Annotated in this window: 112 protein-coding genes, 1 tRNA gene, 1 pseudogene and 1 other annotated feature (2 of these 115 cut by a window edge); of the genes and pseudogenes, 85 read left to right on the plus strand and 29 right to left on the minus strand. The window is 61.9% G+C overall.

Annotated elements, in window-relative coordinates:
* The 14 genes from ACZ5RT_RS04555 to ACZ5RT_RS04620 all read left to right on the plus strand — a co-directional run.
* On the plus strand, positions 1-416 hold the 3' portion of the coding sequence (locus ACZ5RT_RS04555; RefSeq protein WP_464453656.1) for a porin. It extends 619 nt beyond the left edge of the window; only the last 416 of its 1035 coding nucleotides appear in the window; the start codon falls outside the window, past its left edge; the stop codon is at positions 414-416.
* A 226-nt stretch (positions 417-642) separates the two neighbouring features.
* Positions 643-1290 carry a DUF3047 domain-containing protein gene (locus ACZ5RT_RS04560; RefSeq protein ID WP_464453657.1) on the plus strand — a complete coding sequence of 216 codons (648 nt, stop codon included), beginning with the start codon at positions 643-645 and terminating at the stop codon, positions 1288-1290.
* Positions 1291-1431: 141 nt separating this feature from the next.
* Positions 1432-3042: an ABC transporter substrate-binding protein gene (locus ACZ5RT_RS04565; RefSeq protein WP_464453658.1), complete on the plus strand. Its 1611-nt coding sequence runs from the start codon at positions 1432-1434 to the stop codon at positions 3040-3042.
* Positions 3042-4022 (plus strand): ABC transporter permease, encoded by a 981-nt coding sequence (locus ACZ5RT_RS04570; protein WP_108428389.1) that lies wholly within the window; start codon positions 3042-3044, stop codon positions 4020-4022. Before ACZ5RT_RS04565 ends, ACZ5RT_RS04570 begins: the two co-directional genes overlap by 1 nt.
* A gap of 2 nt (positions 4023-4024) precedes the next feature.
* A complete protein-coding gene (locus ACZ5RT_RS04575; protein WP_422172009.1) occupies positions 4025-5272 on the plus strand; it encodes a M20 aminoacylase family protein in 1248 nt (415 codons plus the stop codon).
* A gap of 31 nt (positions 5273-5303) precedes the next feature.
* Positions 5304-6887: an ABC transporter substrate-binding protein gene (locus ACZ5RT_RS04580; RefSeq protein ID WP_464453659.1), complete on the plus strand. Its 1584-nt coding sequence runs from the start codon at positions 5304-5306 to the stop codon at positions 6885-6887.
* A 3-nt stretch (positions 6888-6890) separates the two neighbouring features.
* On the plus strand, positions 6891-7799 hold the full coding sequence (locus ACZ5RT_RS04585; RefSeq protein ID WP_464453660.1) for an ABC transporter permease: 909 nt from the start codon (positions 6891-6893) through the stop codon (positions 7797-7799).
* On the plus strand, positions 7796-8764 hold the full coding sequence (locus ACZ5RT_RS04590; protein WP_108428385.1) for an ABC transporter ATP-binding protein: 969 nt from the start codon (positions 7796-7798) through the stop codon (positions 8762-8764). Before ACZ5RT_RS04585 ends, ACZ5RT_RS04590 begins: the two co-directional genes overlap by 4 nt.
* On the plus strand, positions 8761-9750 hold the full coding sequence (locus ACZ5RT_RS04595; RefSeq protein WP_416560259.1) for an ABC transporter ATP-binding protein: 990 nt from the start codon (positions 8761-8763) through the stop codon (positions 9748-9750). The genes ACZ5RT_RS04590 and ACZ5RT_RS04595 overlap by 4 nt, the downstream gene beginning before the upstream one ends.
* A gap of 72 nt (positions 9751-9822) precedes the next feature.
* Positions 9823-10866 (plus strand): nucleotidyltransferase domain-containing protein, encoded by a 1044-nt coding sequence (locus tag ACZ5RT_RS04600; RefSeq protein WP_291926478.1) that lies wholly within the window; start codon positions 9823-9825, stop codon positions 10864-10866.
* Positions 10867-10910: 44 nt separating this feature from the next.
* A complete protein-coding gene (locus ACZ5RT_RS04605; RefSeq protein ID WP_464453661.1) occupies positions 10911-11246 on the plus strand; it encodes a helix-turn-helix transcriptional regulator in 336 nt (111 codons plus the stop codon).
* Positions 11243-11542, plus strand: coding sequence for a HipA N-terminal domain-containing protein (locus tag ACZ5RT_RS04610; protein WP_464453662.1), 300 nt, complete (start codon positions 11243-11245; stop codon positions 11540-11542). The genes ACZ5RT_RS04605 and ACZ5RT_RS04610 overlap by 4 nt, the downstream gene beginning before the upstream one ends.
* 30 nt (positions 11543-11572) lie before the next feature.
* Positions 11573-12810 (plus strand): IS3 family transposase gene (locus tag ACZ5RT_RS04615; RefSeq protein ID WP_464453663.1). Its coding sequence is split into 2 segments (ribosomal slippage): positions 11573-11864 and positions 11864-12810, totalling 1239 coding nucleotides; the frame shifts between segments, so codons are not numbered across the junction.
* Positions 11854-11970 (plus strand) — a sequence feature (AL1L pseudoknot). It overlaps the preceding gene by 117 nt.
* Before the next feature lie 144 nt (positions 12811-12954).
* Complete coding sequence (locus ACZ5RT_RS04620) at positions 12955-13476, plus strand: hypothetical protein (protein WP_464453664.1); 522 nt, start codon at positions 12955-12957, stop codon at positions 13474-13476.
* Positions 13477-13713: 237 nt separating this feature from the next.
* On the opposite strand, the gene ACZ5RT_RS04625 is transcribed toward ACZ5RT_RS04620, so the two are convergent.
* Genes ACZ5RT_RS04625 through ACZ5RT_RS04635 form a run of 3 tightly spaced genes read right to left on the minus strand, consistent with a single transcriptional unit; the run spans position 13714 to position 16652 of the window.
* On the minus strand, positions 13714-15204 hold the full coding sequence (locus tag ACZ5RT_RS04625) for a tripartite tricarboxylate transporter permease (RefSeq protein WP_464453665.1): 1491 nt from the start codon (positions 15202-15204) through the stop codon (positions 13714-13716).
* A gap of 12 nt (positions 15205-15216) precedes the next feature.
* The gene (locus ACZ5RT_RS04630) at positions 15217-15681 is read right to left on the minus strand and encodes a tripartite tricarboxylate transporter TctB family protein (protein ID WP_291926464.1); all 465 of its coding nucleotides are present in this window, start codon (positions 15679-15681) and stop codon (positions 15217-15219) included.
* On the minus strand, positions 15678-16652 hold the full coding sequence (locus ACZ5RT_RS04635; protein ID WP_291926461.1) for a Bug family tripartite tricarboxylate transporter substrate binding protein: 975 nt from the start codon (positions 16650-16652) through the stop codon (positions 15678-15680). Before ACZ5RT_RS04635 ends, ACZ5RT_RS04630 begins: the two co-directional genes overlap by 4 nt.
* Positions 16653-16789: 137 nt before the next feature.
* Between ACZ5RT_RS04635 and ACZ5RT_RS04640 the strand changes: the two genes are divergently transcribed.
* Both ACZ5RT_RS04640 and ACZ5RT_RS04645 read left to right on the plus strand, forming a co-directional pair.
* Complete coding sequence (locus ACZ5RT_RS04640) at positions 16790-17497, plus strand: response regulator transcription factor (protein ID WP_464453666.1); 708 nt, start codon at positions 16790-16792, stop codon at positions 17495-17497.
* Entirely contained in the window at positions 17494-18909 is a 1416-nt protein-coding gene (locus tag ACZ5RT_RS04645) for a sensor histidine kinase (protein WP_464453667.1), read from the plus strand. Before ACZ5RT_RS04640 ends, ACZ5RT_RS04645 begins: the two co-directional genes overlap by 4 nt.
* A 544-nt stretch (positions 18910-19453) precedes the next feature.
* Here the strand turns inward: ACZ5RT_RS04645 and ACZ5RT_RS04650 are convergent.
* Positions 19454-20299, minus strand: a complete 846-nt coding sequence (locus ACZ5RT_RS04650) for a MurR/RpiR family transcriptional regulator (RefSeq protein WP_416560269.1) — start codon at positions 20297-20299, stop codon at positions 19454-19456.
* 163 nt (positions 20300-20462) lie between these two features.
* Complete coding sequence (gene zwf, locus ACZ5RT_RS04655) at positions 20463-21926, minus strand: glucose-6-phosphate dehydrogenase (protein WP_464453668.1); 1464 nt, start codon at positions 21924-21926, stop codon at positions 20463-20465.
* 84 nt (positions 21927-22010) lie between these two features.
* On the opposite strand from zwf, the gene tal reads away from it, so the two are divergent.
* The 8 genes from tal (at position 22011) to ACZ5RT_RS04695 (ending at position 29915) form a co-directional block, all read left to right on the plus strand.
* Complete coding sequence (gene tal, locus ACZ5RT_RS04660) at positions 22011-22958, plus strand: transaldolase (RefSeq protein WP_291927775.1); 948 nt, start codon at positions 22011-22013, stop codon at positions 22956-22958.
* A 209-nt stretch (positions 22959-23167) separates the two neighbouring features.
* On the plus strand, positions 23168-24706 hold the full coding sequence (gene pgi / locus ACZ5RT_RS04665; RefSeq protein ID WP_464454191.1) for a glucose-6-phosphate isomerase: 1539 nt from the start codon (positions 23168-23170) through the stop codon (positions 24704-24706).
* A 215-nt stretch (positions 24707-24921) separates the two neighbouring features.
* On the plus strand, positions 24922-25251 hold the full coding sequence (locus ACZ5RT_RS04670) for a J domain-containing protein (RefSeq protein ID WP_291940634.1): 330 nt from the start codon (positions 24922-24924) through the stop codon (positions 25249-25251).
* Positions 25252-25487: 236 nt separating this feature from the next.
* Positions 25488-25736 carry a hypothetical protein gene (locus tag ACZ5RT_RS04675; RefSeq protein WP_464453669.1) on the plus strand — a complete coding sequence of 83 codons (249 nt, stop codon included), beginning with the start codon at positions 25488-25490 and terminating at the stop codon, positions 25734-25736.
* Positions 25737-25810: 74 nt separating this feature from the next.
* Positions 25811-27175 (plus strand): TolC family protein, encoded by a 1365-nt coding sequence (locus tag ACZ5RT_RS04680; protein WP_464453670.1) that lies wholly within the window; start codon positions 25811-25813, stop codon positions 27173-27175.
* Between the two features lie 2 nt (positions 27176-27177).
* Positions 27178-28602: a multicopper oxidase family protein gene (locus tag ACZ5RT_RS04685; RefSeq protein ID WP_464453671.1), complete on the plus strand. Its 1425-nt coding sequence runs from the start codon at positions 27178-27180 to the stop codon at positions 28600-28602.
* Positions 28603-28647: 45 nt separating this feature from the next.
* Positions 28648-29157, plus strand: a complete 510-nt coding sequence (locus ACZ5RT_RS04690; protein WP_464453672.1) for a cupredoxin domain-containing protein — start codon at positions 28648-28650, stop codon at positions 29155-29157.
* An 11-nt stretch (positions 29158-29168) separates the two neighbouring features.
* Positions 29169-29915, plus strand: a complete 747-nt coding sequence (locus tag ACZ5RT_RS04695) for a DUF411 domain-containing protein (protein ID WP_464453673.1) — start codon at positions 29169-29171, stop codon at positions 29913-29915.
* Positions 29916-30070: 155 nt separating this feature from the next.
* Here ACZ5RT_RS04695 and groL read toward each other — a convergent pair whose 3' ends face one another.
* From groL to ACZ5RT_RS04710, 3 genes are all read right to left on the minus strand, one after another.
* Complete coding sequence (groL, locus tag ACZ5RT_RS04700) at positions 30071-31720, minus strand: chaperonin GroEL (protein WP_464453674.1); 1650 nt, start codon at positions 31718-31720, stop codon at positions 30071-30073.
* A 43-nt stretch (positions 31721-31763) separates the two neighbouring features.
* Positions 31764-32051, minus strand: a complete 288-nt coding sequence (groES, locus tag ACZ5RT_RS04705; RefSeq protein WP_108428578.1) for a co-chaperone GroES — start codon at positions 32049-32051, stop codon at positions 31764-31766.
* A 150-nt stretch (positions 32052-32201) separates the two neighbouring features.
* Positions 32202-32786 carry a helix-turn-helix domain-containing protein gene (locus ACZ5RT_RS04710; RefSeq protein WP_464453675.1) on the minus strand — a complete coding sequence of 195 codons (585 nt, stop codon included), beginning with the start codon at positions 32784-32786 and terminating at the stop codon, positions 32202-32204.
* A 225-nt stretch (positions 32787-33011) separates the two neighbouring features.
* Here ACZ5RT_RS04710 and ACZ5RT_RS04715 point away from each other — a divergent pair, with 225 nt between their 5' ends.
* Together ACZ5RT_RS04715 and ACZ5RT_RS04720 are read left to right on the plus strand one after the other, a co-directional pair.
* Complete coding sequence (locus ACZ5RT_RS04715) at positions 33012-33839, plus strand: lysophospholipid acyltransferase family protein (protein WP_108428579.1); 828 nt, start codon at positions 33012-33014, stop codon at positions 33837-33839.
* Positions 33808-34722: a lysophospholipid acyltransferase family protein gene (locus ACZ5RT_RS04720; RefSeq protein WP_464453676.1), complete on the plus strand. Its 915-nt coding sequence runs from the start codon at positions 33808-33810 to the stop codon at positions 34720-34722. The genes ACZ5RT_RS04715 and ACZ5RT_RS04720 overlap by 32 nt, the downstream gene beginning before the upstream one ends.
* On the opposite strand, the gene ACZ5RT_RS04725 is transcribed toward ACZ5RT_RS04720, so the two are convergent.
* Together ACZ5RT_RS04725 and yihA are read right to left on the minus strand one after the other, a co-directional pair.
* On the minus strand, positions 34716-35681 hold the full coding sequence (locus ACZ5RT_RS04725; RefSeq protein WP_464453677.1) for an alpha/beta fold hydrolase: 966 nt from the start codon (positions 35679-35681) through the stop codon (positions 34716-34718). The genes ACZ5RT_RS04720 and ACZ5RT_RS04725 overlap by 7 nt on opposite strands.
* Positions 35682-35731: 50 nt before the next feature.
* A complete protein-coding gene (gene yihA, locus ACZ5RT_RS04730; RefSeq protein WP_108428582.1) occupies positions 35732-36481 on the minus strand; it encodes a ribosome biogenesis GTP-binding protein YihA/YsxC in 750 nt (249 codons plus the stop codon).
* An 87-nt stretch (positions 36482-36568) separates the two neighbouring features.
* Here yihA and ACZ5RT_RS04735 point away from each other — a divergent pair, with 87 nt between their 5' ends.
* The 3 genes from ACZ5RT_RS04735 (at position 36569) to ccsB (ending at position 40822) form a co-directional block, all read left to right on the plus strand.
* Entirely contained in the window at positions 36569-37201 is a 633-nt protein-coding gene (locus ACZ5RT_RS04735) for a c-type cytochrome (protein ID WP_108428583.1), read from the plus strand.
* A gap of 187 nt (positions 37202-37388) precedes the next feature.
* Complete coding sequence (locus ACZ5RT_RS04740; RefSeq protein WP_464453678.1) at positions 37389-39515, plus strand: cytochrome c biogenesis protein ResB; 2127 nt, start codon at positions 37389-37391, stop codon at positions 39513-39515.
* Positions 39512-40822: a c-type cytochrome biogenesis protein CcsB gene (gene ccsB, locus ACZ5RT_RS04745; RefSeq protein WP_291927431.1), complete on the plus strand. Its 1311-nt coding sequence runs from the start codon at positions 39512-39514 to the stop codon at positions 40820-40822. The genes ACZ5RT_RS04740 and ccsB overlap by 4 nt, the downstream gene beginning before the upstream one ends.
* Positions 40823-40848: 26 nt before the next feature.
* Here the strand turns inward: ccsB and ACZ5RT_RS04750 are convergent, their stop codons facing one another.
* Both ACZ5RT_RS04750 and ACZ5RT_RS04755 read right to left on the minus strand, forming a co-directional pair.
* Positions 40849-41229 (minus strand): response regulator transcription factor, encoded by a 381-nt coding sequence (locus ACZ5RT_RS04750; RefSeq protein ID WP_291927434.1) that lies wholly within the window; start codon positions 41227-41229, stop codon positions 40849-40851.
* A gap of 98 nt (positions 41230-41327) precedes the next feature.
* Entirely contained in the window at positions 41328-42818 is a 1491-nt protein-coding gene (locus ACZ5RT_RS04755; RefSeq protein ID WP_464453679.1) for a sensor histidine kinase, read from the minus strand.
* 91 nt (positions 42819-42909) lie between these two features.
* Here ACZ5RT_RS04755 and msrP point away from each other — a divergent pair, with 91 nt between their 5' ends.
* Together msrP and ACZ5RT_RS04765 are read left to right on the plus strand one after the other, a co-directional pair.
* Positions 42910-43905 carry a protein-methionine-sulfoxide reductase catalytic subunit MsrP gene (gene msrP / locus ACZ5RT_RS04760; RefSeq protein WP_291927439.1) on the plus strand — a complete coding sequence of 332 codons (996 nt, stop codon included), beginning with the start codon at positions 42910-42912 and terminating at the stop codon, positions 43903-43905.
* Positions 43906-43933: 28 nt separating this feature from the next.
* A complete protein-coding gene (locus tag ACZ5RT_RS04765) occupies positions 43934-44533 on the plus strand; it encodes a protein-methionine-sulfoxide reductase heme-binding subunit MsrQ (protein WP_422169196.1) in 600 nt (199 codons plus the stop codon).
* Between the two features lie 47 nt (positions 44534-44580).
* Here the strand turns inward: ACZ5RT_RS04765 and lysA are convergent, their stop codons facing one another.
* Positions 44581-45867: a diaminopimelate decarboxylase gene (gene lysA, locus ACZ5RT_RS04770; protein ID WP_464453680.1), complete on the minus strand. Its 1287-nt coding sequence runs from the start codon at positions 45865-45867 to the stop codon at positions 44581-44583.
* Complete coding sequence (gene lptM, locus ACZ5RT_RS04775) at positions 45864-46109, minus strand: LPS translocon maturation chaperone LptM (protein WP_464453681.1); 246 nt, start codon at positions 46107-46109, stop codon at positions 45864-45866. The genes lysA and lptM overlap by 4 nt, the downstream gene beginning before the upstream one ends.
* Before the next feature lie 12 nt (positions 46110-46121).
* Here lptM and cyaY point away from each other — a divergent pair, with 12 nt between their 5' ends.
* Positions 46122-46451, plus strand: a complete 330-nt coding sequence (gene cyaY / locus ACZ5RT_RS04780; RefSeq protein WP_291925879.1) for an iron donor protein CyaY — start codon at positions 46122-46124, stop codon at positions 46449-46451.
* A gap of 68 nt (positions 46452-46519) precedes the next feature.
* Here cyaY and ACZ5RT_RS04785 read toward each other — a convergent pair whose 3' ends face one another.
* The gene (locus ACZ5RT_RS04785) at positions 46520-48952 is read right to left on the minus strand and encodes a penicillin-binding protein 1A (protein ID WP_464453682.1); all 2433 of its coding nucleotides are present in this window, start codon (positions 48950-48952) and stop codon (positions 46520-46522) included.
* A 142-nt stretch (positions 48953-49094) separates the two neighbouring features.
* On the opposite strand from ACZ5RT_RS04785, the gene ACZ5RT_RS04790 reads away from it, so the two are divergent.
* The 10 genes from ACZ5RT_RS04790 to ACZ5RT_RS04835 all read left to right on the plus strand — a co-directional run bounded on the left by ACZ5RT_RS04790 (position 49095) and on the right by ACZ5RT_RS04835 (position 58783).
* The gene (locus ACZ5RT_RS04790) at positions 49095-49862 is read left to right on the plus strand and encodes a hypothetical protein (protein WP_464453683.1); all 768 of its coding nucleotides are present in this window, start codon (positions 49095-49097) and stop codon (positions 49860-49862) included.
* Positions 49862-50443: a hypothetical protein gene (locus ACZ5RT_RS04795; protein ID WP_464453684.1), complete on the plus strand. Its 582-nt coding sequence runs from the start codon at positions 49862-49864 to the stop codon at positions 50441-50443. Before ACZ5RT_RS04790 ends, ACZ5RT_RS04795 begins: the two co-directional genes overlap by 1 nt.
* Entirely contained in the window at positions 50440-51540 is a 1101-nt protein-coding gene (locus ACZ5RT_RS04800; protein ID WP_464453685.1) for a hypothetical protein, read from the plus strand. Before ACZ5RT_RS04795 ends, ACZ5RT_RS04800 begins: the two co-directional genes overlap by 4 nt.
* 77 nt (positions 51541-51617) lie before the next feature.
* Positions 51618-52967, plus strand: a complete 1350-nt coding sequence (locus ACZ5RT_RS04805) for a type IV pilus secretin PilQ (protein WP_464453686.1) — start codon at positions 51618-51620, stop codon at positions 52965-52967.
* 131 nt (positions 52968-53098) lie between these two features.
* Positions 53099-53656, plus strand: coding sequence for a shikimate kinase (locus tag ACZ5RT_RS04810; protein WP_464453687.1), 558 nt, complete (start codon positions 53099-53101; stop codon positions 53654-53656).
* 40 nt (positions 53657-53696) lie between these two features.
* On the plus strand, positions 53697-54809 hold the full coding sequence (aroB, locus tag ACZ5RT_RS04815; RefSeq protein WP_464453688.1) for a 3-dehydroquinate synthase: 1113 nt from the start codon (positions 53697-53699) through the stop codon (positions 54807-54809).
* A 3-nt stretch (positions 54810-54812) separates the two neighbouring features.
* Positions 54813-55994 carry a deoxyguanosinetriphosphate triphosphohydrolase gene (locus ACZ5RT_RS04820; protein ID WP_422169188.1) on the plus strand — a complete coding sequence of 394 codons (1182 nt, stop codon included), beginning with the start codon at positions 54813-54815 and terminating at the stop codon, positions 55992-55994.
* 66 nt (positions 55995-56060) lie between these two features.
* Positions 56061-57263: an MFS transporter gene (locus ACZ5RT_RS04825; protein ID WP_464453689.1), complete on the plus strand. Its 1203-nt coding sequence runs from the start codon at positions 56061-56063 to the stop codon at positions 57261-57263.
* Complete coding sequence (locus ACZ5RT_RS04830; RefSeq protein WP_464453690.1) at positions 57260-57811, plus strand: DUF1415 domain-containing protein; 552 nt, start codon at positions 57260-57262, stop codon at positions 57809-57811. The genes ACZ5RT_RS04825 and ACZ5RT_RS04830 overlap by 4 nt, the downstream gene beginning before the upstream one ends.
* An 81-nt stretch (positions 57812-57892) precedes the next feature.
* Positions 57893-58783 carry a class I SAM-dependent methyltransferase gene (locus tag ACZ5RT_RS04835; protein WP_464453691.1) on the plus strand — a complete coding sequence of 297 codons (891 nt, stop codon included), beginning with the start codon at positions 57893-57895 and terminating at the stop codon, positions 58781-58783.
* Between the two features lie 27 nt (positions 58784-58810).
* On the opposite strand, the gene ACZ5RT_RS04840 is transcribed toward ACZ5RT_RS04835, so the two are convergent.
* The 3 genes from ACZ5RT_RS04840 to ACZ5RT_RS04850 are packed head-to-tail and all read right to left on the minus strand — an operon-like array spanning position 58811 to position 61471.
* The gene (locus ACZ5RT_RS04840) at positions 58811-59785 is read right to left on the minus strand and encodes a Bug family tripartite tricarboxylate transporter substrate binding protein (RefSeq protein WP_464453692.1); all 975 of its coding nucleotides are present in this window, start codon (positions 59783-59785) and stop codon (positions 58811-58813) included.
* A 23-nt stretch (positions 59786-59808) separates the two neighbouring features.
* Entirely contained in the window at positions 59809-60111 is a 303-nt protein-coding gene (locus tag ACZ5RT_RS04845) for an AtuA-related protein (RefSeq protein ID WP_464453693.1), read from the minus strand.
* 1 nt (position 60112) lies between these two features.
* The gene (locus ACZ5RT_RS04850; RefSeq protein ID WP_464453694.1) at positions 60113-61471 is read right to left on the minus strand and encodes an acyclic terpene utilization AtuA family protein; all 1359 of its coding nucleotides are present in this window, start codon (positions 61469-61471) and stop codon (positions 60113-60115) included.
* 105 nt (positions 61472-61576) lie between these two features.
* Between ACZ5RT_RS04850 and ACZ5RT_RS04855 the strand changes: the two genes are divergently transcribed.
* The 29 genes from ACZ5RT_RS04855 to tatC all read left to right on the plus strand — a co-directional run bounded on the left by ACZ5RT_RS04855 (position 61577) and on the right by tatC (position 86306).
* Positions 61577-62272, plus strand: a complete 696-nt coding sequence (locus ACZ5RT_RS04855) for a transposase (RefSeq protein ID WP_464453695.1) — start codon at positions 61577-61579, stop codon at positions 62270-62272.
* Positions 62273-62404: 132 nt separating this feature from the next.
* The gene (locus tag ACZ5RT_RS04860; RefSeq protein WP_464453696.1) at positions 62405-67102 is read left to right on the plus strand and encodes a glutamate synthase-related protein; all 4698 of its coding nucleotides are present in this window, start codon (positions 62405-62407) and stop codon (positions 67100-67102) included.
* 29 nt (positions 67103-67131) lie between these two features.
* A complete protein-coding gene (locus tag ACZ5RT_RS04865) occupies positions 67132-68613 on the plus strand; it encodes a glutamate synthase subunit beta (RefSeq protein ID WP_464453697.1) in 1482 nt (493 codons plus the stop codon).
* 105 nt (positions 68614-68718) lie between these two features.
* On the plus strand, positions 68719-69537 hold the full coding sequence (locus ACZ5RT_RS04870) for an ABC transporter ATP-binding protein (protein ID WP_291927223.1): 819 nt from the start codon (positions 68719-68721) through the stop codon (positions 69535-69537).
* Positions 69534-70316, plus strand: a complete 783-nt coding sequence (mlaE, locus tag ACZ5RT_RS04875; RefSeq protein ID WP_464453698.1) for a lipid asymmetry maintenance ABC transporter permease subunit MlaE — start codon at positions 69534-69536, stop codon at positions 70314-70316. Before ACZ5RT_RS04870 ends, mlaE begins: the two co-directional genes overlap by 4 nt.
* A gap of 10 nt (positions 70317-70326) precedes the next feature.
* Positions 70327-70806, plus strand: a complete 480-nt coding sequence (gene mlaD / locus ACZ5RT_RS04880; RefSeq protein WP_108428610.1) for an outer membrane lipid asymmetry maintenance protein MlaD — start codon at positions 70327-70329, stop codon at positions 70804-70806.
* The gene (locus ACZ5RT_RS04885) at positions 70803-71534 is read left to right on the plus strand and encodes an MlaA family lipoprotein (RefSeq protein ID WP_422172094.1); all 732 of its coding nucleotides are present in this window, start codon (positions 70803-70805) and stop codon (positions 71532-71534) included. The genes mlaD and ACZ5RT_RS04885 overlap by 4 nt, the downstream gene beginning before the upstream one ends.
* A gap of 78 nt (positions 71535-71612) precedes the next feature.
* Positions 71613-72266: an MlaC/ttg2D family ABC transporter substrate-binding protein gene (locus ACZ5RT_RS04890; protein ID WP_464453699.1), complete on the plus strand. Its 654-nt coding sequence runs from the start codon at positions 71613-71615 to the stop codon at positions 72264-72266.
* A 14-nt stretch (positions 72267-72280) separates the two neighbouring features.
* Positions 72281-72565: an STAS domain-containing protein gene (locus ACZ5RT_RS04895; protein WP_464453700.1), complete on the plus strand. Its 285-nt coding sequence runs from the start codon at positions 72281-72283 to the stop codon at positions 72563-72565.
* A gap of 83 nt (positions 72566-72648) precedes the next feature.
* Positions 72649-73584: an ABC transporter ATP-binding protein gene (locus ACZ5RT_RS04900; RefSeq protein WP_464453701.1), complete on the plus strand. Its 936-nt coding sequence runs from the start codon at positions 72649-72651 to the stop codon at positions 73582-73584.
* Positions 73581-74336 (plus strand): ABC transporter permease, encoded by a 756-nt coding sequence (locus tag ACZ5RT_RS04905; protein ID WP_291927238.1) that lies wholly within the window; start codon positions 73581-73583, stop codon positions 74334-74336. The genes ACZ5RT_RS04900 and ACZ5RT_RS04905 overlap by 4 nt, the downstream gene beginning before the upstream one ends.
* 6 nt (positions 74337-74342) lie before the next feature.
* Entirely contained in the window at positions 74343-74585 is a 243-nt protein-coding gene (locus ACZ5RT_RS04910; protein WP_291927240.1) for a BolA family protein, read from the plus strand.
* 38 nt (positions 74586-74623) lie between these two features.
* Entirely contained in the window at positions 74624-75889 is a 1266-nt protein-coding gene (gene murA, locus ACZ5RT_RS04915) for a UDP-N-acetylglucosamine 1-carboxyvinyltransferase (RefSeq protein WP_464453702.1), read from the plus strand.
* The gene (gene hisG / locus ACZ5RT_RS04920) at positions 75886-76527 is read left to right on the plus strand and encodes an ATP phosphoribosyltransferase (protein ID WP_291927245.1); all 642 of its coding nucleotides are present in this window, start codon (positions 75886-75888) and stop codon (positions 76525-76527) included. Before murA ends, hisG begins: the two co-directional genes overlap by 4 nt.
* Before the next feature lie 2 nt (positions 76528-76529).
* Positions 76530-77873 carry a histidinol dehydrogenase gene (gene hisD / locus ACZ5RT_RS04925; protein WP_464453703.1) on the plus strand — a complete coding sequence of 448 codons (1344 nt, stop codon included), beginning with the start codon at positions 76530-76532 and terminating at the stop codon, positions 77871-77873.
* Positions 77870-78955 carry a histidinol-phosphate transaminase gene (gene hisC / locus ACZ5RT_RS04930; RefSeq protein WP_464453704.1) on the plus strand — a complete coding sequence of 362 codons (1086 nt, stop codon included), beginning with the start codon at positions 77870-77872 and terminating at the stop codon, positions 78953-78955. The genes hisD and hisC overlap by 4 nt, the downstream gene beginning before the upstream one ends.
* A complete protein-coding gene (gene hisB / locus ACZ5RT_RS04935; protein WP_291927252.1) occupies positions 78952-79542 on the plus strand; it encodes an imidazoleglycerol-phosphate dehydratase HisB in 591 nt (196 codons plus the stop codon). Before hisC ends, hisB begins: the two co-directional genes overlap by 4 nt.
* Before the next feature lie 2 nt (positions 79543-79544).
* Positions 79545-80201 (plus strand): imidazole glycerol phosphate synthase subunit HisH, encoded by a 657-nt coding sequence (hisH, locus tag ACZ5RT_RS04940; RefSeq protein WP_464453705.1) that lies wholly within the window; start codon positions 79545-79547, stop codon positions 80199-80201.
* Positions 80202-80251: 50 nt separating this feature from the next.
* On the plus strand, positions 80252-80992 hold the full coding sequence (gene hisA, locus ACZ5RT_RS04945; protein ID WP_108332550.1) for a 1-(5-phosphoribosyl)-5-[(5-phosphoribosylamino)methylideneamino]imidazole-4-carboxamide isomerase: 741 nt from the start codon (positions 80252-80254) through the stop codon (positions 80990-80992).
* A gap of 2 nt (positions 80993-80994) precedes the next feature.
* On the plus strand, positions 80995-81843 hold the full coding sequence (locus tag ACZ5RT_RS04950; RefSeq protein ID WP_464453706.1) for a D-hexose-6-phosphate mutarotase: 849 nt from the start codon (positions 80995-80997) through the stop codon (positions 81841-81843).
* 67 nt (positions 81844-81910) lie between these two features.
* Complete coding sequence (gene hisF / locus ACZ5RT_RS04955) at positions 81911-82711, plus strand: imidazole glycerol phosphate synthase subunit HisF (RefSeq protein ID WP_291927261.1); 801 nt, start codon at positions 81911-81913, stop codon at positions 82709-82711.
* A gap of 2 nt (positions 82712-82713) precedes the next feature.
* Entirely contained in the window at positions 82714-83103 is a 390-nt protein-coding gene (gene hisI / locus ACZ5RT_RS04960) for a phosphoribosyl-AMP cyclohydrolase (RefSeq protein WP_464453707.1), read from the plus strand.
* A 13-nt stretch (positions 83104-83116) separates the two neighbouring features.
* Positions 83117-83485 (plus strand): phosphoribosyl-ATP diphosphatase, encoded by a 369-nt coding sequence (locus ACZ5RT_RS04965; protein ID WP_416560324.1) that lies wholly within the window; start codon positions 83117-83119, stop codon positions 83483-83485.
* Between the two features lie 3 nt (positions 83486-83488).
* The gene (locus tag ACZ5RT_RS04970; RefSeq protein ID WP_464453708.1) at positions 83489-83851 is read left to right on the plus strand and encodes a DUF4870 family protein; all 363 of its coding nucleotides are present in this window, start codon (positions 83489-83491) and stop codon (positions 83849-83851) included.
* 28 nt (positions 83852-83879) lie between these two features.
* The gene (locus tag ACZ5RT_RS04975) at positions 83880-84236 is read left to right on the plus strand and encodes a histidine triad nucleotide-binding protein (RefSeq protein WP_464454192.1); all 357 of its coding nucleotides are present in this window, start codon (positions 83880-83882) and stop codon (positions 84234-84236) included.
* A 20-nt stretch (positions 84237-84256) separates the two neighbouring features.
* Entirely contained in the window at positions 84257-84676 is a 420-nt protein-coding gene (locus ACZ5RT_RS04980) for a hypothetical protein (protein ID WP_464453709.1), read from the plus strand.
* Positions 84677-84741: 65 nt separating this feature from the next.
* Complete coding sequence (gene tatA / locus ACZ5RT_RS04985; RefSeq protein WP_464453710.1) at positions 84742-84981, plus strand: Sec-independent protein translocase subunit TatA; 240 nt, start codon at positions 84742-84744, stop codon at positions 84979-84981.
* Positions 84982-85007: 26 nt separating this feature from the next.
* A complete protein-coding gene (gene tatB, locus ACZ5RT_RS04990; RefSeq protein ID WP_291927271.1) occupies positions 85008-85475 on the plus strand; it encodes a Sec-independent protein translocase protein TatB in 468 nt (155 codons plus the stop codon).
* 42 nt (positions 85476-85517) lie between these two features.
* A complete protein-coding gene (gene tatC / locus ACZ5RT_RS04995; protein ID WP_291927273.1) occupies positions 85518-86306 on the plus strand; it encodes a twin-arginine translocase subunit TatC in 789 nt (262 codons plus the stop codon).
* Positions 86307-86388: 82 nt separating this feature from the next.
* Here the strand turns inward: tatC and ACZ5RT_RS05000 are convergent, their stop codons facing one another.
* Entirely contained in the window at positions 86389-87543 is a 1155-nt protein-coding gene (locus tag ACZ5RT_RS05000) for a S1C family serine protease (protein ID WP_422172117.1), read from the minus strand.
* An 82-nt stretch (positions 87544-87625) separates the two neighbouring features.
* On the opposite strand from ACZ5RT_RS05000, the gene ACZ5RT_RS05005 reads away from it, so the two are divergent.
* The gene (locus ACZ5RT_RS05005; protein WP_464453711.1) at positions 87626-88378 is read left to right on the plus strand and encodes a Nif3-like dinuclear metal center hexameric protein; all 753 of its coding nucleotides are present in this window, start codon (positions 87626-87628) and stop codon (positions 88376-88378) included.
* A 10-nt stretch (positions 88379-88388) separates the two neighbouring features.
* Complete coding sequence (pdxA, locus tag ACZ5RT_RS05010; protein WP_422172121.1) at positions 88389-89465, plus strand: 4-hydroxythreonine-4-phosphate dehydrogenase PdxA; 1077 nt, start codon at positions 88389-88391, stop codon at positions 89463-89465.
* 12 nt (positions 89466-89477) lie between these two features.
* Here pdxA and mscL read toward each other — a convergent pair whose 3' ends face one another.
* Positions 89478-89909: a large conductance mechanosensitive channel protein MscL gene (gene mscL, locus ACZ5RT_RS05015; RefSeq protein ID WP_464453712.1), complete on the minus strand. Its 432-nt coding sequence runs from the start codon at positions 89907-89909 to the stop codon at positions 89478-89480.
* A gap of 140 nt (positions 89910-90049) precedes the next feature.
* Between mscL and petA the strand changes: the two genes are divergently transcribed.
* The 6 genes from petA to ACZ5RT_RS05045 all read left to right on the plus strand — a co-directional run bounded on the left by petA (position 90050) and on the right by ACZ5RT_RS05045 (position 94150).
* Positions 90050-90646: a ubiquinol-cytochrome c reductase iron-sulfur subunit gene (petA, locus tag ACZ5RT_RS05020; protein WP_108427525.1), complete on the plus strand. Its 597-nt coding sequence runs from the start codon at positions 90050-90052 to the stop codon at positions 90644-90646.
* 11 nt (positions 90647-90657) lie between these two features.
* On the plus strand, positions 90658-92067 hold the full coding sequence (locus ACZ5RT_RS05025; RefSeq protein ID WP_464453713.1) for a cytochrome b: 1410 nt from the start codon (positions 90658-90660) through the stop codon (positions 92065-92067).
* A gap of 20 nt (positions 92068-92087) precedes the next feature.
* On the plus strand, positions 92088-92852 hold the full coding sequence (locus ACZ5RT_RS05030; protein ID WP_422172124.1) for a cytochrome c1: 765 nt from the start codon (positions 92088-92090) through the stop codon (positions 92850-92852).
* Positions 92853-92943: 91 nt separating this feature from the next.
* Positions 92944-93555 (plus strand): glutathione S-transferase N-terminal domain-containing protein, encoded by a 612-nt coding sequence (locus ACZ5RT_RS05035; RefSeq protein WP_108427527.1) that lies wholly within the window; start codon positions 92944-92946, stop codon positions 93553-93555.
* Positions 93556-93572: 17 nt separating this feature from the next.
* A complete protein-coding gene (locus tag ACZ5RT_RS05040; RefSeq protein WP_464453714.1) occupies positions 93573-94016 on the plus strand; it encodes a ClpXP protease specificity-enhancing factor in 444 nt (147 codons plus the stop codon).
* 58 nt (positions 94017-94074) lie between these two features.
* Positions 94075-94150 (plus strand) — tRNA-Thr (locus ACZ5RT_RS05045).
* Between the two features lie 76 nt (positions 94151-94226).
* On the opposite strand, the gene ACZ5RT_RS05050 is transcribed toward ACZ5RT_RS05045, so the two are convergent.
* Positions 94227-94535, minus strand: coding sequence for a DciA family protein (locus tag ACZ5RT_RS05050; protein WP_291927297.1), 309 nt, complete (start codon positions 94533-94535; stop codon positions 94227-94229).
* Between the two features lie 225 nt (positions 94536-94760).
* Between ACZ5RT_RS05050 and secA the strand changes: the two genes are divergently transcribed.
* From secA to ACZ5RT_RS05070, 4 genes are all read left to right on the plus strand, one after another.
* Positions 94761-97508, plus strand: a complete 2748-nt coding sequence (gene secA, locus ACZ5RT_RS05055; protein ID WP_464453715.1) for a preprotein translocase subunit SecA — start codon at positions 94761-94763, stop codon at positions 97506-97508.
* Between the two features lie 82 nt (positions 97509-97590).
* Positions 97591-98820 (plus strand): bifunctional glutamate N-acetyltransferase/amino-acid acetyltransferase ArgJ, encoded by a 1230-nt coding sequence (argJ, locus tag ACZ5RT_RS05060; RefSeq protein WP_464453716.1) that lies wholly within the window; start codon positions 97591-97593, stop codon positions 98818-98820.
* Positions 98817-99707 (plus strand): ATP-binding protein, encoded by an 891-nt coding sequence (locus ACZ5RT_RS05065; protein WP_464453717.1) that lies wholly within the window; start codon positions 98817-98819, stop codon positions 99705-99707. The genes argJ and ACZ5RT_RS05065 overlap by 4 nt, the downstream gene beginning before the upstream one ends.
* Positions 99704-100186: an NUDIX domain-containing protein gene (locus ACZ5RT_RS05070; RefSeq protein ID WP_464453718.1), complete on the plus strand. Its 483-nt coding sequence runs from the start codon at positions 99704-99706 to the stop codon at positions 100184-100186. Before ACZ5RT_RS05065 ends, ACZ5RT_RS05070 begins: the two co-directional genes overlap by 4 nt.
* A 22-nt stretch (positions 100187-100208) precedes the next feature.
* On the opposite strand, the gene ACZ5RT_RS05075 is transcribed toward ACZ5RT_RS05070, so the two are convergent.
* From ACZ5RT_RS05075 to ACZ5RT_RS05105, 7 genes and pseudogenes are all read right to left on the minus strand, one after another.
* Positions 100209-100424 (minus strand): DNA gyrase inhibitor YacG, encoded by a 216-nt coding sequence (locus ACZ5RT_RS05075; RefSeq protein ID WP_100119295.1) that lies wholly within the window; start codon positions 100422-100424, stop codon positions 100209-100211.
* Positions 100421-101176, minus strand: coding sequence for a cell division protein ZapD (gene zapD, locus ACZ5RT_RS05080; protein ID WP_464453719.1), 756 nt, complete (start codon positions 101174-101176; stop codon positions 100421-100423). Before zapD ends, ACZ5RT_RS05075 begins: the two co-directional genes overlap by 4 nt.
* Positions 101177-101198: 22 nt before the next feature.
* Positions 101199-101816, minus strand: coding sequence for a dephospho-CoA kinase (coaE, locus tag ACZ5RT_RS05085; RefSeq protein ID WP_464453720.1), 618 nt, complete (start codon positions 101814-101816; stop codon positions 101199-101201).
* Positions 101813-102661, minus strand: a complete 849-nt coding sequence (locus tag ACZ5RT_RS05090) for a prepilin peptidase (protein ID WP_464453721.1) — start codon at positions 102659-102661, stop codon at positions 101813-101815. The genes coaE and ACZ5RT_RS05090 overlap by 4 nt, the downstream gene beginning before the upstream one ends.
* A 1-nt stretch (position 102662) precedes the next feature.
* The gene (locus tag ACZ5RT_RS05095; protein WP_464453722.1) at positions 102663-103859 is read right to left on the minus strand and encodes a type II secretion system F family protein; all 1197 of its coding nucleotides are present in this window, start codon (positions 103857-103859) and stop codon (positions 102663-102665) included.
* Positions 103856-105034 (minus strand): annotated as a pseudogene (locus ACZ5RT_RS05100) (GspE/PulE family protein); the annotation flags it as partial. The gene ACZ5RT_RS05095 and the pseudogene ACZ5RT_RS05100, both read right to left, overlap by 4 nt.
* 160 nt (positions 105035-105194) lie before the next feature.
* Entirely contained in the window at positions 105195-106355 is a 1161-nt protein-coding gene (locus ACZ5RT_RS05105; protein ID WP_464453723.1) for an ABC transporter ATP-binding protein, read from the minus strand.
* Between the two features lie 47 nt (positions 106356-106402).
* Here ACZ5RT_RS05105 and ACZ5RT_RS05110 point away from each other — a divergent pair, with 47 nt between their 5' ends.
* Positions 106403-108037, plus strand: coding sequence for an ABC transporter permease (locus ACZ5RT_RS05110; protein ID WP_464453724.1), 1635 nt, complete (start codon positions 106403-106405; stop codon positions 108035-108037).
* 37 nt (positions 108038-108074) lie between these two features.
* On the opposite strand, the gene ACZ5RT_RS05115 is transcribed toward ACZ5RT_RS05110, so the two are convergent.
* A complete protein-coding gene (locus ACZ5RT_RS05115; protein ID WP_464453725.1) occupies positions 108075-109010 on the minus strand; it encodes an ion transporter in 936 nt (311 codons plus the stop codon).
* A 122-nt stretch (positions 109011-109132) separates the two neighbouring features.
* On the opposite strand from ACZ5RT_RS05115, the gene ACZ5RT_RS05120 reads away from it, so the two are divergent.
* Positions 109133-110016, plus strand: the 5' portion of a protein-coding gene (locus ACZ5RT_RS05120; protein ID WP_464453726.1) for an MBL fold metallo-hydrolase. Its footprint extends 1 nt past the window's final position; only the first 884 of its 885 coding nucleotides appear in the window; it begins with the start codon at positions 109133-109135; its stop codon straddles the right edge of the window (only 2 of its three bases are visible, at positions 110015-110016).

The raw sequence follows: 110016 nt of genomic DNA on the forward strand, positions 1-110016 counted from the left end.
ATGGTCTGCGTGCCACTTACGCTAACGGTCCTGTCAGCCTTGCTTTGGCCACTGCCAAGTACGATACAGCTTTGAACACCAAACACGATGGCACCAACTTCGGCGCTTCTTACGACTTGGGCGTTGCCAAGATCATGGCTGTTTACTCGCAAGACCAAGACTCCGCAAGCGGCGTTGACGCTGACAAAGTCAAAGGTACTTTGATTGGCTTGACTGCTCCTCTGGGTGCTGGTGTTGCCAAGGCTGCATGGTCCAACTCCAAGCAAGGCGCTACAGTTGACACTGACAAATTTGCTGTTGGCTATGTTTACAACTTGAGCAAGCGTACAAGCATTTACACAACATTTGCTAACACCAAGCCAAAAACTGGCGACAAGACTACAGGTTTCGACCTGGGTCTGTCCCACTCCTTCTAATTCCCCGCTGGCGAAAGCCAGTTAAGAGTTAAAAGACTAAAAACCCACCGTGTCAGCACGGTGGGTTTTTTTATACCCTTGCCGTAAGATGCACAGCCATGTTGGGTAATCCACCAAAATGAACATGAACCATCTGCGCATTCGGATTCGACAGGCTTGTTTACTGGCTTTGGCCTTCGGGCTGAGTGCTTGTGCTTCGTTTCAAGAGGCTCGGCCAAAGACTGCCGTGTTGACCAAGCCTGGCGGCGGATTGCATTTCAGCCCACAAGACAAAGCGCAGTGGGAGCCGGTAGCGTTGCCCGGAAAATTACGCACTGCATTCAAAATGACCAGACGCGATCAGCGGGGGGCTGTGCAGGCGGATGCCGAGGCTTCTGCCAGCATGCTGCGCCAGCGGCTGAACGTGCCTGCAAACCAATTGGGACGTCTGCAATTTGCGTGGCAAATCGACAACTTGATGGCAGAAGCCGATATGGGCGAGCGTGACAGCGAGGACGCGCCTGTGCGCCTGATCCTGGCGTTCGAGGGAGACCGCAGCCGTTTTTCAGCCAAAAATGCCATGCTCAGCGATTTGACCGAGGCGCTCACGGGCGAGCCTTTGCCATATGCCACCTTGATGTATGTGTGGTGCAACCGCCGCCCAATCGACTCGGTCATCGTCAACCCGCGCACCGACCGTGTGCGCAAGTTGGTCGTGGAGACTGGACCTGCCCACATCCGGCAGTGGCGGCAGTATGAGCGCGATGTGCGTGCCGACTTTGAAAGGGCATTTGGCGAAGCGCCCGGCGCCTTGGTGGGCATGGCCATCATGACCGACTCGGACAACACCCGTGGCCATGTCCGGGCCTGGTACGGCGACATTCGGCTGGACTGAAGTCGTCTGCTTGAGGAACCTAGGCGTGCACCAGTCCTGTGCGCGACAGGCTATTTGGGGGAATTCCCTCTCCCTGACTCGGGCCTGAATGTTGCATAGTATGCAGTTCTGTACATCGCAATCCATGAACGAGGTGATTTGATGAAAAACGTTGCAAATTTGTCTGTCCGCACAACCACGCTGGTGTTGTCTTTGGGGTTGGCGGGCCTCATGGGCGCTGCCACTGCCGTGCAGGCCAAGCCCTTCAAATGGTCCAGCGCCAGCGATATCCCCACGCTCGACATCCATTCACAAAACAACGCCCTCGGCAATGGCGTGCATGCCGCCATTTTTGACTCGCTGGTCTACTACAACAGTAAAACCTTCAAAATCGAACCCAAGCTGGCCACCTCGTGGAAAGAGATGTCGGCCACGCAGTACCGCTTCAACTTGCGCAAAGGCGTCAAGTTCAGCGATGGCAGCGCACTGACCGCTGACGATGTGGTCTTTTCTCTGGACCGTGCCCGTGCCAAGACCTCCAACTTCAACGTCTACACCCAAGGTTTCAGCCGCATCGTCAAGGTTGACGCCAACACCGTGGACATCATTTTGAGCGGCCCCAACCCGGTGTTGTTGAACCAGCTGACCGAGCTGCGCATCATGAGCAAGGCCTGGGCCGAGAAGAACAAGTCGGTGGAGCCCAAAGACGCCAAAACCAAGGACGAAAACTTTGCCCACCGCAATGCCATGGGCAGCGGCGCCTACATGGTCAAAGAGTGGCAGCCCGACCAAAAGCTGGTGCTGGTGAAAAACCCCAACTGGTGGGGTTGGTCTGAGGTGCCCACCAATGTGACCGAAATCGTCTACACCCCCATCAAGAACGAAGCCACGCGCGCGGCCGCCTTGTTGTCGGGCGAGATCGATTTCGTGCTGGACCCCAGCCCCCAAGACCTGGGCCGCATGCGCAACAACGCCAACCTGAAGGTGGTGGATGGCATTGAAAACCGCACCATTTTCCTGGGGATGGACCAGCACCGCGATGAGCTGCCCGGCTCCAGCGTGAAGGGCAAGAATCCGCTCAAGGATGTGAAAGTGCGCAAGGCGCTGTACCAGGCCATTGACATCGACACCATCCACCGCGTGACCATGCGTGGCCTGTCGCAAAACACGGGCGCACTGGTGGCCCCGCAAGTCAATGGCTGGACCAAAGCTGTCGACACCCGTTTCCCTTATTCGCAAGATGCCTCCAAGAAGCTGCTGGCCGAGGCCGGTTATCCCAACGGCTTTGAGGTGGACTTTGCCTGCCCCAACAACCGCTACATCAACGACGAAGAAATCTGCCAGGCCATCACGGCCATGTGGGCCAAAGTGGGTGTGAAGGCCAAGCTGCGCACCATGCCTTTGGTGACGTATTTCCCCATGATCCAGCGCTACGAAGCCAGCATTTACATGCTGGGCTGGGGCGTGCCGACGTTTGATGCGCTGTACAGCCTGCAATCGCTCACCCGCAGCGTGGGCACAGGGGGTGACGGCAATTACAACGTGGGCCGTTACAGCAACCCGCGCATGGACTACATCGTGGACCGCGTGAAGACCGAGACCGACTTGCCCGTGCGCAACCGCCTGCTGACCGAAGGTTTGCAGTTGTCCAACGACACGGTGTCGCACATCCCGCTGCACAACCAGGTCATCCCTTGGGCCATGAAGAAAAATGTGGAAGTGGTGCACCGCCCTGACAACCGCCTCGACTGGTCGCTGATCAAGGTCAACTGATGCTCGCTTTTATCCTGCAGCGGCTGATCCAGGCCGTGGTCGTCATGGTCACGGTCGCTTTCATCGCGTTTTTGTTGTTCCAGTATGTGGGCGATCCGGTGGTGTTCTTGTTGGGGCAAGACGCCACCAAAGAGCAAATCGACATGTTGCGTGCCGATCTGGGTCTGGACCAGCCGTTTTTCGTGCAGTTCTGGCACTTTTTGTCCAACGCGGTGCAAGGCGAGTTTGGCCTGAGCCTGCGTCAGGGGGCCAAGGTCTCGCGCCTGATCGCCGAGCGCCTGCCCGCCACCCTGGAGCTGGCTTTGGTGGCCGCCACCTTGGCGCTGGTCATTGGCATCCCCATGGGGGTGTACGCCGCTCTGCGTCGGGGTACCTGGGCCAGCCAGCTCATCATGACCATCTCGTTGCTGGGTGTCTCGCTGCCCACCTTCCTGATCGGCATTTTGTTGATCCTGGTGTTCGCCGTGATGCTGGGCTGGTTCCCGAGCTTTGGCCGGGGCGAGGTGGTGCAAATGGGCTGGTGGACGAGTGGTTTGATGACGGCCAAGGGCTGGCACCACATCACGCTGCCCGCCGTCACATTGGCCATTTTCCAGCTCACGTTGATCATGCGTCTGGTGCGGGCCGAGATGCTGGAGGTGCTGCGCACCGACTACATCAAGTTCGCGCGTGCACGCGGCTTGTCCAACCGCGCCATCCACTTTGGCCATGCGCTCAAGAACACGCTGGTGCCCGTGCTCACCATCACTGGGCTGCAGTTGGGCGGTTTGATCGCGTTTGCCATCATCACCGAGACGGTGTTCCAGTGGCCGGGTATGGGCTTGCTGTTCATTCAGGCGGTCACGTTTGCCGACATCCCGGTCATGGCGGCTTATTTGTGTCTGATCGCTTTGATCTTTGTGGTCATCAACCTGATCGTGGACTTGCTGTACTTTGTGGTCGATCCGCGCCTGCGCGTGGGCAAGCCCGGGGGGCACTGAGCATGGGCGCTTCTTTGCAGTCAGTCTTGGGGCGGGGCGCGGCGTTTGCACGCATCGCCCAGTTCCACCCGGAGTTGACGGCTTTCAGGCGCGACCTGCACGCCAACCCCGAGCTGGGCTTTGAAGAGGTCTACACCTCAGCCCGCGTGGCCGAGATGCTCAAGGTTTGCGGTGTGGACAGCATCCACACGGGCATCGGCAAAACCGGCGTGGTGGCCTTGGTGCACGGCCAAGGTCGCTCGGCCAGCAACCCCGGCCGCATGATTGGCCTGCGGGCTGACATGGATGCGCTGCCCCTGACCGAGTTCAACGAATGCACCTGGAAATCGTCCAAGCCCGGTCTCATGCATGGCTGCGGCCACGACGGCCACACCGCCATGCTGATGGGCGCTGCGCGCTATTTGGCCGAAACCCGGCGCTTTGACGGCACGGCCGTGCTGATTTTTCAGCCCGGCGAAGAAGGCTATGCGGGTGCCCGCGCCATGATGGAAGACGGCTTGTTCGAGCGCTTTCCGTGTGAGCAGGTCTACGCCCAGCACAACTCCCCCGAAACGCCTTTGGGCGTGATCGGCATCACCCCTGGCCCCATGCAGGCGGCGGTGGACCGGATCGAGATCCACATCCGCGGCAAAGGCGGCCACGGTGCGCGCCCACACCAGGCGGTTGACCCCGTTCTGGTGGCAGGCCACATCATCACCGCCGCGCAAAGCGTGGTGGCCCGTAACCTGTCGGCCTTTGACCAGGCGGTGGTCAGCATCTGCTCGATGCAGGGCGGCCATCCCGGTGCGATGAGCGTGATCCCGGGCGAGGTGACTTTGGTGGGCACGGTGCGCACTTACAGCGAGGGCGTGCAAGACCAGATCGAAGACCGTCTGCGCTCTTTGTGCACCGGCATCGCCCAGGGCTTTGGTGCATCGGCCGAATTGACCTATGAGCGCGTCTACCCCGCCACGGTGAACACCGTGCCCGAAGCGCAGTTTGCCTGCGATGTGGCGGCCAGCTTGGTAGGCGAAGACAAGGTCTGGCGCAACATGCTGCCCAGCATGGGCGGCGAAGATTTTTCCTTCATGCTGCAGGCCAAACCCGGGGCCTACATCCGCATCGGCCAAGGCCTGCCCCATGGCCCCGGCCCGCACCCGCTGCACAACAGCCGTTACGATTTCAACGACGAGATCCTGCCTTTGGGCGCGGCCTTGCACGCCAGTTTGGTGGAGCAGGCCTTGCCCATGGGCACCACGGTCAAACCTTGACCGTTTCATTTTCAACCTCAGGAGTTTTCTCATGCGCACTTCCAAACTCTCCCACTCGCTGGTGGCTGCGGCCATCGTCTCGACCTTGTCCTTGGGCGCTGCACACGCGGCCACGGTGCGCATCGCCAACCAGGGCGACGCCTTGTCGATGGACCCGCATTCGCTCAACGAGTCGCTGCAACTGAGCGTGACCAACAACGTCTACGAATCGCTGGTGGCCGTGAGCAAGGACCTGAAGTTTGAACCCGGCCTGGCCTCTTCATGGAAGCAGACATCGCCCACCGTGTGGCGTTTCGAGCTGCGCAAGAACGTGCGTTTCCATGACGACACGCCGTTCACCGCCGACGACGTGGTGTTCTCGATCAACCGTGCTGCAGGCGAAGGCTCGGACATGCGCAGCAACACCAACGACATCAAGGAAGTGCGCAAGATCAACAGCCACACCATCGAGATCGAAACCAAGTCCCCTTTCCCCATCTTGCCCAACGTCTTGTCGACCGTGTACATCATGAGCAAGAAGTGGTGTGAGGACAACCAGGCCACGCGCCCAGTGGACCGCCGCAAAGGCATTGAAAACGCGGCCTCTTTCCGCGCCAACGGCACAGGCCCCTACCGCCTGCGCGAGCGTCAGCCCAATGTGCGCACCACCTTTGTGCGCAACGGCAGCTACTGGGGCAAGATCGAGGGCAACGTGGACGAGGTGATCTTCTCCGTCATCGCCAACGACCCCACCCGCGTGGCGGCATTGTTGTCGGGCGAGATCGACATCATGGAACCTGTGCCCGTGCAGGACGTGCCGCGCATCAATGCGGGTGCCAACACCCGCGCCTTGGTGGCCCCCGAGTTGCGCACCATCTTTTTGGGCATGGACCAAAAGCGTGACGAGCTGCTGTACTCCAGCGTGAAGGGCAAGAACCCCTTCAAGGACAAGCGCGTGCGCCAGGCCTTCTACCAGGCCATCGACATCGAAGGCATCAAGCGCACCGTAATGCGTGGCGCCTCCAACCCCAGCGCCCTGATGGTGGGCCCCGGCATCAACGGCTACAGCGCCGACCTGAACAAGCGCCTGCCTTTTGACCCTGAGGCCTCCAAGAAGTTGCTGGCCGAAGCGGGTTACCCCACAGGCTTCTCGGTGGACATGAACTGCCCCAACGACCGTTATGTGAACGACGGCCAGATTTGCGAAGCCGTGGCCGCCAACCTGGCACGCGTGAACATCAAGGTCAACCTCAAGGCTGAGACCAAGGGCACCTATTTCCCCAAAATTCTGCGCCGCGACACCAGCTTCTATTTGCTCGGCTGGACCCCCAGCACCTACGACGCCCACAACGCCTTGAACGCGCTGATGCGCTGCCCCGACGACAAGGGTGCAGGTCAGTTCAACCTGGGTTCCTACTGCAACCCCAAAGTCGACGAGTTGATGATCAAGGTGCAAAGCGAGACCGACCAGGCCAAGCGCAACGCCATGATCCGCGAGTCCTTTGAGCTGCACAGCGCCGACATTGGCCACTTGCCGCTGCACCAGCAGGCTCTGGCCTGGGGCACCAGCAAGAAGGTCACCCTGGTGCAGCGCGGCGACAACTACATGCCGTTCAAGTCCATCACCATCAAGTAATCCATGAACGCATTGAAACGCTGGCTGAACAGCGATGTCGGTTACAGCTTCCGCCAATCGCCCACGGCGATGTTGGCGGCTGGCATCGCCTTCGTTTGTCTTTTTTGTTCGATTTTTGCCGGCTGGGTCTCACCGACCAACCCGTTTGATCTGGCCACGCTGGAGCTGAGCGACGCCCGCTTGCCTCCGGCCTGGATGGAGGGCGGCAGCACCAAGTTTTTGCTGGGCACTGACGATCAAGGGCGTGACATTTTGTCGGCCCTGATCTACGGCTCACGCATCTCTTTGGTGGTGGGCTTGGCCTCGGTGGTGTTGTCGGTGGTCGTGGGCGTGGGCCTGGGTTTGCTGGCGGGTTTCAAAGGCGGCTGGATTGATGCCTTGCTCATGCGCTTGTGCGATGTGATGCTGTCTTTCCCCGCCATTTTGGTGGCGCTGTTGATCGCGGGCGTGGGGCGTGCTCTGTTCCCCAATGCGCACGAGTCCTTGGCTTTTGGTGTGTTGATTTTGTCGATCTCGCTCACCGGGTGGGTTCAATACGCCCGCACGGTGCGTGGCACCACGCTGGTGGAGCGCAACAAGGAATATGTGCAGGCCGCCCGCGTGACGGGCGTGGCACCTTTGCGCATCATGGCCAAGCATGTGCTGCCCAATGTCATGGGCCCGGTCATGGTGCTGGCCACCATCCAGGTGGCCACGGCCATCATCACCGAAGCCACGCTGTCATTTTTGGGTGTGGGAGCACCGCCCACTTCGCCCTCACTGGGCACGCTCATTCGTGTGGGCAACGACTATTTGTTCTCGGGCGAGTGGTGGATCACGATTTTCCCGGGCCTGATGCTGGTGCTGATCGCCTTGTCCGTCAACTTGTTGGGTGACTGGTTGCGCGACGCGCTGAATCCGAGATTGCGATGAGTCTTTTACAAGTCAAAAACCTGGTGGTGGAATTCCCCAGCCGCCACGGCACGCTGCGTGCGCTGGACGATATTTCTTTCGACATCGCCCCTGGTGAAATTCTGGGCGTGGTGGGCGAGTCGGGCGCAGGCAAGTCGCTCACGGGCGCGGCCATCATTGGCCTGCTGGAGCCGCCAGGCCGCGTGGCCGGGGGGCAAATATTGCTGGAAGGACAGCGCATCGACCACTTGAATGCCGATCAAATGCGCCACATTCGGGGCCGCAAGATTGGTGCGATTTTTCAGGACCCGCTGACCTCGCTCAACCCGCTGTATTCCATCGGCAGGCAGCTGACCGAGACCATTCTGGCCCACCTGCCCGTGACGCCCCAGGAGGCGCGGCAACGTGCGATCCAGTTGCTCAAGGACACCGGCATTTCGGCCGCCGAAGAGCGCATCGACCATTATCCGCACCAGTTTTCGGGTGGCATGCGCCAGCGCGTGGTGATCGCTTTGGCCTTGGCTGCCGAACCGCAACTGATTGTGGCCGACGAGCCGACCACCGCGCTCGATGTGTCCATTCAGGCGCAGATCATCAGCCTGCTCAAAAAGGTCTGCAAAGACCGGGGTGCTGCCGTGATGCTGATCACCCACGACATGGGCGTGATCGCCGAGACCTGTGACCGCGTGGCCGTGTTGTACGCCGGGCGCGTGGCCGAAATCGGCCCGGTGCACCAGGTCATCAACCACCCGGCCCACCCTTACACCGCAGGCCTGATGGCCTCGATCCCCGACATGGACAGTGACCGCGAACGTTTGAACCAGATCGACGGCGCCATGCCGCGCCTGAACGCCATCCCGCAAGGCTGCGCCTTCAACCCGCGCTGCCCCAAAGCCTTTGACCGCTGCCGCCAAGACCGACCCGAATTGGTCCAGGCGGGTGCCAACCAGGCCGCTTGCTGGCTGCACGATGGGAGCGCGGCATGAGCGATAAAAAGCCCTTGGTCGTCGCGCACGACCTGGCCAAAACCTTTGATGTGTCGGCCCCCTGGCTCAACCGTGTGATCGAGCGCAAACCGCGCCAGATGCTCAACGCCGTCGATGGCGTGAGCTTCGAGATCGAGCGCGGCAAGACCCTGGCCCTGGTGGGCGAGTCCGGTTGCGGCAAAAGCACCGTGGCCCGCCTGCTGGTGGGTTTGTATGAGCCCACACGCGGCGGCCTGACTTTCGACGGCCAAGACGCGCACGCCGCGTTCAAATCATCCGATGCACGGCAAATGCGTCAGCGCATTCAGATGATTTTCCAGGACCCCTATGCCAGCCTGAACCCACGCTGGACGGTGGACAACATCATCGGCGAGCCACTCAAGGAGCATGGCTTGATCAGCGACGCCGAAGAGCTCAAAGCCCGCGTGGCCGAATTGCTCAAATCGGTCGGTTTGTCACCGCTCGACATGGTCAAGTACCCACACCAGTTTTCGGGCGGCCAGCGACAACGCATCTCGATTGCCCGTGCTCTGGCCACCGCGCCGGAGTTTCTGGTGTGCGACGAGCCGACCTCGGCGCTTGACGTGAGCGTGCAGGCGCAGGTGCTCAACATCATGAAAGACCTGCAGCGTGAGCGGGGCCTGACCTACCTGTTCATCAGCCACAACCTCGCCGTGGTGCGCCATGTGAGCGACCAGGTGGGCGTGATGTATCTGGGGCGTCTGGTGGAGCTGGCCGACAAACAGACCTTGTTCTCAAACCCGCAGCACCCCTATACCAAGATGCTGCTGGACGCGATCCCCAAGATGCACGACACGGGCCGCGCCCGCACCCCCGTGCAAGGTGAAGTGCCCAATCCGCTCAACCCACCGAGCGGCTGCACCTTCCACCCCCGCTGCCCGCAGGCCACCGACATCTGCCGCGCCGAGCGCCCGCCGCTGCGCGACTTCAAAGGCATCAAGATCGCTTGTCACGCGGTGGTGTGATGCGGACTTGAACGCCATTGCTTTGCAGTGTGCGCATGCTTATACTACCCAATTTATATTTGGGAGTATAAGATGCAGCGCTGGTACGAACAGTTGCCGGCCTCGGCACAGGCAGCCTTTGCCAACCTGGTGCCTGCGGCTCAGACCCTCAGTCTGAACCGCACGGTGGCAGATTTGCCTGGTGGATTTACCCACAAAAAACTGGGAAAAATGACTTATTGGTACTACCAGTTCAAGTCTTTAGATGGAAAAACCAGACAAATTTACCTGGGCAATGACTCGGAAAGCTTGAGGGGATTGATTACAGCCTTCAAGGCGCAGCCTTCGCACACCGAGGCATTGGCACACCTGGGCCGTTTATGCCGCTCCGCCATTGAACTGGGGGCAAACGCCATAGGCCGCACCCATTACCGGATACTGCAGAGATTGGCTGACCATGGTTTTTTCCATGCCGGTGGCATCCTCATTGGAACGCATGCTTTTTTAGCCTATCAAAATCACTTTGGCATCCGTTGGACGGAAGGCAATCAAACGCTGGACATCGACTTTGCCCATCCTGGTAACAACCTCTCCATTGCGCTGCCCGACGGGCTCGAAATGGATGCACGCAGTGCGATCGAGTCTTTGGAAATGGGTTTCATCCCCAACGTATCGCAAACGACATTCACCAAGCAAGATGAGCCTGATCTGCAGCTGGATTTTGTGACGCCCAAGGTCAACACCACCGATGCCCCTGTCCGCGTCCATGCTCTGAACCTGAGCATGCAGCCCCTTCAATTCATGAATTTTTCAATGGACGCAACCATGCAGGCCGTCCTGATTTCACGCAATGGTCCGGTTGTCGTCAATGTGCCCAAAGCAGAGCGGTACGCCCTGCACAAATTGATCGTTTTTGGAGAACGCCCACCCGAGTTACAAGTCAAAGCCCAGAAAGACATCGCACAGGCAGCGAGCCTGATTGCTTATCTCCAGGACAACGAACCAGATGCCTTGGATGAGGCATGGGAAATGATTCAAAGCAGTGGCAAAGGTTGGGTAAGCCGGTGTGCGCGCGGCGCAGCGTACCTGCAATCAAGGTACCCGGACATCAAGTTGGATTTCATCAAGGCACTTTAATTAATGTATAAAATAATCAACATTGTTGATTATTATTTTATTCAATGACCGAATTTTTAGACTTTAACTTCTCTTCGGCCGAGGAAATATCTCTGGCCTTGGCGCAGCGATTAAAACGCCTGCGGATTCAAAAAGAGATTGCCCAAGCCGAGATGGCCGAGCGCATGGGCGTGTCTCGCAGCACACTCAACACCCTCGAAAACACGGGCAAAGCTTCGATGATCGTCTGGATCAAACTGGTCCAGTGTCTCGGTCAAGAGGGGCAATTACAGCCCTTGTTCAAACCCGCTGTCGCGTCCATTGCGGACATGGCGCAGCAACAAAAACCGGCTCGTCAACGTGTCTCTCGCACGCGCCGCATCCCGAAGGCAGCGCCGTGAAAAAAGTGCAAGTCCGTTATGAAGGCTGGGGCGAAAACTGGCTTTTGGGCACATTGGCCGACGATGGGCAGCATCTGCTTTTTGAGTATTCGGCTCAAGCCTTGAATGAAGGCCTGGACTTGTCACCGAGGCATTTGCCCTTGCAAAAACAGGCCCTTGGAAATTTTCCAAGGCACCTTGAACGCTTGCCGGGATTGTTTGCCGACTCTTTGCCCGATGGCTGGGGCATGCTGCTCATGGACAAGCTGTTCAGAAAGCAAGGCCTTCAGCCAGAACTGAATCGCCCCGGATTTTGAGGAGGCTCCACACTTTGAGAAGATGGAGCCATGAGCAAGAAATCAAACCGTTTTTCACCCGAAGTGCGCGAACGCGCTGTCCGCATGGTGCTCGAACACCGCGGCGAGTACCCATCTCTTTGGGCCACCATTGAATCAATTGCCCCCAAGATCGGGTGTGTGCCGCAAACCCTCAACGACTGGGTTCGCCAGCACGAAGTTGATGCAGGCATGCGCGATGGCCTCAGCTCTGACGAGCGAGCCCGCATCAAAGACCTTGAGCGTGAAGTCAAAGAACTGCGCAAAGCCAACGAGATCCTCAAGCTGGCGAGCGCTTTTTTTGCCCAGGCGGAGCTCGACCGCCGACTCAAGTCCTGAGAGCCTTTGTAGATAAACATCGTGCCACCTACGGGGTCGAGCCGATTTGCAAAGTGCTGCAAATTGCCCCCTCTGGTTACAGATGCCATGCTGCCCGTAAACGCAAGCCCGAACTGCGCTGTGCCCGGGCCAAACGCGATGAAGCCCTGATGCCAAAGATCCAAGCCGTCTGGCAGGCCAATATGCAGGTCTATGGGGCCGACAAGGTCTGGCACCAGATGAATCGTGAAGGAACTGAGGTGGCGCGTTGTACGGTCGAGCGGCTCATGAAACGCATGGGATTGCAGGGTGTGCGCAGGGGCAAGGTCGTGCGCACGACAGTCCCGGACAAAGCAGCTCCCTGCCCGTTGGAGCGGGTCAACCGTCAATTCAAGGCCGATCGGCCCAACCAGCTGTGGGTGTCGGACTTCACCTACGTCAGCACCTGGCAGGGCTGGCAATACGTGGCCTTTGTGATCGATGTGTTTGCCCGGCGCATCGTGGGCTGGCGGGTGAGCAGCTCCATGCGCACGGACTTTGTGCTCGATGCGCTGGAGCAAGCGCTGTTTGACAGGCAACCCGAGCGCTCGGATGCCTTGATACATCACTCGGACAGGGGGTCACAATATGTTTCCATTCTCTACACCGAACGCCTGGCCCAAGCTGGGATAGAGCCCTCGGTGGGCAGCCGTGGCGACAGCTACGACAACGCCTTGGCCGAGACGATCAATGGGCTGTACAAGGCCGAATTGATCCACCGCCGTGCACCCTGGAAAACCAAGGAGGCACTGGAACTGGCGACCCTGGAATGGGTGGCTTGGTTCAACCACCACCGACTGCTCAGCTCGATTGGGTATATTCCACCGGCTGAAGCTGAGGAGAACTACTACCGGCAGCTAGCCGGCAAGAACGAGACCGAGGTCTCAACTTAAACCAACTGGCCTCCACGAAACCCGGGGCGATTCAATGGTGTGATAGCACCGCCCCTGAAGTCAACGGACGGCCATCGTGATCGGTTTTGGGTATCGCCTAAAAACATGTTGTTGGCACCGGACATGTTTTGGGTAATTCGGTTCATGGTCAACAGTTTTGTTCGACCAGGAGACTTGAGGCAGCTCAAGCACAAGCATGTGACGGTGGTTCGGGGTGAATCGGTGTATTTGCGCTTGAATCTGCCGGAGACCAAAAAGCATGACAAACCCATGGTCACGTTACAACCGGCTGTTCATGTGTACGAATCACTGCTCAGGCACACCACAGCTCAGGGCTATGGTGGGCCAGATGACTATGTATTTTTGCCTGCCGAGAAGGACAGGAATTATGCGTTGGCTGTTTTGGGCTTTTGGTTCAAGTGGGTCATTCGAGAAGCTGGGTTGCCACTCACCGACAACATGAACAGACCGCGAACCTTGTATTGCCTGCGGCATACATCGATCATGTTCAGGCTGTTGTATGGGCAAGGCATCGACATGTTGACCTTGGCACGAAATGCCCGAACTTCGGTTCAGATGGTTGAGCGCTTTTATGCTTCTTCGCTCGATGGTGAAATGAATGTGGCGATGCTGCAAAGTCGACGGACGTCTAAGAAGAAGGGTTGATTGCGCAGGTTGTGCCTTCGTTGGGGATGGATACCCGCATGCGCGGGTATGACAATTTGGAATCTTCACCCCCGACTTGATCGGGGGTCCATGTCTTCGATGGCGGTGGATACCCGCGTGCGCGGGTATGACAAGCTGAAATCGTCACCCCCGACTTGATCGGGGGTTCATGCCTTCGGCTGGGATGGATACCCGCATCCGCGGGCATGACAAGTGAAGTGGCTATGACGAGTGAAGTCAACGCCCAGCGCGGTAGCGCTTCCACAGCGGTGGCACGATCAGCAGCAGCGCGGCGACGGCCATCAAGCCGCCGGACAAGGGCCGTGTGAAGAAGGTGGACCACTCGCCTTGGCTGATGGTGAGCGCTTGGCGCATGGATTGTTCGCCCAGTGGCGCCAAAATCAAACCCACGATCAAAGGGGCCGCAGGAAAGTCAAAGCGGCGCATGATGTAGCCCAGCAGGCCAAAGACGAACAGCAAGCCGACGTTGAATACCGAGTTGCCTGCGCCGTACACGCCTGCCGTCGAGATGACGATGATGCCCGCGTACAACCAGGGCGGCGGGATCTTGAGCAGCTTGACCCACAGGCTGACCAGCGGCAGGTTGAGCACCAACAAAATCACGTTGCCGATGTAAAGGCTGGCGATCAGCGTCCACACCAGGCTGCCTTGTTGGCTGAAGAGTTGTGGGCCGGTCTGGATGCCGTAGCCTTCAAAGGCCGACAGCATGATGGCCGCCGTGGCCGAGGTGGGGATGCCCAGGGTCAGCAAGGGCATGAGCACACCCGCCGCAGCGGCGTTGTTGGCGGCTTCGGGACCTGCCACACCTTCGATGGCGCCGTGGCCAAATTCTTCGGGGTGTTTGGAAAGTTTTTTCTCGGTGTAATACGACAGCAGCGTGGGCAATTCGGCTCCGCCTGCAGGCATGGCCCCAATAGGGAAACCAAAGAATGCGCCACGGAACCAGGCTTTCCACGAGCGTGCCCAGTCGCTCTTGCTCATCCACAGACTGCCGGAGAGCTTCATGACTTCGCCGCCTTTGGACTCACGCCCTTGCCACGCCAGGTACAGCGCTTCGCCCACGGCAAACAGACCCACAGCGGCCACGGTCACCTCGATGCCATCGAGCAATTCAGGGCGGCCAAAGGTGAAGCGGGGCTGACCGGTTTGCAGGTCCACACCCACCATGCCCAGCAGCAGGCCCAGGCCCAACGCGACCAGGCCGCGCAGCATGGAGTTGCCCAGCACGGCCGAGACCGCGACCACCGACAACACCATCAGGCTGAAGTATTCGGCAGGGCCAAAAGCCAGCGCCGCTTCGACCACCCAAGGGGCGACGAAGGTCAGGGCCAGCGTGCCGATGGTGCCGGCCACAAAGCTGCCGATGGCCGCCGTGGCCAAGGCTTGTCCTGCGCGGCCTCGGCGGGCCATTTTGTTGCCTTCGAGCGCGGTGACCACCGCCGCAGACTCGCCCGGGGTGTTGAGCAAAATCGAGGTGGTGGAGCCGCCATAGGCCGCGCCGTAGTAAATGCCCGCGAACATGACGAACATGCTGGTGGCGGGCACGTGGTAAGTGAGGGGCAACAGCAAGGCGATGGTCAGCGCCGGGCCAATGCCGGGCAACACGCCGACCAGCGTGCCAACAAAGCAGCCCACAAAGCCCCACATCAAGGTGGTGGGTTGCAAGGCAACGGCAAAGCCACCCATCAGGGCGTCAAAAGCTTCCATGGGGAATCCGATTCAAATCAACCAGGGCAGTGCAGGGCCCAAACCCACGCCCAGCAATTGGGCAAACACAAACCAGAACGTGCTGGCAATCGCCGCGCAGATGAGCGCAGACTTCAGGCCCAGCGGCGCGTCAAACGCGCGCGCCACCCCCATGCCGCACAAGGTGCCGGGGATGACAAAGCCCAAAGGAATGACCAAGGCGATGAAGGCCAGGCCGCCGCCCAGCAAGCTGAGCACCCGGGCGTTGGCGCCGGGCAAAGGCGACTGGTCTGGCGCTTCACTTTCGTCGGTCTGGCGACCGCGCCAGGCGCTGATGCCGTAGAGCACGGCAAACAGGCTGAGCGCGGCCACGATCACGCCGGGGGCCAATGTCGGGCCCACGGTCATCTGCATGAGCGATTCGGGGATGACCGTGACCTGCCAGGCGGCCACCCCGCACAGGGCGACCAGCAAGAGGGCGACGCGAAGCGGCGTCATGCCAGGCCCAGTTCTTTCATCAGAACTTCCTTCTCGGCAATGTCCTTGGCCAGGTCGCGCTCAAAGGGGCGCTCGGTCATGAAGGCGTCGGTCCACTTGCGTGTTTCCAACTCTTGCTTCCACGGTGCCGATGCGTTGAGCTTGGTCACAAAGTCGATCATGGCTTCGCGCTGGGCGGCCGAGATGCCGGGGGGCGCGAACACGCCGCGCCAGTTGGACTCGGTCACGTTCACACCCAGCTCGGTCAGGGTGGGCACGCTCACGCCAGGAATGCGGCGCTTGCCGGACACGGCCAGCGGGATCATGCGGCCAGCCTTGATTTGTTCTTCGAATTCGGAATAGCCCGAGATACCCGCCGACACCTGGCCACCCAAAATGGCGGCGTTGGCAGGGCCACCGCCCGCAAAGGCCACATAAGCGGCTTCGCGGGGGTTCTTGCCCAAGGCTTTGATCAACATGCCCAAAATCAGGTGGTCGGTGCCGCCTGCGCTGCCACCCGCGACCGACACGGCCTTGGGGTTGGCCTTGATGGCCGCTTCCAGTTCTTTCCAGGTCTTGATCTTGCCGTTGGCGGGCACCACGATCACGCCAGCTTCTTCGGTCAGGCGGGCAATCGGGGTCACGTCCTTGATGGTCACAGGGCTCTTGTTGGCAATGCCCGCGCCGATCATGACCGAGCCGCCCACCATGAGCGTGTTGCCCTGGCCTTTGCGTTGGTTCACAAAGCGGGGCAGACCCACCATGCCGCCTGCGCCGCCAACGTTTTCAAACTGCATGGTGCCCACCAGGCCTGCGGCCTTGGCGGCGCGCTCCATGGCACGGGCAGTGCCGTCCCAGCCGCCACCGGGGGCTGCGGGCACAAACATGTTGATGCTGGCGACCAAGGGCTTGGCCTGGGCCCAGGCGGGCAGGGTGAACGAAGCACCAGCGGCAGCGCCGAGGGCCAGGAAGTCGCGTTTGGAAATGGACATGCAGGTCTCCTGTGTGAAAATAAAAAACACCACTGCCGGGCACGCACCATGGGCAGATGGCACGATTTTGGTGCCGCGCCGGGCGTCAAGCTGTCAATCACCTGTCAAATCCATTCAGTAATTACCCTCAACCGCCCATGACGCCCCGAATCCTGCTGGTGGAGGACACCCCCGACATCGCCCTGTGGCTGGGCACCGCATTGCGCCAAGGGGGCATGCAGGTCGAATTTGCCACCGACGGCCATGCGGCCGACCTTTGTCTGCAGCCGGGGCACGGCTTTGACGCGGTGCTGCTCGATTTGCAGTTGCCGGGGCAAGATGGCTTGAGCGTGTTGCAGGCTTTGCGGGGGCGGGGTGATGCGGTGCCGGTGCTGGTCTTGACGGCGCGGGCCAGCGTGCCCGACCGGGTGCTGGGCCTGAACATGGGCGCTGACGATTACTTGCCCAAACCTTTTGATCTGAGCGAACTTGAAGCCCGTTTGCAGGTGTTGCTGCGCCGCCATGGCCGCGCCAAAACCACCGCGCTGCGGTGGGGGCCGCTGGAGATGCAGCCGGAAAACGGCACCGCACAACTGCACGGCCAGGTGTTGGCGCTGACCCAGCGCGAAGCCGCTGCGCTTCGGGTGTTGCTGTCGTCCCCGCAACGCACGGTGAGCAAAGAGCAGCTGCACACCGAAGTGTTTGTGGGTGACGACACCGGACTGGATGCGGTGGAGGTGCTGATTTACCGCCTGCGCAAAAAGCTCGAATCGTCTGCGGCATCGCAAGGGCGTGTGCCCGAGGTGGTGATCACCACCTTCCGCGGCATGGGCTACATGGTGACTTCTCCGGTCGGCACCGCATGACGCCGACACCTGCGCCATCGAATCGTGCCGTGGCATCGCTGCGCAGGCGATTGCTCAGCTGGATCTTGCTGCCTTTGGCGGCGCTGATTGGTGTGAACGCCTGGGTGGGCTATGGCAACGCGGTACAGGCGGCCAACGAGGCCTACGACCGGTCCTTGTACCTGGCGGCCCGCACCTTGGCAGAAGAGCTGGCCTGGCGCGATGGCCGCGTTCAGCTGGACGTGATGAAGGCCGCGGGCTACCTGTTCGAGAACCACACCGGATCGCGTTTGTTCTACAAAGTCACCACCCCCGGCGGTCAGTGGCTGGCGGGGGTGGCGGCCTTGCCCGATGTCCCCGTGCGTGCGCAGTCGGCCGTGAAGTACTTTGCCTTGGTGCAGTTTGACGATGGGGTGTATCTGAACCAGCCCGTGCGCCTGGCGCAGCTCACACATGTCATGGAAGACGCGGGCCTGGCCGATCCGCTGATCAAGATCACCGTGGCCGAAACCATGGAGGCGCGACAGCAACTGATCCAGCACATTTTGTGGGACACCTTGGGCAGCCAGGGCTTGTTGCTGCTGGCCGCTGCGGGCCTGGTGATCTGGGGCGTGCAGCGCGGCATCCGGCCGCTGGAGGCGTTTCGTCAGCAACTGGCGAGCAAGGCCGACGATGATTTTTCGCCCATCCAGCCGCCGGACTTGCCGCGCGAGTTGCGGCCCCTGATCGAGACCCTCAACAGCTACCTGGATCGGCTGGGGCGCTTGATCGACATCCGCAAACGCTTTCTGGACAACGCCGCGCACCAGCTGCGCACGCCGCTCACGGCCCTCAAGACGCAGCTGGCGCTGGCCCAGCGCAACACCGAGCCAGAGCAGGCGCAGACCTTGTTGACCGCTGCGCGCCAAACCACCGAGGATGCCGTGCGCCTGACCGAGCAGCTGCTGGCCATGACCCGTGTGGAGCACGCCCGGGAAATGCACAGCCCGCAAACCGTGGACCTGGTGGCGTTGGCACGGCGCGTGACGCAAGAACATCTGGTTCGGGCCCACCAACTGGGCGACGACCTGGGGCTGGAGGCACAGGTGGTGCAATGTGAAGTGCAAGGTGTGGACTTGCTGCTGCACGAAGCCTTGAGCAACCTGATCGACAACGCGATTCATCACGGCCCCGTGGGCACGCACATCACGGTGCGCGTGGGCCATGGGTGGTTCGAGGTGGAAGACGATGGCCCGGGCATCGCGCCCGAGCACCAGGCGCATGTGTTCGAGCGCTTTTACCGCGCGGCCCCTTCAGGGGTGACGGGCAGCGGTTTGGGTTTGGCCATCGTGAAAGAGATTGCGAGCCAGCACGGTGCGCAAGTGCGTGTGCGCAGTCCTTTGCGCGATGGTCAGGGCACGGTCATCCGTATGGCTTGGGTGAGTCACGGGTGATCTTCTTGACCGGACGCCACTGCGCCTTTGTTTGTCACGCCCGATTGGATCGGACGTCCATGCCTTCGCCAGCCATGGATACCCGCATGCGCGGGTATGACAGACCAGCGGGCTAGGTTGACAACTCACTTTTGTCACCCCCGACTCGATCGGGGGTCCATGCCTTCGCCAGCCATGGATACCCGCGTGCGCGGGTATGACAAATTCTCGTCACGCCTGACCCAAAGCCTCGTCACGCCTGACCCAAAGCCTCGTCACCCCCGACTTGATCGGGGGTCCATGCCTTCGTCAGCCATGGATACCCGCGTGCGCGGGTATGACAAATTCTCGTCACGCCTGACCCAAAGCCTCGTCACCCCCGACTCGATCGGGGGTCCATGCCTTCGTCAGCCATGGATACCCGCGTGCGCGGGTATGACAAATTCTCGTCACGCCTGACCCAAAGCCTCGTCACCCCCGACTTGATCGGGGGTCCATGCCTTCGTCAGCCATGGATGCCCGCGTGCGCGGGTATGACAGGTTGATCTGTGTGACGGGTGCTAGCTCAGGTGTAGCGCTTACTCCGCAGGTTGTTTTTCATGTCGCGCAGCACGGGTTGCAGTTCTTCGCCAATGCGCAGCGCCACCGTGGTCGCCAGGATATCGATGATGAGCAGGTGGAGCAATCGCGAGACCATGGGGCTGTATTTGTCGTAGCCCTCGGGGTGATCGGCCGTCAGGTGGATGTGCCCGGCGCTGGCCAGAGGCGAGCCGCTGGCGGTGATGACGATGGTGGTGGCGCCTTGCTTTTTGGCGATGTCGCAGGCGTCCATCAGGTCACGCGTGCGGCCGGAGTTGGAGATGATGACGGCGCAGTCGCCGGGGCGCAGCATGGAGGCGCTCATGACCTGCATGTGGCCGTCGCTGTAGGCGATGGCGTTCACGCCGAGGCGGAAGAATTTGTGCTGCGCGTCTTGCGCCACGATGCCGGAGTTGCCCACGCCGTAAAACTCGATGCGGCGGTTGGTTTTTTGCGTGGCCGCCAAGGCTTGTGCCGCATGCTCCAGTGCGAACGAGCTGGCGTCGTTGCGGTACTTCAAAAATGCGGCCACGGTGTTGTCGATCACCTTGACCGCGATGTCGCTGGTTTTGTCGTCTACATCCACGCTGCGGTGGATGAAGGGCACACCTTCGCTGACGCTGCCCGCCAGTTTGAGCTTGAAATCGGACAGGCCGTCATAACCCATGCTGCGGCAAAAACGCACCACAGTGGGTTTGCTCACATGGGCGCGGTCGGCCAACTCGGTCACGGGCAGGTTGGCAAAAGCCCGGGGGTCGGCCAGCACGAGTTTGCCCACACGTTGCTCGGCCGGGGCTAGGGAAGGCAGGGAGGCTTTGATTCGGTCAAGCATGGGCTGTCTCCAGTTGCGTTCAAATGTTTGGATGGGATGAATGGACCTTGTGGGAGCGAGCCCCTGCTCGCGAATGTGAGCTTTGAGCTACTTCATGCATTCGGTCGCAGGGGCAGCCTCCCACAAATTCAAAGTCAGACACAAGAGTCGATTCCTTCAGAGGTCAGACCTCTTCGCTCCAGCAAAAACCGTCGCGCGCGATCATGGCGCTCGATGCGCTGGGGCCCCAGGACCCGGCGGCGTAGGGCCGTGGCCCGATGGTGTCGCCGACCCAGTGTTGCAAGATGGGCTCCACCCAGCGCCAGGCTTCTTCCTGTTCGTCGCTGCGCACGAACAGGTTCAGGCGGCCATCGAGCACATCGAGCAGCAGGCGCTCGTAAGCCCCCACGCGCTCGCTGCCAAAGCGTTTGTCAAAGTCCAGGTCCAGGTGCACCGGGCTCAAGGTCTGTCCGCCTGCACTCTGACCGCGTTTGCTCTGGCCTTGGGCAAACAGGTGCAGCTCCAGCCCGTCCTTGGGCTGCAAGTGGATGACGAGTTTGTTCACCTGGCCCACGGGGGTTCTGAAAATATCGTGGGGTGTGGGGCGGAAGTTGATCTCGATGTGCGCCTCACGCGACGCCATGCGTTTGCCCGTGCGGATGTAAAACGGCACGCCCGCCCAGCGCCAATTGGCGATTTCGGTGCGCAGGGCCACGAAAGTTTCGGTGTTGCTGTCGGGGCTCACGCCCGGCTCGTCGCGGTAGCCGGGCACCGCTTTGCCTTCCACATTGCCGGCGCTGTACTGGCCACGGATCACATGCTGGCTCAGGGTTTCGGGGGTCCAGCGTTTCAGGGCGCGCAGCACCTTGAGCTTTTCGTCGCGTATGGCGTCGGCGTGCGCGTTGATGGGGGGCTCCATCGCAATGGCGCACAGCAGTTGCAGCGCATGGTTTTGCACCATGTCGCGCAGGGCGCCTGTGGTTTCGTAAAAGCCGCCGCGTTTTTCAACACCCAGCTCTTCGGCCATGGTGATCTGGATGTTGGCGATGTGCTCGCGCCGCCACAGGGGCTCGAACAGCGCGTTGCCAAAGCGCATGGCAAACAGGTTTTGTACGGCAGGCTTGCCCAGGTAGTGGTCGATGCGAAAGATCTGCTGCTCTTTGAAGGCCAGACCCACCGCATGGTTGATGGCGCGGTTGGAGGCCAGGTCGTGGCCCAGTGGTTTTTCGAGCACGATGCGCGTTTTGGGCGTGTTCAGACCGCTGGCGGCGAGTTGTTCGCACACGGTGGTGAACAGGCTGGGGGCGGTGGACAAATACATCACCACATGGTCGGTTTCGCGCTCGGCCAGGCGGCTGGCCAGCGCCGCATAGGCTTCGGGTCGGGACAGGTCCATGCGCACGTAGCACAGCAGGGCGGCGAAACGGGCGAACTCTTCAGGGTTGGGGCGCTTGTCGCCCTCGACCTGCTCAAAGCGCGACTGGATTTGCTGGCGGTATTGCTCGTCACTCAAATTGTCACGACCCACACCGATGATGCGGCCCCCTTCGGGCAAACTGCCGTGGCGGTAGGCCTGAAACAGGGCGGGCATGAGTTTGCGCCAGACCAGATCGCCTGTGCCGCCGAAGAAAACCAGATCAAAAGCCATGATGTTATGAAATTACATGAAAAATTGGTTTGTAATGTAACTTTGTTTCATCGATAATTCAAGCCACACCTCCTGAAAACCGCCATGAACCAACTCGACGCCCTCAAACAATTCACCACCGTGGTGGCCGATACCGGTGATTTCAAGCAGCTCAGCGCTTTCCAGCCGCAGGACGCGACGACCAACCCGTCACTGATCCTCAAAGCGGTGCAAAAACCCGACTACGCGCCCCTGCTGGCCGAAACCGTGGCCGCCCACAAGGGCCAACCGCTGGATGTGGTGATGGACCATTTGTTGGTGCGTTTCGGTTGCGAAATTTTGAAAACCATTCCTGGCCGTGTCTCGACCGAAGTTGACGCTCGCCTGAGTTTTGACACCGCCGCCACGGTGGCGCGTGCGCGCCGCCTCATGGCGCTGTACGAGGCGCAGGGCATCGGCCGCGAGCGCGTGCTGATCAAGATCGCCTCGACCTGGGAAGGCATTCAGGCCGCAGCCGAACTCCAGCGCGAAGGCATCCGCTGCAACCTGACGCTGTTGTTCGCTTTTTGCCAGGCGGTGGCGTGTGGCCAGGCGCGTGTGCAGCTGATTTCGCCTTTTGTGGGCCGCATCTACGACTGGTACAAAAAAGCCGCAGGCCCCAACTGGGTGGAAGCCGACAACGCGGGCGCGAACGACCCTGGCGTGAAATCTGTGCGGGCCATCTTCAACCACTACAAAAAGCACGGCATCGCCACCGAGGTGATGGGCGCGTCATTCCGCAACATCGGCCAGATCACCGCGTTGGCCGGATGTGACTTGCTGACCATCAGCCCTGAGTTGCTGGCGCAGCTGGCCGCGACCGAGGCACCTTTGGGCCGCGCACTCGATGCCGATGCGGCGCGCGCCATGGACCTGCCGGCCATCTCTTATGACGAAGCTTCTTTCCGCCTCGCCTTGAACGAAGACGCCATGGCCACCGAGAAGCTGGCCGAGGGCATTCGCGCTTTCTGTGCCGATGCGGTCAAACTTGAAGTGCTGATGCAGCAAGCCTGATTCGGGCCAAGTTTGGCTTGGCCCATCTTGTTTTTGTGGGAGGCCGCCCCTGCGGCCGAATGCACGTTGGGGTCATACAGGTATTCGCGAGCAGGGGCTCGCTCCCACAAAGTCAATCGCCTTGATGAAGCATTTATGTAGGAGCGAGCCCCCGCTCGCGAATCGCTGAATCTACCGCTATTTTTGAAACCGCTCGATTGAAAGCCCTTATGCGTTGTGACCAGACCCTCGCCTGGAAAAATCTACAAGCCCATGCCCAAGGCTTCGCGGGCTTTGATTTGCGCACCGCTTTTGCGGCCGATGCACAGCGTGCGCAGACCCTGAGCCAGTCGGCACCGCATGTGTTTGCTGACCTGTCGAAAAACCACACCGACAGCGCCACCGAAGCATTGTTGATGGCGTTGGCGCAGCAGACAGGCCTGGCCGCGCACCGCGACGCCATGTTCCGTGGTGAGCACATCAACGCGACCGAAGACCGCGCCGTCATGCACTGGCTGCTGCGCCAACCGGCGGGCAGTCTGCAGGGGGCGCTGGCAGCACCGCTGGCACAGGTGCATGAAACCCTCGATGCCATGTTGCGCTTCGCCGAGCAAGTGCGCGCCGATGCGCAGATCACCGACGTGGTGAACATCGGCATTGGCGGCTCGGACCTGGGTCCGCAGATGGCGGTGCTGGCGCTGCAGGACTTCGTGATCCCGGGCAAGCGCTTTCATTTTGTGTCGAATGTGGATGGCCATGAACTGGCCGCGGTGCTCCAAGGCCTGAAGGCCGAGAACACCTTGTTCCTCATCGCTTCCAAAACCTTCACCACCATCGAGACCATGACCAACGCCCGCTCGGCGCTGGCCTGGTTCCAGGTGCAGGGCGGTACCGACGTGTCGCGCCATTTTGCGGCGCTGACCACCAACGTGGCCGCTGCAGCCGAGATGGGCATCACCACCACCTTCGGTTTTTGGGACTGGGTGGGCGGGCGTTATTCGGTTTGGTCGGCCATTGGCCTGCCGGTGGCGATCGCCATCGGGGCGCAGGGTTTCAAAGACCTGCTGGCGGGCGCGCATGCCATGGACCAGCACTTTCAGACCGCGCCGCTGGAGGCCAACTTGCCGGTACGCCTGGGCTTGCTTGATGTCTGGTACCGCAATTTTCTCGGCTACACCAGCCGAAGCATTGCGCCCTACCACAGCGCCTTGCGACGGGTGCCTGCGTATTTGCAGCAGTTGGAGATGGAGAGCAACGGCAAGCGTGTAGACCGCAACGGGCAGGCGCTGCCTTACGGCACCTCGCCTGTGCTCTGGGGCGAACCCGGCACCAACGGGCAGCACGCTTATTTCCAGATGTTGCACCAGGGCACCGATGTGGTGCCGCTGGAGTTCATCGCCGTGAAAAAGCCCACGCACAGCCTGAAAGACCACCACGAACTGCTGTTGGCCAACGCGATTGCACAGGCGCAGGCGCTGATGCTGGGCCAGGCCGACGCAGGTGGGCACAAAAACTTCACGGGCAACCGGCCCAGCACCTTTTTGCTGCTGGAAGAACTCACCCCTGCCAGTCTGGGGGCGCTGATCGCCTTGCAGGAACACCGCGTGTTCACGAGCGGCTCGGTCTGGGGCATCAACAGTTTTGACCAGTGGGGCGTCGAGCTGGGCAAGGTGCTGGCCAAAGACATCCATGCGCGCCTACTGTCGGGGGATGCCAAGGGTCTGGATGCTTCAAGCGCCGCTTTGCTGCAGCGCGTGCGCTTGGGCTGATGCCAGCTGCGCCTTGTCCCCCCGGACGGATCCGGGGTCCATGCCCAGCCGCCATGGATGCCCGCATGCGCGGGCATGACAGGGATCGCTCACCTCGGGCAGCTGTTTCCCTGATCGGAAAAGCAAAGTCTTTTTTAACAATTTGATACGTTTAAATTACATTTTTATTTAGTTTAAATGTATTCATATTTTATGATTTGGCCATGGACAACGCCATGGACCTCTACGCTGAACTCGGTGTCACACCGCAAGCCGAACCCGAAGTGATTCGGGCGGCCTTCCGCGCATTGGCCCAGCGTTACCATCCTGACCGCCAAGGGGGCGCATCCGCGTTGTGGGCGGCCAAGATGGCCCGCATCAATCAGGCTTACAGTGTTTTGAGCCAGCCTGAGCGTCGTCGTGCTTATGACGCCAGTCGCTGCGCACCGCGCCCTCGGTTTGTGGCACCCCAGATCCACATCACCACGACCCGTGCAACGGTGCGCAACGCACAACCGTTTTTGACCACCTACGATGCGCGTGGTCGACTGCACGCTTTTGTCTGAACCCTGTCACACAACGGGCATTCGGCGCTGAAGCCCTGGCGTCGTGGTGCTTGGCTTATCATTTGCAGATGCGCCGACTTTTCCTTTGCTTTCTGCTGTGCCTGATGCCCCTGCGGCTGTGGGCGGGCGCATGGATGCCTGTGGCGGAAAGTGGTGCGCACCATCCCTCTGCGGTGACGGTGCTCAACTTGGCGCAACACGCGCCGGCGGAAGCTGTGCATGACTGCCATGACGCCATGGCAGCCTGGGTGCCCGATGCGCACGCGAGCCATGTGCAGCCTGCCGCGCAGCCCGATTCAGGCGTTCAAACTGCCGATTGCCACGATGGCACTTGCCAACTCTGCGGCGTTTGCCACCAGAGCGCGAGCCTCACGGCATGGCCTTTGGTGCTGCCTGTTTTTCAGGCCCACCCGCTGCCTGTCGGTGCTTCTGTGGCGCATCTGGCCCTGACAGCGCCGCCGCTCACCAAGCCCCCCATTTCCTGAACCTCACGCCACAGGTGCGTCTGCTTGCCGTCAAGGCGGGCGGGTGCCGTGTTCGTCTGTTTCAGGAAATTGACATGAATCCCCTTTTGAAACGCGCCTTGGGTCCTTGGGCCTTGGGTGTCGCGCTGGTGGCAGGCCTGGGGCCTGCTGCCTGGGCGCAAGCCCCAAGTGCCGCAGCACCCGCTGCTGCGCATGTGCATGGTGCTCCATCCCCTGCCGGGCCGAGTCCTGTGCCATCGGCCACGGCAGGCCAGCCCGCCCTCAGCTGGCAGGACGCCAACCGGGCTGTGGCGCAGTTCCCCCGTGGCTATGCGGATGTGCTGCGCTGGGAGCAAAAGAACCTGCCGCCCTTGCAGGAGGCACCTGCGCACCCCGATGCGGGGGCATTGACGCTGGCTGTGGCTCAGCGCCTGGCCCTGCAGGACGAAGCCCAGTGGCTCAAACCCGGCATGAGCGCCGTGGAGGAGGCCGAAGTGCGCCAGCAGATGGCGGCTGTGCGCCGTGATGTGCAAAAGCTTTGGGTCGATGCGGTGGCCAGCCGCCAGTCGGTGGCGCACAGCCGAGACATTCTGGCCGTGGCGCAAGCCGGGGCCGAACTGGGCCAGCGCATGGCGCAGGTCGGCAACTGGAGCCGTGCCCGGCAAATCCAGGAAGAGCTGTCGCTGTGGGACGCGCGCGCGCGGCTGGACAAGGCGCAGCTCCAAGCTGACCGTGCTCTGCAGGCCTTGTGGCAGCGCATCGGTGCCGGCATGACGCCTCAGACCCTGGCGCAGCAGTTGCCTTTGCATTTGCCCTTGGGCGCACCCACAGAGGGTGCGGTTGAGGCCTTGAGCAGCACGCCGGCACAAGGCGGTGTTCCTGCGGATGCTCTGGCGGCCCTGCAGGCGCGGGCGCTGCAAGCCCATTTGCGCTGGCCTCTGGAGGACCTGCTGGCGCGGCGTTTGATGGCCGGGCTGGGCTTGAGTGCGCAAGATATGCAAGCCGCGCAAAAAGCCATGCAAGAGCTGGCCGGGCAGGAACGGCCGATGTGGGACCCGCGCAACATGCGCTGGGGCCATGCGTTTGAAAAGGCGTGGCAAGCCCGCCTGCAAGCCGATCGGCTGGCGCGGCAGGTGCGTGCCGATGTGCAGCTGGCGGTGAACGCTTACCAGCTGGCACGCCAGACGGCGCAGCACACGCAGGCGCAGGTGCTGCGCTTGCACACCGAGCTCTCGCAGGAGACCCTGCTGCGCTACAACGGCATGCTCAAAAGCACCTGGGACCTGCTGGCCAGCGCCCGCACGCGCATCGACAGCGTGGACGCGGCCCTGCAGGCACAGCGCCAACTCTGGCTGGCCCATGCCGATCTGATGGCCGTGCTGGCGGGCTTGCCTTACCCGGCCGTGGCCAGCGATGCGTCTGGCGCAACCGGCCCTTCCACCAACCCAGCAGGACACTGACCATGCAACGCCGAGATTTTTTCCAGAAAGCCATGGCCGCTGCAGGCTCTATCGCCGGTGCAGCGGTGGCCACCACCGCCGTCAGCCGCAGCGCGCTGGCTGGTCTGCCCGAACCCGTGATCCAGACCCGCCCCGACACCGCCCCGCCCTGGACCCCGCCAGGGGTGACCGGTGCCGGACGCCCTTACAACCCGGTGGTCACCCTGAACGGCTGGACCTTGCCCTTTCGCATGAAAGACGGCGTCAAGGAGTTCCACCTGGTGGCCGAGCCGGTGGTGCGCGAGATGGCACCGGGCTTTGTCGTCAACATGTGGGGCTACAACGGCCAAAGCCCCGGCCCGACCATCGAAGTGGTCGAAGGCGACAAGGTGCGGGTTTTTGTCACCAACCAACTGCCTGAGCACACCACCATCCACTGGCACGGCCAGCGACTGCCCAACGGCATGGACGGCGTGGGCGGCTTGAACCAAAAGCAGATTCCCGTGGGCAAGACCTATGTGTACGAGTTTGTGGCGCGCAGGCCGGGCACCTTCATGTACCACCCGCATGCCGACGAGATGACGCAAATGGCCATGGGCATGATGGGCCTGTGGATCACCCACCCCAAGGGCCAACACCCGCTGATCGCCGAGGTGGACCGCGACTACGCCTTCCTGTTGAGTGCCTACGACGTCAGCCCGGGTGCCAAAACCCCCAATGTGAACACCATGCTGGACCAGAACATCTGGAGCTGGAACAGCCGGGTGTTCCCGGGCATCAGCCCGCTGGTGGCTCGCCTGAACGACCGGGTGCGGGTGCGGGTGGGCAACCTGACCATGACCAACCACCCGATCCACATCCACGGCATCGAGTTCGAGGTGACCGGCACCGACGGCGGCCCGGTGCCCAAAACCGCACGCTGGCCCGAGGTGACGACCGACGTGGCCGTGGGCCAGATGCGGCAGTTGGAGTTCATCGCCGACGAGCCCGGTGACTGGGCCATGCACTGCCACAAGAGCCATCACACCATGGGTGCCATGGGCCACGACGTGCCCACCATGATCGGTGTCGACCACCGGGGTTTGGTGCAAAAGATCCAGAAGCTCATCCCGGACTACATGGTCATGGGCGAGCGTGGCATGGCCGACATGGGCGAGATGGAAATGGAGCTGCCCGAGAACACCTTCCCGATGATGACCGGCACCGGCCCTTATGGCCCCATCGAGATGGGCGGCATGTTCACCACGCTCAAGGTACGGGCCGAGCAAAAACCGGGCGACTACAGCGACCCGGGCGATTACAAACAAGCACCCGGCACACAGGCCTATGAATACACCGGACCGGTGGCGGCGACTCCTCATGCCACGCGTGCACCCGAGGCGAGCGCCCATCCTGCGGCGGCACCCGCAGGCCAGGTGCGCAAACCGCGGGGCCATGCACACCACTGAGTGCAGCTTGTATTCACCTTCAATATGGACAAACCAGGACTTTTCATGAACAAACCACTGAGTACCACGCTACTTGTCGCTGGCCTGCTGGCGCTGCCGCTGGCGCTGCCGCTGGCGCAGGCCCATTCGCCTTCGGCCCATGCCAGCCACTCGAACCACCACACCCGGGCAGCTGCCGAGCAAAAAGACTGGGGCATCGCGGGCGATCCGAAGAAAGCCCAGCGCACCATCGAGATCCGCATGACCGACGACATGCGCTTTGCCCCCAAAGAGATTCAGGTCAAGCTGGGCGAGACCGTGCGCCTGGTGGCGGTGAACGCGGGCAAGGTCTTGCACGAGATCGTGATCGGCACGCCACAAGAGCTCAAGGCGCATGCCGAGATGATGAAAAAGCACCCCGGCATGGAACACGACGAGCCCTACATGGCGCATGTCGATCCCGGCAAAAAGGGCGACATCGTCTGGACCTTCAACCGCGCAGGCACGTTTGAATTTGCCTGCCTGATCCCCGGGCACTTTGAAGCGGGCATGATCGGCCGCATCACCGTCAAGTGAGGGCGCACACCATGCAAAGACGTCAATGGCTTCATGCCGCAGCCCTGGTGGGGCTGTCGGCCGCCGGCTTTCAGCGCAGCGCGCTGGCGCAGGCCACCACCGTGCAGGTCTGGAAAGACCCCAATTGCGGCTGCTGTCACTTGTGGGTGGAGCACCTGCAGGCCAGTGGCTTCAAGGTCGAGGTGCGCGATGTGGGCAACACCGCTGCGCGCAAGCGCCTGGGCATGCCCGAGCAACTCGGCTCCTGCCACACCGCGACGGTGGGCGGCTACGTCATCGAGGGCCATGTGCCCGCTGCCGACATCCACCGCCTGCTCAAGGAGCGGCCCATGGCTTTGGGCCTGTCGGTGCCGGGCATGCCCATTGGCAGCCCGGGCATGGATGGCCCTGAATACAAAGGCCGCAAAGACGCTTACGACGTGTTGCTGGTGCAAAAAGACGGCAGCAGCAAAAGCTTTAAGCGCTACCCGGGCCAGGCCCGCATGGCGCAGCGCGGCGGTATGCAACGGGTCAGCGACACGGCGGCGGCCCTGCCTTGGGCCACGGCCGAGGTGCGGCGCATCGACAAGGCTGCGGGCAAGGTGTCGCTCAAGCACGGCGACATCAAAAACCTCGACATGCCGCCCATGAGCATGGTGTTCCAGGTCAAAGACCCGAGCCAACTCGATGCTTTGCAAGTCGGCCAACAAGTGCGTTTTCAGGCGGTGCAGGAAAAAGGTGCTTACTGGGTGGTGAGGATCGAAGCTGCGGCGATGTGAAGGACCATGGGGTCAATCAAAGACTTTTCGCCCAAGAAAAAGCCCTGCAAGATGTGAACCTTGCAGGGCTTTTTGAAGTCATGGACCCCGGGTCAAGCCCGGGGTGACAGACTTGGCCGGGGTTACCTGCCAAGTCCTTGTGACCGGTTGGGCATTTACATGCCCATGCCGCCCATACCACCCATGCCGCCCATGTCAGGCATGCCGCCGCCAGCTGGGGCGTCGTCTTTCGGGGCTTCCGAAACCATGCACTCTGTTGTGAGCATCAAAGAGGCCACGGACGCTGCGTTTTGCAGGGCAGTGCGGGTCACTTTGGTGGGGTCCAGGATACCCATTTCGATCATGTCGCCATAGGTGTCGTTGGCGGCGTTGAAGCCGTAGTTGCCTTTGCCAGCCAACACTGCGTTCACCACCACCGAGGGCTCGCCGCCGGCGTTGTACACGATCTCGCGCAGAGGCGCTTCGATGGCCTTGAGCACCAGCTTGATGCCGGCGTCTTGGTCAGCGTTGTCGCCTTTGATGGTGCCAGCAGCCTGGCGTGCACGGAGCAGAGCCACGCCGCCACCAGCCACGATGCCTTCTTCCACGGCAGCGCGGGTGGCGTGCAGGGCGTCTTCCACGCGGGCTTTCTTTTCCTTCATCTCGACTTCGGTGGCAGCGCCAACCTTGATCACGGCCACACCGCCAGCCAACTTGGCCACGCGCTCTTGCAGCTTCTCGCGGTCGTAGTCGGACGTGGCTTCTTCGATTTGCACGCGCACTTGCTTGACACGGGCTTCGATGTCAGCAGCAGCACCTGCGCCGTCGATGATGATGGTGTTTTCCTTGCCCACTTCGATGCGCTTGGCTTGGCCGAGGTCTGCCAAAGTCACTTTTTCGAGGGTCAGGCCCACTTCTTCAGCGATCACTTTGCCGCCGGTCAGGATGGCGATGTCTTCCAGCATGGCCTTGCGACGGTCACCGAAGCCAGGAGCCTTGACAGCCACCACCTTCAAGATGCCACGGATGGTGTTGACCACCAAAGTCGCCAAGGCTTCGCCTTCGACTTCTTCGGCAATGATCAACAGAGGACGGCCGGCTTTGGCCACGGCTTCCAGTGTGGGCAGCAGATCGCGGATGTTGCTGATCTTCTTGTCAAACAACAACACGAAGGGGTTGTCCAGCAAGGCGGCTTGCTTTTCGGGGTTGTTGATGAAGTAGGGCGACAGGTAGCCGCGGTCGAATTGCATGCCTTCCACAACGTCGAGTTCGTTGTTCAAGGACTTGCCGTCTTCCACGGTGATCACGCCTTCTTTGCCCACTTTGTCCATGGCGTTGGCGATGATTTCGCCGATGCTGGTGTCGCTGTTGGCAGAGATCGAGCCGACCTGAGCAATTTCCTTGCTGGTGGTGGTGGGCTTGGAGGCCTTCTTCAGCTCTTCGATCAGGGCGGTGACCGCCTTGTCGATGCCGCGCTTCAGGTCCATGGGGTTCATGCCTGCGGCCACGTACTTCATGCCTTCGCGCACGATGGATTGGGCCAGCACGGTCGCGGTCGTTGTGCCGTCACCCGCGTTGTCAGAAGTCTTGGAAGCGACTTCCTTGACCATCTGGGCGCCCATGTTTTGCAGCTTGTCCTTGAGTTCGATTTCCTTGGCCACGGACACACCGTCCTTGGTCACGGTGGGGGCGCCGAACGAGCGCTCCAGAACCACGTTGCGGCCTTTAGGGCCCAGGGTGACTTTGACCGCGTTGGCCAGAATGTTCACGCCTTCAACCATGCGTGCGCGGGCTTCGCCGCCGAAAATGACGTCTTTTGCTGCCATGTGAGTAGCTCCTGAATGTATTTAAAAAATGGAAAAGTGAGACTTATTCGACAACGGCGAACAGGTCTTCTTCTTTCATGACCAACAGCTCGTCGCCGCCGACCTTGACGGTCTGGCCGCTGTACTTGCCGAACAAGACGCGGTCGCCGACTTTCACGGTCAGGGCTTTGGTTTCGCCTTTGTCGTTGGTTTTGCCAGGGCCGACGGCCAGGACTTCACCTTGATCGGGCTTTTCAGCGGCGGAGTCGGGGATCACGATGCCCGAGGCTGTTTTGGTTTCGCTTTCGACACGCTTGACGATCACGCGATCGCCCAAAGGACGCAGTTTCATGGAATCTCCTGGATTTGAAACAAGGGTTGAAAAACAAAAGCACCAGAAAACGGGTGCAGCTGAAATCTGAGGAGGGGTGCTGTTAGCACTCAACTCCATCGAGTGCTAATGATAAGGGCTTTTGGGCACATTTCAAGCCCGGGGTGTTTTTTACTGGTGGACGGGGCGGGGCGCGTCGGTGCCGCTGGCCTGCGAACTGCCGAGCATGTAGCCATAGACCAGGTCGGTGCTGATGTCGCCTTCGAACAGGTTGATCTTTCGAGCCAGGTGCAAAGGGCTGTTGGCTGGCAGGTGAGCGCTGTTGTAGACCACGATGTGGGCGTTTTGCATCAAGTTGTCTTGCAGGTGCAGCGGGGTCGTGTGCAGCCATGGAATGCGCGCATCGATGAAAAACACCCCTACCGCCTGGTGAATGCCCATCAAGTCCAGCGGGTGGGTGATGACCTTGACGTGCTCCCAGTGGTTCATCTTCTCGAGTGCGGGCGGCAGATGTTGGCTGTCGTGCAACACACAGACCCAAGGGGCGTCGGACGAGCTCTGCAGGCCCGGAAACCCCTTTTGCTTGCAGTATTGGTTCAGGGACGAGGACAGGATGCGTCGGTGTCCGCCTTGGGTGACAAAAGCCTTGAAAACGCCGTTTTCCACCATGCGCTGGATGGTGCCGACCGACAGGCCCAACATTTTGGCGGCTTGGCTGGTGCTGAAGTAGTTGGGGTGAATTGGGTGATTTTTCATGGTGAAGGCCTTGTGTGCGCTGAAAAGAATGAAATGGGTGTTTTCAGGCTCTGTAGCCATGGTAGGGCCCGCCGGGCGAGCTGGGCTTGGCATGAACCGGTAGCGGACCAGACTGAAAACAGGTAGCGCACGGGCCGGGTCCGCGCTTGTGCAGGGCCGCGGTGTGACACGCCCAGAAGCAGGGCTCGCCAGACCGCTGGCGGTTCAGGGCAAAATCACCCCCCTATGTTGCGCTGGTTCCGTTTTTTTTCCCGTTGGCCTTTGTGGGCCTTGCACCTGCTGGGCAGCGCGGGGGGATGGCTGGCCTGGTGCTTTTCAGGGCGTTACAGAAGCCGTTTTTTGCACAACGCACGCCAAGCCGGACTGGGTTGGGGTGGGGTGTGGCGGGCCGTAGGACAGGCCGGGCGCATGTCGGCCGAGTTGCCTCGCTTGTGGCTGGGCCGCACGCCACCTGTGGTGTGGGCCGACGACCGCGCTGCGGTAGAGGCCTATGCCAGCGGCCAGGGGGTGTTGTTTTTGACCCCGCACATGGGTTGCTTTGAAATCACGGCCCAAGCGCTGGCCTTGCGTTTTTCGGCCGAACACGGCCCCCTCACGGTGCTTTACCGCCCCGCCCGCCATGCCGGGCTGGGCGAAGTCATGACGCTGGCGCGCCAGCGGCCAGGCCTGGAGGCCGTGCCCACCACGCTGGCGGGTGTGCGGCAAATGATCAAGGCCCTGCGTTCGGGGCGTGCCGTGGGTTTGTTGCCCGACCAGGTGCCCCCCGAGGGCATGGGTCAATGGGCGCCGTTTTTTGGCCAATCCGCCTACACCATGACCTTGGCGGCGCGTTTGGCCTTGCAAACCAGCGCCCGGGTGGTGCTGATTTGGGGGGAGCGCTTGTCCTGGGGCCGTGGCTACCGTCTGCACACACAGGCACTGGGGCACGCCTTGTCCCAAGACCTGGACACCGCGGTGGTGCAGATCAACCAGGCCATGGAGTCGCTGATCCTCCAGTGCCCGTCGCAATACATCTGGGGCTATGCCCGCTACAAAAACCCCAGACAGGCCTGAGCGGACCCGAATAACCATGGTGAATGTGCTGATCGCTGTTTTGCGCTTGTTTGCGCGCTTGCCTTTGTCCTGGGTCCGGGTTGCGGGCCACGGCTTGGGCTGGTTGCTGTGGCATCTGGCACGCAAGCGCCGCCGCATTGTCCTGGTCAACCTGAAGCAGTGCCTGCCCGAGTTGTCTGCGCCTGAGCGTGAGGCCCTGGCCTACCGCCACTTTGTGGCCTTCGGTCAGTCGGTCATGGACCGGTCCTGGCTTTGGCATGCGCCCGAGGCACTGGTGCGGCAGCGCCTGCACTGGGTGGGGGATGTGCAGGCTTTGCAGCAGCCAGGCCCCTTGGTGATGTTTGCGCCGCATTTTGTCGGGCTGGATGCGGGCGGCATGGCGGTGTCTTTCGATGTGCCTGGGCCGGTGGCTTTTATTTTTGTGGGGCAGTCGCGCCCGGCGGTCGAGGCTTGGGTGCGCCAGGGGCGCGAGCGTTCGGGCAATGTGCGGCCGTATTTCCGGCACCAGGGCATGCGCCAGATTTTGGCGGGCATCAAAAAAGGCGAGCCCTTGCACCTGTCGCCCGACATGGATTTCGGGCGCGAAGAGTCGATCTTTGTGCCCTTCATGGGGGTCGAAAAAGCAGCCACGGTGCCATCGCTGTCGCGCTTGTCACGCGTGGTCGGGGCGCGGGTCGTGCCTGTGGTGACCCGCATGACGCCTGCGGGTTACGACATCGAGGTGCATGCCGCGCTGCAAGACTTTCCCACCGCCGACCTGGCTGAAGACACCACCCGCATGAACCGCCTGCTGGCCGAGTGGGTGCGCACCATGCCCGAGCAGTATTACTGGGTGCACAAGCGTTTCAAGACCCGGCCCGAGGGCGAGCCAGCTTTTTACTGAGGCGGCCGGGCAGCCTGCGGCTGCAAAAAGTCAGCGATTTCGGTGATGACGCGTTCGGCTTGCTCGTGCACCACCCAGTGCGTGGCCTGTTCAATGGGCACCAGCTTCATCGTGGGGACGTGCGTGTCCAGACCTTCGGTCAGGCAAGGCAGCAGGGCCACGTCGTCCTGGGCCCAGAGCACCAGCGTGGGCACCTCGATGCGCAACGCCTCGGGCGGGATCTGCACGGCACTGGCGCCCGGGTCGGTGGCGGTGGCCGGTCGCAGGGGCGATGCGCGGTAGTAGTTGAGCCCGCCTTGCAGGCCGTGTTGCCAGACCTCGCGGTATTGCGCCTTCACGGCGGGTGTGAGCCAGTGCGCCGGGGCTTTGGCGGTTTGCGCGGTGAGCGATTGCAGCGAGCGGTCCTGGCCCGTCAAAAACCCGAACAGGCGCTCAAAATCGTTGGCCGCCAATTGCGCGGCCGCATCGGGCTGCACCAGAAAATTCATGTAGGCACTGGCCGCTTGCTGCGCCGGGTCGTGTTGCAAGGCCCGCAGGAAGGGGCCGGGGTGGGGCGAGTTGACGATGACCAGCTGGCGCAGCCGCTCCGGGTGCTGGTTGGCCAGGCTCCAGGCCACGGCACCGCCCCAGTCGTGGGCGATCAGGGCGGCCAGCGGGGCTGGACCTGATTCGAGTGCGATCAGGGCCACGATGTCCTGCACCAGGTGTTTGGCACGGTAGGCCTTCACGTCTTGCGGGGCGCTGGAGCGCTCGTAGCCGCGCAGGTTGGGGGCCACACAGCGGTAGCCGCCGTTTTCGGGTTTCGAAAAGTGCAGCAAAAGAGGGTCCCAAACCCAGGCCCCTTCGGGGAAGCCGTGCAAAAACAGCAGCACCGGGCGTCCGGGCTCGCCGCAGGCGCGGCAGCTCAAGGTGATGCCGTGGGGCAGGGCTTGCTGCCAGGTCTGGATGTCGGGATGCACGGCGGATCACTCCATGAGGGACGGTGAGCCGTGGCGGTTTCAGCGCGGGCTCACTCGTCCAGGGCTTCAGGTTCTTCTTCGGGTGGCTCGGCAGCAGGGGCTGCAGACGCTGCAGCGCCCGCAGGGTGTGTCCAGTCCCACAGCAATTGGGCCACTTCGTCCACCCCTTGCTTTTTCAGGGCCGAAAAGAGTTTGACCTCGCCGCCCCCAGCTTGCAGTCGCGCAATCGACAAGGCCTTGGCCTGTTCCGATCGGGTGAGCTTGTCGGCCTTGGTCAGGATGATCAAAAACTTCAGGCCCTGCTCCACCCGGGGGCGGATCACTTCCAGCAGGATGTCGTCCAGCTCGGTCAGGCCGTGGCGCGGGTCGCACATCATGACGATGCCGGTCAGGTTCTCGCGGCTGACCAAATAGTTGGCCATGACCTGCTGCCAGCGCAGTTTGTCCATCTTGGCCACAGCGGCGTAGCCATAACCTGGCAGGTCGGCCAGCACCGCGTCGGTGACGCCCTGCTTGCCCAGGGCAAACAAATTGATGTGCTGGGTACGGCCGGGTTTTTTGGAGGCAAAGGCCAGTTGTTTCTTCTGCGTCAGGGTGTTGATGCAGGTGGACTTGCCCGCATTGGAGCGGCCCACAAAAGCGATTTCGGGGGTGTCCATCGCGGGCAGGTGGTGCAGCTGCGCGGCGGTGGTCAAAAAGCGGGCCGTGTGCATCCAGCCCATGGGGGTCACGGCGGGGGCAGCCTGAGCGGGTGCTGAAGGCTTGGGGGCCGAAGAGGGTGCGGGCGAATGGGCGGTCATAAATCGGGGTGGCCTTTGGGCGTCAGGAAACTGGCGCAGGACGCATTGTAGAATCCTTGGGTTTTGCGCCAACTCCTGGATCACGCCATGAAGTCGATTAATTCTTTTCTGATCACCGCCCTGTCGGCCGCGTTTGTGGCCGGTTCTGCCTTGGCTGCCGGCCCTGCGCCCCAAGCTGCCAAACCCGACCTGGCCAAAGGCGAGGCCATTTACAGCGCAGCCTGTGTGGCTTGCCACGCCGCTGATGGCAATTCCGGCACCCCCGTCAACCCCAAATTGGCGCAGCAGCACCCCGAGTACCTGCTCAAGCAATTGCAGGAATTCAAGTCCGGCAAGCGTGCCAACGCCGTGATGAGCGGCATGGTGGCTGGTTTGAGCAACGACGACATGCGCAACATCGCTTACTGGCTCGCCTCCAAGCCTGCCAAACCCGGCTTTGCCAAAGAGAAAGACACCGTGGCCCTGGGTGAGCGCATCTACCGCGGCGGCATTCCGGATCGCCAGATCGCGGCTTGCGCCAGCTGCCACTCGCCCAATGGCGCAGGCATGCCTGCCCAGTACCCCCGCATGTCGGGTCAGCACGCCGACTACACCGCTGCCCAGTTGATCGCCTTCCGTGAAGGCGTTCGCAAGAACAGCGTTCAGATGACCCAGGTCGCCTCCAAAATGAACGACCGCGAAATCAAGGCTGTGTCCGACTACATCGCAGGTCTGCGCTGAAGCGCTCAGCACGTCTGTGACCTCGGGCAATCCCTTGGGTCAAGGGGGGTCTTCAGTCTGTCTTCAGCAGACTGCGCCACAATCGGGCTCCCGACTGCGACACCACCACCAAGGCCGGATTTCCGGCCTTTTTTTCGGGTAACGGGCCAGCGGCCCGCTTTTCTTTGCCTGTGGACACCTTTGCACCATGATGCCTGCCGCTTCCAGTCCTGAATCCGAACGTGGCTCGTCTCGCTGGGAAGCCGTGCTGGAGGTTCTGTCGTCGATGCGTTTTGCGATTTCGCTGTTGACGGTCATCTGCATCGCGTCGGTGATCGGCACCGTCCTCAAGCAAAACGAGCCCACCAACAACTACATCAACCAGTTCGGGCCGTTTTGGGCCGAGTTGTTTGCCACGCTCAAGCTCAACACCGTCTACAGCGCCTGGTGGTTCTTGTTGATCCTGGCCTTTCTGGTGGTCAGCACCAGCCTGTGCATCGCCCGCAACACGCCCAAGATCCTGGTGGATCTGAAGAACTACAAGGAAAACATCCGCGAGCAAAGCCTCAAGGCCTTTCACCACAAGGCCGAGGGCCATTTGAACGAAGCGCCCGAAGCCGCCGCCAAGCGCCTGGGCGCCTTGCTGGCCACGGGCGGCTGGAAGGTCAAGCTGCAAGCGCGCGACACCCCGGCGGGCCAAGGCTGGATGCTGGCGGCCAAGGCGGGGGCGGCCAACAAGATCGGCTACATTGCGGCGCACTCGGCCATTGTGCTGGTGTGTGTGGGCGGTTTGCTCGATGGCGACCTGATGGTGCGCGCCCAGATGTGGTTTGGCGGCAAGGAAATCTACAACGGTGGCGGCTTGATCGCCGATGTGCCTGCGCAGCACCGCCTGTCCGAGCGCAACCCGGCTTTCCGGGGCAATTTGCTGGTGGCCGAAGACACGGCCTCGGGCACCGCCATCCTGAACCAGTCCAACGGCATCTTGCTGCAGGAGCTGCCCTTTGTCATCGAGCTGAAAAAGTTCATCGTCGAGTACTACTCGACCGGCATGCCCAAGCTGTTTGCCAGCGACATCATCATCCACGACAAAGCCACGGGCGAGAAGCGCGAAGCGCGGGTCGAGGTGAACCACCCGGCCAGCTTCAAGGGCATCAACATTTACCAGTCCAGCTTTGACGACGGCGGCTCCAGCGTCAAACTGCAGGCCGTGCCCATGTCGGCCGCCACCCAATCTTTTGAGGTGGAAGGCACCATCGGCGGCAGCACCGACTTGACCAATGGCAACGAGAAGATGAGCCTGGAGTTCACCGGGCTGCGCGTGATCAACGTGGAAAACATGTCCGGTGGCGCTGGTCCCGAGGGCTCGGGTGTGGATGTGCGCAAAGTCGATTTGCGCAGCGCCATTGACGAGCGCCTGGGCGCCGGGCACAAAACCACGCAAACCAAAGAGCTGCGCAATGTGGGTCCGAGCGTGAGCTACAAGCTGCGCGATGCGGCCGGCCAGGCGCGTGAGTACAACAACTACATGCTGCCCGTGGATGCGGGCGACGGCGTGCCGGTGTTCTTGCTCGGCATGCGCGAGACGCCCAGCGAACCTTACCGCTACCTGCGCCCCCCGGCCGATGAGAACGGCGAGTTGACCGGCTTCATCCGCCTGCGCGCGGCCCTCGAAACCCCCGCGCTGCGCGAGCGTGCGGTGCAGCGCTACGCCCGCAAGGCGGTCGATCCGCAGCGGCCCGAGTTGACGCAGCAGCTGGCCGATTCGGCCCAGCGTGCTTTGGGCTTGTTTGCGGGACAGGAGGAAGTCAAGGGCAAGAAAGTGGCGGGCCTGCAGGCCTTGGCAGACTTCCTGGAGGCCAATGTGCCCGAGGCCGAGCGTCCCCGTGCGGGCGAAATGTTTGTGCGCATTCTGAACGGCACCTTGCTGGAGCTGGACACCGTGGCCCGAGAGCAGGCGGCGGCCAAGCCCTTGCCCGCCGACAAGGTGCAGGGCTTCATGTCGCAAGCGGTGCTGGCTTTGTCAGACGCCCCGTTTTACCCCGCACCCATGACGTTTTTGCTGAAGGACTTCAGGCAGGTGCAAGCCAGCGTGTTCCAGGTGGCCCGTGCGCCGGGTCAGTCCATCGTTTATTTGGGCTGTGCCCTTTTGATCCTGGGTATTTTTGCAATGCTGTATGTTCGGGACCGTCGCTTGTGGGTCTGGCTGTCGCCGCAGGGCGAGGGTGCCCAGGCGAGCGTGGCCTTGTCGTCCAACCGCAAGACCATGGACGTGGACCGTGAATTTGACCAACTGAGTGCCCGTTTGCTGGGTCGCTCCGAGAAAACAACATGACGACTGTCACTTTGAATCCGGGCTATTTTTCCAGCCGCTCGCTGCTGGACTGGGGCTTTGCCGTGTTGGCGCTGTTGGGCACCGTGTTTGCCTTCACCCGCTACCAGCACGCCATGGACGTGTACGAGCAGGCCATCCTGATTGGCAGTTTGCCGGCGGTGGTCTGGCTGGCCTGGTTCTGGCGGCCTTTGCGTACCTTGATGCTGGTGGTTTCGGGCCTGTCGCTGTTGGCCATTTCTCTCTACCAGGGTGATCTGGCCAGGTCCGAACAAGTCTTTTTGCTCAAGTATTTCCTCTCCAGTCAGTCGGCCATCCTGTGGATGAGCATGCTGTTTTTCATCAGCACCGCTTTCTATTGGGCGGGCATGTTCATCCGTGGCCAGGGCGATGCGCTGGAGTCCTTGGGCTCGCGCATGGCCTGGGTGGCGGTGGGCCTGGCCCTGATCGGCACCCTGGTGCGCTGGTACGAAAGCCACCAGCTGGGCCCGGACATCGGCCACATCCCGGTGAGCAACCTGTACGAAGTCTTTGTGATGTTCTGCTGGATGACGGCGGCGTTCTACCTGTACTACGAAGCGCAGTACAAGACACGCGCTTTGGGGGCCTTTGTCATGCTGGTGGTCAGTGCGGCGGTGGGCTTCTTGCTTTGGTACACCCTGGTGCGCGAGGCGCACGAAATCCAGCCCTTGGTGCCCGCGCTCAAAAGCTGGTGGATGAAGTTGCATGTGCCGGCCAACTTCATTGGCTATGGCACTTTTGCCTTGGCGGCCATGGTGGCCTTTGCCTACCTGATCAAGCAGCAAGCGACCGAGACCCGCTGGTACAAGCTGGCGCCTTTGTGGCTGCTGGGCATTGTGTTGTGCTTCGAGCCCGTGGTGTTCCGCCAATCGGCCAATGACCAGACCAGCAGCTACTGGATGGTTTACTTCGGGGTGTCCGCCTTCATCGTGGCGGGTATTTTGCTGGGCCGTCGCCGCATCGCCGAGCGTCTGCCGTCCTTTGAAATCCTGGACGATGTGATGTACAAGTCCATCGCCGTGGGTTTTGCCTTCTTCACCATCGCCACCGTGTTGGGCGCTTTGTGGGCGGCCGAGGCCTGGGGCGGCTACTGGAGTTGGGACCCGAAAGAAACCTGGGCCCTGATCGTGTGGCTGAACTACGCCGCCTGGCTGCACATGCGCCTGATGAAGGGCCTGCGCGGCACCGTGGCCGCCTGGTGGGCCCTGGTGGGCTTGGGCATCACGACCTTTGCTTTCCTCGGGGTCAACATGTTCCTGAGCGGCCTGCACAGCTACGGCACGCTCTGATCTGGTGCGGACAGGCCCCGCCCGATTCAAGGAGCTGGGGTGTCGCTCAGCACACGGTCGATCACGGCCAGCATTTCCCGGGTGTTGAAGGGCTTCCACAAGAAATGCACCGCGCCCGAGTCTTGGGCTGCCTGCGTTTCGTGCGGTTGACTCTCACCGCTCATGAAGATCACAGGCATCCGGTTGCCGCTGGCTTTCATGCGGGCGTTCAATGCCAGCCCGCTCATGCCCGGCATGCGCACATCGAGCAGCATCACATGGGGCGGCTGCGTGGCGGGCGCACTCAAAAAAGCAGCGCCGCTGTCGTGCACCTGAACGGTGTAGCCATGCGCTTCCAGAACCAAGGCCAGCATCTTGCGGATATCGGCGTTGTCATCGACCACATGGATCAATCCTGTTTTTTTCATTTTCAACTGTGAAAATTGTATGAATTGATTTTACAGTTCGCGCCGGAACCGGCCCCGCTGGACCCGCCAGTTGCCTCAATCGCCGTCTAGGGGTCTGCTCAGGCGGATGCCTGGCCGGGTGTGGGCATCAGCCACAGTTGCAAAATTGCGCCGGATTCACCGTGCACCGCCAGGTTTTCCATCACGGTCTGTCCACCCCAAAGTCGCACCATGCTTTGGGTCAACAACAGGCTCAGACCCGAGCCTTGGGCTTTGCTGGACACCACAGGCCCGCTCAGCTGTTGCAAGAGGTCTTTGGGAAAGCCCGGGCCGTTGTCCTGAATTTGCAGAACCACCCAATCCTGCCCTTCCCGCTGGCGCTCCAGAAGTTCGATCAGGATGCGGAGGGGTGAACGCAAGGGCGTTGGCAGGCTGCTCATGGCGTCCATGGCATTGGCCGCCAGGTTGAACACGATCCGCTGCAGCATCACTTCGTTGGCCTGTACCTGCCGGGCGCTCGTCAGCTGGTTGATCCACTGAATGTCGATGCCCCGCTGGTTGGCTTCGCCTTGCAGGATCGGGAAAACAGACGCGATGGCCGACTGCAAATCGACCGGCTCCATCTGGTCCTGCCCCCGGATCATCAGCCGCCGCAAGCTGCTGACCATGTCGCTGGCTTTGCCCGACAAAACCATCAAGTCGTCAATGCGCGACTGCAACGCGGGCTTGTCTGGCGCGGTTTTGACCTGGCTTTGCAGGTCGTACAGGCCCAGCTCCAGGGCCTGCAGGGGTTGGCTGATGTCGTGCACCAGCATCGCCGAGAACGACGACAGGCTGCTCAGCGCAGACACGCGGGCGTTGAGCATCAGCAATTGGTCCCGCTCCTTGACCAAGTTGCGCATCGCGTCGCTTTCAGCCTGGGCTTGCAACTGACCTTCTTGGGCTGTGGTTGTCTCTTGGATGGAGCGTTCGAGGGCGAATCCCCAGTAGCCGAAACAGATCAGGATCATGGCCAGGATGGTCGACAAGGTCACCAGGTTGCTGACCCAAGAGAAAGAAAAAACGTTCAGGTAGTCGACGTTGCCAGTGACGAGATAGTGGTACATGCGGTTCAGGTAGGCCCCGGCATGGATGGCAAACGCCACCTGAATCATCATCAAGCTGCGGCTTTGGACCGTGCGCCGCAGTTGCCAGATCAGCCAGGACAGGACCGTGTTCAGCAGGATGAAGGTGGCCGAATAAACCAGCACGCCTGTGGTGTTCAGATCCTGGGTTTGGTACAGCCAGATCAGAAAAATGACCCAGGCACCCACCACTGCCCCCATGCCGGGCCAGCGCCAGGGTTTCAGTTGGAGTTCGCGCCGGAGCGCTTCGATCATGATCAGCCAGGATGCAAACACCCCGGACCACGCCATCAGATAAGACAGGTACTCGGAAACATAGGGCCTCAAGGCGATGGAGCACAGCGACAGGCTGTAAATCGAGATGCTGATGAACCACAGGCGTGTTTTGTCGTTGCGGCGGCCTGACAAGAGCAACCAGGTGCCCAAGGGCAGGGCGATGTGGACGGCGATCACGACCTGGATCAGCAAGCCAACGGCAGGATGCATGGGGGCTCCTTGGCAACAGAGGCCCTTTGGGCGAGGGTCTCTGAAAAAGTTCAGAATACACAGCTATTTTCCGCCTTCTGCAGGGACCTCCATGATCATCCAGTCAGACACCTCCGGTTTTCAGCACCCCGTGCCCAGCGAAATCACACCCCAGTCGGTGTACCTGACGCGGCGCGACATCATCCGCCAGATGGCCACGGGCTCTGCGGGCTTGGCCCTGGCCGCTTGGGGCCTGCGTGAAGCCCACGCGCAAACCCCGCGCGCAGGCCAGTTGGCGGCGCTTGCAGCCGTGCCTTCGACCGTGCCCGGGGCGTTGACCATGGACCGGCTGACGGCCTACAAAGACGCGACCACGTACAACAATTTTTACGAATTTGGCACCGACAAATCCGACCCGGCCAAGCGTGCCCACACCTTGGTCACACAACCGTGGACGGTCGAGATCGAGGGCCTGGTGAAAAAACCAGGCCGCGTGAACCTGGAAGACCTCATGAAATGGGGCGCCATGGAGGAGCGCATTTACCGCCTGCGCTGCGTGGAAGGCTGGTCGATGGTGATCCCATGGATCGGGTATTCGCTGGCCGAGCTGATCCGTCGCGTGGAGCCCCAGCCGGGCGCCAAGTTTGTGGAGTTTGTGACCCTGGCGGACCCCAAGACCATGCCGGGCGTGCGGGGCGGGGCTTTGGATTGGCCTTATGTCGAGGCCTTGCGCATGGACGAAGCCATGCACCCGCTCACCCTCTTGGCTTTTGGCATGTACGGCGAAGTCATGCCCAAGCAAAACGGCGCTCCGCTGCGCCTGGTCGTGCCTTGGAAATACGGCTTCAAGAGCGGCAAAAGCCTGGTCAAGATCCGTTTCACCGACAAGCAGCCTGTGTCGTCATGGGAAAAAGCCGCGCCGCAGGAGTATGGTTTTTATTCCAACGTGAACCCGAATGTGGACCACCCCCGCTGGAGCCAGGCCACCGAGCGTCGCATTGGCGAAGACGGGCTGCTGGCCAAGAAGCGCAAGACGCTGATGTTCAACGGCTATGAAGCGCAGGTGGGGCAGCTGTACGCGGGCATGGATTTGAAAAAGTTCTTCTGATGCCGGCTTGCCTCAAGGGGGTGAAGGCATGAGGGCGGCGCTGCGCCACCCCGTCGCTTGGTGGGTCGTGCTGGTGCTCGGGTGCATGCCCTGGGCCTGGTTGCTCGCCCAAACCCTGCTGGACCAGCTGGGGCCCAATCCCGCCGAAACCCTGATCCGTTCGACCGGGGACTGGACACTGCGCAGCTTGTGCGTGGTGCTCGCCGTGAGCCCTTTGCGCAGCTGGCTGGGCTGGCCGGAGCTTTTGCGGTTTCGGCGCTTGTTGGGCTTGCTGGTGTTTGGCTATGCCAGCTTGCACCTGCTGTGCTACGCCTGGTTGGACATGGGCTTTGACCTGGCCGATACCTTGCAAGATCTCTTCAAGCGCCCCTTCATTTGGCTGGGCTTCAGCGCCTTTGTGATTCTGCTGGCGCTGGCGGCCACTTCGTTCAACCGGGCTGTGCGCTGGCTGGGCGGCAAGCGCTGGCAACTGCTGCACCGGGGCGTTTATGCGGTGGCCGTGCTCGCCGTGCTGCACTTTTGGTGGATGCGGGCGGGCAAACAGAATTTCACCGAAGTGCTGGTGTATGCGGGCATCTTGGCGGGCCTGTTGGGCTGGCGCTTGGTGCGGGCAGCACGGCGAACCTGAGCCTGCAGGAAGCGCTTGTGCAGCCGGTTCAGGCTGCACCGCCTGTTTCAGACCAGCTGCTCCAGCGCAAAGGTATCGAATGCCGACTCGCGCTGGCGGATCAAATGGGCCTTTGTGCCATCGACCAGGATCTCGGCGGCGCGGCCCCGGGTGTTGTAGTTGCTGGCCATGCTCATGCAGTAAGCGCCTGCCGACAGCACGGCGAGCACATCTCCGGCTTGAACCACCAGCTGGCGGTCGCGGCCAATCCAGTCGCCGCTTTCGCACACCGGACCGACCACGTCGTACACCACACCATCACCAGAGTGCTGCGAAACCGGCACGATCTGGTGGAAGGCCTGGTACATGGCCGGGCGGGGCAGGTCGTTCATCGCCGCGTCGACGATGCAGAAGTTCTTTTGCTCGCCGGGCTTCAGGTACAGCACCTCGGTCAGGCACACGCCCGCGTTGCCTACCAAAGAGCGGCCGGGCTCGATCATCAGCTGGCGCTGGCCGTAACCCCGGGCATCGAGCTTGGCCAGCAGCTGCGCCCACAGCGCATCGGCCTCGGGCGGCGTGTCGCCGTTGTAGTTGATGCCCAGACCACCACCAAAGTCGATGTGGTGGATGGCGATGCCCGCCGCTTCGATGTCGGCCACCAGATCCAGCACGCGGTCCATGGCGTCCAGGTAGGGCGTGCTGTCGGTGATTTGTGAGCCGATGTGGCAGTCGATGCCCACCACCTTCAGGCCCGGCAGGCTGGCTGCGTGGCGGTAAGCGCGCAACGCGTCTTCGTGGGCGATGCCGAATTTGTTGCCCTTCAGACCGGTCGAGATGTAGGGGTGGGTTTTGGGGTCCACATTGGGGTTCACGCGCAGGCTGACCGGGGCCACCTTGCCCAGGTCTGCGGCCACGGCACTCAGCACATCGAGTTCGGCTTCGCTTTCCACGTTGAAGCAGCCAATGCCCACTTGCAGAGCTTGCTTCATCTCAGCGCGGGTCTTGCCCACGCCCGAAAAAATCACCTTGGCCGGGTCGCCGCCCGCAGCCAGCACGCGGGCCAGCTCGCCGCCCGAGACGATGTCAAAGCCGCAGCCGGCATCGGCAAAGACCTGCAGCACCGCCAGGCTGGAGTTGGCTTTCATGGCGTAGCAAATTTGCGCGTTCCGACCGGCAAAGCCGCGCTGGTAGGCGGCCAGGGCCGAGAGCATGGCGGCCTTGGAATAAACGAACAAAGGCGTGCCGTGTTCGCGCGCCAGCTCGGACAGGCGAACGCCCTCGACATGCAGCTGATCGCCCGCATAGGCGACGTGGGGCTGGCCGGGCAGGCCTTGAGAAGTTGTGGGATCGTTCATGGTGGGGTGAGTTGGGGGGGCGTCGACGCCGGGGTGTTTGTCGTTGGGTCTGCCGGCACGGTGGTTGTAGCGGGCGCGGTTTTGGCGGGCCAGACCTTGAGCGTTTCGGGCAAGGTGGCGCGTCCGGCAGACTCCGGGGTGTTGGGCAAAAACAGGGGGCCTTTTTGACCGCATGCGCTCAGCATCGCCGCACCGCCGACAAGGGCATGCGCCGTGACTAGAATCTTCAAGACCTTCAACATGCACCGATTGTAATGACCGACCTTGAATTTCTGGACCAAGCTGAACGCCTGCTGGCGGGCGTAGAGATCAGCAGTGACCGTTTGAACGACGACACCGACGCCGACATCGACAACCAGCGCGTGGGCGGCATGGTCACGCTCACCTTTCCCAACCGCAGCCAGATCGTGATCAACCTGCAAAAGCCCCTGCACGAGGTGTGGTTGGCGGCCCGTTGCGGTGGCTTTCATTACAAGTTTGATGGCACGCACTGGATGGACACCAAGGGTCAAGGGGAGTTCTGGGAGAGCCTGTCGCGCTATGCGTCCGAACAGGCGGGCCAAAACTTGTTGTTCAAGCCCTGACAAGACCAGAGCAGGTCGCTCCATCCAGGCCCCCGGCGCCAGGGGGGTCAGGGTTTTGCGGCCGCAACTCAGTTCCTGAACAAATCCAGAATCCGGTTGCGCTCTTCCCCCGGGGGCGTGGCGTTGGGGGACTTGCCTGAGCCCTCCTGGCCTGTGCCCAGTGTGCTGACGCCGCCTCCGCGGGCGTATTCTTCGTACACCCAGTCGCCACCCACGTTCACCAAACCTTCGGGTACAGGCGGCTCTGAAACCGGCATGCCGCGCAATGCGGTTTCCATGAAGCTGATCCACACGGGCAGACTCAGGCCGCCGCCAGTTTCGCGGTCGCCCAGTTTGCGCGGCGTGTCGTAGCCAACCCAGACCACAGCCGCCAGATTGGGCTGGTAGCCCGCAAACCAGGCGTCCATGGCGTCGTTGGTGGTGCCGGTTTTGCCGTAAATGTCCGGGCGACGCAGTGTGCCCTGCGCTCTGGCGGCGGTGCCGGAGCGCGTGACCTCTTGCAGCAAGCTGGTCATGACAAAGGCGTTGCGCGGCGGGATGGCCGGCGCTTCGCTCATTTGCACCACGGCGGGGCTGTCCACCAGCACCCGGTCCTTGAAATCGGTGATGCGCGTGATCAGGTGAGGCTGAACTTTGTAGCCGCCGTTGGCAAACACCGCATAGCCTGTGGCCATCTGCATGGGGGTGACGGACCCTGCGCCGAGCGCCATCGTCAAAAAGGCCGGGTGCTTGTCTTCGTCAAAGCCGAAACGGGTCACCCATTCCTGGGCGGGGCGAGGGCCGACCGCCTGCAAAACGCGAATGGACACCATGTTCTTGGACTTCGCCAAACCTGTGCGCAGGCTCATGGGGCCGTCAAACTTGCCGTCATAGTTCTTGGGCTCCCAAGGCTGACCGCCCGTCACGCCGCTGTCAAAAAACAAAGGCGCGTCGTTGACCACCGTGGCGGGCGTGAAGCCTTTTTCCAGTGCAGCCGAATAGATGAAGGGCTTGAAGCTGGAGCCCGGCTGACGCCAGGCCTGCGTCACATGGTTGAATTTGTTTTTGGCAAAGTCAAAGCCGCCCACCAAGGCCCGGATTGCGCCCGTCTGGGGCGTGATGGCCACCAATGCGCCTTCCACCTCGGGCAGCTGGGTGATCTCCCAAGCCCCTTTTGGGGTTTGGGTGATGCGGACCAGGGCACCTTTGCGCACTTGCTTGGCCGGAGGCGTTTTGTCGGACAGGCCCGATTGCGCTGGTTTGAGGCCGTCGCCCGTGATGGTGATTTGCTCGCCGTTCTGCCGAATCACCACCACCTTGCGGGGTGAGGCTTCCAGCACCACGGCCGACAGCACGTCGCCGTTGTCAGGGTGGTCTTCGAGCGCGTCGTCGATGGCGTCTTCCATCTTTTTGGGGTCTGCAGGCAGATCGATGAATTTCTCGGGGCCACGGTAAATCTGGCGGCGCTCAAAATCCATGATGCCCTGGCGCAAGGCTTTGTAGGCGGCCATTTGCTCGGCCGATTGCACGGTGGTGTACACATTCAGACCACGCGTGTAAGTCTCCTGGCCGTATTGGGCAAAGACCATTTGCCGCACGGTTTCGGCCACATATTCCGCGTGCAGGATTTTTTTGTCAGCAGCCGAGCGCAGTTTGAGCGGTTCGGCCTTGGCCGCCTTGGCCTGGGCGGCCGTGATGTACTTGTTGTCCTCCATCCGCTCGATGATGTAGAGCTGGCGTGAACGGGCGCGCTTGGGGTTGTTGATCGGGTTGTAGGCCGAAGGCGCTTTGGGCAAGCCTGCCAGCATGGCCGCTTCGGCAATGCTGATGTCCTTGAGCGGTTTGCCGAAATAAGTTTCGGCCGCCGAGGCAAAACCATAAGCCCGGTTGCCCAGAAAAATCTGGTTCATGTAGATCTCAAGGATCTGGTCCTTGGTCAGCATGTGTTCGAGTTTGTAGGTCAGCAAAATTTCATAAATCTTGCGGGTGTAGGTTTTCTCGGACGACAGGTACACGTTGCGGGCGACCTGCATGGTGATGGTCGAGGCCCCCTGGCTTTTCATGCGGCCCACGTTGGCAATGCCCGCACGCAAGATGCCCAAGTAGTCCACGCCGCCGTGTTGGTAAAAGCGGTTGTCTTCGATGGACAACACCGCATCTTTCATGACTTGGGGAATGTCCTGGATGGGCGTGAGGTTGCGCCGCTCTTCGCCGAACTCGCCCATCAACTGCCCGTCTTCCGTGAACACACGCAGCGGCAACTTGGGCTTGTAATCGGCCAGGTCGGAAATGTCCGGCAGGTTGGGGTAGGCGATCACCATGGCCACGCCCACCACCAGCAAGATGGACGCCAGTCCAGCGGCAGCCAGGCCCACGGCCCATGCGGCCAGTTTCAAAACCCAGGACCAAAGGTCAGGCGCGGCACCCTTCGCTGGGGCTTTTTGTTTGTCTGGGGAGGCGGTGTCTTTGGAGGGCATAGGTGGGCTGTTGGGGCAGCCAACAAGGCGCGGGCTGCGGGCCATTATAAAAATCCCCGCCTCCGTGCTTGGACAATTCGAAGAGATTTTTAAACACTTTGGTTTTCAAAAAATTGTCACCTCGGCCGAATCATGTTACAAAACCTTGCAGTGAAGACCATTCAGGCCGTTTCTGGGGAGGCTCGACATGCAGGCATTGGCGCGTTGGTGGCAACGGTGGGCTCAAGGATCGGTCCGCCATGCCTGGGGCCTGGCACCACACGACGGTGCCTGGGTGTTGGGCGGCTTGACTCGCCCCATCCACAACTTGGCCAAAGTCCAGACCCTGGTGGCTTTGCCTGCACCCGCTGATGTGGACGCTTCAGACCTGAGCTGGCTGAGCCAGCACTTGCGCCAGCATGGGCGCTTGGGTGGCGGGGCGCGTCATCGCCTCAACATGGCTTTGCCTCTGGCGCTGATTCAGCAGGGGTACATCGACTTTCCCGCCGACTTGCCCGAAGAAGACTGGGTCTACGAGGTGCAGCTGGAAGTGGCCCAGGCCTTGCAGCTGGAGCCCGACGCGGTGAATTTCGACTTTGAACCCGCGCCACTGACCGATGGCCTGGTCCAGCGCGTGCACTGGATGGGTTGTGCACAAGCCCGGATGGCGGACTTCAAAAGCTGCACCCGCGCGGCAGGCTGGCGACTGGCCGCCGTCGAGTCCGAACTGCAGGCCGCACAGCGGGGTGCGCGTGCGTTGCGCGGCGGGGTGGCCAGTCTGTGGACCCAAGCGCCGCAGGACTGGCAGTTTCGGCTGGACAAGCTGGGCGGACCGGCTGCTCGGTCAGAGCACGAAGCCGCTCAGGCGTCGGTGGACTCCGAAGCCGCCATCGAAGAAGCCCTGCATCAGGTGATGGCCACGCCCGGTGGCCCACGCCTGGTGGCGGCAGGCTTGGCCCTGAAGGCGTGGCAGTGATGCGTGCGCTGAATTTGCTCCATCACCCGGGCCTGGCTCAGCAGCAAAAGGTTTTTCACCGCTGGTGGAGCGGCTTGGCCGGGCTGCTGGTCGGCGCCTCGCTGGCTTGGGCTTGGCACCATGTGCAGGTGATCGAGACGGCGCAGCTGCAGTTGGCGCAAAGCCGTTTGCAAGGGGCATTGCGGGCGCAGCAACAGCAGGCCCAGGAAGCCGCACGCCAGCAAACCCGGCTGCGCGGTCAAGCCGAACAAGCCCGCCAGCTCCAGCAGATCGCCGAGCACCAGCACACCTGGGTGAGCCTGCACGAGAGCTTGCAGCAAGAAGCCAGGGAGCGGGGCCTGAAGCTGCTGCGCTTGCACTCTGATGCAGAAAAAATCGAGCTGCACGGCACCCTGCAGCGCGCTGACGCCGTGTCTGAAGTACGGCAAAGCTTGTCGGCGCAATGGCCGCAAGCGCTGGCCTTGACCAGCATGACAGCCGGTCCCGCAGGTGAGGTGAACGTTGTCTGGCAAACCCAGTGGCCACAGGCCCAAGCGGTGGCGGCCACACCGACTGCGCGCACCCAGAGGGCCAAACCATGAAGCGTTGGGCCGTGATGCCGCTGGGCGCTTTGCACTGGCCTCACCTGCAGCGGCTGACCGCACGCTGGTGGCGTCGGTGGGTCTACGCCCTGACCGGCTGCTCGCTGGGCGTGGCGCTGGTGTGGCTGGCGCAGCCAGAGGTGCGCGAAGACCATGCGCAGGCCGAACAAGCGGTGGCCACTTTGTCGCAGCAGTTGGCCGCCGTGCCTGTGGCCGCAGCCACGCCCCCAGCCCAGGCCATGCCCAGCGGTGTGCAGGGCCGACTGGCCAGCTTGCCTGCCGTGACACAGCAGGGGCAAATCTGGACCGATTGGCAGCAGTTCTTGGCGGCGCATGGTTTGCGCTTGCAATCGCTGCGCCCCTTGGCCTCAGAGTCCGTCGTCTCGTCCGCGTCCGCCAGTGGCGGTGCCGCCCAGCCTGCCAGCTTGCCCCATCAGGCGGCGGCTTTGCGTGTGCAGGGTCGTTTCGAGGACTGGACCCGGGCATGGGCGGCCTGCGCCGAGACGGGGCCGGTCTGCAGCCTGGACCGCATCAGCGTGGCGGCCCTGCCACAAGCGGCCGAAGTCCAGATCGATGTGGTGCTGCGCATCTGGATGCGTCCGGGCGAAGAGGGCGCTGGGGCACAGGCACTGCCAACGGCCTGGATCGTGCCCTCGTCGGCGTCCCCCCTGTCCCGTTCGGCGCCTGCATTGTTTGCTGCAGAGACGGCTGTTTCCGGCGCCCTTGCGGGCGCTGCCGCGCGTGCGGAAGGCGTGCGTTCGGAAGATGAGCGGCAAGCCACTGGCGCAGCGGCAACCGGCACAGGGCTCGCCAGCGCAGCCGCCGAAGACTTGCCGCCGGACCCGCGTCACTGGCCATTGGCCCGGGTACGTTGGGTGGGCTTGTGGCAGCAGGGCAGCGATCGGCACGCGATTTTGTCGGCCGGACCGCATGGGGCCAAGGTGCGTCTGGGGCAACGTGTCACGCAGGAAGGCCATCGGGTGGTCGCCATCGCCGAGGACGGCGTGAGCCTGCGCTTGGCGCAAGAACCGGTGATCCAGCTCGACGGCATGCGGCCCGCCGCAGAGGGTCACAGCATGGGGAGTGGGAAGCCATGAAGCATTTCAAGCGATACGGACTCCGCAGCAGCGTGTGGCTGGCATGCGTTTGCAGCGCAGGGTGGGTGGCGGCGCAAATGCCGCACAGCCCCGAACGGACCTCGCCACCGCCAGGATCACAAGCGGGTGCGGTGGCTGTGCCCGACGACAAGCCGATCAGCCTGAATTTTCAGAACATCGACATCAAAGCCCTGCTGCAGGTGTTTGCCAACTTCACAGGGCTCAACCTGGTGCCGACCGACAGCGTCAGCGGACCCGTGACCGTGCGTTTGAACGAGGTGCCGTGGCAGCAGGCTTTGAGCATCGTGCTGCAGTCCAAGGGACTGGTGTCGCGCCAGGAGGGCCGTGTGCTGTGGATCGCACCGCAGGGCGAATGGGCCCTGCGCGAGAAAAAGCAGCACGATGCCCAAGCCGCTTTGGAGGCGGTCAGCCCCTTGCAGATGCTGTCCTTGCGTTTGCAATATGCCCGTGCCACCGAGGTGGCCCAGCGCCTGCAGGGTGGCGCAGCCGGCAGCATAGGGGGGCGCTGGTTGAGTGCCCGTGGCAGTGTGCTGGCCGAGCCTCGCACCAACCAGCTCTTCATCTCGGACCTGTCCGCACGGGTGCTGGACCTTCAAAAAATGCTGGCGCAACTGGATGTGCCCGTTCGGCAGATCTTGATCGAGGCCCGCATCGTGGAGGCCGATGACCAGTTTGGGCAGTCGCTCGGTGTGAAGCTGGGCACGGGTCTGGCGATCCCCATGAAGGTGCAAGGCCGCTCCAACACGCTGGCCGTGGGTGCCAGCAACCAGCCCTCAGCGGCCGGTACGGTGGCCGGCAACCAGGTGAATTTGCCTGCGGGATCGGCTGGCCAAACGCTCAACACCCCGGCCACCTTCGCCGTCTCGCTGTTCAATGCCGCGGCCGACCGGTTCATCAACGTGGAAATTTCGGCCCTGGAAGCCGCAGGGTTGGGCAAGGTGGTGTCGCGCCCCCGGGTGGTGACAGCCGACCAGACCAAGGCCTTGATCGAGCAGGGCACCGAGTTGCCTTATCAAACGGCCTTGGGCAATGGCGTGACCGCGATTTCCTTCCGAAAGGCCAACCTCAAGCTGGAGGTGACGCCCCAGATCACGCCCGATGGTTCGGTCGTGCTGGATGTGGACGTGAACCGCGACAGCGTCGGACAAATCACCCCGGCGGGTTACGCCATCAACACCAAGCATGTGAAGACCCAGGTGCGCGTGGAGGATGGCGGCACCGTCGTGCTGGGCGGCATTTACGAAGAGACCAACCGCAACGACGAAGCCAAGGTGCCGGGTCTGGGCGATGTGCCTGGCCTGGGGTGGCTGTTCAAAAACCGGGACCAGACCCGGCGCAAAAGTGAGTTGTTGATTTTCCTCACGCCCCGCGTGGTGGCCGATGGCCCGCCCACTCTGCCGCCTTGAAGCACGCTGCCCTTTGACCCCAGCGCAGCGCGCTTCAAGCTGGGCCAGGCTGGTCGAATACACTTGCAGGCTCTGAAGTGCTGGGCATTTTTTGTGGGTGGACCAGCCAATATTTCCAGTGTGAGACTTTCTTGAGCATCATCTTCGTGGGCCTACCGGGCTCGGGCAAAACCACCATTGGCCGGCAATTGGCACGCCGCTTGGGGCTCCCTTTTGTCGACTCTGACCATGTGATCGAGCACCAATTGGGCTGTTCGATTCGGGAGTTCTTTGCCCGTGAAGGCGAAGACAGCTTTCGCGATGTGGAGCAACAGGTGCTGGACGAGTTGACCCAAACCCATGAGGGGGTGATCGCGACAGGCGGCGGATCGGTCTTGCGCGAAGCCAACCGTCGCCATCTGCGTGAGCGCGGCCACGTGGTTTACCTGCGCTCGACGCCCGAAGACGTTTTTCGCCGTGTGCGCCACGACACAGCCCGCCCTTTGTTGCAGGTGGACGACCCCTTGAGCCGCCTGCGTGCCTTGTTTGAGGCGCGTGACCCGCTGTACCGCGAGGCGGCCCATTTCGTCATTGAAACCGGCCGCCCCTCGGTGGCTACGCTGGTCAACATCATCATCATGCAGCTGGAGCTGGCCGGACACCTGCCCGCAAGCACGCCTGCGCCCTTGCAGCCCGCACACAAACCCTGAAACGCCGGGATCCCCTCTCGCACCCCCTACACTTGGGGCTATGTCCGAGTCCACATTCCCCATTGAGAAGGTCGCCATTTCGCTGGACGACCGCAGTTACGACATCCTGATTGGCCAAGGCCTGCTCGGCCGCCCTGACACCTGGGCCGGCCTGCCCAAGGCGACAACAGCCATGATCGTGACCAATGACACGATTGCCCCGCTGTACGAAGCCGCTTTGCGCAGCGCCATTGCCCCGCATTACAAGCAGGTGCACACCGTGGTGCTGCCCGATGGCGAGGCGCACAAGGACTGGCCTACCCTGAACCTGATTTTTGACGCGCTGCTGGGCCAAGGCTGCGACCGCAAGACGGTGCTGTTTGCCTTGGGCGGTGGCGTGGTGGGCGACATGACCGGCTTTGCAGCCGCCAGCTACATGCGCGGCGTGCCCTTTGTGCAGGTGCCGACCACGCTTTTGTCGCAGGTGGATTCGTCGGTGGGCGGCAAGACCGCCATCAACCACCCGTTGGGCAAAAACATGATCGGCGCGTTCTACCAACCCGTGCGCGTGGTCTGCGACCTGAACACCCTGACCACTTTGCCCCCGCGCGAGCTGAGCGCGGGCCTGGCCGAAGTCATCAAATACGGCCCGATTGCCGACATGGCTTTCTTGGACTGGATCGAGGCCAACATCGACGCCCTCATCGCCCAAGACCCGGCCGCGCTGGCGCACGCTGTCAAGCGCAGCTGCGAGATCAAGGCCTGGGTGGTCGGGCAAGACGAGCGCGAAGCGGGCCTGCGGGCCATTTTGAATTTTGGCCACACCTTTGGCCATGCCATCGAGGCGGGTCTGGGTTTTGGCGTCTGGCTGCACGGCGAAGCCGTGGGCTGCGGCATGGTCATGGCGGCAGAACTCTCGCAGCGTCTGGGCAAAGTGGACGCCGATTTTGTGGCGCGTTTGCGGGCTTTGATTGCGCGTGCAGGCCTGCCCGTGCGCGGCCCGGTCATTGACGCGGCCGACAATGCGGGCCATTACATCGAACACATGCGCCTCGACAAAAAAGCCATCGGCGGCGACATCCAGTTTGTGGTGATTGACGGCCCCGGCAAAGCCACCGTGTGCGGTGCGCCCGACGCCATGGTGCGTGAGGTGATCAACGCCTGCTGCACTTGAACCATGTACGCCGAGTCATTGGATCTGTCCGTCGGTTCCAGCCAGCCACTGGCCAGCTTGTCGGCGCTGGCCTGTGACCCGGCGCAAACTCGGGGCCGACGGTTTGCCGAGCCGCCAGCGCCCACGCGCAACGCTTTTCAGCGGGACCGTGACCGCATCGTGCACTCCACCGCGTTCCGGCGGCTGGTCTACAAGACGCAGGTGTTCCTGAACCACGAGGGCGATCTGTTCCGTACGCGGCTGACGCACTCGCTCGAAGTCGCGCAGCTGGGCCGCTCGATTGCCCGGGCGCTGGGGCTCAACGAAGATTTGGTCGAAGCTGTGGCGCTGGCGCACGATCTGGGCCACACGCCTTTTGGGCATGCGGGGCAAGACGCGCTGAATGAATGCATGGCCGAGCACGGCGGTTTTGAACACAACCTGCAAAGCCTGCGCGTGGTCGATCAACTCGAAGAGCGCTACCCGGCGTTCGATGGCCTGAACTTGAGCTTTGAAACCCGCGAGGGCGTGCTCAAACACTGCTCCCGGGCCAATGCCGAGCGTCTGGAGCTGGCCGAGCCCGGTGGAGTCGGGCGGCGCTTCATCGACCGCACCCAGCCCAGCCTGGAGGCGCAACTGTGCAACCTGGCCGATGCGATTGCCTACAACGCGCACGACATCGACGACGGCGTGCGCTCCGGGCTGATCAGCATCGAGCAACTGCTGCAGGTGGAACTGTTTGCGCATTACCACCAGCAGACTTTGACCGAGCATCCGGGCTTGTCGGAAAAGCCGCGCCGCCTGCTGTACGAAACCATCCGCCGCATGCTGAGCGACCAGGTCTACGACGTGATCGACACCACCCGCCAGGCTGTGTTTCAGGCGGGTGTTGGCTCGTTGGAAGAAGCCCGCCAGGCCGGGCCGCTCGTGTCGTTCAGCGCAGAGATGAAGTCTCGCAGCAGCGAGCTCAAAAGGTTTTTGTTCGCGCAGCTCTACCGCCACCCGCAGGTCATGCACACCACCGCACAGGCGCAACAGGCTGTGCGCGAGTTGTTCGCCGCTTACGTGGCTCAGCCCTCCGAGATGTCCGCCGACTTCGCGGCCAGTGCCGACTTGCACCGCTCTGTGGCCGACTACATCGCTGGCATGACCGACCGTTTCGCCTTGCGCGAACACGAACGCCTGACGGGTCGCAAGCTGCTGTGAGCCAGTTGAGCGGTCTTGGTGGGAGCGAGCCCCTGCTCGCGAACGGGTGATCGGAGGCTTTGCAGCATGACCACCACGCCCCAACATCGCACCGCCTGGCTCGTCGTCATCGCTGGCGGCGTGGCGGCCTTGCAGGTGGGTAAGCTGCCGCCCGCCTTGCCCGCGCTGCAGGCCGAGCTGGGTCTGACGCTGCTGCAGTCCGGTTTCCTTTTGTCCATGGTGCAGCTGGCTGGTTTGAGTCTGGCCGTGTTCATGGGCTTGTGGGCCGATGGCATGGGTCTCAAACGCAGCATGGTGCGCGGCCTGTGCCTGTTGGCGTTGGCCAGCGGTTTGGGTGGGTTCGCCACCTCAGTCACTGCGTTGCTGTTGCTGCGGGCCATCGAAGGCATGGGCTTTTTGCTGGTGGCTTTGCCCGCGCCCGCTTTGATTCGCCGCCTGGTGCTGCCCGCGCAGCTGCCCGGCATGCTGGGCGTGTGGGGCGCGTACATGCCCACCGGCACAGCGCTGGCTTTGCTGGCTGGGCCGCTGTTCATTCCGGTATGGGGCTGGGGCGCTTGGTGGTGGCTGTTTGCTGCCGTGTCGCTGGCCATGGCCGCGTGGTTGTGGCGCAGCGTGCCCGCCGACCCAGTGGCCCACACAGCCGCCGCTGGGCAAGGTGCCTGGCAGCGCCTGCGCCGCACCTTGAGCGCCCCCGGCCCATGGCTGGTGGCCCTCACTTTTGGCATGTATTCGGGCCAGTGGCTGGCGGTGGTCGGTTTTCTGCCGTCCATTTACGCCGCCGCTGGTGTCGGCGGTGCGTTGCTGGGCGTGCTCACGGCCTTGGCTGCAGCGGTGAACATCGTCGGCAACATGGCCTCGGGCCGCTTGCTGCAGCGCGGCTGGGCACCCCGCAGCACGCTGTGGCTGGGCTTTGGCGCCATGGCGCTGGGCAGCACCGTGGCCTTCGCACCCTTCACCGAAAGCCTGCCTTGGCTGCGTTTTGCCGGGGTGTTGCTGTTCTCCGGGATGGGCGGTTTGGTGCCGGGCACCTTGTTCAGCCTGGCCGTTCGCCTGGCCCCGGGTGAGCAACAAGTGGCCACCACCGTGGGCTGGGTGCAGCAGCTCTCGGCCCTGGGCCAGTTTGTCGGCCCCCCCGTGGTGGCGGCCGTGGCCGCGCGTGCAGGCGGCTGGCAGCTCACACCGCTGGTCACGGTGGGCTGTTGTGGGGTGGGGGCGGTGCTGGCTTGGGTCGTGGGTCGCTTGCTCGCACAGGCACAATCTCGCCCATGACCGACATGAACACCCCTGAAATTGCCGACACCGTGCGCTGGCTCGAACGCGCCGTGATTGGCCTGAACCTCTGCCCCTTTGCCAAAGCCCCGCACGTCAAGGGCCAGATCCATTACGTGGTGAGCGAAGCCAAAGGCCTCGAAGGCTTGCGCGACGAATTGATTGAGCAGTTGCAGGCGCTGGCCGCCATGCCCGCCGAAGAGCGCGAGACCGTGCTCTTGATCGTGCCGCAGATGCTGCAGGATTTTCTGGAGTTCAACGACTTTCTGGACGAGGCCGATGCGGTGTTGCAAGAGCTCGACATGGAAGGCGTGTTCCAGGTCGCGAGTTTTCACCCGCAGTTCCAGTTTGCCGACACCGAGCTGGACGACATCGGCAATTTCACCAACCGCTCGCCTTACCCCACGCTGCACCTGCTGCGTGAGGAAAGCATCGATCGGGCGGTGGAGGCGTTCCCGGAAGCCGAGACGATTTACGAAACCAACATCGAGACCATGGAAAAGTTGGGGACCGAGGGCTGGAAAAAGCTCGATGTCGGCCCGCACTGACACCCTGGTTGGTGATTCCTGCATCCGTTGTCATTCCCGCGCAGGTGGGAATCCATGCCCGCACCCACTTCGCTCCACGCCATGAAAAGCCCGAAACGCGCAACCCATTCGCCCGCCGCCAGCCCTGACGCACTGCCCCCCGAGGTGCGCCCCGGCCAGTCGGTTGAGTTGCTCAAGCAGCTGCACATCCTCACGCGCGAGGGCAAGCTCAACCAGGACTCGCGCCGCAAGCTCAAGCAGGTCTACCACTTGTTTCAGTTCATCGAAAAGCTGTTGCTGGAATTGCCCGCGAGCGTCAGTGGCCCCACCTTGGCCGACCACGGCGCAGGCAAGTCGTACCTCGGCTTCATCATTTACGACCTGTTTTTCAAGGCCCTGGGCCAAGGCACGATTTACGGCATCGAAACGCGCAGCGAGCTGGTGGAGTCGTCCAAAGCGTTGGCCCAGAAGCTGGGCTTTGAGCGCATGCGCTTTTTGAATGTGAGCGTGGCCGAATCTACCCAAAGCGAAGAGCTGCCCGAGCAGATCGACGTGGTGACTGCGCTGCACGCCTGCGACACGGCCACCGACGATGCCATTGCCTTCGGTCTGCAAAAGAAAGCCAGATACATGGTGCTGGTGCCTTGCTGCCAGGCCGAACTGGCCCGAGCCCTCAACCAGAATAAGGCGATCAATCTGCAGCGCACCCCGCTGGCCGAGCTGTGGCGTCACCCCCTGCACACCCGCGAAGTGGGCAGTCAGCTGACCAATGTGCTGCGTTGCCTGTATCTGGAGTCACAGGGTTACCAGGTCACGGTGACCGAGCTGGTGGGCTGGGAGCATTCCATGAAAAACGAGCTGATTCTGGCCAAGTACACCGGTCAGAAAAAACGCGCCTCGGGCGAGCGCCTGCTGGCGCTGCTTCAGGAGTTTGGGGTGAAAGAACTGATGGGCGGGCGCTATCCACGGGTCGCCAGATCAGCAGCGGTCTGATCTGGCGCTCAGCAGATATCAACCGCCTTATTGCGGCTCAATTTTCGCGTCGCGAATGGCTTTGGCCCATTTGGCGGTTTCGGCTTTGGAGCGTTGCGCCAGTGCTTCGGGTGAGGCGGGGGCGGTCTCAAAGCCCAGGGCCGAGAAGCGCTCCAGGATGGTCTTGTCGTTGGCCGCAGCGTTCACCGCGGCGTTGAGCTTGTTGACGATGTCGGCGGGCGTGCCGGCCGGGGCAAAGACCGCAAAATAGGCGATCAGTTCATAGTCTTTCAGGCCCAGGGCTTCGTTGACGGTGGGCAGCTCGGGGATGGCCTTGGAGCGCTGGGTCGAGGTGACGGCCAGGCCACGGATCTTGCCCGCCTTGACCTGGGGCAGCATGACGGCAAAGTCGGCGGTGAACATGTTCACCTGGCCGCCAATCAGGTCGGTCATGGCCGCCGGGCCGCTTTTGTAGGGCACATTGGTCATCTGGATGCCCGCCATGCTGGCGAGCATTTCGCTGGACACCAGTTGCGAGGTGCTGGCGCTGGCGAACGTCACTTGTGTGGGTTTGGATTTGGCCAGGTCCACAAATTCTTTGAGGGTTTTGGCGGGAACATCGTTGTTCACCGCCACGATCAGCGGCACCGAGCCCATGTAGGCCACGGGCGCAAAGGCGGTGTCCTGGTCGTAGGGCAGCTTTTTCATCAGGCTTTTCAGGGCCGCGTTGGTGCTGTTGGTGCCAATCAGGATGGTGTAGCCATCGGGTGCCGACTTGGCGACCGCGTCGGCCCCCAGCATGCCGTTCACGCCAGCGCGGTTGTCCACCACCACGGGCTGGCCCAGCACTTCCGACATTTTTTGCGCAAAGGCGCGACCAATTTGGTCGGTGGCGCTGCCCGCCGCAAAGGGCACCACGGCCTTGATGGGTTTGTTGGGGTAGGCCTGTGCCAGGGCTTGGGATGCCACAAGGCCAAGGCCCAAGGCGGCAGACAACAAAGAAGCGATGCGCAAACTTTTCATGGGTTCTCCAGTGGGTCAAAAAATCATTCAATCACAAATGTCAGCAGGTGTGCACTCAGGCATTTCCCGTGGGCGTCCAGGGCCAGCGAGCGGGTGACCCCGCCGCCCAGCGCTTGGTGCATGACAAAGTTGAGGGCGCCCAGTTGGGGCAGGGCGTAGCGTTCCACCGGGCCGTGCACGGTGCCTGCAAAGTGGGCTTGCACCCGTTCGGCGCTCAGGTGTTGTTCCAGCAGGGCAAAGTCTTTTTTGTCGTAAGCGATGACCGACAAGGTGGACCGGTTGCCTTTGTCGCCGGTGCGGGTGTGGGCGATGTCGCGCAGCAGCATGTCAGTCTCCTTCTGCGTTGAGCAGCACGGTGGTGGTGTGCACGGCATTGCGCGGCATGAGCACGGCGGCAGCGGCAACCACTTCGCGCACGTTGCGTGTGGCGCCGCCGCCACCGGCCGGGCCGTTGGTGTAAAGCGCTTCGACCTCGTGCGCCACATGCTGGGCTTGTGTCAAGGTGGGCACGCGCAGGGCCACGCGGGCACGCACTTCGGTGGGTTCTGTCATTGCTGCGCTGGAGGGGCCGAAGATCGCGTTCACGCCGATCAGGTCGTAGCGACCTTCGAACTCGGCATAACCGGCATCGGCCAGCCGTTGTCGCACCAGCTCCAGCGCCAGTTGGCCCCGTGCCTGTGCGCCCGGCCCGGCATAGCTGATTTGCCCCTCGCCAATGAAGCCGTCGCGGTAGCCCAGGGTGACCTTGAGCGTGTCGGTTCGGGGATGGCCGCTGCCACCGGTCACTTGAACGCGATCTGGGCCCAGTTGCGTCAGCTGCACCTGAGAAAAGTCGGCCACCACATCGGGCTGCAGGTAGCGTGCGGGGTTCTCGATTTCGTAGAGCAGTTGTTCCGTGCAAGTGGCCACCGTGACGCAGCCGCCAGAGCCCGCCACTTTGGTGATGATGGCGTCAGCCGAGGCGCTGACTTCGGCCAGCGGAAAGCCCAGCCGGGCCTGGTCGGGCACGTCCTTGTAGCCCGGATCGGCAAAGTAGCCGCCCGTGATCTGCGCCGCGCATTCCAGCAAATGCCCGACCAGCACGCCTTGACCCAGACGCTCCCAGTCGTCGGCTGCCCAACCAAAGTGGTGCATCAAGGGGGCCAAAAACAGCGCCGGATCGGCCACGCGGCCGGTGATGATGACCTGGGCGTCGGTTTGCAGCGCGGGCAGCAGGGCTTCGGCCCCCAGGTAGGCGTTGGCCGAAATCAGTTGGGGTTGCAGATCGGCCAGGGTTTGCGTGCTCTCCAGCATGGGCAGCGCCAAGCCGGTTTGGGTCAGGGTGGCCAGCACATCGTCGCCCAGCACCACCGCCACTTTAATTTGCGGCAAACCCAATTCACGGGCCACGGCCAGCACCTTGTGCCCGGCCTGCAGCGGGTTGGCCGCGCCCATGTTGCTGATGATGCGGGTGCCCTGGCGGATGCAGGCGGGCAGCACGGCGCGCATGCGGGCGACCAGCATTGGGTCAAAACCAGCAGCCGGGTCTTTGGACCGCTCCAGTTGCGCCAAGGCAATCGTTCGCTCGGCCAGGCACTCGAATACCAGAAAGTCGAGGTGCCCCTTTTCGGTCAGTTCCACGGCAGGCGCAATGCGGTCGCCCGCGTACCCTGCGCCTGCGCCAATTCGGAGGGTTGTCTTGTGCATGCAGCAAGCTTAAAGGCATGAGGATCACCCGTCTGTCACACGGGAGCTTCCATTTAATTGGGGTCAGATCCCAATTAAACTGCTTGTCCTGTTCAAGGAGTTCCCATGGCCCGCCAACCCCGCCTCACTGTTGCTGCTTATCCGCACCACGTCATCCAGCGCGGCAATGACCGCCAGGCCATCGTGCGCGACGATGCGGACCGCGAGCGTTTGCTGGCGCTGTGGCAAGAGCATGCACAAACTTTCAAGGTGGCCATCCATGCGTATGTGATCATGGACAACCACTTCCATTTGCTGCTCACCCCCGAAACCGACGAGGGCCTGCCGCAGATGATGCAGGCGGTGGGGCGGGCCTATGTGCGCTATTTCAATTTGCGGCACCAGCGCACCGGTACGCTGTGGGAAGGCCGCTACCGCAGCAACCTCATTGAGAGTGAGCGCTATCTTTTGGCCTGCATGGTCTACATCGATCTGAACCCGGTGCGGGCAGGCATGGTGGCGCAACCCGCCGACTTCAAATGGTCCAGCCACAGGCACTGTATTGGTCAGTTGAGCGATAAATTGGTGACACCGCATGCCCTGTTTTGGGGTTTGGGCAACACCCCTTTTGCCCGAGAGGCGGCTTATGCCGAGCTGGTGCAGACGGGCCTGGCGCAGCGCGAAAAGGATCAACTCACGCAAAGCGCCTTGTCGGGCTGGGCGCTGGGGTCGGCCAATTTTGTCAGTGGCTTGCAGCAAACCACTCAGCGGCGTCTGGTGCCAGGCAAGGCTGGCCGACCTGCCAAAAAGACACCCGATTAAATCTGTCCCCAATTAATCCGAAGCCAATTCAAAAGTCAAATTAATTGGGATCTGACCCCAATTAAAAAGTTTGGCACGGTTGCTGCTGTGCACTACACTCCTCGATCTGCGTGAAAACCCTTAGGAGCGCCCATGACTTCGGCCAGTGCAAAAGAACATTTCCAATCGACCGGTCTGTATGACCCGGCCAATGAACACGATGCTTGCGGTGTCGGCTTTGTGGCCCACATCAAGGGTCACAAGACCCACGCCATCGTGACGCAGGCGCTCAAGATTCTTGAAAACCTGGATCACCGGGGTGCTGTGGGCGCGGACGCGCTCATGGGCGATGGTGCCGGTATCCTGATCCAGCTGCCCGATGCGCTGTACCGCGACGAAATGGCCAAGCAAGGCGTGGCGCTGCCACCCTTTGGTGAATATGGCGTGGGCATGGTGTTCCTGCCCAAAGAACACGCTTCGCGCATGGCTTGCGAGCAAGAACTCGAGCGCGCCGTCAAGGCCGAAGGCCAGGTGCTGCTCGGCTGGCGCGATGTGCCGGTGAACCGCGACATGCCCATGTCGCCCCGCGTGCGCGAGAAAGAGCCGGTCATGCGCCAAATCTTCATTGGCCGTGGCGCCGACGTGATCGTGCAGGATGCGCTCGAGCGCAAGCTGTATGTGATCCGCAAGACCGCCAGCGCCGCGATCCAGAACCTGCACTTGACGCACAGCAACGAGTACTACATCCCCAGCATGTCCAGCCGCACCGTGGTCTACAAAGGCCTGCTGCTGGCCGACCAGGTGGGCACCTATTACCTGGACCTGCAGGACGAGCGTTGCGTCTCCGCCTTGGGCCTTGTGCACCAGCGTTTCTCGACCAATACCTTCCCCGAGTGGCCATTGGCTCACCCTTACCGCTATGTGGCACACAACGGCGAGATCAATACCGTCAAGGGCAACTACAACTGGATGAAGGCCCGCGAAGGCGTGATGTCCTCGCCCGTGCTGGCCGACGACCTGCAAAAGCTGTATCCGATCAGCTTTGCCGGTCAGTCCGACACCGCGACCTTCGACAACTGCCTGGAACTGCTGACCATGGCGGGCTACCCCATCAGCCAGGCCGTGATGATGATGATCCCCGAGCCCTGGGAGCAGCACACCACCATGGACGAGCGCCGCAAGGCTTTCTATGAGTACCACGCTGCGATGCTGGAACCTTGGGACGGCCCCGCCTCCATCGTGTTCACCGACGGCCGCCAGATCGGCGCCACGCTGGACCGCAACGGCCTGCGTCCTTCGCGCTACATCATCACCGACGACGACATGGTCATCATGGGTTCGGAAACCGGCGTGCTGCCGATTCCCGAGAGCAAGATCGTGCGCAAGTGGCGTCTGCAGCCGGGCAAGATGTTCCTGATCGACCTGGAGCAAGGCCGCATGATCAATGACGAGGAACTCAAGTCGGGCCTGGCCAACAGCAAGCCCTACAAGCAGTGGATCGAGAACCTGCGTGTCAAGCTCGACGACATCGAGCCCAATGCCAGCGATGCCCCCGAAAGCGATGCCGCCGATTTGCTGGACCGCCAGCAAGCCTTTGGCATGACACAGGAGGACATCAAATTCCTGCTGGCCCCTATGGCCTCGGCCGGTGAAGAGGCCATTGGCTCCATGGGCAACGACAGCCCACTGGCCGTGCTCTCTGACAAGAACAAGCCACTCTACAACTACTTCAAGCAGTTGTTCGCGCAGGTGACCAACCCGCCGATTGACCCGATCCGCGAAGCCATCGTGATGTCGCTGGTCTCCTTCATTGGCCCCAAACCCAACCTGCTGGACATCAACCAGGTCAACCCGCCGATGCGCCTCGAAGTCAGCCAGCCTGTGCTGGACTTCCAGGACATGGCCAAGCTTCGCACGATTGCCGAGCGGACCCAGGGCAAGTTCCGCAGCCACACGCTGGACATCACCTACCCGGTGGCCTGGGGCCGCGAAGGCGTCGAAGCCAAACTCGCTTCGCTGTGCGCCGAAGCGGTGGACGCGATCAAGGGTGGCCACAACATCCTGATCATCAGCGACCGCGGCGTGAGCGCCACCCAGGTGGCCATCCCCGCTTTGTTGGCGCTCTCGGCCATTCACCAGCACCTGGTGACCGAGGGCCTGCGCACCACGGCCGGTCTGGTGGTGGAAACCGGCACCGCCCGCGAAGTGCACCACTTTGCGGTGCTCGCCGGTTACGGCGCAGAAGCCGTCCACCCCTACCTGGCCATGGAAACCCTGGTGGCCCTGCACAAAGAGCTGCCCGGCGACCTGTCGGCCGACAAGGCGCTCTACAACTACGTCAAGGCGATTGGCAAGGGCCTGTCCAAGATCATGTCCAAGATGGGCGTGTCGACCTACATGTCGTATTGCGGCGCCCAGCTGTTCGAAGCCATCGGCATCAACACCGAAACCATCAACAAGTACTTCACCGGCACCTCCAGCCGTGTGGGCGGCATTGGCGTGTTCGAAATTGCCGAAGAAGCCTTCCGCATGCACGCCGCCGCCTTTGGTGATGACCCGCTGCTGGCCACCATGCTGGACGCCGGCGGCGAATACGCCTGGCGCGCCCGTGGTGAAGAGCACATGTGGACGCCCGACGCGATCGCCAAGTTGCAGCACTCCACCCGTGCCAACAACTTCAGCACCTACAAAGAGTACGCCCAGATCATCAACGACCAGAGCAAGCGCCACATGACGCTGCGTGGCCTGTTCGAGTTCAAGATCGATCCGTCCAAGGCCATCCCGCTGGAGCAGGTCGAGCCCGCTGCCGAGATCGTCAAGCGTTTCGCCACGGGTGCGATGTCGCTGGGCTCGATCTCCACCGAAGCGCACGCCACTTTGGCCGTGGCCATGAACCGCATTGGCGGCAAGAGCAACACGGGCGAGGGCGGTGAAGACGCCAACCGTTACCGCAACGAACTCAAGGGCATCCCGATCAAGTTGGGCGATTCGCTCAAGAGCGTGATCGGCGCCGAAAACGTCGAAGTCGACATGCCTTTGGCCGCAGGTGACAGCCTGCGCTCGCGCATCAAACAGGTCGCTTCGGGCCGTTTCGGTGTCACTGCCGAATACCTGTCGAGCGCTGACCAGATCCAGATCAAGATGGCCCAGGGCGCCAAGCCCGGTGAGGGCGGTCAGCTGCCCGGCGGCAAGGTCTCCGATTACATCGGCAAGCTGCGCCACTCGGTGCCTGGCGTCGGCCTGATCTCACCACCTCCACACCACGACATCTACTCCATCGAGGACTTGGCCCAGCTGATCCACGACCTGAAGAACGTCGCCCCGCACAGCGACATCAGCGTCAAGCTGGTGTCCGAAATCGGCGTCGGCACCATCGCCGCCGGTGTGGCCAAGTGCAAGGCCGACCACGTGGTGATCGCGGGCCATGACGGCGGCACGGGCGCATCGCCCTGGTCGTCGGTCAAGCATGCGGGCTCGCCATGGGAAATCGGTCTGGCCGAAACCCAGCAGACCTTGGTGCTCAACGGCTTGCGCGGTCGCATCCGTGTGCAGGCCGACGGCCAGATGAAAACCGGTCGCGACGTGGCCATTGGCGCCTTGCTGGGCGCAGACGAATTCGGCTTTGCCACCGCACCGCTGGTCGTGGAGGGCTGCATCATGATGCGCAAGTGCCACCTGAACACCTGCCCGGTGGGCGTGGCCACGCAAGACCCGGAACTGCGCAAGAAATTCACCGGCAAGCCCGAGCATGTCGTGAACTACTTCTTCTTCATTGCCGAAGAAGTGCGCCAGATCATGGCCCAGCTGGGCATCAATAAGTTCGACGACCTGGTGGGCCGTGCCGACCTGCTCGACATGCGTGCGGGCGTGAGCCACTGGAAGGCCCGTGGTCTGGACTTTTCTCGCCTGCTGGCTGTGCCGCAAGTCACGATGGACGCCGACGTGCGCCACGTGCAAACGCAGGACCACGGTCTGGCCAAGGCGCTCGACAATGTGCTGATCGCCAAGAGCCGTGCGGCCATCGACAAAGGCGAAAAAGTGCAGTTCATGGAAACTGCCCGCAACGTCAACCGCTCGGTCGGTGCCATGTTGTCCGGCGCGGTGACCCAGGTGCATCCCGAAGGTTTGCCAGACGACACCATCCGCATCCAGCTCGAAGGCACCGGCGGCCAATCGTTTGGCGCTTTCCTGTGCAAGGGCATCACGCTGTACCTGATCGGTGAAGCCAACGACTACACCGGCAAAGGCCTGTCGGGCGGCCGCGTGGTGGTGCGCCCGAGCCTGGAGTTCCGTGGTGTGGCCTCGCAAAACATCATCGTGGGCAACACCGTCATGTACGGCGCGACCACCGGTGAAGCCTTCTTTGCCGGCGTGGCTGGAGAGCGCTTTGCGGTGCGTCTGTCGGGTGCCACGGCCGTGGTCGAAGGCACAGGTGACCACGGTTGCGAATACATGACCGGCGGTACGGTGGCTGTCCTGGGCAAGACCGGCCGCAACTTCGGCGCGGGCATGAGCGGTGGTATCGCCTATGTGTACGACGAAGACGGTGAGTTTGCCTCGCGCTGCAACACCGCCATGGTCAGCATGGAAAAAGTGCTGACAGCGGCCGAGCAGGAAGCGCAAGTCGACCGCAAGGTCTGGCACCGCGACCAGGCCGACGAGGTGCAGCTCAAGAAACTGCTGGAAGACCACCACAAGTGGACCGGCAGCCAGCGCGCCCGCGAGTTGCTGGACAACTGGGCCACCGCCCGCACCAAGTTCGTGAAGGTGTTCCCGAACGAATACAAGCGTGCTTTGGGTGAGATCAACGCACGCAAAGCGGCCAAGGCCGCCAAGCCCGTGGCCGCCTGAGCCCCACGTCAAGAATCGAAGGAAACATCATGGGAAAAATCACAGGTTTCATGGAATTCGAGCGCATCGAAGAGGGCTATAAACCCGTTGCCGAGCGTTTGAAAAACTACAGCGAGTTCGTGATCGGCTTGACGCCCGAGCAGTCGAAAACCCAAGCCGCACGCTGCATGGACTGCGGCACACCGTTTTGCAACAACGGCTGCCCGGTCAACAACATCATCCCGGACTTCAACGACCTGGTGTACCAGGGCGACTGGAAGAACGCGATCGAGGTGCTGCACAGCACCAACAACTTTCCCGAGTTCACCGGCCGCATCTGCCCTGCGCCTTGCGAAGCAGCCTGCGTGGTGAACTTCAACGGCGACGCGGTGGGTATCAAATCCATCGAGCACGCCATCATCGACCGCGCCTGGTCCGAGGGTTGGGTCACACCCCGTCCCGCCAAGGTCAAAACCGGCAAGACCGTGGCCATCATTGGCGCGGGCCCTGCGGGTTTGGCTGCGGCCCAGCAGCTGGCACGTGCGGGTCACGACGTGACCCTCTTCGAGAAGAACGACCGCGTGGGCGGCTTGCTGCGTTATGGCATTCCTGACTTCAAGATGGAAAAGACGCACATCGACCGCCGCGTCAAGCAGCTCGAAGCCGAAGGCGTGAAGATCCGTACCAGCGTGCTGGTGGGTGAGTGGCCCAAGGATTCCAAGGTCACCAACTGGGCTAAAGAAACCATCAGCGCCGAGCAGCTCAAGAAAGACTTTGACGCGGTGTTGTTGACCGGTGGTTCCGAGCAGTCGCGTGACCTGCCCGTGCCCGGCCGCGACCTGGACGGCATCCATTTCGCGATGGAATTCCTGCCCCAGCAAAACAAGGTCAACGCCGGTGACAAGCTCAAAGGCCAGTTGCGGGCCGATGGCAAGCATGTCATCGTGATCGGTGGCGGCGACACCGGTAGCGACTGCGTGGGCACCAGCACACGTCATGGCGCTTTGAGCGTGACCCAGTTTGAGGTGATGCCCGAGCCGCCCGAAAAAGAAAACAAGGCGCTGGTCTGGCCTTACTGGCCCATGAAGCTGCGCACCAGCTCCAGCCACGACGAGAGCGCCGAAAAAGGCCTGTTGCAGCGCGAGTTCGCCATTTCCACCAAGGCTTTTGTCGGTGAAAAAGGCAAAGTCACAGGTCTGAAGACCGTGCACGTCGAGTTCAAGGACGGCAAGATGGTCGAAATCGCCGGCACCGAGAAGGAATACAAAGCCGATCTGGTCCTGCTGGCCATGGGCTTCACCAACCCGGTCGCCACCGTGCTCGACGCCTTTGGCGTGGACAAGGACGCCCGCGGCAATGCCAAGGCCAGCACCGACTTCACGGGCGGCTACGCCACCAACGTGAACAAGGTGTTTGCCGCAGGCGACATGCGCCGGGGTCAGTCGCTGGTGGTGTGGGCGATCCGCGAAGGTCGCCAAGCCGCACGCGCCGTCGACGAATTCCTGATGGGGCAAAGCGACCTGCCGCGCTGAGGCTTCCCGGTTATAGGTAAAATCCCTTAATCTCACGGATCGGCCCAGCGCCGACCCGGTTAAAACAACACCACAAGAGCCGGATCCATCCGGCTCTTGTTTTTCATGAACGCCACAGCCACACCACCGCCTCTTGTTGAATTGCGCGACCTGACTTTCGGGTACGGCGACCGTGTCATCCTGAAGAACCTCAGCTTCAAGGTGCCGCGAGGACAAGTCACGGCCCTGATGGGCGTTTCAGGGGGCGGCAAGACCACGGTGCTGCGCCTCATTGGCGGGCAGATCCGTGCCAGCCAGGGGCAGCTTCTGTTCGATGGCCAGGACATCACGCCCATGCGCCAAACCGAGCTGTATGCCGCACGCCGCCGCATGGGCATGCTGTTCCAGTTCGGCGCGCTGTTCACCGACATGAGTGTGTTCGACAATGTGGCGTTCCCCTTGCGCGAACACACCCGTTTGTCTGAAGATCTGATCCGCGACATCGTGCTCATGAAGCTCGATGCGGTGGGTTTGCGCGGTGCGCGGGACCTGAAGCCTTCCGAGATTTCCGGGGGCATGAGCCGCCGCGTGGCCTTGGCCCGCGCCATCGCATTGGACCCTGACCTGATCATGTACGACGAGCCCTTTGCAGGCCTCGACCCGATCTCGCTCGGCACGGCCGCGCGATTGATTCGCCGCTTGAACGACAGCCTGGGCATCACCAGCGTCGTGGTCTCACACGATGTCACCGAAACCTTTGAAATCGCCGACCATGTGGTCATCCTGGCCAATGGCGGTGTGGCCGCGCAGGGCACGCCTGCCGAGTTGCGGGCCAGCACCGATCCGCTGATCCACCAGTTTGTGCATGCCCTGAGCGACGGGCCGGTGCCTTTCCATTACCCGGCCCCCACGGCCGCGCAAGACTATGACCGGAGGTCGGCATGATCGCCTCCATGTTGGGCGCTTTGGGCGCATCCACCCGACAGCTGCTGGCCGACTGGGGCTTTGGCGCCCGTCTGTTTTTCAAGCTGCTGGGCATGTCGGGCGCTGCGCTCAAACGCTTCGGTCTGGTGCGTGACCAGGTGCATTTTCTGGGCAACTACTCGCTGGCCATCATCACGGTGTCGGGCCTGTTTGTGGGCTTTGTATTGGGCTTGCAGGGCTACTACACGCTGCAGCGTTACGGCTCGGCCGAGGCGCTGGGCCTGCTGGTGGCCCTCAGTCTGGTGCGCGAGTTGGGCCCGGTGGTGGCCGCCTTGTTGTTTGCCGGTCGCGCCGGGGCATCGCTCACGGCCGAGATTGGCCTCATGCGTGCCGGTGAGCAGCTCACGGCTCTCGAGATGATGGCGGTGGACCCGGTGCAGCGCATCTTGGCGCCGCGCTTTTGGGGCGGCATCATCGCCTTGCCCTTGTTGGCGGCCGTGTTCAGTGCGGTGGGCATCTTGGGTGGTTATGTCGTGGGCGTGTTGCTGATCGGCGTGGACGCGGGTTCTTTCTGGAGCCAGATGCAAGGCGGCGTCGATGTGTTCAAGGACGTGGGCAACGGCATCATCAAAAGTGTGGTGTTTGGCGTGGCGGTGACCTTCATCGCCTTGCTGCAAGGTTATGTGGCCAAGCCCACGCCCGAAGGTGTGGCCAGTGCCACCACGCGCAGTGTGGTGGTTTCTTCTTTGTCGGTGTTGGGGCTGGATTTCATCCTGACCGCGATGATGTTCAGCATTTGAGGAGGACGGCATGCAACGTTCAAAAAATGATGTGTGGGTGGGTTTGTTTGTGCTGCTGGGGGCTGTGGCCATCCTGTTCCTGGCGCTCAAGGCCGCCAACTTGCTGACCTGGAGTTTCAGTCAGGATTACGAAGTCAGCGCCAAGTTCGACAACATTGGCGGGCTCAAGCCCGGTGCGGCCGTCAAGAGTGCCGGTGTGGTGGTCGGGCGTGTCAAGAAGATCGAGTTCGATGGCGAGTCTTTTCAGGCCAAAGTCACGCTGGCCTTGCAGTCCGAGCATGCCTTTCCCCAAGACAGTTCCTTGAAAATCCTCACCAGCGGTTTGTTGGGTGAGCAATACCTGGACGTGTCGCCTGGTGCCGATGAAAAAAATCTGGTCGCAGGCGACAAGATCGCTTCGACCCAGTCGGCGGTCATTCTGGAAAATCTGATCAGCCAATTCCTTTACAGCCAGGCAGAAAAACCTGCGGCAGAAAGTCAAAAACCATGAAATTCCTGACCCGACGAATCAGCCTGATGCTGTTGGGCTGCGTGTTGCTGGTTTTGCAAGGTTGCGCCACGGTCACCAATCCGGACCCACGCGATCCTTGGGAGTCCATGAACCGCAGCGTCTACAAATTCAACGACGCATTGGACACTGCGGCCATCCAGCCGGCTGCCAAGGCTTATGTGGCTGTGTTGCCCAGCCCAGTGCGTACCGGGATTCACAACTTCCTGGGCAATCTCGGTGACGTGTGGTCCATGGCCAACAGCGCTTTGCAGTTGAAGGGCCAAGCCACGGCCGAGACCTTCATGCGCATCACGGTGAACACATTTTTAGGTTTGGGCGGCGTTCTCGATGTGGCCTCCGAAATGCGACTTGAAAAGCGCAAGGAAGACTTTGGTCAAACCTTGGGCTATTGGGGTGTCAAACCCGGTCCTTACGTCGTGCTGCCCATTTTCGGCCCCTCCACCTTGCGTGACACCTTGGCCACACCCCTGGACATGAAGGGGGATGCGGTTCAGCAATTCAACGATCAGGCTGCCCGCAATGTGTTGTCAGTCACCCGTGTCATGGATGTGCGCTCAGGTTTGCTGCAGACGGTGGATGTGATCAAGGCGGCGGCATTGGACCCTTACACCTTTGTGCGCGATGCCTATTTGCAAAAACGCGAAAACGACGTGCATGACGGCAATCCGCCAGCCCGTTTCGATTACACAGAATCAGAAACACCCTGAAACAAGGCCATGAAATTCGCCCCTGGTCGCGTTACAGTTGTTCACAAGACCCGGCGCTGCTGACCGTATAGTGCACCCATGAAAAACATGCTCTCCATGCTTTTGCCCCGTCGCCATATGCTGGCGATGGCCTCTGCCTTTGCCTTGCTCGCCAACGTGGGGCCGTCTTGGGCCGCAGACGAATCGCCGGATGCGTTCATCAAGCGCATCACCAATGAAACCCTGGACACCATCAAGGCCGACAAGGCCTTGCGCAATGGCGACATCGGCAAAATCATCCAGCTGGTGGATTCCAAGGTCATGCCCCATGTGAACTTTCGCCGCATGACCGCTTTGGCGACTGGCCCCGCCTGGCGCAAAGCCACACCGGAACAGCAAAAGCGTTTGCAGGAAGAGTTCAAAATTTTGCTGGTTCGCACCTATGCCGGGGCGCTCACCCAGGTGAGTGACCAGGTGGTGGTGGTCAAGCCCCTGCGTGCAGGTCAGGAAGACAAGAACCTGGTGGTCAACACCGAGGTGCGCGGCAAAGGAGACCCGATCCAGCTGGATTACAGACTTGAAAAAACCCCGGGTGAAGGCGCTGGCTGGATGATCTTCGACCTGAACGTCCTGGGCGTCTGGTTGATCGAGAACTACCGCACCCAGTTCACCAAAGAGATCAATGCCGGTGGCATTGATGCGCTGATCGCCAGCCTGGCCGCGCGCAACAAATCCAACGCCAAGCCCGCCTGAATCGTCTGCCCATGATGAGTGCCTTGAAGCTGCCTGTCACCTTGTTGCACGATCAGGCCGATGCCTGCCTGGCACAGTGGGTGGCGCAGTTGGCTCAATGGCCCGCACCCTGGCCGTCTGCTGTGGCGCTCGACGCCTCGGCCCTGGCCGACTTTGACTCCTCGGCCTTGGCCGTGCTCCTGGGTTTGCGCCGGGTGGTCACACAAAACGGCGGCGTTTTGCGGGTGGAAGGCATGACACCGCGTTTGCGAGAACTCGCCAGTTTGTACGGCGTGCTGGAGCTGCTCGAGCCCGCCTGAGGGCATGGTTCCCAGGTCTTTGGAGGTAGATCTCCAAGTCGCGCCCGGGGCCTGCGGGCCAGCACTTAAAATAGACCTCTTCCATGCCAGCGCTCTCTTTCCAATCCGTCTCCAAGATTTACCCGGCCAAACAGGCGGGCGCAGCCGCGTTCAAAGCACTCGACCAGGTCAGCTTTGACGTGGAAGAGGGCGAATTCTTCGGCCTGCTGGGTCCCAACGGTGCGGGCAAAACCACCCTGATCAGCACCCTCGCGGGCCTGAGCCGCCCTACCAGAGGGCGCGTGCTGGTGCATGGCCACGATGTGCAGACCGATTACGCTGCCGCACGCCGCTTGTTGGGCGTGGTGCCACAAGAGCTGGTGTTTGACCCGTTTTTCACGGTGCGCGAGTCTTTGCGCATCCAGTCGGGTTATTTCGGCGTGAAGAAAAACGACGCCTGGATCGACGAATTGCTGGACAGTCTGGGCCTCGCCGACAAGGCGGGTGCCAACATGCGCCAGCTCTCGGGCGGCATGAAGCGCCGTGTGCTGGTGGCGCAGGCCCTGGTGCACAAACCCCGCGTGATCGTGCTCGACGAGCCCACCGCCGGGGTCGATGTCGAGCTGCGCCAGACCCTGTGGCAGTTCATCGCCAAGCTCAACAAGCAAGGCCACACCGTCTTGCTCACCACCCATTACCTCGAAGAAGCCGAAGCCTTGTGCGGCCGCATTGCCATGCTCAAGCGCGGCCAGTTGCTGGCGCTCGAGCGCACATCCGACTTGCTGCGTTCGGCCACCAGCCAGGTGCTGCGCTTCAAGCTCGACGGCGACTTGCCGCCTGCCGTGGCGGCCATGGCCCGGGTCACAGGCCGCATTGTGCAGTTGCCTGTGCACAACGCGGTCGAGATTGAAAACCACCTGGCCACCCTGCGCACAGCGGGCCTGGTGGTGGAAGACGTGGAAATCCGCCAGGCCGACCTGGAAGACGTGTTCCTGGAAGTCATGAACCGCAAACAATCCGCCTCGGGAGCCCTGGCATGACCGGCTGGCAAACCCTGCTCTACAAAGAGGTGCTGCGTTTCTGGAAAGTCGCTTTCCAGACGGTGGCCGCACCCGTGCTCACCTCGGTGCTGTACATGCTGATCTTCGGCCATGTGCTCGAAGACCATGTCAAGGTCTACGACCAGGTGGCCTACACCTCGTTTTTGTTGCCGGGCCTGATGATGATGGGCGTGCTGCAAAACGCTTTTGCCAACAGCTCGTCGAGCCTGGTGCAAAGCAAGATCATGGGAAGCCTGGTGTTCTTGTTGCTCACGCCCCTGTCACACCGCAGCTGGTTTGTGGCCTATGTGGGCTCCTCGGTGGTGCGCGGCCTGGCCGTGGGCTTGGGCGTGTTCGTCATCACCGGATGGATGGTCAACATCACGTTTGTGAACCCGCTGTGGATTTTGGCTTTCGCCGTCATGGGTGCGGCCATGATGGGCTCACTGGGCGTGATTGCCGGGCTGTGGGCTGAAAAGTTCGACCAGATGGCCGCCTTTCAGAACTTCATCATCATGCCCATGACGTTTTTGTCGGGCGTGTTTTATTCCATCCACTCGCTGCCGCCGTTTTGGCAAAAGCTCAGTCATCTGAACCCGTTCTTCTACATGATCGACGGCTTTCGCTACGGCTTCTTTGGCCAAAGCGATGTGTCCCCCTGGGTCAGTTTGGCGGTGGTGGGCACCACCTTGGCCGCCATCGGTGGCCTGACCCTTCACCTTTTGCGCATCGGCTACAAAATCCGAAGCTGAACCCCCATGAACGCTGAGCAACTCAAAGCCATCATCGCCGCAGGGCTGGACTGTACCCATCTTGAAGTGGATGGCGATGGCCGCCACTGGAGCGCGGTGGTCGTGTCCGAAGCCTTTGCCGGCCTGCGCCCCATTGCCCGCCACCAACGGGTGTACGCCACGCTGGGGCAAAAAATGCATACCGACGAGGTACATGCCTTGTCGATGAAAACCTACACGCCCACCGAATGGGCCAAGCAAGCGCAATGATCCGAAGGCCTTCTGGCTACAACGCACCGACCTGACCCATGGACAAACTGAAAATTCGCGGCGGCCACCGCCTGCAAGGCACGCTCGATGTGTCGGGTGCCAAAAACGCGGCCCTGCCCGAGCTGTGCGCCGCTTTGCTGAGCGCCGAGCCCGTCACGCTGGCCAATGTGCCGCGGCTGCAAGATGTCTCGACCATGCTCAAGCTGATCCGCAACATGGGTGTGACGGCCGAGCACCACGCAGACGGCCGGGTCACGCTGGACGCCGGAGGCCTGAACAACCCCGAAGCGCCTTACGAGCTGGTGAAAACCATGCGCGCTTCGGTACTGGCGCTGGGGCCTTTGCTGGCCCGTTTTGGCCACGCCAAAGTGTCTTTGCCCGGTGGTTGCGCGATTGGTTCGCGCCCGGTCGACCAACACATCAAAGGTCTGCAGGCCATGGGTGCGGTCATCACAGTGGACCATGGCTACATGCTGGCCAACCTGCCCGAGGGCCGCACGCGCCTGAAAGGTGCGCGCATCACCACCGACATGGTCACCGTCACCGGCACTGAAAACTTCCTCATGGCCGCCGCTTTGGCCGAAGGCGAGACGGTGCTCGAAAACGCTGCGCAAGAACCCGAAATTCCCGACCTGGCCGAGATGCTCATCAAAATGGGCGCGAAGATCGAAGGCCACGGCACGCGCCGCATCCGCATCCAGGGTGTGGAGCGCTTGCACGGTTGCCAGCACCAAGTCGTGGCCGACCGCATCGAAGCGGGCACCTTTTTGTGCGCCGTAGCCGCCACGGGCGGTGATGTGGTGCTGCGCCACGGTCGCGCTGACCACTTGGAAGTTGTGATCGAGAAGCTGCGCGACGCTGGTGCCACCATTGAGGCGGGCGAGGACTTCATCCGCGTCAAGGCCGATGGCCGTCTGAAAGCCCAGAGCTTTCGCACCACCGAATACCCGGGCTTCCCGACCGACATGCAGGCGCAGTTCATGGCGCTCAACTGCATCGCGCAGGGCGCGAGCAAGGTGACCGAAACCATTTTCGAAAACCGTTTCATGCACGTCAACGAACTGGTGCGCTTGGGCGCGCACATCCAGATCGACGGCAAGGTGGCGGTGATCGAGGGCGTGGAAAAATTGTCGGGCGCGACCGTCATGGCCACCGATTTGCGGGCTTCGGCCAGTTTGGTGATTGCCGGTCTGGTGGCCGAGGGCGAAACCATTGTGGACCGTATCTACCATCTGGACCGTGGTTACGACCGGATGGAGTTGAAACTGCGCGGCCTGGGGGCCGACATTGAAAGAGTGAAATGATCACGCTGGCCCTGTCCAAAGGACGCATCTTTGACGAAACCCTGCCGCTGCTGCGCGCCGCAGGTATCGAGGTGCTCGAAGACCCCGAAAAATCGCGCAAGCTGATCTTGCCCACCAACCAGCCCAACGTGCGCGTGGTGCTGGTGCGTGCCAGCGACGTGCCCACCTATGTGGAATACGGCGGGGCAGATCTGGGCGTGACGGGCCTGGACACCCTGATCGAGCACGGTGGCCAGGGCTTGTACCAGCCGCTGGACCTGAAGATTGCCAAATGCCGCATGAGTGTGGCGGTACGTGCCGATTTCGACTACGCGGCGCAAGTGCGCACGGGTGCGCGCCTGAAGGTGGCCACCAAATACACCACGATTGCGCGCGACTTTTTCGCGACCAAGGGTGTGCACGTCGACCTCATCAAGCTCTACGGCAGCATGGAGCTGGCCCCGCTCACGGGTCTGGCCGATGCGATTGTGGACCTGGTGTCGACCGGCAACACGCTCAAGGCCAACCATTTGGTCGAGGTCGAACGCATCATGGACATCAGCTCGCGTCTGGTCGTGAACCAGGCCGCGCTCAAGCTCAAACAGGCGCCGATCCGCGCCATCATCGACGCCTTTGCGGGCGCCGTGAAGAAAGACTGAACATGGCCCTGTACGCCAAACCATTGCGACTGAACACGGCCGACGCCGGTTTTGAAGCGGCCTTCGCGGCCCGCCTGCATTGGTCTGCCGACACCGACGCCGCCATTGAGCAGCGCGTGGCCGATATCCTGGCCGATGTGCAGCAGCGTGGCGACGCGGCCGTGCTGGCGTACACCCAGCGTTTTGACGGGCTGCAAGCGGTTGATGTGAAGGCCTTGGAGATCACCCAAGCCGAGCTGAAAGCGGCACTCGACAGCCTGCCCGCCGCACAACGCGAAGCCTTGCAAGCCGCAGCAAACCGCGTGCGCAAGTACCACGAAGCGCAAAAGAAAGCCTCTGGCGAGAGCTGGAGCTACCGCGACGAAGATGGCACCTTGCTCGGCCAAAAAGTCACGCCGCTCGACCGCGTGGGCATTTATGTGCCCGGTGGCAAAGCCGCTTACCCCTCGTCGGTGTTGATGAACGCGATCCCCGCGCATGTGGCCGGGGTGCAGGACATCATCATGGTGGTGCCCACGCCGCAGGGCGTGCGCAACCCGCTGGTGCTGGCCGCCGCCTGTGTGGCTGGTGTGAGCCGTGCCTTCACGGTGGGCGGCGCGCAGGCCGTCGCCGCTTTGGCTTACGGCACCGCCACCATCCCCAAAGTCGACAAGATCACCGGCCCGGGCAACGCCTATGTGGCCAGCGCCAAGAAACGTGTGTTCGGCACGGTGGGCATCGACATGATTGCGGGCCCAAGTGAAATTCTGGTGTTGGCCGACGGCACGACGCCCGCCGAATGGGTGGCGATGGATTTGTTCAGCCAGGCCGAGCACGACGAGTTGGCGCAAAGCATTTTGCTGTGCCCCGATGCGGCCTACATCGCCGATGTGCAGGCCGCCATTGACCGCCTGCTGCCCGAGATGCCCCGCCGCGAGATCATCGCCAAATCGCTCAACGACCGTGGCGCATTGATTTTGACCCGCAACATGGAAGAAGCCTGCGCCATCAGCAACCGCATCGCGCCCGAACACCTGGAGGTGTCGAGCCGCGAGCCGCACCGTTGGGAGCCGCTGCTGCGCCACGCGGGTGCGATCTTTTTGGGCGCCTTCACCAGCGAGTCGCTGGGCGACTACTGCGCTGGCCCCAACCATGTGCTGCCCACCAGCGGCACGGCACGTTTTTCGTCGCCTCTGGGTGTTTACGACTTCCAGAAACGCAGCAGCTTGATTGAGGTGAGCGAGGCCGGTGCCCAGCCCTTGGGCCGCATTGCCGCCGAACTGGCCTACGGCGAAGGCCTGCAAGCGCACGCCCGTGCTGCCGAATTGCGTTTGAACCCTGTTCCCCCGATGCGAGAGTCCAAATGAACACTGTGAGTCCGACATTGATGCAGCGCATCCGCCAGGACGTGCAGTCCATGCACGCCTACGCCATCCAGGACTCGGTCGGCATGGTCAAGCTCGACGCGATGGAAAACCCGCACAGATTGCCCGTTGATTTGCAAAAGGCTTTGGGCGATCGCCTGGGCGCACTGGCGCTCAACCGTTACCCCGATGGCCGTGTGAACGACTTGCGCCACGCGCTCTCGGCTTACGCAGGGATGCCCGAAGGTTTCGACATCATGTTGGGCAACGGTTCGGACGAGTTGATCTCGCTCTTGGCCATGGCCTGCGATGTCCCTGGCGCTTCCATCTTGGCCCCCTTGCCCGGCTTTGTGATGTACGCCATGAGCGCCCAACTGCAAGGCTTGGCTTTCCACGGCGTGCCGCTGACGGCTGACTTTGAACTCGACGAAGCCGCCATGCTGGCTGCTATTGATCAGCACAAACCGTCCATCGTGTACTTGGCTTACCCCAACAACCCCACGGGTAATCTGTGGAACGACGAGGTGATCGAGAAGATCGTCCTCGCCCAAGGCGCACAAGGCGGGCTGGTCGTCATGGACGAGGCCTACCAGCCTTTTGCCAGCAAGAGCTACATGGACCGCATCACGCGCCACACGCATGTGCTGTTGATGCGCACGCTCAGCAAGTTTGGCCTGGCCGGTGTGCGTCTGGGTTACATGATCGGCCCCAAAGCCCTGGTGGCCGAGATCGACAAGGTGCGCCCGCCCTACAACATCAGCGTGCTGAATTACGAGTGCGCCTTGTTTGCGCTGGAGCATGCCGAGGTGTTTGCAGCCCAAGCCAAAGACCTGCGCGAGCAGCGCGCTCGACTGCAACGCGAGCTGGCCGCCTTGCCCGGCGTGACGCCCTTCCCGAGTGAAGCCAACATGATCCTGACCCGTGTGCCCGATGTGGCCAAAACCTTTGACGGTCTGAAGGCACACGGTGTGCTGATCAAGAACATTTCTAAAATGCACCCATTGCTGGCCAATTGCCTGCGCTTGACGGTGGGCACCGCCGCAGAAAACGACCAACTCCTCGCCGCTTTGAAAGCCTCCTTATGAACCGCACTGCTGCTGTTACCCGCAAGACGGCCGAGACGAACATCCGCGTCGCCCTCAACCTGGACGGCACGGGCCAAGCCAAGCTGGCTTCGGGCATTGGTTTTCTGGACCACATGCTGGACCAGATCGCGCGTCACGGTTTGATCGATCTGGACATCGCTTGCGAAGGCGATCTGCACATCGACGGCCACCACACCGTCGAAGACATCGGCATCACCTTGGGCCAGGCGTTCGCTCAAGCGATTGGCGACAAAAAAGGCATCCGCCGTTATGGCCACGCTTATGTGCCGCTGGACGAAGCCTTGAGCCGCGTGGTGGTGGATTTTTCGGGTCGCCCCGGCCTGCACATGGACGTGACATTCACCTCCGGCTCTTTGGGCACGCTGGACACGCAACTGGTGTACGAATTCTTCCAGGGCTTTGTGAACCACGCGCTGTGCACCTTGCACATCGACAACCTCAAGGGCGTCAATGCGCACCACCAGTGCGAGACGATCTTCAAGGCCTTTGCCCGCGCCGTGCGCGCCGCGCTCGAACTCGATCCACGCTCGGCGGGTGTGATCCCTTCCACCAAAGGCAGTCTCTGAACATGAGCGTCAACCGCGTCGCCGTTGTGGACTACGGCATGGGCAACCTGCGCAGCGTGGCGCAGGCGGTGATGCATGCCGCCTCCAGCGTGGACCATGCCGAAGTCACCGTGACTTCAGACCCGCAGGTCGTGCGCAATGCGCACCGCGTGGTCTTGCCGGGGCAGGGCGCCATGCCCGACTGCATGCGCGAGCTGCGCGAGTCCGGTTTGCTGGACGCCGTGCTCGAAGCCGCGGCCAGCAAACCCCTCTTTGGCGTCTGTGTAGGCATGCAAATGCTGCTGGACCACAGCGACGAGGGCGACACGCCGGGCTTGGGCCTGATCCCCGGGCGCGTGGTCAAGTTCGATTTGGCCGGACGCATCCAGCCGGACGGCACCCGCTACAAAGTGCCGCAAATGGGTTGGAACCAGGTCTGGCAAGATGCTCCGGCGCACCCCTTGTGGCGCGGCATTACCGACGGCAGCTGGTATTATTTTGTGCACAGCTTCTACGCCAAAGTGGCCAACCCGGCGCACAGCGCGGCCCAGACCGATTACGGTGGCCGTTTCGCTTGTGCCATTGCCCGTGACAATATTTTTGCGACCCAGTTTCACCCCGAAAAAAGCGCGGCCCAAGGCCTGGCCCTGTTCCGCAATTTCCTCCACTGGCAGCCTTGAGAAGTTTTCACTGCCGTTTTTCAGCCCTTCAGCTTCTTTTTTAATTCGCCATGATTCTGATCCCCGCCATTGACCTCAAAGACGGCCACTGCGTTCGCCTCAAACAGGGCGATATGGACCAAGCCACGACCTTTGGCGAAGACCCCGCCGCCATGGCCCGCACCTGGCTCGAAAAAGGCGCACGCCGTTTGCATCTGGTGGATCTGAACGGCGCGTTCGCGGGCAAGCCACAAAACTTCGGGGCCATCAAGTCCATCCTCAAGGCCGTGGGCGACGACATCCCGGTGCAGCTGGGGGGCGGCATCCGCGATCTGGACACGATTGAAAAATACATCGACAGCGGCCTGCGCTACGTCATCATCGGCACCGCCGCCGTCAAGAACCCCGGCTTCTTGAAAGACGCCTGCACCGCCTTTGGCGGCCACATCATCGTGGGCCTGGACGCCAAAGACGGCAAAGTCGCCACCGACGGCTGGAGCAAGCTCACCGGCCACGAAGTGGTGGACCTGGCCAAGAAGTTCGAAGACTGGGGCGTCGAGTCCATCATCTACACCGACATCGGCCGCGACGGCATGCTCAGCGGCATCAACATCGACGCCACCGTCAAGCTGGCCCAAGCCCTCACCATCCCCGTGATCGCCTCGGGCGGTTTGTCCAACATGGCCGACATCGAGCAGCTGTGCGCCGTGGAGGACGAAGGCGTGGAAGGCGTGATCTGCGGCCGCGCCGTGTATTCGGGTGATCTGGACTTCGCGCTGGCGCAGCAACGCGCCGACGAACTCAACGGTTGAGCATGAGCGCTGGTGCCACCTGCCGCGAGCTGTCCTTTGCAGGCTTGCCTGCGACCGAGCTGCAGCTGCCGGGTGGTGACCGTGTGGTGGTCGCGCACCACGGTGCCCACGTGCTGTCCTGGGTGGCCCAAGGGCGTGAGCGCCTGTACCTGAGCCCGAACAGTGTCATGGATGGCCGTGCCGCCATCCGGGGTGGCATTCCGGTCTGTTTTCCCCAATTCAACCAGCGCGGCGATCTGCCCAAACACGGCTTTGCACGCAACCTCTCGTGGCATGTCAAACCTGCACGGCTGGAGGGTGACCAAGCCCATCTGGTGCTGAGCTTGAACGACAGTGCGGCCACGCGCCAGTGGTGGGACCAGGCCTTTGAAGCGCTGTTGTTGATCGAGTTGACGCCCGGTGCCTTGCAGGTTGAACTGGCTGTGCGCAACACCGACAGCCAAGTGCTGCGTTTCACCGGGGCGCTGCACACCTACTTTGCGGTCAGCGATGTGGCGCAGGCCCGATTGCTGGGTTTGGGTGGCAGTGCCGAGTGGAATGCCGTGACCGACCGCCACGCCACCGCTGCGCCCGAGCTGCGCTTTGTGGGTGAATTTGACCGCGTGTATTCTGCGGCGCCCATGGGCTATGAATTGCTGGATGGGCCCCATGCCCTGTCGATTGAGCAAGACATGGACTGGGCCCAGACTGTGGTCTGGAATCCGGGTGCTGCGAAATGTGCCACCCTTGCTGACATGCCCGCAGACGGCTGGCAACACATGCTGTGTGTCGAAGCCGCCCAGGTCTATGAGCCGATCTGCATCGAGCCCGGTGATTTCTGGCAAGGCGCCCAGCGCCTGTCTGTGGTGTAAGGTTCGGGTCTCACTGCTCGCGTTCAACACGCCGCCACCTCACTTTTTCAACGAACCACCATTTCCCATGCTCGCCAAACGCATCATCCCTTGCCTCGACGTGACCGGCGGTCGCGTGGTCAAGGGCGTCAACTTTGTCGAACTGCGCGACGCCGGAGACCCGGTCGAAATCGCGGCCCGCTACAACGAGCAGGGCGCTGACGAACTCACTTTCCTGGACATCACCGCCACCAGCGACGGCCGCGACGTGATCCTGCACATCATCGAAGCCGTGGCCAGCCAGGTCTTCATTCCGCTCACCGTGGGCGGTGGCGTGCGCACGGTGGAAGACGTGCGCCGCTTGCTCAACGCAGGCGCTGACAAAACCAGTTTCAACTCGGCCGCCATTGCCAACCCGCAAGTCATCCGCGAAGCCTCTGCCAAATACGGTGCGCAGTGCATCGTGGTGGCCATCGACGCCAAACGCCGAACACCCGAAGACGAGCAGCGCATCGGCACCAACGGTTTGCCCATGGGCCCCGGCTGGGACGTTTACAGCCACGGCGGTCGCAAAAACGTGGGCCTGGACGCGGTGGCCTGGGCCACGCAAATGGCCGACTACGGCGCAGGCGAAATCCTGCTCACCAGCATGGACCGCGACGGCACCAAAAGCGGCTTTGACCTGCAGCTGACCCGCGCCGTGAGCGACGCCGTGAGCGTGCCCGTCATCGCCTCGGGCGGCGTGGGCAACCTCGACCACCTGGCCGACGGCGTGAGCATTGGCGGCGCGGACGCTGTCCTAGCGGCCAGCATCTTCCATTACGGTGAGTACACCGTGCAACAAGCCAAAGCGCGCATGCGCGAGCGTGGCATTCAGGTCAGGTTGTGAACATGAACTGGCTCGACAAAATCAAATGGGACGACAAAGGCCTGGTGCCTGTGATCGCCCAAGAACAAGGCTCCGGCGACGTGTTGATGTTCGCCTGGATGAACCGCGAGGCGCTGCAAAAGACGGCCGAGCTGAAAAGAGCGGTGTATTTCAGCCGCTCCCGCAACAAGCTGTGGTTCAAGGGCGAGGAGTCCGGTCATGTGCAAACCGTGCACGATATCCGCATGGATTGCGACAACGACGTGGTTTTGCTCAAAGTGACCCAACTGGGGCACGAGCCCGGCATTGCCTGCCATACAGGCCGCCACAGCTGCTTTTTCCAGAGCCTGCAAGCCGATGAGTGGCAGGCGGCCGATCCGGTCCTGAAGGACCCCGAAACCATTTACAAGTGAGCACGACAAGCCTATGAGCAACCAGGACATCCTTGACCGCCTCGCGGCCGTGGTCGAAAGCCGCAAGCCCGCCAATGGTGGCGACCCCGAAAAGAGCTACGTGGCCCGCCTGCTGCACAAAGGGCCGGACGCCTTTTTGAAGAAGATTGGCGAAGAAGCCACCGAGACCGTGATGGCCGCCAAGGACGTGGACCACGGCGGGGATGTGAACAAGCTGGTCTACGAAGTGGCCGACCTGTGGTTCCACAGCATGATCGCGCTGGCGCACTACGGCTTGACACCCGCCGATGTGGTCAACGAGCTGGCCCGCCGCGAAGGCTTGAGCGGCCTCGAAGAAAAAGCCTTGCGCAAAGTGCAAGAGCGTGAACGCCTGGGCGAATGAGCAATGAATGAGCAGCCCTTGGACGACAGCACCCACACCATCAGCTGGGTCAGCTACATCCTGCACCTGATCGTGGCAGTCAGCGCCGTCATTCCCGGGGCGCAGATGGGCCCGGCTTTGTTGATCGTGGCGCTGATCATCGATCTGGTCAAAAAAGGCGATGCCCCAGGCTGGGAGGGCACGCATTTCAGCTACCGCATCCGCACCGTGATCTGGGCGGCTTTGCTGTACTTGGTGACTGCGCCGCTCTGGTTTTTCTTGGTCTTTCCAGGCTGGCTGGCCTGGGTGGCCATTTCCATCTGGTTTTTGTACCGCATCGTGCTGGGCATGGTGCGCCTGAACGGGCAGCGCCCGGTGACCGACTGAATTTCTGATGCAACAAACCGATCAAGCCATGACCGAAGCCAACTGTATTTTTTGCAAAATCATCGCGGGCCAGATTCCCTCGCGCAAGGTGTACGAAGACGAGCAGGTGTTCGCCTTCCATGACATTGCCCCTTGGGCACCCGTGCATTTCCTGATCATCCCCAAGCTGCACATACCGTCGATGGCGCAGTTGGCACCTGAGCACGCCGCCCTGATGGGCCACATGATGACCCTGGCCCCCAAGCTGGCCTTGCAGGAGGGCTGCAATCCTTATCCAGACGGGGGCTTTCGGATCGTGGTCAACAATGGCACCGAGGGTGGGCAGGAAGTGCACCACCTGCACATGCATGTCATGGGTGGCCCACGCCCCTGGCTGCGTGGTTGATTTTTTACAAGAGGTTGTGCATGGGTGAATTTTCAATTTGGCATTGGCTAGTAGTTGCAATACTGTTGCTAGGAATGTATGTCCCTTTCATTTTTTACATACTGTCTTTGCAGAGGGCTTTGGAATCGATAGATCAAACCCTCAGGCCTGTTTCCCCTGGTCTTGCTTGGCTTTTGTTGATTCCGTTGTTCAACTTTATATGGATATTTTTTCTTGTAGTTTGGATTTCCAAGGGTTACGAAAAAATGTGGGAGCTACAGCGCTTAAAAGCTCAGAGTTCTGCTGGCTTTGGTGTGGGAATCGCTTACAGCGTATGCTGGGTTCTATGCTTGATCCCCGGCCTAAATTTGCTTGTTTTGATCCCATCATTGGTTCTTTGGATCTTGCATTGGGTTCAAGTGAGCCAAGCACGCAAACTGGTTCTTCAGGAATCAACTTGAGAGCGTGCTCGTTATTCTTTGTGCAATTTTTTGTCTGTAAAATTATTAGATTGAAGGAGTAAGTCATGGGTGCTATGAGTTGGGTGCATTGGTTGGTAGTTTTGGTTATAGTTGTTTTGGTATTTGGTACCAAAAAGCTAAGAAATTTAGGTTCTGACCTGGGTGGCGCGGTCAAGGGCTTCAAAGACGGCATGAAAGACGGTGGCACCAAGCCCGAAGAGTCTGCACCCGCCGCAGGCCAGGTGGCTTCTTCGGCTTCCACCGAAAAAACCACCATCGATGTCGAAGCCAAGACCAAGTCTTGAGCCTTTGAACGAGCGAACGCTGCACTGTGCTTGACTTAGGCATTTCCAAAATGGCGCTGATCGGCGTCGTGGCCTTGATCGTGATCGGCCCCGAAAAGCTGCCCAAGGTGGCCCGGACCATGGGTGCCTTGCTGGGCAAGGCGCAGCGCTATGTGGCCGACGTCAAGGCCGAGGTCAACCGGTCCATGGACCTGGAAGAGCTCAAAAAAATGAAAGAGACGATGGAGACGGCTGCCCGCGATGTCGAGCAGACGGTCCAGACCACCGCCTCGGATTTTGAAAAAGACTGGGCCGACACGACAGCAGGTTTGACCCATGACCTGCCTGAACTCGACACCCCACCGCCCGAGTACAAACGCCCTGAGAAAAACTGGCGTCTCAAGCGCGGCGCTGTGCCCCAGTGGTACAAAGCGCGTTCGGGTGTACGCACCAAGGCCCTATCGGGGGCGGCGCGGGTGGCGCGTTACCGCCCCAAGTCCCTCCATTCCCAGTGATGGCCCTGCACCTCGGGTGCCGGCTGTCCAACCCACTTCGCCATGTCTGACTCTCCTTCCAAGCCCGAAGACGAACTTGCTGGTTCCGAGCAACCGTTCGTCGCGCACCTGATTGAGCTGCGCGACCGATTGATCTGGGCGGTGGCAGCGATCGCGGTGGCCGCTGCTGCCTTGGCGATTTACCCGGGCCCTGGCGAGCTGTACGACATCCTGGCCGCGCCCTTGATTGTCCATTTGCCCAAAGGCGCGACCTTGATCGCCACCTCGGTGATTTCGCCCTTCATGGTGCCGCTCAAGATCCTGTTGATGACGGCCTTCCTGATCGCCTTGCCCATGGTGCTGTACCAGATGTGGGCCTTCATTGCGCCTGGCCTCTACGCCCATGAGAAAAAACTGGTGATGCCGCTGGTCGTGTCCAGCACCTTGCTGTTTTTCATTGGGGTGGCCTTTTGCTACTTCTTTGTGTTCGGTCAGGTGTTCAGTTTCATCCAGAGCTTTGCCCCGAAAAGCATCACGGCAGCCCCTGACATCGAGGCCTACCTCAGCTTTGTGCTGACCATGTTCCTGGCTTTTGGTCTGGCTTTCGAGGTGCCTGTGGCGGTGGTGGTGCTGGCCCGCATGGGCGTTGTGAGTGTGCAAAAACTCAAGGATTTCCGGGGTTACTTTGTGGTGCTGGCCTTTGTGATTGCGGCGGTGGTCACACCGCCCGATGTGGTGTCTCAGCTGGCTCTGGCCATTCCCATGTGCTTGCTTTACGAGTTGGGCATTTGGGCCGCGCAGATTTTCATCAAGCACACCCAAGCGCCCGAAGAGCCTGATACGGCGGCCTGATCGCTTGCTGGTTTGCCCCAACAAAAGAGGCCCTCGGGCCTCTTTTGCATGGTGAGTCGGTCAATCAGCGGCGCTGAAATCTTTACTTGCGCTGCTTGGCTGCTGGGCGCTCTGCCGGGGTCAGCCGCAAATTGACTTCGCCCTGGCGACGCCAGACGTTCACCTCGGCCGGGACGCCGGGTTTCAGGCCTGCCACCTGGGTCAGCAGCTCAGACACGTTGCGCACAGGTTGCCCTGCCACTTTGACGATCACATCGCCGGGCCGAATGCCTGCGGCAGCAGCGGGTCCGTTTTTCAGCACGCCCGTGATCACCACACCCGCAGGCAAGGTCTGACCGGACTTGGGCAGCTGAAAGCTTTCGGCCAGCTCGGGCGACATGTCTTGGGGTTCGACCCCGATCCAGCCCCGGATGACCTTGCCGTTTTTCAGCAGATCCTGCATCACCTGCTTGGCCGTCGAGATGGGGATGGCAAAGCCAATGCCCATGCTGCCGCCCGAGCGGGAATAGATGGCGGTGTTGATGCCCATCAGGTGCCCATTCACGTCGACCAGCGCACCGCCCGAGTTGCCGGGGTTGATGGCGGCGTCGGTCTGGATGAAGTTTTCGAAAGTGTTGATGCCCAACTGGCTGCGACCCAGCGCGCTGACGATGCCCGAGGTCACGGTCTGGCCCACGCCAAAGGGGTTGCCAATGGCCAGCACCACATCGCCCACTTGCAGCTCCTGGGTTTGCCCCAAAACGATCACGGGCAGTTTGTCGAGGGTGATTTTGAGCAGCGCCAAATCGGTGTCGGGGTCGGTGCCAATGACCTTGGCGGCGGCCTTGCGGCCATCGGCCAGCACCACCTCGATGTCGTCGGCATCCTCGATGACGTGGTTGTTGGTCAGGACATGGCCTTCGGGGCTGACGATGACGCCACTGCCCAGACCGGCCGGGTTTTGTTCTTCTTGCTCGCCATAGAAAAACCGGAACCAGGGGTCCTGGCTTTGGGGGTTCTGGCTGTTGGCCTTGCTGGTGTTGATGCTGACCACAGCGGGAGACGCCAGGCGAGCCGGCGCACTCAGGCTGCCCGCCGGACGGCTGAGCGGCGAGCCGACGGGGGCCTGCAGCAAGGTCATGCCATCGGCCGAGCGTTGCGCGCTGCGCAGCCACTCCGGCTGCAAGGTGGCCACCACAAACCAGACGGCCAGCAAAACCGTCACCCATTGGGAAAATAAAAGCCAATAACGTTTCATGGTGTCAGATTGTCCTTGATTCGTTGCCGGTGCACAGGTGCCTTGCGCCACAATAGTCCACCCAGACAGAAAGCCTTTCGCCATGACCCACGCCAAAATTCTGGGCCAGGCCTTTGATGCCTTGCTCCAACCCGACAAGTTCCGCGATTACGGCCCCAACGGCCTGCAGGTCGAGGGTGACCGCGATGTGCAGCTGCTCGTCAGTGGGGTGACCGCCAGCCGGGCCTTGATCGAAGCGGCCATTGACGCCCAGGCCGATGCCATCGTGGTGCACCACGGCCTGTTTTGGCGTGGCCAGGACGGGCGCGTCACGGGCTGGATGCGCGAGCGCCTTCGCTTGTTGCTGACGCACGGCATCCACTTGTTTGCCTACCATCTGCCCCTCGATGCGCACCCGGAGCTGGGCAACAACGCCCAACTGGCCCGCGTGCTGGGTCTGCAAGCCGATGGCCGCTTTGGTGAGCAAGACCTGGGGTTTGTGGGGGCAGGGACGCAAACCTGGTCGGGTGCTCAGGCCTTGGCGGACCATGTGGCGGCGACCCTGGGACGCTCGGTGATTTGCGTCGGCGACAGCGATCGGCCCGTCAGCCGGGTGGCCTGGTGTACCGGCGGGGCGCAAGCTTATTTCGAAGCGGCCATTGCCCAGGGCGTGGACGCTTTCATCACGGGTGAAATCTCGGAGCCCCAGGCCCATTTGGCGCGTGAAACCGGGGTGGCTTTTCTGGCCTGTGGCCACCACGCCACCGAGCGCTATGGTGCGCCGGCCCTGGCCGCACACGTGGCGCAAGCGTTGGGTTTGCGACACCGCTTCATCGAGATCGACAACCCGGCGTGAGGCCCTCTGCATGACACCCCACAACGACCTGTCAACGGCGCCAATCCAGCGCCCGATCGTCCTCACCCCGGGCGACCCCTGCGGCATTGGCCCTGAAATTGTGGCGCGGGCCTGGTGCCTCGCCCCTGACTTGACCCAAGGCTGTTTTGTGGCGGGCGATGTCGGCCTGATGCGCCGCGCCATGGCCTTGGTGCAAACGACCCCGACTTTCCCTGTGTGCGAGATTGAGTCAGCTGCAGAGGCCCTGCATGTGCCGCCACGCTGCCTGCCTGTGTTGCAGGTGGTGCCGCAGGCCCCTGTTTTGCCCTGGGGGCAAATCGACGCCCGTGCCGGGCGGCTCGCTGGCGAAGCCGTGCTTTGGGCGACCCGTGCAGCCTTGCGGCGTGAGGTGGCAGCCTTGGTCACGGCGCCTTTGCACAAAGAAGCCCTGCACGCCGCCGGAGCCCCCTACGACCAGTACCCGGGCCACACCGAGTTGTTGCAAGCCGAAGCGGCCAGGCACCAGGGTGTGCCTGTGGCGCAAATGCCCGTGCGCATGATGCTGGCCAATGACGAGTTGCGCACGGTGCTGGTGAGCATCCACTTGTCGCTGCGTGAGGCGCTGACCGCCGTCACGCACGACCGGGTGCTGGAGACCTTGCGCATCACCGATGCGTCATTGCGTGTTGTGTTGGGCCGCAGACCGCGCATCGCCGTCGCGGGCGTGAACCCCCATGCGGGTGAGGGCGGTTTGTTTGGCCGCGAAGAAATCGACATCCTGCAGCCTTGCCTGGCCGTAGCCCGGCAAGAGGGCCTGGATGTGCATGGCCCTTATGCGCCCGACACGGTGTTCATGCGGGCACGTCAGCGGCCCGATGGGCAACGCGCGTTCGATGCGGTCATCGCCATGTACCACGACCAGGGCTTGATTCCGGTCAAGTATCTGGGGGTGGAGCAGGGCGTGAACGTGACCTTGGGGCTGCCGCTCATCCGGACCAGCCCCGACCATGGCACCGCCATGGACTTGGCTGGCCGGGGCGTGGCGGACGCCAGCAGCTTGATCCAGGCGCTGCGCATGGCCCGCCAGATGGCCAGCGCGGCGCCCTGACCGGGGCTGGTTTCAGCCCTTGTTTTTCAGGCTGTCGCGGATTTCCCGCAACAACAACACGTCTTCGGGGGTGATGGGGGCGGCAGCGGGGGCGGCAGGTTCTGGTTTGGCAGCTGTCAAACGGTTCATTTGGCGGATCATCACAAAAATGATGAAGGCCAGGATGATGAAGTTGAGTGCCACGGTGAGGAAGCTGCCGTAGGCAAACACGGCCCCCAGTTTTTTGGCTTCGACCAAGGACAAACCGGCCGCCTGACCGGCCAGACCGAGGTAGTAATTGGAGAAGTCCAGCCCACCAAAGGCCCGGCTGACCAGCGGCATGATCAGGTCGCCAACCACCGAGTCGACGATCTTGCCGAAAGCGCCGCCAATGATCACGCCGACCGCCAGGTCCATGACGTTGCCTTTTACGGCAAAAGATTTGAATTCCTGAAAAAATGACATCTCTGTAACTCCTGAAAGTGAAACCGAAGCGGCCGATTGTGAAGCAACATTGTGCGCTCAGAGGTCTTGTAAGTCGGTTGTTTGTTTCACTCCGCTACAATCTCGGGTTGACCCTGATAACGACTCGCTAGAGGATTCCCATGAGTGACACCCCAGTCGACAGCAGCAAGAGGACCTGGCTGATTGCCTCCACTTGCGCAGGTGCCGTAGGCGCTGGCTTTGTGGCCACCCCCTTCGTCAGCAGCTTTCAACCCTCCGAACGAGCCAAAGCGGCTGGTGCGGCTGTAGAAGTGGACATTTCCGCTTTGAACCCGGGCGAAAAGCTCACCGTCGAATGGCGCGGCAAGCCTGTCTGGATCATGAAGCGCTCGCCCGAGCAGCTCGAATCCCTCAAGAAGATCGAAGGCCAGCTGGCCGATCCTGCTTCGGACCGCACCGCCTATCCCACGCCCGAATACGCCAAAAACAGCCACCGCTCCATCAAGCCCGAAATCATGGTGGCTGTCGGTATCTGTACACACCTGGGCTGCTCGCCCGGTGACAAATTTGCGGCTGGCCCCCAGCCTTCCCTGCCGGACGACTGGCAAGGCGGTTTCCTCTGCGCTTGCCACGGCTCGACCTTCGACCTCGCTGGCCGCGTCTTCAAGAACAAGCCTGCGCCCGACAACCTCGAAGTGCCTCCGCACATGTACCTGTCCGACACCAAGCTGCTCATTGGTGAAGACAAGAAGGCCTGATGGAGAACGACATGGCTGAATTCAAAGAAATTTCCCCGAACGCCCCCGCTGGCGCCAAGTTGCTCAACTGGGTGGACAACCGCTTCCCGGCTTCCAAGCTGTACAAAGAGCACCTGTCCGAGTACTACGCGCCCAAGAACTTCAACTTCTGGTACTTCTTCGGCTCGCTGGCTTTGCTGGTGCTGGTGATCCAGATCGTGACCGGTATTTTCCTGGTCATGCACTACAAGCCCGATGCTGCTGTGGCGTTTGCTTCGGTCGAGTACATCATGCGCGATGTGCCTTGGGGCTGGTTGATCCGTTACATGCACTCCACGGGCGCTTCTGCGTTCTTCGTGGTGGTGTACCTGCACATGTTCCGTGGCCTGATCTATGGCAGCTACCGCAAGCCGCGCGAGCTGGTCTGGATCTTCGGTTGCGCCATTTTCCTGTGTCTGATGGCCGAAGCCTTCATGGGTTACCTCTTGCCTTGGGGCCAGATGTCCTACTGGGGCGCCCAGGTGATCGTGAACCTGTTCTCGGCCATTCCTTTCATCGGTCCTGACCTGGCTTTGCTGATCCGTGGCGACTTCGTGGTGGGCGATGCCACCCTGAACCGCTTCTTCAGCTTCCACGTGATTGCTGTGCCGCTGGTCTTGCTGGGCCTGGTTGTGGCGCACATCATTGCGCTGCACGAAGTCGGCTCCAACAACCCCGACGGCGTGGAAATCAAGGGCCCCAACGCCCCCAAGGACGAGAACGGCCATCCCCTGGACGGCATTCCTTTCCACCCCTATTACTCGGTGCATGACATCATGGGCGTGAGCGTCTTCCTGATGGCATTCACTGCGATTGTGTTCTTCGCCCCCGAATTCGGTGGTTACTTCCTCGAATACAACAACTTCATTCCGGCCGATCCGCTGACCACGCCCTTGCACATCGCACCTGTGTGGTATTTCACGCCCTTCTATTCGATGCTGCGTGCCATCACCAGCGAGATGATGTACGCCCTGATCGCCTGCGTGGTGATCGGTGCTGTGCTGGCTGTGGCCAAAGGCAAGCTGCCCACTTTGTTCAAGGGCGCTGTGGTCGGTGCCGCTGTGGTGATCTCTGCCCTGATGCTGGCCATCGACGCCAAATTCTGGGGTGTGGTCGTCATGGGTGGGGCCGTGGTCATTCTGTTCTTCCTGCCATGGCTCGACAACAGCCCTGTCAAGTCGATCCGTTACCGTCCTGACTGGCACAAGTACCTGTACGCCGTGTTTGTCATCAACTTCCTGATCCTGGGTTACCTGGGTGTGCAACCGCCATCGCCCATCGGTGAGCGCGTGTCTCAAGTGGGTTCCTTGTTCTATTTCGGCTTCTTCTTGTTGATGCCTTGGTGGAGCAAGCTGGGCACGCCCAAGCCCGTTCCTGACCGCGTGACCTTCACGCCTCACTGAGATCACGGAGATTCAAGAACATGAAAAACATCCAGAAACTCGCGTTGGGCTTTGTGATGGCCCTCGGTCTGATGGCCGGTGCCCATGCCGCTGGTGGCGGTATCGCCTGGGACAAAGCGCCCAAGAAAACCAACGACCTGGCCGCCTTGCAAAACGGTGCCAAGCTGTTCGTCAATTACTGCCTGAACTGCCACTCTGCCGCTTTCATGCGTTACAACCGCTTGAAAGACATCGGTTTGACCGAGCAGCAGATCAAGGACAACTTGCTGTTCACCACTGAAAAAGTGGGCGACACCATGAAGGCCGCGATCGATCCAGCCCAGGCCAAAGAGTGGTTCGGCAAGAACCCCCCCGATTTGACCTTGATGGCCCGTTCGCGCTCTGGCCACGGTGGCACCGGTGCTGATTACCTCTACACCTACTTGCGCACCTACTACCGCGACGAGACCAAGCCCACGGGCTGGAACAACCTGGCCATGCCCAACGTCGGCATGCCCAACCCCCTGTGGGAGTTGCAAGGTGAGCGCGAGCCGATCTTTGAAGAAAAAGACGAGCACGGCCACAAAGTCCAAGTCTTCAAAGGCTGGAAGCAGAACAAACCCGGCACCATGACGCCTCTGGAATACGACCAGGCTGTGGGTGACCTGGTGGGTTACATGCAGTGGATGGCCGAGCCAGCCCAAAACACCCGTGTGCGCATTGGCGTCTGGGTCCTGATTTTCTTGTCGTTCTTCACTTTCATCGCCTGGCGTCTGAATGCCGCGTTCTGGAAAGACATCAAGTAATTGACGGTTCACCCGGCCGTGCAGCCGGGTCTTGTGGAGTGGTGGGTCTTTTGGCCCCCCACTCTTTTTGATTTTTTGAGGAGCCTCCGCCATGATGGTGCTTTATTCCGGAACCACTTGCCCTTTTTCCCACCGTTGCCGTTTTGTGCTGTTCGAAAAAGGCATGGACTTTGAAATCCGTGACGTGGACCTCTACAACAAACCCGAAGACATCAATGTGATGAACCCTTACGGGCAGGTGCCGATTCTGGTCGAGCGTGACCTCATCCTGTACGAGTCGAACATCATCAACGAGTACATCGACGAGCGCTTTCCACACCCCCAGCTGATGCCGGGCGACCCAGTGGACCGCGCCCGTGTGCGCCTGTTCCTGCTCAATTTCGAGAAAGAACTGTTCACTCATGTCTTGACCCTGGAAAACCGCGCCCTCAAAGGCAACGACAAGGCCCTGGAAAAGGCCCGCTCGCACATCCGCGACCGTTTGACCCAGCTGGCCCCGGTGTTCCTGAAGAACAAGTTCATGTTGGGCGACAACTTCTCGATGCTGGACGTGGCGATTGCACCCTTGCTCTGGCGTCTCGACTATTACGGCATTGAGCTGAGCAAAAACGCAGCGCCTTTGCTCAAGTACGCTGAGCGCATCTTCTCGCGCCCAGCCTACATCGAGGCACTGACGCCGTCCGAAAAGGTCATGCGCAAGTAAATTCGGGGAAGTCCACCATGATCAGCAGCACCGAACTGCCTTCCACGCGCCCCTATTTGATTCGGGCCTTGTACGACTGGTGCTCCGACAACGGTTTCACGCCTTATGTGGCCGTCAAGGTGGACCATTCGGTGCAGGTGCCGCGTGAATACGTGCAAGGCGGTGAGATTGTGCTCAACGTCAGCATGGATGCCACCAGTTCGCTCAAATTGGGCAATGAGTTCATTGAATTCAAAGCCCGCTTTGGCGGCAAGCCGCGCGACATCATGGTGCCCATTCACCGCGTCATGGCCATTTATGCCCGCGAAAACGGGCAAGGCATGGCCTTCCCCGTGAGCGATGACGAATCCAGCTCGGCCCCGGCCTTGTCGGCAGTGCCTGTGCTGGATGCACCTGTCGGCGAAGGGGATGAGCCCGTGCCGCCGACACCCACACGACCCGCCTTGAAACGGGTCAAGTGAAAAAATTAACGGTGTCAAGCCCGGAGACGGACTCGGATCACGTTAGAATCTAGCCCGTGCCGCTTTAGCTCAGTTGGTAGAGCACCCGCCTTGTAAGCGGTAGGTCGTCAGTTCGAATCCGACAAGCGGCACCAAAAACCTGAAAAGGCCCTGATCACAGATCAGGGCCTTTTTCTTTGGCAAAAAAGCTGGCGATGTCGCGGCAGCAGCTCAGGGTACGCGGTTTTGCACCTTGATCCGGATGGAGGTCACGCCCAGGCCGTGGGTCGACAAATGGGCCTGCAAGGCAGGCACGAGCTGCCGCAGTTTGGCGGCCACCGCGTTCGAGCTGACCAGCAGGCACCAGCAGCCGTCCTCGATGGGGCCGGCCTGCACGCTGGCCCGCAGGGGCGCTGGCAGCAAGCTGCGAATGGCCTGCAAGCGTGCCGAAGACTCGCGCACCAGATCGGCCAATCGGGCGAAAGTCGGCGACTCTTGCGCGGCTTGCTGCAGGGGGATGGCTTGGTGGCGTCTTTGCATGGCAGAAGTTGTTCGTGCCCATTATCCGGCAGCCGATAAGGCTGGGTTTGGCTTGCCGAAAACCGGCATGGCCAGAGGCTAAAATCATCCAGTTACGCTGGGGCCTCTAGGGACCCGCCGGGGGCGTGGGGGGTATCCCGCAGGCCTGGTTTGTTTTGAACCCTTTTAATTGACAGGATAGACGGTCTGTTTCTCAGCCCCGTGCTGAAGGTGGATCTTGTAGACATGGCCATCCCATTCCTCACCAAAATTTTCGGCAGCCGAAACGACCGCCTGCTCAAGCAATACCGCAAAACCGTGGAGCGCATCAACGCTCTGGAAGCCGGTCTGGAAGCGCTGAGAGACGACGAGCTGCGGGGCAAGACCCAAAGTTTTCGCGACCGTTTTGCTGCAGGTGAAACACTCGATGACCTGTTGCCCGAAGCCTTTGCCGTGGTGCGCGAGGGCTCCAAACGCGTCATGAAGATGCGGCATTTCGATGTGCAGCTGGCTGGCGGTATCGCTTTGCACAACGGCAAGATTGCCGAGATGCGCACGGGCGAAGGCAAAACCCTGACGTCCACATTGCCTGCTTACCTCAATGCCATCGCGGGCAAGGGCGTCCACGTGGTCACCGTGAACGACTACCTGGCCAGCCGCGATGCCCGCTGGATGGGCAAGTTGTTCAACTTTCTGGGTTTGTCGGTGGGCATCAACCTGGCCCAGATGTCGCGTGAAGAAAAGCAGGCCGCTTACAACTCGGACATCACCTACGGCACCAACAACGAATACGGCTTCGACTACCTGCGCGACAACATGGTCTATGAAGCGCGTGACCGTGTCCAGCGCACCTTGAATTACGCCATCATCGACGAGGTCGACTCCATCCTGATCGACGAGGCCCGCACGCCCCTGATCATCAGCGGACAGGCCGAAGACCACACGGCCACTTACCTGTCGATGAAGCAGGTGGTGCCCTTGCTCACCCGCCAGGAAGGCGAAGCCGACCCGCGCACGGGCGAGGGCATCATCACCCCGGGTGACTTCACGGTGGATGAAAAATCGCACCAGGTCTTCCTGACCGAAGACGGCCATGAAAAAGCCGAAGCGGTGCTGGCCCAGATGGGGCTGATCCCGGAGGGCGCAAGCCTCTACGATCCAGCCAACATCACGCTGATGCACCACCTGAACGCCGCTTTGCGCGCGCAGCACCTCTACCACCGCGACCAGCACTATGTGGTGCAGGACGGTGAGATCGTCATCGTGGACGAATTCACCGGGCGCTTGATGACTGGCCGCCGCTGGAGCGATGGCTTGCACCAGGCGGTAGAGGCCAAAGAGGGTGTGCAAATCCAGGCCGAAAACCAGACCCTGGCCTCCATCACGTTCCAGAATTATTTCCGCCTGTACAACAAGATCGGCGGCATGACCGGCACGGCCGACACCGAGGCTTACGAGTTCCAGGAAATTTACGGTCTGGAGACCGTGGTCATTCCGCCGCACCGCAAGAGCCAACGCGAAGACCAGCTGGACCGCGTCTACAAGACTTCGCAAGAGCGCTACAACGCGGCCATTGCCGACATCCGTGAATGCCATGAACGCGGTCAGCCTGTGCTGGTGGGCACCACCTCGATTGAAAATTCCGAGCTGATTTCACAATTGCTCACCCAGGCCAAGTTGCCGCACCAGGTGCTCAACGCCAAGCAACATGCCCGCGAAGCCGACATCGTGGCCCAGGCCGGACGCCCCGGCATGATCACGATTGCCACCAACATGGCCGGACGTGGCACCGACATCGTGCTCGGCGGCAACATCGAAAAAGACATCCAGGCGGTAGAAGCCGACGAGAGCCTGTCCGAAGAGGACCGCCAGGCCCGCGTGAACGCATTGCGCGAGCAGTGGAAAGTCATGCACGAGCAGGTCAAGGCCTTGGGCGGCTTGCGCATCATTGCCACCGAGCGCCACGAGTCACGCCGCATCGACAACCAGTTGCGTGGCCGATCCGGCCGCCAGGGTGACCCCGGTTCATCGCGTTTCTATTTGAGCCTGGACGATCCCTTGATGCGCATTTTTGCGGGCGACCGTGTGCGATCCATCATGGACCGTCTGAAGATGCCCGAGGGCGAAGCCATCGAAGCGGGCATCGTCACGCGCAGCATCGAAAGCGCCCAACGCAAGGTGGAGTCGCGCAACTTCGACATCCGCAAGCAATTGCTGGAATACGACGATGTGTCGAACGACCAGCGCAAGGTGATTTACCAGCAGCGCAACGACATTCTCGACGCGCCAGATTTGAACGGGCAGATCACCGCCCTGCGTGAAGGCTGCTTCACCGACATGGTGCGCCAATATGTGCCTGCCGAGACGGTCGAGGAGCAATGGGACCTGGCCAGTCTGGAAAAGGTGCTGGCCGAAGAGTGGTCGCTGCCGCTCAATTTGCGCGAGAAGGTGCAAGCCTCCAACGCCATCACCGACGAAGAAATTCTCGAGACGGTGGTGGCCGCTGCCAATGCCCATTTCCAGGCCAAACTCGACAGGGTGGGCGCGGACAACTTCACCTCGTTTGAGCGCATGATCTTGCTGCAAAGCATTGACACGCACTGGCGCGAACACCTGAGTGCGCTGGACTACCTGCGCCAGGGCATCCATTTGCGTGGCTATGCCCAAAAGCAGCCCAAACAGGAATACAAGCGCGAAGCCTTTGAGCTGTTTGGCCAGTTGCTCGACGCCGTCAAAAACGAAGTCACCCGCACCCTGATGACCGTGCGCATCGACTCGGGCGAGCAGATCGAGCAGGCGGCCCATGACATTGAAGAGCGAGCCGAGCACATCAGCAACGTGACCTACAGCGCCCCCGACGAGTCGGGTGAGCCCCAAACCGTGCCAGCCGATTTGGCGGGCATGCAGCAAGCCTTTGGCCCGGTGGGCCGCAACGAGCCTTGCCCTTGCGGCAGCGGCAAGAAGTTCAAGCAGTGCCACGGCAAACTCGCCTGAGTGCGATCCACGGACAAAACGGGCTTCGGCCCGTTTTGTCCTTGTGCCGTCCGAATACCGACTCTTTTCCCGAAGGATGTTTATGCCCGTGAATTTGCCCCCTCTGGACCCTGCCCAACTCCAACCCATCGCGGGCGTGCGCATCGGCATCGCCGAAGCGGGCGTGCGCAAAGCCAACCGCAAGGACCTCACCGTGTTCCTGCTGGACGAAGGTGCCAGCGTGGCGGGGGTGTTCACCCGTAACCGCTTTTGCGCCGCCCCGGTGCAGGTTTGCCGCGAGCATTTGGCTGCGGGCAGCGCGGTGCGTGCTTTGGTCATCAACACGGGCAATGCCAACGCGGGCACGGGCGCACCGGGCCTGGCCCATGCCCGCCAGACCTGCGACGCGCTGGCCAAGCTGCTGCAATGCACACCCGCCCAAGTGCTGCCGTTTTCGACCGGCGTGATCATGGAGCCGCTGCCTGTGGACCGCATCGTGGCAGGCTTGCCCGCAGCGCTGGCTGACGCGCAAGCCGCGCATTGGGCCAAGGCCGCCGAAGGCATCATGACCACCGACACCGTGCCCAAGGCGGCCAGCGTGCAGGTGCAAGTGGGCGGCCGGGTCGTGAGCATCACCGGCATCAGCAAGGGCGCGGGCATGATCCGCCCCAACATGGCCACCATGCTGGGCTTTGTGGCCACAGACGCCTGCATTGACCCTGCACTGTTGCCCACGCTGGCCAAGCAGCTGGCCGACGGCTCGTTCAACCGCATCACCATCGATGGCGACACCTCGACCAACGACTCCTTCATGTTGATCGCCACGCACCAGGCAGGTCACGCGCCCATCACTTCGCTGGACAGTGCCGATGGCCAAGCCCTGTTCAAAGGCTTGATGCAAGTGGCCCGCCAACTGGCCCATGCCATCGTGCGCGATGGCGAGGGCGCGACCAAGTTCATCGCCGTGCAGGTCGAAGGCGGCCGCACGGGTGAGGAGTGCCGTCAGGTGGCGTATGCGATTGCGCACTCGCCCTTGGTCAAAACCGCTTTCTTTGCCAGCGATCCGAACCTGGGCCGCATTTTGGCGGCCGTGGGCTACGCCGGGATCGAGGACCTGGACCAGGGCCTGATCGAGCTGCACCTGGACGATGTGCATGTGGTCTCGCAAGGCGGCCGCCGCGCCGAGTACCGCGAAGAAGACGGTCAGCGTGTCATGAAAGGCAGCGAGATCACCGTGCGTGTGGGCCTGGGCCGAGGCACCGCCAGCGACACCGTGTGGACCTGCGACCTGAGCCACGAGTACGTCACCATCAACGCGGATTACCGTTCATGAACCTCCCCGCATCTTCTTCCTTGGACCAACTGCTGGCCAAAGTCAGCCAGTTGGTGGACCGCATCGAGTCGGTCTTGCCCCAGCCCCTGTCTGCGCCCGACTGGACGCAGGCCATTGCCTGGCGCTACCGCAAACGCTCGTCCGGCCACGGCGTGTTGGAGCCCGTGCGTCATGTGGGGGCCATGACGCTGGCCGACCTGAAGGAAATCGACGACCAGAAGGAAAAACTGCAGCGCAACACCGAGCAGTTTGTGCACGGCCGTCCGGCCAACAACGTGTTGCTCACCGGCGCACGCGGCACCGGCAAGTCCTCGCTCATCAAGGCGTGTCTCAACACCTACGCCCCCCAAGGCCTGCGCTTGATTGAAGTGGACAAGGAAGACCTGACAGACCTGCCCGACATCATCGAAGTGGTGGCGGGCCGCCCCGAAAAGTTCGTGGTCTATTGCGACGATCTGAGCTTTGAAGACGGCGAGCCCGGCTACAAAGCCCTCAAGTCAATTCTGGACGGCACCGTGGCGGCTTCGACCCCCAATGTGCTGGTGTACGCCACCAGCAACCGCCGCCACCTGCTGCCCGAGTACATGAGCGAGAACCTCACCTACAAGCACACCGATGACGGCGAGGTGCACCCGGGCGAGGGCGTGGAAGAAAAAATTTCGCTCTCCGAGCGCTTTGGCCTGTGGATCAGTTTCTATCCCTTCTCGCAAGACGAGTACCTGACCATTGCCGGTCAGTGGCTCAGCGCTCTGGGCGCCACACCTGCGCAAATCGAAGCTGCACGCCCCGATGCGCTGCTGTGGGCTCTGGAGCGCGGCTCGCGCAGCGGCCGTGTGGCCTACCAGTTTGCGCGGGACATGATGGGCCGCCAAGCCGATCCCGCATGAGCGCAGGTTTGCTGGTCGCTGACGGTGAGCGTGCACGCGAAGACCTGAGCGCTGGCCAGTCCGAGCGTGCCGTGGTCGATGTGGCCGTGGGCGTGTTGCTGCAGGCCGATGGCCATTTTTTGCTGACCTCGCGCCCCGAAGGCAAGGTCTACGCAGGCTATTGGGAATTCCCGGGCGGTAAGCTCGAAGCGGGTGAGTCGGTCGAGCAAGCGCTGCGCCGCGAATTGCAGGAAGAGCTGGGCATCACCATCGGTGCCGCGCAGGTCTGGAAAACCCAGATGGTCGATTACCCGCACGCACTGGTGAGGCTGCACTTTTGCAAAGTGTGGGACTGGCAGGGCGAGCTGCAAATGCGCGAAGCGCAATCACACGCTTGGCAAAGCTTGCCGGTCGCCGTGACGCCGGTTCTGCCGGGCACCATTCCCGTACTCTCTTGGCTGGCCGAAGAGCGTCAGTTCACGGCCGCCACGCACGCTTGAAACCCGATGGGTTTCGGGTCGCTCACTGCAAACGTGGATCGCCAAAGGGCTCGTCAGGTGGGGTGTCGTCGGGCAGTTTGAACTCTTCGCTGGCCCAGGCCCCCAAATCCACGCCCTTGCAGCGGGCGCTGCAAAACGGCCGATAGGGGTTGTGGGGGCTGTAAAGGCTGGTGCCTGCGCAGGCGGGGCAGCGCACTTTGCGGGGCGCGAAGTCTTGGGGCTGGTTCGAGTCGCTCATGCGCACAAAGCCATCTCAAAGGGCACGTCATCGGTGGTGGCCACCAGTTTGCCATCGCTTTGCTGGCGCATCATGCGGATCACCACCAACAAACGGTTACAGCTGATCTCGGGCGTGATGCCCAAAGACGGGTCGATTTTGAGGCGCAACAGCTGAAAGGTGCGCCCTTGCGGCAGGTTTTGTTGCAGCTGACCGGCCGTGGCCATGACCTTCTGGCTGCTGCCGGATTCGCGCAGCATTTTCAGCAGCAACTTGACGGCTTGGGCCAAGGGGCCAAACGGTGCGACCCATTGCGATAAGTCGTGGGCGCGGCTGGCGGCGTCGTGGTGTTGCCAGGCGTGGTAAGCGGGCAGGTCAAATTCGCAGGTGCCGCCGGGTATCACGGCGCGGCTGCGCAAGGCCATCAGGAAGTCGTTGTCGTTCAGGCTTTGGCCGATCTTGCCGCTGACCTGGTTGAGTGCTTCAAAGTGTTCATCCAGCTGGGCAATCACGCCGTCCAGCGCTTTTTCGGAGATGGCGGGGTTGCCCCGGTAGCCGTTGTAGAGCTGTTTTTGGCGTTCCAGGTCTTTGAGCACATCGGATTTGAGCTCCGAGCGCGAAGCCACCTCGATGATCTCGAACAAAGTGGTCAGCGCAAAGTGGTGGTCCAAGGCCTCGGTGCGGGCCATCAATTGGCCCAGGCGGTTGAACAGTTGCTGCAGCCGCAGGTAAGTGCGGATGCGTTCGTTGAAGGGGTATTCGTACAGTATCACGCGGCGTCTTCCAGTGCCGCCATCATAGCCCGAAGTCAGCGGCCACTTGGGCCACTTCCGCCTCCAATTCGGCCAGACTCAGGCCTTGGTTGAAGATCACCACATCGGCGCAAGCCAGGCGCTGCGCACGGCTCACTTGCAGGGACACGATGCGGTCAATTTCTTCGGCGGCCAGGCCGCTGCGGGCCATGACGCGCTGGCGTTGGGTGTCGGCGTCGCAGTCCACCACGACCACCCGGTCCACCTGTTTGCGCCAGCGTTCGCCCGACTCCACCAGCAAGGGCACATCGAACACCAGCACGCGATGACCGTTGTGCACGGCGGTTTGCGCTTGCTCGGCCGTGATCTGGCTCACCAAGGGGTGAATGATGGCTTCGAGCTGTTTTTTGGCTTCGGGATTCTGGAAGACGGTTTCGCGCATGGCTTGTCGGTCCATCGCGCCTTGGGTGTCGATCATGGCGGGTCCGAAGGCCTGCGCAATGGCGGCGATGGCCCGGCCGCCCGGCGCGGTCACGCTGCGTGAAATCGCGTCGGCATCGATCACGGCAGCCCCCCGGGCGGCCAGCATGCCAGCCGCGGTGCTTTTGCCGCTGCCGATGCCGCCCGTCAGGCCAATGCGCCAAATTCGTTGAGTGTTCATGGTGTTACAGCAGGCAAGCCGGGCAGGGGCCCCAAGGCCATGACCCACAGGCCCGCCAAGGCCAAAAAAGGACCAAAGGGAATATAGCCTTCTTCGGGTATGCGCTGGCGCTGGCGCAGGCGCAAGAGCAGGCCACCCGCCACGCCCGTGATCGATGCGATCAGAACGAGCGACAGCAAAGCAGGCCAGCCCAGCCAGGCACCCAGGGCCGCCAACAGTTTGAAGTCGCCTTGGCCCATGCCCTCTTTGCCAGTCACGCCCTTGAACAGCCAAAATACGGTCCATAAAAACACATAACCCGCCACAGCCCCCCACAAGGCTGTGCTCAGGCCGACATGGCTCAGCCCCAGACTGGCGGCGAGCAGGCCTGACCACACCAAAGGCTGGGTGATGGCGTCGGGCAGCAAGGTGGTGTCGGCGTCGATGGCGGCCAGGGTGATCAAGGCGCTCGCAAAACCTGCCCAGGCCAAGGCGCTCAAGCTCAAGCCGTACTGGCCGAAGCTCCACACAAACACGGCGGCCGTGGCCAGCTCGATGGCCGGGTCACGCCAGCCAATGCTGCAGGCGCACTGGCTGCAGCGGCCTTGGAGGCGCAGGTAGCTGAGGACCGGGATTTTTTCAGTCCACGGCAGCACGTGGCCACACTGGGGGCAATGCGAACCGGGGACGGCGATGTTGTAAGGGCGGACTGCAGGGCTTTCTGCGCCATCTTCGGCATGGGCGCTGGCAGCCGCCCATTGCGCCTCCAGCATGCGGGGCAAGCGGTGGACGACCACATTCAAAAAGCTGCCCACCACCAAGCCCAGCAGCGCCACAGCGCCCCAAAGGAATCCGTCGGCGGCCATCTCAGAACACCTGACCCAAGCGAAATATCGGCAAATACATGGCCACGAGAATACCGCCAATCAGACCGCCCAGCACGACAATGATCAAGGGTTCGAGCAAACTCGACAAACCGTTGACCCGGTCGTCCACTTCGGTTTCCATCAAACCCCCTGCACGCGCCAGCAAACTGTCCATGGCCCCGGTTTCTTCGCCCGTGGCGCACAGCTGAACGATCATGTCTGGAAAGCGCCCGCTGCGGGCCATGCCTTCACTCAGTCGGCCGCCTTGAACCACTTGCCTTTGCAGCTGTGTTGTCACGCGCTCATACACCGCGTGGTCGCAGGCCTGTGCCACGGGCCCGAGGGCTTCGCTCAGGGGCACGCCTGCTGCCAACAAGGCCGACAGGGTTTGCGCCCAACGTGCGACCACCGCGGTGCCGATCAGTGGCCCCAGCAGCGGCAGCTTGAGCAGCCATCGGTCGCGCAAGGCCTGGATGCGGGCTTGGGCACGCTGCGGGCGTTGCCAGAGCCAGAAGCCGAGCAGCACAGCCAATGCGGCCAAGGGACCGGCCGAGCTCAGGCCTTCACTCAGTGCCACCACCATTTGGGTGGCCCAGGGCAAATCGGCCCCGAAGGACTGGAAGACCTCTTCGAACACCGGCACCACGAACACCAAAATCAGCACCAGCACCGCGATGGCCACCGCCATGACCACGCATGGGTACATCAGGGCCGAGCGCACGCGTGAGCGCAGGGCTTCGTTTTTCTCCAGGGTGTGTGCCAGGCGCTCCACCATGGTGTCCAGGATGCCCGCGGCCTCGCCCGCTTGCACCATGCTGGTGTACAGCCCCGAAAAGTGGCTCGGGTGTCGGGCCAGGGCCTGGTGCAAGGCCGACCCGGACGCCACATCGTCACGCACCGCTTGCATCACCTCCATCAGGATGACGGCGTTGAGGCTGCGCGTGAGCATGTCCAGGGCTTGCAGCAAGGGCACGCCCGCGCGCAACAGCGCCGCCAGCTGCCGTGTCATCAGCGACAGGTCTGCGGGCCGCACGCGGGCAGGGCTTTCCATCCACAGGCGCTGCACGCGAATGTGCCGCACGCCTTGTCGGCGCAGTTGCGCACGGGCCAGGCCGGCCTCTTGCGCCTGCAGCCGCCCTTGCACCGGGCGGTCTTGGGCGTCGCGCCCTTGCCAGGCGAAAACAGGGGTTTTGCTCATGCGCCGTCCCGCGTGTTGGCCAGCACCTCGTCCAGCGAGGTGATGCCTTGCAAGACCTTGCGCAAACCCGCTGCGCGAAGGCCGATCACGCCTTCGCGCAGGGCCTGTTGGGCCAACACCTGGCTGCCCACTTCTTGCAGAATCAGGGCCTGCATGTCGGCGCTCACGGGCATGACCTGAAAAATCCCGGTGCGCCCTGAAAACCCTTTGTGGCAATGCGCACAGCCCACGGGTTGCCAGACCTCCACCTCATGGCCGCTCAGCCAAGCGGGGGGCATGCCTGCTTGCACCAAGACGGCGGCAGGCAGTTTCACGGGCGCCTTGCACTGCGGGCACAGGCAGCGCACCAGGCGCTGTGCCGTGATCAGGCTGACGCTGGCCGCGATGTTGTAGGGGGCGACACCCATGTTGCGCAGGCGCACCAGCGTGCCGGGTGCATCGTTCGTGTGCAAGGTGGACAACACCAGATGCCCCGTTTGCGCCGCCTGGATGGCGATGTTGGCCGTCTCCAGGTCGCGCACCTCACCCACCATCAAGACATCCGGGTCTTGCCGCAGAAAAGCCCGCAAGGCGATGGCAAAGGTCAGGCCGGGTTTGTCTTGCACGTTCACCTGGTTGATGCCCTGCAGCTGGATCTCGCAAGGGTCTTCCACTGTGGCGATGTTCACCTCTGGGGTGTTGAGCCGGTTCAGGCAGGCGTAGAGCGATTGGGTCTTGCCCGAGCCGGTCGGCCCGGTCACCAGCACCATGCCGTGCGGGCGCTGAATCGCCTCCAGCAAACGGGCCAGGTCCTCTGGCTCGTAGCCCAGCTGGGTCAAATCCAGCTGGACCTGTTCGGCGTCCAGCACCCGGATGACCAGCTTTTCGCCAAACAAGGTGGGCAAGGTGCTGATGCGCAAATCCAGCTCGCGACCGCTGGCCAGCTGCAGTTTCATGCGACCGTCCTGCGGCAGGCGTTTTTCGGCGATGTCCAGCCGCGACAGCACCTTGATGCGCGAAGCCAGACGGTCTTTCAGCGCGATGGCTGGGGTGGCCACTTCGCGCAACTCGCCGTCGATGCGCATGCGCACCCGGTAATGGTGTTCGTAAGGCTCAAAGTGCAAATCCGAGGCTTTCAGTGCAACCGCCTGCTCCAGCAGTTGCTGCACCAAATGCACCACAGGCGCGTCGTCGACGGCCCCCGATTTGGGCCGGTTGCTGAGGGGCTCCAGCATGGCGTCTCCCTGAATACTTTTGTTTTTGGCCAACGCATCATGAGCCCCATTGGGCGGTTTGTAAATGCACCGGCTCAAAACCGCGCAGTTTTTTCAGGGCTGCGCCGTCTGGGCGCTTTGCTCAGACGAATCTGACCGGCTGGTATTGCGGGTCGGTGTGCTCGCAGGCCTCGGCTTTGGCGCAGGGCATCTGGCACAGTTCGCGGTCGGTCACCGGGCAAGCGCGGTTGAAGGTCACCACGTGGTCCACCTCGGCGCGGATACCGATCCATTCGCCCAGTTTGTGGTCGTGGTGGCTGGGCACATGGGCCATGAGCAGGTCGCCGCTGGCCAGGCGCAAGGTGTACAAAAATTCCGAACCCCGGAAGGCCTTGCGGATGATCTGCGCTTTCACCGGGGCATCGTCGTCGTGCACGATGTCGTCGGCCCGCAGCAGCACATCGCATTGGCCGCCTTCAAAAGCGCAGGGCAGGGGGCATTCGGCCACGTCGGTCAGCTGGCCAACGGGCGTGTCCACCACCACTTGGCCATTGACTTCGCTCAGGGTGGCCGGGGTGAATACGCCGTGGCCAATGAAGTCGGCCACAAAACGGGTGGCCGGGCGGTGGTAGAGGCTGTAGGCGTCGTCCCACTGGTGCAGCTGGCCTCCGTTCATGACGCCAATCACGTCGCCAATCGCAAAGGCTTCCAGCTGGTCGTGTGTGACCAGCAGTGCGGTGGCCTTGGCGGCTTTGAGGATGTTGCGCACCTCGTGGGCCAGGCGCTCACGCAGGTCGATGTCGAGGTTGGAAAATGGCTCGTCCAGCAGCAGCAGGTCGGGTTGAGGTGCCAGTGCACGGGCCAGGGCCACGCGTTGCTGCTGGCCGCCCGAGAGCTCGTGCGGGAAGCGCTTTTCTGCACCTTCCAAGCCCACCAGTTTGAGGACTTCGGCCACGCGGGTTTGGCGCTCGGCCTTGGGCAGGTGTTCCAGCCCAAAGCCCACATTGCGGCCCACGTCCATGTGCGGAAACAGCGCGTAGTCCTGGAACACCATGCCAATGCGGCGGCGTTCGGCCGGCTCGGTGTGGTTTTTGTCGCTGACCACCCGGCTGGACAGCAAAATCTGCCCGTCTGTGACCGGCTCCAGACCTGCCACCGCCCGCAGCAAGGTGGTCTTGCCGCAACCCGATGGGCCGATCAACACACCAATGTCCCCCGAGCGCAGGCCCAGGTTCACCCCCCGCACGGCAGGCGTGGTGCTGCCGGGGTATTGGATGTCGAGTTGGCGCAGTTCCAGAAACATGTTCCGGATTGTAGGCAGGTTGTTTGGCGCTCCTACAATCCAAGCCTATGCTGACCTCTTTGGCCCGCCGTTTATCGGGTCTCCCTTCCTTGCTCTTCGCTTTGCTGGCGCTGGCTTTGGCCTTGCCGGTACTGGCCGTGCTCGGCTCGTGGCTGCAGTGGAGCGGCGAGAGCGCCAGCATCTTGCGCGAGATGGCCGCCACCGTGCTGCCCGATTACGCACTCACATCGCTGGGCCTGTGCCTCATGGTGGCGGTGGGCGTGACGGTGCTGGGCCTGGCCACGGCGGCGCTGGTCACGCTGTTTGATTTTCCGGGGCGCGGCGTTTTTGAATGGCTGCTGCTGTTGCCGCTGGCCATGCCGGCCTATGTGGTGGCTTATGCCTACACCGACTTTTTGCAGTTCAGTGGTCCGCTGCAGGTGGCCCTGCGCGAGGCGCTGGGCTTGCAGGGGCGCTTGTGGCCCGATGTGCGCAGCGTCTGGGGTGCGGCCCTCGTGTTCACCTTGTCGCTCTACCCCTATGTGTATTTGCTGGCCCGAACCGCCTTGGTCGAGCGGGCTGCAGGCCTGATGGAAGCGGCCCGTCTGCTGGGTGCACCCCTGTCCCGCCGCATCCGCGAAATCGCCTTGCCGCTGGCCCGCCCGGCGGTGGCCGCAGGCGTGGCGTTGGCGCTCATGGAAACCCTGGCCGACTTTGGCGTGTCCAGCTACTTTGGCATCCAGACCTTCACCGCGGGCATCTACAAAGCCTGGCTGTCCATGGACAACCGCATCGCTGCGGCGCAACTCGCCACGGTGCTGCTGGCTGTCGTGGTGGTTTTGCTGCAGCTGGAGCAACGCGCCCAAAAGCGCATGCGCTTCAACCAGGGGCGCGGCTCGCGCCAGGGCTCGGCCGAGGCCCAGCCGGTGCAGTTGCACGGCACGCGCCGCGTGCTGGCGTGGACGGTGTGCAGCGTGCCGGTGCTGCTGGGCTTTGTGCTGCCGGTGCTCATCATGCTGCGCGCTTTGGTGGGCGAGACGACCGAGATGCCCTGGGAGCGCTTTGGCCAATGGGCCTGGACCAGCTTGCGCCTGGGCGCGGTGACCGCTGTGCTGGCCGTGGGCGTGGCGCTGGCGCTGGCTTTCAGCGTGCGCACCCGGGTCGACCGCATCAGCCAGGGCGCCATCCAGCTGGTGGGTTTGGGCTATGCCATTCCCGGTGCGGTGGTGGTGGTGGGTTTGCTTTTGCCGGTGGGCTGGATTCAGCAAACCTGGCCCGCCTCGTCGGCGGGGGCCTGGATCACGGCCACCTCACTCGGCTTGGTGTGGGCCTATCTGGTGCGCTTTTGCGCTGTTGCGCTGCAGTCGGTGCAAAGTGGCTATGCGCGCATTCCCGGCAGTCTGGACGACTCGGCCCGTATGCTCGGCGTGACCGGCTGGGGCTTGATGCGCCGCGTGCACGCGCCGCTGCTGCAGCGCACCACCATGGCCGCCGCCTTGCTGGTGTTTGTGGACGTGATGAAGGAGCTGCCCGCCACCATGGTGCTGCGCCCCTTCAACAGCGACACCCTGGCCGTGGTGGCCTACCAGCTGGCGCGCGATGAGCGCCTGGGCGAGGCCGCGCTGCCTTCGCTGGCCTTGGTGCTGGTGGGCTTGATCCCGGTCATCTTGCTCAGCCGGACCTTGCGGCAAACCCGGACCTGAAGACACCCGCAGCGGCGCTGGGTTGAGCCCGAGGGTTTCAGTCCTTTGGTTTCAGCAGGGACTGCTCTTCGAGGATCTGCCGAACGATGGCATGGGCGTGGTCTTCGGTGATGTTGAAAGCCTGGCGCAGGTGTTCGATGGTGCGCCGTTCTTTGGCGCTGACTTGCCCGTCTTTGAGGATTTCTTCGATTTCGGTGGCGAATTCCAGCTCCTGGGTCCTGACCCGGGTGGCAAAGGCCGAAGCCACGATGCCGGTCAGCAAAGCCACGGTGAAAACCCCTGACAAAGCGGTGAACGCGCCAATGACTTTGCCCCAGGCCGACAGCGGCGTGACGTCCCCGTAACCCACGGTGGTGACGGTGACGATGGACCACCACATGGCGTCGGGGATGGTGCCCAGCTTGTCAGGCTGCAGGGCGTGCTCGGCGTAGTACATCAGGCAAGAGGTGATCAGGATGGACAAGGCCAGCAGGTACAGCGCAGAAATGAAGGCGTCCCTTTCGGCATAAATCGAGGCCATCAGGTCTTCGAGCGCGGTGGAATAGTGCGACAACTTCAGGATGCGCATGACCCGGATCACCCGCAAAAACCGCAAATCCATGCCGGGCAGCAAGGTTTGCAAGAAGAAGGGCAAAACGGCGAGCAGGTCGATCAGGCCATGAAAACTCAACATGTAAGCCAGGCGACGACGGGAGTCGGTTTGTCTGGCGTGTCGGGGTTTTTCTGCGGCGGTCCAGATGCGCAGCAGGTACTCCGCGCTGAAAAAGACGATGGACAGTGCTTCAAAGCGCGCCAGTGCCAGCGGGTATTGGGCATCGATGGCGGGCACCGAGGCCAGGATCACGGCCGCGACATTCCCCAGCACCATCAGGGTCAGCACCCATGAGAACAGCTGGGCGACTTTTTTGTCTTTGTGGCTTTGGAGTTCAAGAATCAGGAACAAGCGGTGTCTGAGCGGGTGGTGTGCGTGCATGGGCGCATCTTAGACAAGAAGCCTTGCGGCCAAGCCGGACATGAACTGGGCCGATAATTCCATCAGCCATCACCGATGTATTCGGATGGACCCTTGCCTCTGTCACCCCAAGGACGATTGCCATGAACCCTTCAGACGCTTTGACCGCCCGACCCGAGGTGCATGGTTTTTTTGACCCCGGCACCTGGACGGTGACGTATGTGGTCCATGCCCCGCAGGGCAGGGCGTGCGCCGTCATCGACTCGGTGCTGGACTACGACCCCAAGTCAGGGCGCACGAGCACGGCTTCGGCCGACAAGGTGATCGACTACGTGCGCAGCCAGGGTTTGCAGGTGGCCTGGATTCTGGAAACCCACGCCCACGCAGACCACCTGAGCGCAGCGCCTTACCTGAAAGCCCAGTTGGGTGGCCAAACCGCCATTGGCGCCCAGATCACGGCCGTGCAAAAAGTCTTCAAGGACGTCTTCAACCTGGAGCCCGACTTTGCGGTGGACGGCCGCCAGTTTGACCGTTTGCTGGCCGACGGAGAGAGCCTGCCCCTGGGCAAGTTGCAGATACAGGCCCTGTCGGTACCCGGGCACACACCGGCTTGCATGGCTTACCAGGTGGGCGATGCCGTGTTCGTCGGCGACACCTTGTTCATGCCCGATGTGGGGTCGGCGCGTTGTGATTTCCCGGGGGGCGATGCGCGGGCCTTGTACGCATCGGTGCAAAAAATCCTGAGTCTGCCGCCGCAAACCCGCCTGTTCATGTGCCACGATTACCCGCCCGAGGGGCGGGCCGTGCAGTACGAAACCACGGTGGCGGCGCAGCGTGCGGGCAACATCCACCTGAAAGACGGCACCAGTGAAGCCGACTTTGTGCGCATGCGCACCGCCCGGGATGCCACCTTGGCCATGCCGGTTTTGATCCTGCCTGCGGTGCAGGTCAACATCCGTGCGGGCGAGATGCCCCCGGCCGAGACCAATGGCGTGGCCTATTTGAAGATACCCCTGAACGCCCTGTG

This window comes from Limnohabitans sp. TEGF003, assembly GCF_055395455.1.

Excerpts from the sequence above, each read along its gene's own strand:
- cyaY (WP_291925879.1), top strand. The coding sequence starts at position 46,122 with ATGACCGACCTTGAATTTCTGGACCAAGCTGAACGCCTGCTGGCGGGC.
- tal (WP_291927775.1), top strand. The coding sequence starts at position 22,011 with ATGAACCAACTCGACGCCCTCAAACAATTCACCACCGTGGTGGCCGAT.
- aroB (WP_464453688.1), top strand. The coding sequence starts at position 53,697 with ATGTCCGAGTCCACATTCCCCATTGAGAAGGTCGCCATTTCGCTGGAC.
- zwf (WP_464453668.1), bottom strand. The coding sequence starts at position 21,926 with ATGGCTTTTGATCTGGTTTTCTTCGGCGGCACAGGCGATCTGGTCTGG.
- hisD (WP_464453703.1), top strand. The coding sequence starts at position 76,530 with ATGGCCCTGTACGCCAAACCATTGCGACTGAACACGGCCGACGCCGGT.
- ACZ5RT_RS04625 (WP_464453665.1), bottom strand. The coding sequence starts at position 15,204 with ATGGAAGCTTTTGACGCCCTGATGGGTGGCTTTGCCGTTGCCTTGCAA.
- ACZ5RT_RS04845 (WP_464453693.1), bottom strand. The coding sequence starts at position 60,111 with ATGCTGCTGCGCGACATCGCCCACACCCGCACCGGCGACAAAGGCAAC.
- ACZ5RT_RS04570 (WP_108428389.1), top strand. The coding sequence starts at position 3,042 with ATGCTCGCTTTTATCCTGCAGCGGCTGATCCAGGCCGTGGTCGTCATG.
- ACZ5RT_RS04710 (WP_464453675.1), bottom strand. The coding sequence starts at position 32,786 with ATGAAAAATCACCCAATTCACCCCAACTACTTCAGCACCAGCCAAGCC.
- hisC (WP_464453704.1), top strand. The coding sequence starts at position 77,870 with ATGAACACTGTGAGTCCGACATTGATGCAGCGCATCCGCCAGGACGTG.
- ACZ5RT_RS04975 (WP_464454192.1), top strand. The coding sequence starts at position 83,880 with ATGACCGAAGCCAACTGTATTTTTTGCAAAATCATCGCGGGCCAGATT.
- ACZ5RT_RS04765 (WP_422169196.1), top strand. The coding sequence starts at position 43,934 with ATGAGGGCGGCGCTGCGCCACCCCGTCGCTTGGTGGGTCGTGCTGGTG.
- ACZ5RT_RS05110 (WP_464453724.1), top strand. The coding sequence starts at position 106,403 with ATGCTGACCTCTTTGGCCCGCCGTTTATCGGGTCTCCCTTCCTTGCTC.
- ACZ5RT_RS05075 (WP_100119295.1), bottom strand. The coding sequence starts at position 100,424 with ATGAGCGACTCGAACCAGCCCCAAGACTTCGCGCCCCGCAAAGTGCGC.
- murA (WP_464453702.1), top strand. The coding sequence starts at position 74,624 with ATGGACAAACTGAAAATTCGCGGCGGCCACCGCCTGCAAGGCACGCTC.
- ACZ5RT_RS04740 (WP_464453678.1), top strand. The coding sequence starts at position 37,389 with ATGATGCCTGCCGCTTCCAGTCCTGAATCCGAACGTGGCTCGTCTCGC.
- coaE (WP_464453720.1), bottom strand. The coding sequence starts at position 101,816 with ATGAACACTCAACGAATTTGGCGCATTGGCCTGACGGGCGGCATCGGC.
- tatC (WP_291927273.1), top strand. The coding sequence starts at position 85,518 with ATGTCTGACTCTCCTTCCAAGCCCGAAGACGAACTTGCTGGTTCCGAG.
- pdxA (WP_422172121.1), top strand. The coding sequence starts at position 88,389 with ATGACACCCCACAACGACCTGTCAACGGCGCCAATCCAGCGCCCGATC.
- ACZ5RT_RS04720 (WP_464453676.1), top strand. The coding sequence starts at position 33,808 with ATGCCCGCTACAAAAACCCCAGACAGGCCTGAGCGGACCCGAATAACC.
- ACZ5RT_RS04900 (WP_464453701.1), top strand. The coding sequence starts at position 72,649 with ATGCCAGCGCTCTCTTTCCAATCCGTCTCCAAGATTTACCCGGCCAAA.
- ACZ5RT_RS04630 (WP_291926464.1), bottom strand. The coding sequence starts at position 15,681 with ATGACGCCGCTTCGCGTCGCCCTCTTGCTGGTCGCCCTGTGCGGGGTG.
- ACZ5RT_RS04600 (WP_291926478.1), top strand. The coding sequence starts at position 9,823 with ATGCAGCGCTGGTACGAACAGTTGCCGGCCTCGGCACAGGCAGCCTTT.
- ACZ5RT_RS04695 (WP_464453673.1), top strand. The coding sequence starts at position 29,169 with ATGCAAAGACGTCAATGGCTTCATGCCGCAGCCCTGGTGGGGCTGTCG.
- ACZ5RT_RS04870 (WP_291927223.1), top strand. The coding sequence starts at position 68,719 with ATGAACGCCACAGCCACACCACCGCCTCTTGTTGAATTGCGCGACCTG.
- ACZ5RT_RS04965 (WP_416560324.1), top strand. The coding sequence starts at position 83,117 with ATGAGCAACCAGGACATCCTTGACCGCCTCGCGGCCGTGGTCGAAAGC.
- groL (WP_464453674.1), bottom strand. The coding sequence starts at position 31,720 with ATGGCAGCAAAAGACGTCATTTTCGGCGGCGAAGCCCGCGCACGCATG.
- ACZ5RT_RS04640 (WP_464453666.1), top strand. The coding sequence starts at position 16,790 with ATGACGCCCCGAATCCTGCTGGTGGAGGACACCCCCGACATCGCCCTG.
- ACZ5RT_RS04750 (WP_291927434.1), bottom strand. The coding sequence starts at position 41,229 with ATGAAAAAAACAGGATTGATCCATGTGGTCGATGACAACGCCGATATC.
- ACZ5RT_RS04675 (WP_464453669.1), top strand. The coding sequence starts at position 25,488 with ATGGCAGCCTGGGTGCCCGATGCGCACGCGAGCCATGTGCAGCCTGCC.
- ACZ5RT_RS04735 (WP_108428583.1), top strand. The coding sequence starts at position 36,569 with ATGAAGTCGATTAATTCTTTTCTGATCACCGCCCTGTCGGCCGCGTTT.
- ACZ5RT_RS04970 (WP_464453708.1), top strand. The coding sequence starts at position 83,489 with ATGAATGAGCAGCCCTTGGACGACAGCACCCACACCATCAGCTGGGTC.
- ACZ5RT_RS04840 (WP_464453692.1), bottom strand. The coding sequence starts at position 59,785 with ATGAAAAGTTTGCGCATCGCTTCTTTGTTGTCTGCCGCCTTGGGCCTT.
- ACZ5RT_RS04580 (WP_464453659.1), top strand. The coding sequence starts at position 5,304 with ATGCGCACTTCCAAACTCTCCCACTCGCTGGTGGCTGCGGCCATCGTC.
- ACZ5RT_RS05090 (WP_464453721.1), bottom strand. The coding sequence starts at position 102,661 with ATGGCCGCCGACGGATTCCTTTGGGGCGCTGTGGCGCTGCTGGGCTTG.
- ACZ5RT_RS04595 (WP_416560259.1), top strand. The coding sequence starts at position 8,761 with ATGAGCGATAAAAAGCCCTTGGTCGTCGCGCACGACCTGGCCAAAACC.
- secA (WP_464453715.1), top strand. The coding sequence starts at position 94,761 with ATGGCCATCCCATTCCTCACCAAAATTTTCGGCAGCCGAAACGACCGC.
- pgi (WP_464454191.1), top strand. The coding sequence starts at position 23,168 with ATGCGTTGTGACCAGACCCTCGCCTGGAAAAATCTACAAGCCCATGCC.
- ACZ5RT_RS05070 (WP_464453718.1), top strand. The coding sequence starts at position 99,704 with ATGAGCGCAGGTTTGCTGGTCGCTGACGGTGAGCGTGCACGCGAAGAC.
- mlaD (WP_108428610.1), top strand. The coding sequence starts at position 70,327 with ATGCAACGTTCAAAAAATGATGTGTGGGTGGGTTTGTTTGTGCTGCTG.
- mscL (WP_464453712.1), bottom strand. The coding sequence starts at position 89,909 with ATGTCATTTTTTCAGGAATTCAAATCTTTTGCCGTAAAAGGCAACGTC.
- ACZ5RT_RS04690 (WP_464453672.1), top strand. The coding sequence starts at position 28,648 with ATGAACAAACCACTGAGTACCACGCTACTTGTCGCTGGCCTGCTGGCG.
- ACZ5RT_RS04905 (WP_291927238.1), top strand. The coding sequence starts at position 73,581 with ATGACCGGCTGGCAAACCCTGCTCTACAAAGAGGTGCTGCGTTTCTGG.
- ACZ5RT_RS04950 (WP_464453706.1), top strand. The coding sequence starts at position 80,995 with ATGAGCGCTGGTGCCACCTGCCGCGAGCTGTCCTTTGCAGGCTTGCCT.
- ACZ5RT_RS04865 (WP_464453697.1), top strand. The coding sequence starts at position 67,132 with ATGGGAAAAATCACAGGTTTCATGGAATTCGAGCGCATCGAAGAGGGC.
- ACZ5RT_RS04860 (WP_464453696.1), top strand. The coding sequence starts at position 62,405 with ATGACTTCGGCCAGTGCAAAAGAACATTTCCAATCGACCGGTCTGTAT.
- tatA (WP_464453710.1), top strand. The coding sequence starts at position 84,742 with ATGGGTGCTATGAGTTGGGTGCATTGGTTGGTAGTTTTGGTTATAGTT.
- ACZ5RT_RS04895 (WP_464453700.1), top strand. The coding sequence starts at position 72,281 with ATGAGTGCCTTGAAGCTGCCTGTCACCTTGTTGCACGATCAGGCCGAT.
- ACZ5RT_RS04825 (WP_464453689.1), top strand. The coding sequence starts at position 56,061 with ATGACCACCACGCCCCAACATCGCACCGCCTGGCTCGTCGTCATCGCT.
- ACZ5RT_RS04805 (WP_464453686.1), top strand. The coding sequence starts at position 51,618 with ATGCCGCACAGCCCCGAACGGACCTCGCCACCGCCAGGATCACAAGCG.
- argJ (WP_464453716.1), top strand. The coding sequence starts at position 97,591 with ATGCCCGTGAATTTGCCCCCTCTGGACCCTGCCCAACTCCAACCCATC.
- ACZ5RT_RS05115 (WP_464453725.1), bottom strand. The coding sequence starts at position 109,010 with ATGCACGCACACCACCCGCTCAGACACCGCTTGTTCCTGATTCTTGAA.
- ACZ5RT_RS04715 (WP_108428579.1), top strand. The coding sequence starts at position 33,012 with ATGTTGCGCTGGTTCCGTTTTTTTTCCCGTTGGCCTTTGTGGGCCTTG.
- ACZ5RT_RS04795 (WP_464453684.1), top strand. The coding sequence starts at position 49,862 with ATGCGTGCGCTGAATTTGCTCCATCACCCGGGCCTGGCTCAGCAGCAA.
- ACZ5RT_RS04755 (WP_464453679.1), bottom strand. The coding sequence starts at position 42,818 with ATGCATCCTGCCGTTGGCTTGCTGATCCAGGTCGTGATCGCCGTCCAC.
- ACZ5RT_RS05095 (WP_464453722.1), bottom strand. The coding sequence starts at position 103,859 with ATGAGCAAAACCCCTGTTTTCGCCTGGCAAGGGCGCGACGCCCAAGAC.
- hisB (WP_291927252.1), top strand. The coding sequence starts at position 78,952 with ATGAACCGCACTGCTGCTGTTACCCGCAAGACGGCCGAGACGAACATC.
- groES (WP_108428578.1), bottom strand. The coding sequence starts at position 32,051 with ATGAAACTGCGTCCTTTGGGCGATCGCGTGATCGTCAAGCGTGTCGAA.
- hisA (WP_108332550.1), top strand. The coding sequence starts at position 80,252 with ATGATTCTGATCCCCGCCATTGACCTCAAAGACGGCCACTGCGTTCGC.
- lysA (WP_464453680.1), bottom strand. The coding sequence starts at position 45,867 with ATGAACGATCCCACAACTTCTCAAGGCCTGCCCGGCCAGCCCCACGTC.
- ACZ5RT_RS04890 (WP_464453699.1), top strand. The coding sequence starts at position 71,613 with ATGAAAAACATGCTCTCCATGCTTTTGCCCCGTCGCCATATGCTGGCG.
- ACZ5RT_RS05040 (WP_464453714.1), top strand. The coding sequence starts at position 93,573 with ATGATCAGCAGCACCGAACTGCCTTCCACGCGCCCCTATTTGATTCGG.
- ACZ5RT_RS04910 (WP_291927240.1), top strand. The coding sequence starts at position 74,343 with ATGAACGCTGAGCAACTCAAAGCCATCATCGCCGCAGGGCTGGACTGT.
- ACZ5RT_RS04575 (WP_422172009.1), top strand. The coding sequence starts at position 4,025 with ATGGGCGCTTCTTTGCAGTCAGTCTTGGGGCGGGGCGCGGCGTTTGCA.
- ACZ5RT_RS04605 (WP_464453661.1), top strand. The coding sequence starts at position 10,911 with ATGACCGAATTTTTAGACTTTAACTTCTCTTCGGCCGAGGAAATATCT.
- mlaE (WP_464453698.1), top strand. The coding sequence starts at position 69,534 with ATGATCGCCTCCATGTTGGGCGCTTTGGGCGCATCCACCCGACAGCTG.
- ACZ5RT_RS04645 (WP_464453667.1), top strand. The coding sequence starts at position 17,494 with ATGACGCCGACACCTGCGCCATCGAATCGTGCCGTGGCATCGCTGCGC.
- hisG (WP_291927245.1), top strand. The coding sequence starts at position 75,886 with ATGATCACGCTGGCCCTGTCCAAAGGACGCATCTTTGACGAAACCCTG.
- ACZ5RT_RS04850 (WP_464453694.1), bottom strand. The coding sequence starts at position 61,471 with ATGCACAAGACAACCCTCCGAATTGGCGCAGGCGCAGGGTACGCGGGC.
- petA (WP_108427525.1), top strand. The coding sequence starts at position 90,050 with ATGAGTGACACCCCAGTCGACAGCAGCAAGAGGACCTGGCTGATTGCC.
- ACZ5RT_RS04590 (WP_108428385.1), top strand. The coding sequence starts at position 7,796 with ATGAGTCTTTTACAAGTCAAAAACCTGGTGGTGGAATTCCCCAGCCGC.
- ACZ5RT_RS04635 (WP_291926461.1), bottom strand. The coding sequence starts at position 16,652 with ATGTCCATTTCCAAACGCGACTTCCTGGCCCTCGGCGCTGCCGCTGGT.
- ACZ5RT_RS04650 (WP_416560269.1), bottom strand. The coding sequence starts at position 20,299 with ATGCTTGACCGAATCAAAGCCTCCCTGCCTTCCCTAGCCCCGGCCGAG.
- ACZ5RT_RS05000 (WP_422172117.1), bottom strand. The coding sequence starts at position 87,543 with ATGAAACGTTATTGGCTTTTATTTTCCCAATGGGTGACGGTTTTGCTG.
- ACZ5RT_RS04820 (WP_422169188.1), top strand. The coding sequence starts at position 54,813 with ATGTACGCCGAGTCATTGGATCTGTCCGTCGGTTCCAGCCAGCCACTG.
- ACZ5RT_RS04620 (WP_464453664.1), top strand. The coding sequence starts at position 12,955 with ATGGTCAACAGTTTTGTTCGACCAGGAGACTTGAGGCAGCTCAAGCAC.
- ACZ5RT_RS05105 (WP_464453723.1), bottom strand. The coding sequence starts at position 106,355 with ATGTTTCTGGAACTGCGCCAACTCGACATCCAATACCCCGGCAGCACC.
- ACZ5RT_RS04585 (WP_464453660.1), top strand. The coding sequence starts at position 6,891 with ATGAACGCATTGAAACGCTGGCTGAACAGCGATGTCGGTTACAGCTTC.
- hisI (WP_464453707.1), top strand. The coding sequence starts at position 82,714 with ATGAACTGGCTCGACAAAATCAAATGGGACGACAAAGGCCTGGTGCCT.
- ACZ5RT_RS05050 (WP_291927297.1), bottom strand. The coding sequence starts at position 94,535 with ATGCAAAGACGCCACCAAGCCATCCCCCTGCAGCAAGCCGCGCAAGAG.
- ccsB (WP_291927431.1), top strand. The coding sequence starts at position 39,512 with ATGACGACTGTCACTTTGAATCCGGGCTATTTTTCCAGCCGCTCGCTG.
- ACZ5RT_RS05030 (WP_422172124.1), top strand. The coding sequence starts at position 92,088 with ATGAAAAACATCCAGAAACTCGCGTTGGGCTTTGTGATGGCCCTCGGT.
- ACZ5RT_RS04790 (WP_464453683.1), top strand. The coding sequence starts at position 49,095 with ATGCAGGCATTGGCGCGTTGGTGGCAACGGTGGGCTCAAGGATCGGTC.
- hisF (WP_291927261.1), top strand. The coding sequence starts at position 81,911 with ATGCTCGCCAAACGCATCATCCCTTGCCTCGACGTGACCGGCGGTCGC.
- ACZ5RT_RS04685 (WP_464453671.1), top strand. The coding sequence starts at position 27,178 with ATGCAACGCCGAGATTTTTTCCAGAAAGCCATGGCCGCTGCAGGCTCT.
- ACZ5RT_RS04835 (WP_464453691.1), top strand. The coding sequence starts at position 57,893 with ATGAAAAGCCCGAAACGCGCAACCCATTCGCCCGCCGCCAGCCCTGAC.
- hisH (WP_464453705.1), top strand. The coding sequence starts at position 79,545 with ATGAGCGTCAACCGCGTCGCCGTTGTGGACTACGGCATGGGCAACCTG.
- ACZ5RT_RS04885 (WP_422172094.1), top strand. The coding sequence starts at position 70,803 with ATGAAATTCCTGACCCGACGAATCAGCCTGATGCTGTTGGGCTGCGTG.
- ACZ5RT_RS04800 (WP_464453685.1), top strand. The coding sequence starts at position 50,440 with ATGAAGCGTTGGGCCGTGATGCCGCTGGGCGCTTTGCACTGGCCTCAC.
- ACZ5RT_RS04680 (WP_464453670.1), top strand. The coding sequence starts at position 25,811 with ATGAATCCCCTTTTGAAACGCGCCTTGGGTCCTTGGGCCTTGGGTGTC.
- ACZ5RT_RS04980 (WP_464453709.1), top strand. The coding sequence starts at position 84,257 with ATGGGTGAATTTTCAATTTGGCATTGGCTAGTAGTTGCAATACTGTTG.
- ACZ5RT_RS04830 (WP_464453690.1), top strand. The coding sequence starts at position 57,260 with ATGACCGACATGAACACCCCTGAAATTGCCGACACCGTGCGCTGGCTC.
- ACZ5RT_RS05025 (WP_464453713.1), top strand. The coding sequence starts at position 90,658 with ATGGCTGAATTCAAAGAAATTTCCCCGAACGCCCCCGCTGGCGCCAAG.
- lptM (WP_464453681.1), bottom strand. The coding sequence starts at position 46,109 with ATGTTGAAGGTCTTGAAGATTCTAGTCACGGCGCATGCCCTTGTCGGC.
- ACZ5RT_RS04785 (WP_464453682.1), bottom strand. The coding sequence starts at position 48,952 with ATGGCCCGCAGCCCGCGCCTTGTTGGCTGCCCCAACAGCCCACCTATG.
- ACZ5RT_RS05035 (WP_108427527.1), top strand. The coding sequence starts at position 92,944 with ATGATGGTGCTTTATTCCGGAACCACTTGCCCTTTTTCCCACCGTTGC.
- yihA (WP_108428582.1), bottom strand. The coding sequence starts at position 36,481 with ATGACCGCCCATTCGCCCGCACCCTCTTCGGCCCCCAAGCCTTCAGCA.
- msrP (WP_291927439.1), top strand. The coding sequence starts at position 42,910 with ATGATCATCCAGTCAGACACCTCCGGTTTTCAGCACCCCGTGCCCAGC.
- ACZ5RT_RS05005 (WP_464453711.1), top strand. The coding sequence starts at position 87,626 with ATGACCCACGCCAAAATTCTGGGCCAGGCCTTTGATGCCTTGCTCCAA.
- ACZ5RT_RS04565 (WP_464453658.1), top strand. The coding sequence starts at position 1,432 with ATGAAAAACGTTGCAAATTTGTCTGTCCGCACAACCACGCTGGTGTTG.
- ACZ5RT_RS05065 (WP_464453717.1), top strand. The coding sequence starts at position 98,817 with ATGAACCTCCCCGCATCTTCTTCCTTGGACCAACTGCTGGCCAAAGTC.
- ACZ5RT_RS04670 (WP_291940634.1), top strand. The coding sequence starts at position 24,922 with ATGGACCTCTACGCTGAACTCGGTGTCACACCGCAAGCCGAACCCGAA.
- ACZ5RT_RS04855 (WP_464453695.1), top strand. The coding sequence starts at position 61,577 with ATGGCCCGCCAACCCCGCCTCACTGTTGCTGCTTATCCGCACCACGTC.